The organism is Roseovarius litorisediminis, assembly GCF_900172295.1.
In the GTDB taxonomy this organism is placed as follows: Bacteria; Pseudomonadota; Alphaproteobacteria; order Rhodobacterales; family Rhodobacteraceae; genus Roseovarius; species Roseovarius litorisediminis.
On record NZ_FWFL01000002.1, the window covers coordinates 397,532 to 509,954 of the forward strand.

The window sequence follows — 112,423 nt, forward strand, 5'->3', positions numbered from 1 at the left end:
TCTCTGGCCGGATAGTTGGCCGCCTTCAACGCCGACGTGACGTCGTGCAGATCACCGCCGTCCAGCACCATCTGTGCCGTCCCTGCCGCGAAATTGACTGACACATCGCTGACCCCTGTTACGCCCTGCAGGGCCCGTTCGGCCCGCCCGGCACATCCCGCGCAGGACATGCCTTCGATTTCTATCCTGACCATGTTGGGTTTAGACATTGCGGCCTCTTCTGGCTGTCGTGTGGACTACAGATAGGGGTTCCAGTCACGGGAAGGTCAAGGGGCAACGGCGAAAATTCGTGCAGGTTTGCCGGCAAGGCGTTCCGCAACGCAACTTGGTCTTAGCTGTTGCGATACCGAAACACACCGGTCGCCGTTGCAATGATGGTGCCCTGTGCGTCGGTCACGCGCCCTTCGGCGAAATAGGTCTTTCTGCCGCCGCCGGTTCGCCAGCCTTCGGCAACCAGCACCGCGCCCTGCGCCTGTGCCAAATAGTTCACTGTCATTGACAGGGTCAGTGCCATCTGTTGCAGGTCGGGATCACCGGTATAACAGCCGGCAAATCCCATGGCCGTGTCCAGCAGCGTCGCATGCACGCCCCCATGTGGAAGGCCCTGACGGTTCAACAGGAAATCGCTCAGCGGGGCCTCGATCCGCGCATAGTCGGGCTTCCAGCTGGTTAAGGTAATGCCCAGATGCCTGGCCAGGGCCGAGGGTTCTTCAATCAGGCACGGATCAAGGTCTTCTCTCATGCGATTCCTTTCGCAGCGGCCAGCCCGCCACGCGCAAATTCAGGTACGTACGCGCCCAGTTGCAGCCCGCGTTTCGGATCACTTGCATTGCCGTCCAGCGCACGTTTCTTCACGCCCTGCAATATGGCGGCCATGCGGAAATAGCAAAACGCCAGGTAGAATTCGAACCGCTTTATCCCACTTAGCCCGCGGCGGTGGCAGTATTCTGTGACAAAGCGCTCATCGCTCCAAAGGCCCAGCTTTTCGCGATCAACCCCTGCCAGCCCGCGCCCCTCAGTCGTGGCGGGCATTGACCATTGCATGATCACCGCCGCCAGATCGGCATAGGGATGCCCTATGGTCGAAAGCTCCCAATCCAGCACCGCCAGGCAATCTGGTCCGTTCTGTGCAAACAGAAGATTGTCCAGACGGTAGTCGCCATGTACCAGTGTGCGCTGGCCATCGTCATCGGGCATGTTGGTGTCCAGCCAGTCGATCAGTGCCGTCATATCGGCAAGATCTTCGGTTTGCGATGCGTGATATTGCTTTGTCCAGCGATCCAATTGGCGTTGATAGTAGTTGCCTGTGGGTCCGAAATCGCTCAGCCCCACAGCGTCAATATCGACGTTGTGAATTGCAGCCAGAACGCGGTTCATCTCATTCATTAGCGCGTCGCGCTCGGTCGGATCAAGATCAGGCAATGAGGGTTGGTCAAAGTTGCGACCCGGCACCTCGTCCATCAGGTAAAAAGCAGCTCCGATCACGTTATCGTCTTCACAAAGCAGATGCACCCGCGCGACCGGTACATCCGTGTCTGCGAGGGCCTGCTGCACGCGAAACTCGCGGTCCACTGCATGGGCTGATTTAAGCAGCACACCGGGCGGTTTGCGCCGGAGCACGTAGTTGCCAGACCGCGTTTGCAACCGGTAAGTGGGGTTCGATTGACCACCGCTGAATTTGGTTGCTGTAACTGGCCTGTCAAACCCGGGCAGACGTCCTGCAACCCAGGCGGAAACCGCTGCCGTGTCCAACTGGGTGTCGCTCATGTTTGCGCCTCCCGCAGATCTGGCAACCTGTAATCGGCAAACTGCTCGCGTAGCGAGAGTTTTGAGATTTTGCCGGTGGCGGTCAGAGGCAGGGCGTCAACATAGACCACATCATCCGGCAGCTGCCACTTGGTAAAATGCGGGGCCATGTGGGCGTGAAGATCCCCAAGCGAAGGGCGTTTATCGCCTGCGGCAACCGCGACCAGAATCGGGCGTTCATCCCATTTTGGATGCGGTATTGAAATGACGGCACAGGATAAAATTCCGGGATGTGAGACCGCGGCGTTTTCGAGATCGATCGAGCTGATCCATTCGCCGCCCGATTTGATCAGGTCCTTGGCCCGGTCACGGATCACCAGTTGTCCTTCGGGACTGATCGAAGCCACATCACCGGTGCCAAACCAGCCTTCCGCGTCCATTGCAGCCTTGGTTGCCGCGTCGTTTCGGAAATAGCCGCGGATGATGGTACTGCCGCGCACATATAATTCACCTCTGGCGTCACCGTCATGCGGCTGACGCTGGCCTTCGTCATCCACAATCTTGAACTCTACCCCGAACAGCCGCCGCCCGGCACAGGCCTTGGCGGCGATACGGTCTGCCGCTGGTGCATCCTGCAGGGACGGGGGCAGCATGCCATGGCTGCCGATCGGGCTCATCTCGGTCATGCCCCAGGCCTGGCTGACCGTTACACCGCGCGCCTCATAGTCTTCGATCATTACCTTTGGCGCGGCCGAGCCGCCGACCACCAGATCATCGAACTCCTCGGGCACGCGCCCCTGTTTTTTTATTTCTTCCAGCAGTCCGGCCCAGACGGTGGGCACGCCCCAGGCCGAATAGACCTTTTCGGCATCCATCAGGCGGAACAGGCTTGCCCCATCCAGATTGCCCCCGGGCATGACCATCGTCATGCCGCGCAACGGTGCAGTATAGGGCAGGCCCCAGGCGTTGACATGAAACAGCGGCACTACCGGCATCACCCGGCGCCCGGCCTCAAAGCTGCGGGTTTGCCCGGTGGGGACCATCAGCGCATGCAGCACGGTGGAGCGGTGCGAATAAAGCGCCCCCTTCGGGTGGCCCGTGGTGCCTGAAGTATAGCAAAGACCCGAGGCGGTATCCTCGGGAAACTCTTTCCAGTCAAAGGTTTGATCGTGCGGCGCAAGCAGGTCCTCGTAACACAGCGCGTCCAGTACTGTGTCGGGCATATGCGCCCGGTCGGTGAGGATCACAAACGTCAGTTCACGGGGTAACTGGTCACGCAGGTCTTCGACGATGGGCACGAAAGTGGTGTCGATAAACAGCGCCCGGTCGCCGGCATGGTTGATGATATAGACCAGCTGCTCGGCACTCAGGCGCGGATTGATCGTGTGACAGACAGCCCCAATGGCCGAAGCGCCGTAATATAGTTCAAAGTGGCGGTAGCCGTTCCAGGCCAGTGTCGCAACACGGTCACCCAGATTTATACCCATACTTTCAAGAGCATGGGAAAGTTTCGCCACCCGACCCAGTGTTTCGGGATAGCAAGCGCGGTGAATGTCGCCCTCGGTGCGGACCGAGATAATGCCCTGATCCGGCCAGGCCTCGACGGCATAGGTCAGGATGTCGATGATCCTCAGGGGGCGGTGCATCATCATCGCTTGCATTTTGGGCCTTTCGCGGTTTCAGGGCTGACGGTTACATAATGACGCGGGCGGATCAATTCTGAATACGTGTCAGGGACTTACGTCAATGGCATGTTGTGGCAGGATCGGGGGGTCTTGACCTTGGTCGTTTCACGCCGCATGTGCAGGGGGCGTCCCGCTGCTGACAGGAGACTAAGGATGACTTTTGACCGTTCCATCAAGATTGCCCCGTCGATTCTTTCGGCTGACTTCGCCAATTTTGGTCAGGAAATTCAATGCATTGAGGCGCAAGGGTGTGATTGGGTGCATGTCGATGTGATGGACGGGCATTTCGTGCCGAACCTGACTTTCGGGCCGCCGTTGTTGAAGGCTATTCGCCCGCATATCAAGACGGTGATGGACGTGCACCTGATGATTTCCCCGGTAGATCAATACATTAGCGCATATGCGGATGCCGGTGCCGATGTGCTGACGGCGCATCTTGAAGCCGGGCCGCATATACACCGAACCTTGCAGGCCATTCGTGGCGCGGGGTGCAAGGCGGGTCTGGCGCTGAACCCCGGCACCGGGATCGAAGATGTTGATTACCTGCTGGATATGGTCGACCTGATTTGTGTCATGACCGTTAATCCCGGTTTTGGCGGGCAGAAATTCATTCACAGCCAGATAGATAAGGTGCGGAAATTGCGGGAAAAAATTGGCGATCGTCCGATCCATATAGAAATCGACGGTGGCATAACCCCCGAAACCGCGCCCCTGATGGCCGAGGCCGGGGCAGATGTTCTGGTTGCCGGATCGGCGGTCTTTGGCGGGGGCAGCGTTGATAACCCTGACGTCTACGGCCAAAATATACGCGCCATCCGCAAAGCCGCCGAGGCCGCGCGACAAGAAAACTGAGAATCGTACGAAACGTACGATTTGTACGTGGATTTCGTACGCGATTGGGGCGGCTTTCCCAGGAGGGGCATTAATGGCAATTCTGCTTTTCCTTATGCATCGCCTAAAGGCCACCACGCGGTTTTTCCGGGCGGTGCGAATGGGTGACCCAAAACCCCATTTCCTGCCAGACAGGACGTGCCTGAAGACATCTGGATATTGTGCAAACCGGAAAGCAAACAGATAACCAACTGTATGTTGTCTGCCGTTGACCTGAAAGAAGGGCTGCTCAGGCTGGCGCTGGCAGGTCTCCGGGAACTTTGGGGAGCCTCACAATACCGGTCCGATGCCTGCGCTTGGACTGGCAGTGCCCTGTATTTCAGTGTGTCTGCTTAGGGCCTGGGGCTGGCATTTATCCTTTTCTCTGACTTCTGGCAGCCTGTTACGCAATATATTGTGGATAACTATCGCTTTTCATCCATATCGTGGGGTTAGCCGTTGACAGGGGCCTTTCGCCTTCGTCACATTTAACCCAGATAGGAATCACCGACCCTGCCATGACCCTGAGGTGCCTTTGCAGTTCTCAAAACTCAGACTGACCGGCTTCAAAAGCTTCGTCGACCCCACCGATCTGATCATCGCCGATGGTCTGACCGGTGTTGTGGGGCCGAACGGCTGTGGCAAGTCGAACCTGCTTGAGGCGCTGCGATGGGTAATGGGCGAAAACCGCCCCACCGCGATGCGTGGCGGCGGGATGGAAGATGTGATCTTTGCCGGCGCCGCCACCCGGCCCGCGCGAAATTTTGCCGAGGTTATGATCCAGATCGACAACTCGGACCGGTTGGCACCTGCCGGATTCAATGACTCTGATCAGCTGGAAATCGTTCGCCGCATCACCCGCGATGTGGGGTCGGCCTATAAGGTCAATGGCAAAGACGTGCGCGCCCGCGATGTTCAGATGCTGTTTGCCGATGCCTCGACCGGCGCGCATTCGCCGGCCCTTGTTCGTCAGGGGCAGATCAGTGAACTGATCAATGCCAAGCCCAAATCCCGCCGCCGTATTCTGGAAGAGGCGGCTGGTATTTCCGGCCTTTATCAGCGCCGCCATGAGGCCGAGCTGAAACTTAACGGGGCGGAAACCAATCTGGCACGTGTTGATGATGTGATTGAACAACTGGCCAACCAGTTGGCGCAGCTGGCGCGTCAGGCCCGTCAGGCGGCGCGGTATCGGCAGATCGGGGACGAGTTGCGCCAGGCCGAAGGCCTGCTGCTTTACCGGCGCTGGAAAGAGGCCGATCTGGCCCGAGCCGGTACGGAAGATGAATTGCGCGAACGCACCACCCTGGCCGCACAGGCCGAAGCGGCGGCGCGCGAGGCGGCAAAACTGCGCCTCAAATCCGACGACGCCCTGCCTGCCCTGCGCGAGGAAGAGGCGATTGCGGCCGCTGTCCTGCAACGGCTTCAGGTTCAACGTGACACGCTGAACGAGCAAGAGGCCAATGCGCGCGACCGCATTGAAACGCTGGAGCGCCGGATTGAACAGCTGGCCCGTGACATAGAGCGCGAAACCGGGCTTAACCGCGATGCGGGCGAAACCATCGAGCGGCTAGAATGGGAAGCGCGTGAACTGGCCAAGGCGTCCGAAGGGCATGATGCCCGGCTGGAGGCGGCGAATGCGTCTTCTCGCGAAGCCGCGCAGATTCTGCAGCAACGCGAAACCGACCTCAGCCAACTGACCGAGGATGTGGCCCGCCTGGCCGCCCGTCACCATTCGGCGCAGCGTCTGCTGGAAGACAGCCGCAAGACCCTGACCAAGAGCGAATCCGAGGCTGAGCGCGCCCGAGCCGCCGTGGCCACCTCGCAAGAGGCGCTGTCAAAGGCCGGGGCCGATTATGACGCCGCCCATATCGCCGAGGCGCAGGCCACTGCCGCCGCCGCCGCTGCCGAGGCCGCTTTGATCGCCGCTGACGAGGCCCGTACCGAGACCCAATCGCGCGAGGCCGAAGCCCGCGGCCATCGCTCAGAGGCTGAAGGCGAGGTCAACGCTCTGCGCGCCGAGGTTTCAGCTCTGGCCAAACTGGTGCAGCGCGACACCGCTGAAGGTGGCCAGATCATGGATCGCCTGCAAGTGGCGCAGGGCTATGAAAAGGCGCTTGGCGCGGCACTGGCCGATGATCTGCGCGCGCCCGAGGTTGATGCCGACGGCCCTTCAGGCTGGGCCGTGTTACCGGGATATGCCACCGCGCAAACCCTGCCTGACGGGGTTACTGCGCTGACCAATCACGTCTCGGTTCCCGAGGTGCTGACTCGCCGTATGGGTCAGATCGGCCTGGTCGATCCCGAAGACGGCCCGCGCCTGCAACCCCAGCTGAAACCGGGCCAGCGGCTTGTCAGCCTCGAAGGCGATCTGTGGCGGTGGGACGGGTTTCGCGCCTGGGCCGAAGATGCGCCCTCGGCCGCCGCTCTGCGCCTGCAGCAGCTCAACCGCCTTGAAGAACTCAAGCAACAGCTTGAACATGCTACCGCCCGCGCCGACGGGGCGCGGCAGGCCCACGAAACCCTGACTGCCAAACTGGCCAAGCACACCCAGCAGGACCGCGAGGCGCGCGACGCCCGCCGTGCCGCCGACACCGCAGTGAACGAGGCCAACCGTGCCCTGAGCCGCGCCGAGGCCGACCGTAACCTTGCCCAATCGCGGCTTGAATCGCTTGGTCTTGCCGTCACCCGACACGAAGAAGAGGCGATGTCGGCGCGCAAACAGCTGATCGGGGCCGAAAAGGGCCTGGCCGATCTAGGCGATCTGGAGGCCGCCCGTGCCGATGTCGAAGACATCAAGATGACGGTCGAGGCCGCGCGCATGATGATGATGACCAAGCGCTCGGCCCATGACGAGTTGCGCCGCGAGGGCGAACAGCGCACCCGCCGCATGCAGGAAGTGACCAAGGAAATCAGCGGCTGGCGTCATCGCCTTGAGACCGCCGAGAAACGCAGCGCCGAACTGGCTGAGCGCAAGGAAACCTCTCAGGTGGAATTGAAAGAAGCCTCTGCCGCCCCTGAGGAAATCGCCGCCAAACGCTCGGAACTTGGCAATGAGATCACCAAGGCCGAGGCCCGCCGCGCGGCTGCTTCCGATACGCTTTCCACCGCCGAAGGCGCCGCGCGTCAGGCCGTCGAGGCCGAGCGGAATGCCGAACGTGCGGCCAGCGAGGCGCGCGAGGCCCGCGCCCGCTCTGAGGCCCGCGCCGACGCCGCCCGCGAAACCCTGGCCCATGCTGCCGAACGCATCAGGGATGAGCAGGAAACCACACCTGACCAGCTGCTGGAACATCTTGGTGCGGACCCTGACAAGATGCCCGCCTCTGACGCGATCGAGGCCGATGTGAACCGTCTCAAGCGCCAGCGCGACGCACTGGGCGCCGTCAACCTGCGCGCCGAAGAGGACGCCAAAGAGGTTGAGGAAGAACACAACAATCTGGTGGCCGAAAAGACCGATCTGGAAGAAGCCATCAAGACCCTGCGCAGTGGCATCGCCAGCCTGAACCGCGAAGGCCGCGAACGCCTGCTGACCGCTTTTGAACAGGTCAACAGCAACTTTTCACTGCTTTTCAAACACCTCTTTGGCGGTGGTGAGGCCAATCTGGTGATGGTCGAAAGCGACGACCCGCTGGATGCCGGGCTTGAGATCATGTGCCAGCCGCCGGGCAAAAAACTCGCCACACTCAGCCTGCTGTCGGGGGGCGAACAGACGCTGACTGCGTTGGCGCTGATCTTTGCAGTCTTCCTTGCCAACCCTGCGCCCATCTGTGTGCTCGATGAGGTCGACGCACCTTTGGACGACGCCAATGTCGGCCGCTTCTGTGACCTGCTGGACGAGATGTGCCGCCGGACCGAAACGCGCTTTCTGATCATCACCCACCACGCTGTGACCATGAGCCGTATGGACCGCCTGTTCGGCGTCACCATGGCCGAACAGGGCGTCAGTCAACTGGTGTCGGTCGACCTGAAAAAAGCCGAACAGATGGTGGCCTGATATGCGAACGTTTGCCTGACGGCATTGCGAATGGGGTGGATTGCCCCGGCAACATCCGGCTTCGCAATGCGCCATAGTGCGGTTGTAATCGAATGCTTTCGAGAAGAGCGCTCTGAGCGCAAGCTACAAGACTCGGCCTTGTTTTGGGGAATAGCGTTTTTCAAGCCCACGGAATACGCGGATCTTATAGCCGGTCCTGAGGTTGAGCCCTGAGTATGTTCAAAACCACAAATCCCCGCCTACACCGACGGGGATTTGTGGTTTTGGTTTGTATCTTCTTTATTGAAAAGCAATTCTGAAGGGCATGTCTTGAGATGCGTTTTTGTACCATTGGATGATTGCCTTGCGTTCGGCGTCTTCCATGTATGAGACATTGGCCGGAGGCATGGCGGTGGTGACGCCGGCCTGCAGATAGATCTGGCGGGCGGCGCGGGCGATATCGGCCGGGGTTTCCAGCAGGATGTTCTTGGGGGCCCGGCGAATACCGTCATAAAAAGGCTCGCGGGCGTGGCACATCGAACAGCGGCCGGGCACGATGCTGGCGACCTCGTCAAACCCGCCGGCCGAGGCAAATACCTGTTCAGTTTTCGTCAGCGCGCGCGCCTGGGAGGTCTCGGGGCTGTCGTGCATCAGCGGGGCGGTTGAAAGCCACATGACCCCGATGAAAAGCAGCGCCGTCACCGCCCACGTCCACCATTTCATGCCCCCGCCTGCATGCATCGTGTTGAAAAAATGCCGGATCGTGACCCCCATCAGAAAGACCAGCGCCGCGATCAGCCAATTATATTCGGTGGCAAAGGCCAGCGGATAGTGGGTGGAGAGCATCAGGAACACCACCGGCAACGTCAGGTAGTTGTTATGGGTCGAGCGCAGCTTGGCTATTTTGCCGTACTTGGGATCAGGGGTGCGGCCCTCCTGCAGGTCTTTGACCACGATGCGTTGGTTCGGCATGATGATGAAAAACACGTTAGCGGTCATGATCGTAGCGGTGAACGCCCCCAGATGCAGCAGTGCCGCGCGGCCGGTGAATATCTGGTTGTAGCCCCAGGCCATCACCACCAGCAGCACGAACAACAGCACCATCAGCAAGGTCGGTTGTTCACCTAGTCTGGATTTGCACAAGAAGTCATAGATCAGCCAGCCAACGCTTAGCGAGGCCGCCGAGATAAGAATGCCTTGCCAGATCGCAAGATCGGCCTTGGCGGCATCTATCAGATAGAGTTCGGCCCCGGCCCAATAGACAACCATCAAAAGCGCTGCCCCTGACATCCATGTGGCATAGCTTTCCCATTTGAACCAGATCAGATGGTCGGGCATGTTTTCCGGCGCCACCAGGTATTTCTGGATGTGATAGAATCCGCCGCCATGCACCTGCCACTCTTCACCATGAGCGCCAACAGGCAGATGCGGCACCTTGCGCAGCCCTAGATCAAGCGCCACAAAGTAAAAAGATGACCCGATCCAGGCGATCGCGGTGATGACGTGCACCCAACGGATGGCAAAAGCCGCCCAGTCCCAAATGATTGCCAGATCGTGCATGTCAAACTCCCGAATATTCTTGATTTTCTACTACCGCAGTTATTCATTGTTCTGAAATACTGAAAAAATCCTAGCTGCTTCAATAGAAAGCTAATAATCTCATTTCATGGCTTATTTGGACAATATCAGAACCTTTGTGCGGATCTATGAACTGGGCAACATGTCGGCCGCGGCCCGTGATCAACGGATTTCGGCGGCGGTTGCATCTGCAAGGATTGCCCATCTCGAGGAACACCTGAACATCAGGTTGTTCCAGCGCACCACCCGGAGTTTGCATCCGACCGAACAGGGCACGTTGTTCTATCGGGGCGCCTGCAAGATACTGGAAGCCGTAGACGACGCCGAAGCGGAAATCAGCAATGTGACCAGCACACCGAGGGGGTCGCTGTTCATAGCGGCACCACTTGGCATGGGCAAACGGTTTATCGCCCCGGCGGTTCCCGCCTTTAACGCGCAATTCCCGCTGGTGAATATCCGGTTGCGCCTGTCGGACCGCAAGCTTGACCTTGCCGCAGAGGGGCTGGACGCCGCGTTTTTCCTTGGCCTGCCCGAGGATTCAACGTTGCGCATACGCAAGATCGTTGATTGCCCAAGGCTTTTGTGTGCCGCGCCCGAATATATTGCGCGCAAAGGCCAGCCCGACACCAGCGCCAGTTTGAGATCTGACAAACATGCCTGTCTTAATCTGCGCTTTCCGGGCGCACCTGAATTTCAATGGCCGTTACAGACACCAGATGGGGTCAAGCGCATTTCCGTGTCCGGCCCGTTTGAAACCGACGATGGTGATGTCCTGACCCAATGGGCACTGGAGGGGCATGGGATCATACTGAAGCCGCTGTTTGAGGTGGCCGAGTACCTTGGCAAAGGTCAGCTTGTGCCGGTGCTGCAAAACGAGCCGCCGATCCCGATTCAAATGGGGTGTCTGTACACCCACCGGCGGCGTCAGGACCCCAAAATTCGGCTGTTTATAGATTTTGTGGTCAACCACATCCTTGAGAAGCTGCCGAAGGAAATATGACGCCAGGCACGACGCCAGAACCTTTGTCAGCTGCCGCGGTAGGTGGCGTAACCGAACGGCGACAGCAACAGGGGCACATGATAATGGCTATGTTCAGACATGCCAAAGCGCAGCGGCACCACATCCAAAAAGCGCGGATCTTCGGCGGGGGTTCCGGTTGCAGTCAGATAATCGCCTGCATGAAACACCAGCTCGTACGTGCCAATGGCAAATTCCTCGTTAGGTAAAATCTGCTCGTCTGTGCGCCCATCGTCATTGGTTTCAAGCGTTTTAAGGAGTTTTCGCCCTTCAGCATCAATCCGGAAAAGCTCAATCTTCACGCCCTCTGCGGGGACGCCACGGGCGGTGTCCAGAACATGCGTCGTCAGATAGCCAGCCATTTTCATGCCTCAACGGTTTGCACTGCACCAATCATTGCCGATTTTTGCTCTAACTTAACACCTTACTCTTGCAAGTAACTCTTTCAAGATTTTCTGGAAAGTTGTTTTTATTATTTTGACATAAAACGAAATCAAAAAATCGGAGACTTTTTTATGACACGCTATCCTCGCGACATGCGCGGCTATGGGGGCCTGACCCCTGACCCGAAATGGCCAAACAACGCGAAAATTGCCGTGCAATTCGTAATCAATTACGAAGAGGGCGGCGAAAACAACATCTTGCACGGCGATGCCGCATCCGAGGCCTTCCTGTCCGAGATCGTTGGCGCCGCGGCCTGGCCGGGTCAGCGGCATTGGAACATGGAATCGATCTATGAATACGGCGCGCGCGCCGGGTTCTGGCGTCTGCACCGCTTGTTCACAGAGCTGAATATACCCGCGACGGTCTATGGTGTGGCCTCTGCCCTTGCGCGCAATCCCGAACAGGTGCGCGCCATGCAGGACGCCGATTGGGAAATCGCAAGCCACGGGTTGAAGTGGATCGAGTACAAGGATCATACGCCCGAGGCCGAAAAGGCCGATATGCTTGAGGCGATCCGCCTTCATACCGAGGTGACCGGCACCCGCCCACGCGGCTGGTATACCGGGCGGTGTTCGGCAAATACCGTCGATCTTGTCGCGGAAGAAGGCGGATTTGATTATGTTTCGGACGCCTATGCCGATGACCTGCCGTACTGGATCACGTCGCATGGCAAGGATCAGCTGATCGTGCCTTATACGCTTGATTGCAACGACATGCGCTTTGCCACGCCGCAGGGGTTCAACTCGGGCGATCAGTTCTTTGCCTATCTCAAGGACAGCTTTGATGCGCTTTACGCCGAGGGCGAGGCCGGTCAGGCCAAGATGATGTCGATCGGCCTGCATTGTCGGCTGATCGGGCGCCCGGGGCGGGTCATGGCGCTGCGCCGTTTCATGGAGTACGCCCAAGGGCATGCCGATGTCTGGTTCGCACGCCGGATCGAGATTGCCCGTCATTGGCATGATCACCACCCGAACGTCGCGTTTGAGCGCCCGTCTGAAATGACCAAAGAGGCGTTTGTCGCCGCCTTTGGCGGTGTGTTCGAGCATTCGTCCTGGATCGCCGAGCGCGCCTTTGATCTTGAGCTTGGCCCGGCCCATGATTGCGCAACGGGTCTGCATCATGCGCTTTGCCGGATGTTCCGTTCTGCATCGCATGCCGAGCGGCTTGGCGTTTTGACGGCACACCCTGACCTTGCTGGCAAGCTGGCCGCTGCAGGGCAACTGACCGCAGAAAGCACATCCGAACAGGCGGGCGCTGGGCTTGATATGCTTACCGATGCCGAGCGCGCGATGTTCCAGTCGCTGAACGCCGAATACGTCGCCAAGCATGGTTTTCCCTTCATCATCGCGGTGCGTGACAACACCAAGGCGTCAATCCAGCAGGCGTTTGAACGCCGGATCAACAACGATAGCGAGACCGAGTTTGCCGAAGCCTGCAAGCAGTTCGAGCGGATCGGCGAATGGCGTCTCAAGGACATGTTGCCGCAATGACCCGCCCGCTGACCCTTACACCCCTGACGCCAGAGGCGTTTGCGCCCTACGGCGACATCATCGAGCCGCGCGACGCGCCCACCAAGATGATCAATCAGGGCATGTGCGGCCGCCATCACGATCTGGCCGCGCTTGATTTCTCGGACGGGCGCGCCGGGATAAGCCTGTTTGACGCCAAGGCGCGCCACCTGCCGCATCTTGTGGATATGGTCGAGCGTCACCCCGATGGAAGCCAGGCGTTCGTGCCCCTCAACGGGGTGCCTTTTCTTGTGATCGTTGCCGATGACGAGGGCGGCGTTCCGGTGAACCTCAAGGCGTTCATCACCGGGCCGGGGCAATCCATCAACCTGCATCGCGGCGTCTGGCACGGGGTGCTGGCCCCGATTGGTGCGCCGGGACAATACATTGTGGTCGATCGCATCGGCGACGGCCCCAATCTTGAAGAACACTGGTTCGATGATCCGTTTGTCGTCGAGTCCATTGACCAAGCACTCTGGCAAAAAGAACCAGAGGCATAACGCGGACAGCTACGACAGGAGGGCTGATCATGGCTGATACTTCAATAGGGACGCCCGAACAGCTTCGCGATCCAAACTACTTCCCCGGTCTTGCACGTGGCATTCCCCTGGGAATTCAGCACGTTCTGGCTATGTTCGTTTCTAACGTGACGCCAGCGATCATCGTTGCGGGGGCGGCCGGGTTCGGCTTTGGTTCCAACTCACCTGACTTTCCCGAACTTCTGTATCTCATCCAGATGTCCATGCTGTTCGCAGGTGTTGCTACGCTTTTGCAAACGCTGACCGTCGGACCTGTTGGCGCGGCTCTGCCAATCGTGCAGGGCACATCCTTTGCCTTTCTGCCGATTATGATCCCGCTGGTGGCGGGCAAGGGCGTGGATGCGCTTGCAGTGCTTTTCACCGGCGTCATCATCGGCGGTTTGTTCCACGCCATGCTGGGGTCATTCATCGGCAAGATACGCTTTGCGCTGCCGCCGCTGGTTACGGGACTTATTGTTACAATGATCGGCCTCGCGCTGGTCAAGGTCGGCATTCAATATGCCGCCGGAGGCGTTCCGGCGAAAATGTCAGGGGCCGCGGAATACGGCTCTTTGCTGAACTGGTCTGCCGCACTGATCGTAATCTTTGTCACCCTGGGGCTCAAGTTCTTTACCCGTGGGATGCTGTCGATCTCGGCCGTTCTGATCGGGTTGGTTGTGGGTTACATTTATTGCCTGTTAGTAGGCATGCTTAGTTTTGACGACATTGCCGCCTCGTGGTCTCGTTCGGCTGCATTTGCCCTGCCTCAGCCCTTCAAATACGGGTTTGAGTTTTCGGCAGCGGCTGTTGTTGGATTCTGCCTGATGGCCTTTATCTCGGCGATTGAAACCGTGGGCGATGTCTCGGGGATCACCAAAGGCGGTGCCGGGCGTGAGGCCACTGATAAAGAGATTCAGGGCGCGACCTATGCCGATGGTCTGGGCACGGCTATTGCCGGGTGTTTCGGGGCCTTCCCCAACACCTCATTCAGCCAGAACGTAGGCCTGATTGCGATGACAGGCGTGATGAGCCGGCACGTGGTCACATGCGGCGCTGTGTTCCTGATCATCTGCGGCCTGATCCCGAAGGTTGGCGGCGTCATCCGCACAGTTCCGATCGAGGTTCTGGGCGGTGGCGTTATAGTAATGTTCGGGATGGTTGTGGCGGCAGGCATCTCGATGCTGTCAGATGTTGCCTGGAACCGCCGTAACATGGTGATCTTCGCGATCGCCCTTTCGGTTGGTCTGGGTCTGCAGCTGGAACCGGATGCGGTGAAATACCTGCCTGACACCGTGCGTATCCTAATGACATCGGGCCTTTTGCCAGCAGCGTTCATTGCCATTGTGCTGAATCTCTTGTTGCCGGAAGAACTGGCGGATGAAGCTACCGAAGAAGTTGCGGGCGGCATGGCTGGCCACGGCAAAGGGTCGCTGGCCAAAGACAACCACCTTTGAAAAAACCAATGCCCCGGGAACTAAGCCCGGGGCATTCGGAAATTCGGCTCAGGTCTTTTGTCGAAAAAGGTGTCGCCAGAGATTGTGTTTCTCAGGTATTGTGACCGGAAGCGAACTGCGTGATGATGCGCCGAACCGAAAGCCCGGACCATGACACCAAAAAAAGATCTGGCCTATTTGACAGATGAAGACCTTGGGGCACTTGGCATAAAAACTTCGGAAATTGCCAACGCTATCGAAGCCGCGCTGGTCGCCAAGGCGGAAGGACGGCTTCATACTTCACCAAAGACAGCAATCTTGCCCGGGGACGGGCGGTACGCGATGTCCACGCTTGCTGTCGGTGACGACGGATACATTGTTGTTAAACAGGTCACCGTCTGCCCTGAAAATCCGGCCAGAAACCTTCCGACAATCAACGGCGCAATCATGGTGCTGGACGCGGAAACCGGTCTGCTGATTGCTGTTCTGGATGCAAACTGGATTACAGCGGTCAGAACTGCGGGGCTGTCGCTGGTGGCCGCACGTCGCCTTGCCGAACCAGACGCCGAGACGGTTGCTTTCGTGGGGACCGGCGTTCAGGCGCATTCGCATTTAAAAGCATTTTCGGAACAGTTTCCGCTGAAACGGATTCGCACATTCGGACGTGGCAAGGCGAATATCGATAGGCTTTGCCAATACGCCCGCAGCCTGGGCCTTGAAGCTGAGAAGTGTTCCAGCGCCGAGGAGGCCCTGCGCGAAGCTGATCTGGTGGTGACATCCATTACACTGGATTATTCCATTGAACCCTTCCTGGACGCCCGATGGCTCGGGCCGACGTCCTTTGCCGCTATCACAGACGCCTGCATTCCCTGGAAGCCGGATAGCATGTCAGCCTTCGGAACCGTGATTGTCGACGACCGGAAACAGGAGGCTGAAAGTAGCAAGCCGATGCTGCCATATGATCAGATATCGGGTGACCTGACGGAATTGATCTCGGGGGAAACTGACATGGACAGATATGCAAAGCCGGCAGCATTTGCATTCAGAGGAATTGCATTGGGCGACTACGCCGCTGCCGTTCTTGCAGTTCGTCGTGCTTTGGATATTGGGGATTAACGCCAACGGCCTGGCCATCTGGCCGGCCTTCCGCGTCAGGCAGGTTGCCGCCCCATATCAGGTGCGGGACGGCTGGAAATACCGACAGTGAAGATTCAGAAATCAACCTCGATCGCTATACCTTTCTCAATGGCCAGATCAACCACTGCCAAAGCCACGGCCAGATCCTGCAAACCGACGCCGGTGCCATCGAACAGTGTTATCTCATCATCCGAAGTGCGGCCTGGATGATCACCATTGATCACAGCACCGATTTCGTTGATGTCGCCCTGGGACAGTGAGTCATCTGCAATCGCATGCTGACATTCACCGATGGTGATGGATTGTGCCAATTCATCGGTAAAGACGGTTGCACGGGCCACCAGGGCCGCATCGACTTCTTGCTTGCCTTTGGTGTCGGTACCCATGCACGCGATATGCGTGCCGCCTTTTACCTGCGCATCCATCAGGATCGGGTCAAAGGATGAGGTGATAGTGATGATCACATCTGCCTCGGCCCCTAGTTGATCAAGTTCGACAGCCTCAAACGGCAGGTCAAATTCCCTTGCGACTTCGTCCAACCGGCTCAGGGCTTCAGGATGGAGGTTCCACCCGATGACCTTTTCAAAATTGCGTTGCTCAAGCGCTGCACGCAACTGAAACGTGGCCTGATGGCCTGCGCCGATCATACCCATCACCTTCGCACCTTTAGGCGCCAGATGTTTGATTGACACAGATGAGGCCGCAGCGGTGCGCAGGGCTGTCAGCAGGTTGCCGCCAACCATCGCCTTGACGCGGCCCGTATCTGGATCGAACAGAAAAATGGTGGACTGGTGGTTGATCAGGTTATTTTTTTCCAGGTTGTTTGGCCAATAACCGCCCGCCTTGAGCCCAAGCGCCATTCCTGTCTTGTCAAAACCACCCTTGAAGCCAAAAAGCGCATCTTCGTGGCCGATTGCTTCTCGGATTACCGGAAAATTATAGGCCGAGCGCGCCGACATTGACGCAAATACCTTTTCTACCGCATCAAAACTTTGCGCCCTCGTTACCAGCCCGGCGATTTCTTTTTCGGGAACAATATACATGTCAGCCTCTCAATAGAGAAAAAGGGGCGGGAGCAATCATATGGCCCCCGCCAGGTCAGGGAGAGTTCTTTAGTAGGCCTTACCGCGTGCCGATACCGGCCAGACCGTTTCAACTTTGCCGTTCCGCACGCCGACATACCAGTCATGTACATTGCATGTCGGGTCGCAGTGGCCAGGCACGAGGCGCAGCTTGTCGTTGACCTTCAGCGCGCCATTCGGGTCGGCGACGACACCGTGCTCGTCCGAGCATTTCAGGTATTCGACATCGTTGCGGCCATAGACAAACGGCAGGCCGCTGTCGACGGATTGCGCCTTCAGGCCCGCATCCACAATCGCCTTGTCGGCTTTGGAATGGCTCATCACAGTTGTCAGGATGAACAGCGCGTTCTCCCATTCACCCTCGTCGATACGTTTGCCGTTTTCGTCAAGGATGCGGCCATAATCAGCGTCCATAAAAGCGTAGGAGCCGCACTGCAATTCGTTGTAAACGTTCGACGCGCTTTCAAAGTAGTAAGATCCGGTACCGCCGCCGCCGACGATATCACATTCCAGGTTGTTACTTTTCAGACCGGTAACCGCATCCGCCACTTGTGCGATGGCCGCATCAAGTTTTTCTTTGCGATCCGCATAAAGGTCCATGTGCTGCATGGCACCCTGATAAGCCTGGATACCGGCAAATTTCAGGTTTGGTGCCGCGTCTATCAACTTGGCAATGTTCACCACGTCCTGCGTGGTGTTCACCCCGCAACGGCCCGCGCCACAGTCAATCTCGACCAGAGCTTCCAGTTCGGTGCCGGCCGCAACTGCCGCATCGGACAACGCTTTGACGTTTTCAGGATCGTCGACGCAAACCAGAACGCGGCAGCCCAGTTTTGGCATGGCGGCCAGACGTTTGATCTTGGCAGGTTCGGTCACCTGATTGGACACCATCACGTCCTTGATGCCACCGCGGGCAAAAACCTGGGCTTCGGAAACTTTCTGACAGCACACGCCAACGGCGGCGCCCATATCCTGCTGCAGCTTCAGTACATCAACGGATTTGTGCATTTTGCCGTGGGCGCGGTGACGCATGCCATGTTCCTTGGCATAGTCGCCCATCTTCCTGATGTTGCGCTCCAGCGCGTCCAGGTCCAGCACCAGACAGGGGGTCTGTATATCCGCCTCGTCCATACCGGGGACGGCAGGTACGTCATAGCCCACTTCAAGTTTTGAGAAATCTACAAGTGCGTTCATTTTACTTACCTTTCCGATATCAACTGTTCAGCCAGGGCAATTTGCCGAGATCGACATTGCCTCCGGTAACGATCACGCCAACGCGTTTACCCGCGAAGACTTGTTTGTTTTTAAGAATGGTTGCCAGCGGCACGGCCGATGACGGTTCCATCACCACACGAAGGTGCTTCCAGGTGATCTTCATCGCGTCGATGATCTCTTCCTCGGATGCGGTATAGATTTCGTGGACGTTGTTTGAAACGAAATGCCAGGTCAGATCCTTGAGCGGCACCAAGAGGCCATCGGCGATGGTCTTGGGTGCATCATCGGCGATGATGTGACCGGCCTTGAAGCTGCGATAGGCATCGTCAGCCTGCTCGGGCTCGGCCGCGATCACCTTGGTTTCAGGTGCCAGATTTGACAGGGTCAGGCAGGTGCCCGAGATCATGCCGCCGCCACCGATGGGGGCCACAACAAAATCCAGACCGTCAGTTTGCTCGATCAGCTCTTTTGAACAAGTTCCCTGGCCCGCGATTACGCGCGGATCATTATAGGGATGCACGAAATCACCGCCTGTCTCGGCCTGCACCTTGGCAAAGGTCGCCTCGCGTGAGGTGGTGGACGGTTCACATTCAGTGATCTTGCCACCATAACGGCGCACGGTGTCTTTCTTGGCCTGCGGTGCTGTGTGTGGCATGACCACGTTGCAGGGAATACCGCGCAGCATGGCCGCGTAAGACAGGCACGAGGCATGGTTGCCAGACGAATGCGTTGCAACGCCCTGTTTGGCTTGCTCGTCGTCAAGGCCAAACACCGCATTGCTGGCGCCGCGCACCTTGAAGGCCCCCGGCTCCTGAAAGTTTTCGCATTTGAAAAACAGTTGTGCGCCGCTCAGCTCATTCAGATAGTCCGAGGTCCGCACCGGCGTGCGCCGGATATGCGGTTTGATCCGCTCGTGCGCGACCAGCATGTCTTCAAGTGTCGGGATATACATCTTGCCAATCTCCGTGATCAGGCGGCGTTGGTCGTGTTGCGGTAGTATTCCTGAGCCGCAGCAACACCCGAACCCAGTTTTATATCGAGACCCAGATCAACCATGACCATTTCCGCCGTGGCCACGCCACTCAGCGCGAGGACATCTGTCAGCATTCCCAGATGGCCGATACGAAACACCTTGCCTGCAACTTCACCCAGACCCACGCCGAAAGCGACGCCATATTTGTCGGCGGCATGGGTGACGACATCAGTGGCGTTAAAGCCTTCTGGTGTCTGAATCGCGCTGACCGTATCGGATTCGACCTCCTTAGTGGCGGCCTTCAGCTTCAGACCCCAGGCATCGATCCCCCGGCGGATACCTTCGGCAAGGCGGAAATGACGCGCAAACACGTTCTCCAGACCTTCATCCAGCAGCATCTCGCAAGCCAGCTTCAACCCGTTCATCAGGCCAACTGCAGGCGTATAGGGATAACCGTTGGCGGCATAGCCTTTGCTCATGTCGCGAACATCAAAGAAGGTGCGAGGCAGCGTTGCCGTTTCGACGGCCGCCATTGCCTTGGGGGAAAACCCGACGATGCCCAGTCCGGCAGGCAACATAAAGCCCTTTTGACTACCGGTCACGGCGACATCCACGCCCCATTCGTCCATGCGAAAATCCATTGACCCGATCGAACTAACACCGTCAACAAACAGCATCGCGGGGTGGCCGGCTGCGTCCATCGCGCGGCGAACTGCAGCAATATCGCTGCGCACTCCTGTGGCTGTCTCATTATGCGTGGCCAGTACGGCCTTGATTTCGTGATTGGTGTCGGCGGTCAGCGCTTCTTCATAGCGATCCGCTGGCAGGCCTTCCCCCCAAGTGGTTTCGACAATCTGGACTTCCAGACCATGACGCTGACACATGTCGATCCAGCGATGGCTGAACATGCCGTTGCGGGCAGCCAGCACCTTGTCACCGGCGCTTAATGTGTTGGTCAGGGCGGTTTCCCAGCCACCGGTGCCAGTTGAGGGATAGATGAAAATCTCGGCGGTTTCGGATTTGAGAATCTTCTTCACTCCCGCTCGTGCGGGATGCAAAATTTCACCAAACAGGTCCGAACGATGGTCGATTGTCGGCATACAAATTGCCTTGCGAATCTCTTCGGGCATATTGGTTGGACCGGGAATGAAAACCGGATTCTGAAAGCTCATACATCTGCCCTCCTGTGGCGATTCTGGCCAACCTATCCGTATGATCGAGAATATGATATTTTTCTGATTTCAATTCCAGATTCCGGAAAATTTTATTATTTTCGTTTAATTTCAGTAATTTGAATTTTTCATTAGTCAAAATGTATTTTCACTATTATCCAGAAGGTTCTAATTTATTTAACCTGTGAGGTCGAAATGCCAGACAAACCGCGACGCAAGGGGCGCCCGAAAAATTTTTATGGCAAACCCGCAGCGACAACGATCCAATCACTTGATCGGGCATTTGATGTGCTGGATGCTCTTGCTGCAAACATGGGCATGACACTGACGGAAATTGCCAAGGACCTTCAGCAATCTCCGGCAACAATGCACCGGGTGCTTTCCACCCTAGAGGCCCGAAACATCGTTGAAATAGATCTGCAGACACAGACATGGCATATTGGGTCGATGGCCTTTCGTCTTGGGTCTGCTTTCCTGCGCCGCAGCGGCGTAATCGAGCGCAGCCATCCGGTTATGCGCGAGTTGATGGAACAGACCGGCGAAACCTCGAACCTTGGTATCGACATGAATGGCAGGGTCATGTTTATCAGCCAGATAGAAACCCACGAAACAATCCGCGCGTTTTTCCCACCTGGAACGATTTCGCCGATGCATGCCTCTGGCATTGGCAAGGCACTTCTCAGCCAATATTCCGATCAAAGGATTGCTGAATTTCTGCGCAGTCATGCGCTTGAATGCTTTACCGACAAAACCATTTCGGCCGCCGCGGATCTGCAAGAAGATCTGCTGAAGTCCAGACAACGCGGCTGGGCTTATGACGACGAGGAAAAGACAACGGGTATGCGTTGCGTCGCCGCCCCCATTCTGAATCTTTTCGGTGAAGCTGTGGCTGGTATATCCGTTTCGGGCCCCACCCTTCGCATGTCAGAAGACAAGATTGATCGGATAGGGACAATGGTTCGGGACGCCGCCGAACGGGTTTCCCGCAGCATGGGGGCACCGGACATCGGGGCCGGTTGACCTCTCTGCCACGGGGACCGCACGCGCGACAAAGCCGGGGGTTTATCCTGCCGGAACAGATAGCGGCATGTGCCGATTCACATCCTTGTATAGCAGATAGCGAAACGGCCCCGGGCCACCTGCATAACAGGCTTGCGGACAGAACGCGCGTAACCACATGTAATCGCCGGCCTCAACCTCAACCCAGTTCTGATTGAGGTGGTATACCGCCTTGCCTTCCAACACATAAAGCCCGTGTTCCATCACGTGGGTTTCGGCAAACGGAATAACCGCACCGGGCATCAGCGTCACGATTGTGACATGCATGTCGTGGCGCAGGTCGCTAGGCTCGACAAAGCGCGTTGTCGCCCACGCCCCGTCGGTGTCAGGCATCACTGTCGGCGCAATGTCGTTTTCGTTGGTGACAAATGCAACAGGTCGATCCAGACCGTCGACCGCTTGATACGCCTTGCGAATCCAGTGGAACCGCACCGCTTGGGTGCCATTGTTGCGCAACGTCCAATTCGCATCGGGTGGCAAATACGCATAGCCACCGGGCGCCATATCATGGGGTGTACCGTCAATCGTCACCGTCATGCCGCCTTCGACCACGAACAACACCGCCTCAACCCCGGTATCGGTTTCGGGGCGGTCGCTGCCGCCGCCTGGCTGAACCTCGGCAATGTATTGCGAAAACGTTTCGGCAAAGCCCGACAGCGGGCGCGCGATCACCCAGAAACGGGCACCTTCCCAAAAGGGCAGGAAACTGGTGACGATATCACTGTTCGTACCTTTGGGGATTATGGCGTAAGCTTCGGTAAATACAGCGCGATCGGTCAGAAGCTGCGTTTGAGGTGGCAAGCCACCCTTGGGTGCGTAGTAGGTCCGTTTCGACATTATGCTGCCTTTTGAAAATTTGTACTTACCCTATCAAATCACGATCAACAATCTCAGCAACCCGTTTCGTAGACGAATGAGATTGAAGCTATTTCTTGAGATAGTTGATAATACCCTCAGGCTCGGCGTCGGAGATCTAATTTTTGACAAGGCTGGTCACATTTACGGCCGGTCCGGGCGAAATTTTCCCACTCCGCACCGCCTTGGCGGAGGGTATACTGGCAATTTTTCGCGACTGCGCATGTTGCTGCGGCGTCACCGTGTCCCAAGGCGTGGATCAATGGCGTGCCATCACATACGCTTGTCTTCTCTACAGGAGGTCTGCATCGGGATTGCCGGTTAGAACGGGTTTCAATGATCTGCACGCTCACTCTACTTGCAACTATACGGGTCCCGGGCACATAGTTCGGGCAGCAGCAGGAGGTGGCGATGAAAACCAGACTGACAGACGCGTTCGACCTTGAGCACCCTATCATCTCGGCGCCTATGGCCTTTGCCGCAGGGGGCAAGTTAGCAGCGGCGGTGACGCAAGCGGGGGGATTGGGCCTGATTGGGGGGGGCTACGGCGACACGGATTGGATGGAGCGCCAGTTTGGCCGCGCCGGAAATGCAAGGGTCGGCTGCGGGTTCATCACCTGGAAGCTGGCCGAGCAACCCCAGTTGCTGGATCTGGCGCTGGGCCATGCCCCGGCGGCGATGTTCCTGTCGTTTGGCAATCCTGCGCCTTTTGCATCCCGAATTGCCAATGCGGGCGTACCGCTGATCTGTCAGGTGCAGACATTACGTGATGCGCAGAACGCGGCAAGCTGCGGGGCACAGGTGATTGTCGCACAGGGCAGCGAGGCGGGCGGGCACGGCGAGAAGCGCGGCACGATCACGCTGGTGCCCGAGGTAGCTGACTGGCTGGCGGTAAATGCGCCGGATGTTCTGCTGGTGGCTGCGGGCGGCATTGCCGACGGGCGCGGTCTGGCGGCGGCGCTGATGTTGGGGGCCGATGGCGTGCTGGTGGGTTCACGTCTCTGGGCCTCGGCCGAGGCGGATGTGTCACAGGCGATGACCGATGCGGCGATAGCCGCGACCGGCGACCAGACCATCCGCTCGACCGTGATGGACAAGGCGCGCAATCTGAACTGGCCTGATCGCTATACCGCGCGCGTGTTACGGAATGCCTTTACCGACCGCTGGCATGACGATTTGCCCGGCCTGCTGGCCAATGCACAGAAACAGGCAGACGCCTGGCGCAAGGCATGGATGGCGGGAGACCCGGAGGGGTCAAATACCTTTGTCGGCGAGGCAGCAGGCCTGATCCATGACCGTCCGCCTGCGGCCCGGATCATAGAGGATATGGTCGCACAAGCCGAGGTGCTGCTGACACAGGCGAAGGGGTGGACGGGATGAACCTGCAGGAAAGGTTGAAGGCCGAAGTCGAGGCGCGGCGCGACGATCTGGTGGCGCTGACACAGGACCTGATCCGCATGCCTACGTTGAACCCACCGGGGCTGAACTATCGCGAGATTTGTGATTATCTGGACCGGCGGCTGTTGCATGCCGGGTTTCAAACCGAACTGATCCGTGCCGAAGGGGCGATTGGCGACAGCGACAAATATCCACGCTGGAATCTTGTGGCGCGGCGCGAGGGTGTGCTTGCTGGTGAGTGCGTGCATTTCAACAGCCATATCGATGTGGTCGATGTCGGCCACGGCTGGACGATGCCGCCATTTGGCGGCGATGTGAAAGACGGCAAGGTCTATGGGCGCGGTGCTTGTGACATGAAGGGTGGGTTGGCGGCCAGTATCATCGCTGCCGAGGCGTTTATCGACATCTGCCCCGGCTATGCCGGGGCGATTGAAATCTCGGCTACGGCGGATGAGGAATCGGGTGGGTTTGGCGGTGTCGCCTATCTGGCCAAGAAGGGGTATTTCAGCCCGGACCGTGTGGATCACGTGATCATCCCCGAACCGCTGAACAAAGATCGTATCTGTCTGGGCCATCGCGGGGTCTGGTGGGCCGAGATCGAGACCAAGGGCGAGATCGCCCACGGGTCGATGCCGTTCCTGGGGGATTGTGCGGTGCGCCATATGGGGGCGGTCATGCGCGAGATGGAGGACAAGCTGTTTCCGGCGCTGGCGGCACGACGGACCGATATGCCGGTGGTGCCCGAGGGGGCGCGGCAGTCGACGCTGAACATCAATTCGATTCATGGTGGCGAGGCAGAGCAGGAACTGGATTACACCGGGTTGCCATCGCCATGTGTACCCGACCGGTGTCGCATGGTGATCGACCGGCGGTTCCTGATCGAGGAGGATATCGGCGAGGTCGAGGCCGAAATCCGGGATATGCTGGAACGGGTGCGCATGGACCGCGAAAGCTTTGATTATGACATGCGCGAATTGCACCGGGTGCTGCCCTCGATGACCGAGCGCGATGCGCCGGTCGTGGTCTCGGTGGGGCAAGCCATTCAGAAAGTGTTCGGGCGTGAGGCCGAGTACGTGGTCAGCCCCGGCACCTATGACCAGAAGCATATCGACCGGATCGGGCGGCTGAAGAACTGCATTGCCTATGGGCCGGGCATTCTGGATCTGGCGCATAAGCCAGATGAATATGTCGGTATTGATGACATGGTTCAGTCGGCCCAGGTGATGGCGTTGACGCTGTACGATTTGCTGGGGAAATGATCGCCGCCCTCACGCGTCCCGCCCACCCTCCCTGACGCGTTCGGGCGGCGATTTGGGCAGAAAGCCGGACAGGCAGGCGCCCTGGGCCAGGCTGAGTTCCCCCTGAGTGGAAATCACCCGGTGAAATCTGTCCCATTCGGGGATTTCCCTGAGCTTTGCAATGCGGTGGCGATGCCAGCGGCAGGCACGGGTGTGCCAGCGGGCCAGTCTGGGATCTGTCAGCAGGTCGTCATAGATTGCACGGGCGGCGGGCAGGTGGGCCAGGATGCTTTCATCATGTTCGATATTGAAATTCAGCCGGGCCCAGTATTCGGGGCCCTGATCATGCTTGATATGGTTGGTGCGTCCGCGGTCGCGTTTGACCAGAAAGCTGTCGGCGGACCGCAGCGCATAATGGTGCAGGCGAGCAAAGCTGTGATCAAAGTTGGCATGGGCGGCCCAACCGCGTTGATGATAGGCCTCGGGCATGGGCTGCCCCCCGGCGTCAACCCATCGCGGCATCGGCACGGATTTGTCCAGACGGGGGCGATGGATGGCGATGCGTGAAAAGGTGCCGTCGTTGCGAAACAGGGTTTTTAAGCCACGGGACTGAAGCGAGGGATAGCTATGTTCAGGGCAGGCCCACTGGAACTGCCGGGTGACAAAACTATCGTCGAAACCGGTAATGCCGCCATTGCCGAACAGTTTCCAGCAGATGGAAATGGCGGCGGCATCACCGGTTGCCTGCAGCAGATCGGGCAGGCGGCCCTGACCGGTGCGGATGTTCAGAAATTCATCAACATCGGCGCAGAACAGCCAGTTGGCCTGCCGCACCAGCGTATGTTTGCGGGCCTTGCGCAGGGCCTTGCGTTGCGGGCTTTCGCCGGGACCAACGGGGTTGGGGATATGGGTAACGTAGCCCAATCGTTGCAGACGCTGGGCCAGCATATCGGTGCCGTCGGCGCAATCGTTGGTAAAGATCAAAAAATCGGTAAAACCGATCGACAGATTATAGGCGACCCATTCCAGCACGAAGGGGCCTTCGTTTTTCATTGTCGTGATGATAACGAACCGCTCTGACATCGCCTTGCCCCAAACACATTCGCCCATCTGACTAGGTTTTGGTGTCGGGGAAAAGGGGACGGAAGGCAATTTTAACGCAGCCTGCTGCTTTTACAGCAGGTATAAAAGCGCCGGGCCTTATCCCCCAATGGCGATGTTGTCGATCAGGCGGACCCCCGCCAGCCAGGCTGCTGCGAACAGGCGGGCGGGCCGATTTGGGGTTTCCAGCAAGGACAGGTCGTCATTGGCACGCATTTCCAGATATTCCACCTTGGTGAAGCCCGCATTCTCTAGTCTTTTGAGCGCGGCAGCCTGTAGCTGATGAAAGGGCTGACCTTCGGCGACACCTTCGGCGATGGCCTCCATTTCCTCGTACAGGATTGGGGCGGCAACGCGGGCGCGGTCCGACAGCAGCAGATTCCGCGATGACATCGCCAGCCCGTCAATCTCGCGGATTGTCGGGCAACCGTGAACCGTGATCGGGATATCAAGATCACGGGCCATGCGACGCACGACCTGCAACTGCTGAAAATCCTTTTCGCCGAAAAACGCGTCTGAGGCCGAGCTTTGCAGGAAAAGCTTGGCGACAACCGTTGCCACGCCATCGAAATGGCCAGGACGATAGACACCGTCCATCACATCGGTCAGCCCGGAAACCGACACCGTGGTGGCAAAACGTTCGGGATAGATCTGTTCGGGATCGGGCACGTATACCACATCTACCTCGAACCGGGCCAGTTTGCGGGCATCCTCGGATTCGGTGCGCGGATAGTTTTCCAGATCCTTGGGATTGTTGAACTGCTTGGGGTTCACAAAGATCGTGACGATCACCCGGTCGCAGACCTTTTTCGCCGCCGCAACCAGCGACAGATGGCCGTCATGCAGCGCGCCCATGGTGGGCACTACGCCAATAGTTTCGCCGGCCGCCTGCCATTCGGCGGTGGCGGCGCGCAGATCTGCCAGCTTGCGCAGAATGGGCGGCGTCATTTACCGGGGGCCTTTTCGGCGAAAGTATGTTCGGGCGCGGGAAAGTGGCGCGCGCGCACCTCGTCGGCATAGGCCTTGATTGCGGCCTCGCCATCCCGACCCAGATTACCAAAGCGTTTGACGAATTTCGGCTTGAAGGTCGTGAATAGACCCAGCATGTCATCCACCACCAGAATTTGCCCGTCGCACCCTGCCGAAGCGCCAATGCCGATCGTCGGTATTGCAATCTCGGCGGTGATGCGGTCGGCCAGCCTGGCGGGTACTTTTTCAAGTACGACTGAAAAGGCGCCTGCATCGGTGACCGCCTGTGCATCGGCCATAAGCATGTCAGCCTGATCGTCGCGGCCCTGCACCTTGTAGCCGCCCAGCGTGTTGATCGACTGGGGTGTCAGGCCAATGTGCGCCATGACTGGTATGCCGCGTGCCACCAGAAAGGCGATGGTGTCTGCCATGTGCTGCCCGCCTTCCAGTTTGACGGCGCCCGCCCCGGTTTCGGCCATCAGGATGGCGGCATTGCGAAACGCCTGTGCGGGGGTTTCCTCGTAGCTGCCAAATGGCATGTCCACCACCATCATGGCCTTGCTCAGACCACGGGCCACCGCGCGGCCGTGCATCACCATCATCTCCATGGTCACGCCAAGTGTTGATGGTAGCCCGTGCAGCACCATACCGACACTGTCGCCGACCAGCACAAAATCGCAATGATCGTCCATCATTTGCGCCATTGGCGTGGTGTAGGCGGTCAGGCTGACAATGGGCGTGCCGCCTTTCATTGCCCGGATATCGTCGGGCATCGGGGCTGTTTTTCGGGCAGTGGCGCTCATTTTCTGGTCCGGTTTATGCTGCATTGCAGCGCAAACTAGCAACTGCGCGCAAATAAATCCACTGTTCAATTTGTCTTCATTTGCTTGATTACCCGGTGTTTTGCGGGGACACTTCAAACTGTCTGGGGGACGGACACGGTATAAAGACAGGAGGCATGCGATGACATGCGTGCGAAACTGGGGATTGGCAGGCGTTTTGGCGTTGGCCGGAATAAGCGCGCAAGCGCAGGGCGATATCGTGGTGGGCCTTCAGTTGGAGCCGCCGCATCTTGACCCGACAAGTGCCGCTGCAGGTGCCATTGACCAGGTGGTTTACGCAAATGTTTTCGAAGGGCTGACACGGTTTGACCCCGACGGATCTGTAGGGCCGGGGCTGGCGGAAAGCTGGGATATTTCGGAAGATGGGTTGGTCTACTCGTTCCATCTGCGCAGCGGTGTGCGATTTCATGATGGCACTGAACTGGACGCCAAGGATGTCAGGTTTACCCTTGATCGTGCCCGTGATGATACCAGTCAGAATGCGCAGAAAGCGCTGTTTGCAGGGATTGAAACAGTTAAGGTGATTGACCCGCTGACTGTACAGGTGACGCTGAAGGCGCCCGATGGCAGTTTTCTGTTCAACATGGCTTGGGGCGACGCGGTGATTGTGGCGCCCGAAAGCATCGGTGAGATCAAACACAAGCCCGTCGGCACCGGCGCGTTCATGTTTGACGACTGGGTGCAGGGCGACCGGATTGAGCTGGTGAAATATGCCGGTTACTGGGGTGAGCCGGCAAGGCTGGATCATGTTACCTTCAAATTCATCAGTGATCCGACGGCGGCGTTTGCCGCGGTCATGGCCGAAGATGTGGATGCCTTTCCAGGCTTTCCCGCGCCGGAAAACCTGCCCCAATTCGAGGCGGATCCAAGGTTTCAGGTGCTGGTGGGCAGTACCGAAGGCGAAACCATCCTGAGTATAAACAACAAATTGGCGCCACTGGATGATGTGAGGGTACGCCGTGCAATCACCCATGCGATTGACCGAAAGTCGGTAATTGACGGGGCGATGTTTGGCCTTGGCACACCGATCGGTACGCATTTTGCGCCTCATCATCCCGACTATGTCGATCTGACCAGCCAATCCGCCTATGCCCCCGAGCTGGCCCGGCAATTGCTGACCGAGGCCGGGTATGCTGACGGTTTCACAATCACGCTGAAGCTGCCGCCGCCGTCTTATGCGCGGCGTGGGGGCGAAATAATTGCCGCGCAACTGCGCAGTGTCGGGATCGAGACCGAGGTCACCAATCTGGAATGGGCGCAGTGGCTGGAACAGGTGTTTCGGGGCCATGATTTTGGCCTGACCATCATCAGCCATACCGAACCGTTCGATATCGATATTTACGCCCGGCCCGAGTATTATTTTCAATATGACAGTGCCGCGTTCCAAGCGCTGATGGCAGCGCTGAAGGCAGAGGCCGATCCGGAAAAACGCTCGGATCTGCTGGTTCAGGCACAAAAGATGATCGCGGACGATTATGTGAACGCCTATCTTTTTCAACTGGCCATACCCACAGTAGCCAATGCCAGATTGCGCGGTTTGTGGCGCGATGCACCGACACAGGCCACCGACCTGACGGCGGTCTATTGGGACAAGTGACCGCGTCCGCGCCCTTTTACCGAGAGGTTTCGCCGAGGGTACGGCCTGGAGCCGCTGGCAGGGATGTTTTCGGCAAGAAGAAAACGGAGGCGACTTGATGCTGCGCTATGTGCTGCAGCGGTTGGTTTCGCTTTGCCTGTCACTGCTGGTGGCAAGCGCGGTAATCTTTCTGGCGCTTGAGATCGTGCCGGGTGATCCGGCGGCCTATATGCTGGGGCTGAACGCGCAGGAGGATACGCTGGCCGCGCTGCGTGACGAACTGGGGCTGAACGGCACAGCCCTGCAACGCTATGGCAGTTGGCTGAGCGGGATGCTGCACGGGGATTTCGGCATATCCTATACCTATCGCACACCGGTGGCCGAGATGATTGGCGATCGGTTGTGGGTATCGTTGCCGCTGGCGCTATTTGCTTTGGGCCTGAGTTGTCTGATCGCCTTTCCGGCGGCGCTTTGGGCCGCGTCCCGGCGTGGCACGCTGGGTGAACTGGGTGTTATGGGAATGACGCAGCTGGGCATTGCAATCCCGAATTTCTGGTTTGCCATGCTGATGGTTCTGATCTTTGCTGTGAACCTGCGCTGGTTTCCGGCGGGTGGCTTTGCCGGATGGGAAGAGGGCCTTTTTGCCGGGTTGAAATCGCTGACCCTTCCCGCGGTGGCGCTGGCCCTGCCTCAGGCCAGCATTCTGACGCGGGTCATGCGCTCGGCGCTGCTGGACACACTGGGCGAGGATTTTATCCGCACAGCACGCGCCAAGGGGCTGACGCGCGGGCAGGCACTGCGCCGTCATGCCCTGCGCAATGCGATGATTCCGGTGCTGACGATCATTGGCCTGCAGTTTTCGTTTCTGCTGGCAGGTGCCATCATCATTGAGAATGTGTTTTTCCTGCCGGGTCTGGGGCGGCTGGTGTTTCAGGCGATATCAGCGCGTGATCTGATCGTGGTGGAATCGGTGGTCATGTTGCTGGTCTTTGCGGTCATTCTGGTGAATTTCACCGTCGATCTGGCTTATGCCTGGGTTGATCCGCGTCTGAGGGGGCGCAGATGAGGCGCAACCTGATCCTTGGCACTGGCCTGAGCGCGATGTTCGCGGGCGCGGCGCTCTTGTCGTTTTTCTGGGTGCCCTTTGATATCGGTGCCCTTGATATCGCGAACAAAATAAAACCGCCGTCGGGCGCACATTGGCTGGGCACTGATCATTTTGGTCGTGATATCCTGAGCATGATCATGGTTGGGGGGCGCACCTCTATTGCGGTGGCCCTGGTCGCGGTGGGGATTGGCATGGGGCTGGGTGTGCCTTTGGGGCTGGCCGCTGCCGTGCAGCGCGGCGGGTGGCTGGACGAAGGTATCATGCGCGCCAATGATCTGATCTTTGCCTTTCCCAGCCTGCTGATCGCCATCATGATCACCGCCGTTTTCGGTGCCAGCGCGGTGAATGCTATCATTGCGATTGGTATTTTCAATATCCCTGTTTTTGCACGTCTGACGCGGGGCGCGGCCCTGGGCCTTTGGACCAGAGATTTTGTGCTGGCGGCACGGGTTGCGGGCAAGGGGGCGGTGCGGATCAGCTGCGAACATATCCTTCCTAATCTTGTTAACCTGTTGATTGTGCAGGGGACAATCCAGTTCAGCCTTGGCATTCTGGCTGAAGCGGGGCTGAGTTACGTGGGCCTTGGCGCGCAGCCTCCGGTGCCCAGTTGGGGACGGATGCTGGCCGACAGCCAAACGATGATTTCATTTGCGCCCCATATGGCGCTGTCTCCTGGGCTGGCGATTTTGCTGACGGTTCTGGGGCTGAACCTGATGGGCGACGGGCTGCGTGATTTGCTGGACCCACGCCTGCAGAGGGGGCAGAGATGAGCCTTTTGCAGGTTGAAAATCTGCGCGTTGAGCTTGGCGGGGCACCCGTGTTGCAGGACGTTTCGCTACGGGTTGCGTCAGGCCAGATTGTTGGCGTGATCGGCGAAAGCGGCTCGGGCAAGTCGATGACAGCGCTGGCGGTGATGCAGTTGCTGCCGCCGGGTGCACGCTGCACCGGGCAGGTGGCGCTGAAGGGACAGGACATGCTGGCGCTCACTGAAAGGCAGTTGTGCCGGATGCGCGGGCGCGATGTGGGAATTGTGTTTCAGGAACCGATGACCGCACTCAATCCGCTGCAGACAATTGGCCAGCAGGTGGCCGAAACCATCCTGATCCACGAGATTGTCAGCCGGGCAGAAGCGATGGCCCGTGCCGCGCGGACGCTGGAACGGGTGGAATTGCAGGTGCCGCCAACGCGCTACCCGCATGAATTGAGCGGGGGGCAACGGCAGCGGGTCTGCATAGCGATGGCGATTGCACTGCGGCCTGAACTGCTGATCGCGGATGAGCCGACAACGGCGCTGGATGTGACCACACAGAAGGGGGTACTGGACCTGCTGAAACAGCTGGTCGCAGAAGATGGCATGGGCCTTTTGCTGATCAGTCATGATCTGGGTGTGGTGGCGGATATGGCCGATCAAATCGTGATCATGCAGCGGGGTCAGGTGGTTGAAACCGGCCGGTTCTGTGACTTGCGCCATTCCTATTCAAAAGCATTGCTTGCAGCATCAGACCATGTGCCGGATCGTACAGGCGCAGGCAGTGAGGCGCCGTTGTTGCAGTTGCGCGATGTGGTGCGCGACTATCCCACGCCGCGCAAAGGCTGGCTGGGAAAACCGGGCAGGTTCCGCGCGGTGGACAGGGTAAGTTTCGAGATCCGACGCGGCGAAAACCTGGGGTTGGTAGGTGAATCCGGCTGCGGAAAGTCTACGCTGACGCGGGCGATCCTGGGGCTGGAGGCCGTGCAGGAGGGAACAATCCTGCTAGGGGGGCAGCCGGTTTACGACGGGCAGCGGGCCAATCGAAGCATACGCAGGCGTATGCAAATGGTTTTTCAGGATCCTTACAGCAGTTTCAATCCGCGTCACAGGGTGGGGCGGCTGGTCAGTGAACCGTTTCATCTGCTTGAGACGGCTCCGCAAGGGGTCGAGAAAGAGAGGGTCATTGCCGAGGCGCTGGAAAGCGTTGGTCTGCAGGCGGCGGATCGACATAAATTTATCCATGAATTCAGTGGCGGGCAACGGCAGCGTATCGCGTTGGCACGGGCATTGATCATCCGGCCCGATCTGATTGTGCTGGACGAGGCGGTCAGCGCGCTGGATGTTCAGGTGCGTGCACAGATGCTGGACCTTCTGGCCGATCTGGGCGATCGTTTTGGACTGACCTATCTGTTCATCAGTCATGACCTGAGCGTTGTGCGGAATGTAACCGACCGGGTTGTTGTGATGCGGGCAGGCCGGATTGTAGAAGAGGGAAAGACCGGGGAAGTGTTTGAAAACCCGAAAAATATTTATACAAAGCAATTGCTTGCCACAATTCCCCGGTTGCCGGAGAACGCATGAAACCGCTTGAGATTTCCAATCGGGACGCCCGGCGCCTGTGGCTTTGGGCCAACGGTCTGGCGGTATCCCCGGTGGGCAAGCCCGATGTGATGGGCATGATCCGGGCGCTGGGCTTTGTGCAGATCGACACGATCCGCAACGTCACCCGTGCGCACCACCATATTCTGTGGAGCCGCAATCAGAATTACCGAGAGAAAATGCTGTGGCCGCTTTTGCGACAGCGCCACCTGTTCGAGCATTTCACCCATGATGCTTCGCTTATCCCGATGGAAACCCTGCCAATGTGGCAGCGGCAGTTTCGGCGGTTGGGCGCGAAGGTAGCGCAAAATGACTGGTATCAGTCAGGTTTGGGCAAGGTGGAAATCAAAAACATACGTCAGCGTATAGAAAGGGAAGGGGCGCTTTCGACCCATGCCTTTGACACCAAGGCCAGCAGTCGCGAAATGTGGGCGCGGCCGCCGCATAAAAAGGCCCTGGATCAGATGTGGTATGCGGGAGATCTGGCCACCTGCCACCGTGAGAATTTCGTCAAGTTCTATGATCTGGGTGAACGGGTGTTTCCGCCCCATCTGCGCGAGGGCCCGTGCGACCCGGATCAGATAAATTGGCTTTGCGATCAGGCAATTGACAGGCTCAGCATGGGTACATGTGGGGAGGTGCAGCGGTTCTGGGAGGCAATGAGCGCAAAAGAGGTGCAAACCTGGCTGGCTAGCTGTCAGCTAATACCTGTACGCATACAGAATGCCGACCGGAGCTGGCGTGAAGCCTGGGCTGTAGCGGACATTGAAACCCGGTTAAAAGCGGCACCTGCGCCAACCGTACGCCTACGTATACTTAATCCATTCGATCCCGCCATACGCGACCGTATGCGCACCGAGCGCCTGTTCGGTTTTGAATATCGAAACGAGATGTTCGTGCCCGCCGTCAAACGCCGCTGGGGGTATTATGTGTATCCTCTGCTGGAGGGAGATCGTTTTGTTGGTCGGATCGAGCTGAAGGCCGACCGCAGTGAAGGCTGGCTGCGGGTTACCGGATTCTGGCCGGAACCGGGTGTGACCTGGGGTACGATACGGCTGGAGAAGCTGGAGGCCGAACTGAAACGCTTTGCCAGGCTGGCGGGGATCACCGAGGTCAACTGGAGTGTGGCGCGACCGGCCTGAGGGGCAAAACAATTATTCTGCGAATAATCGGGCCAGCCTTCCGGCCGCTGCAAACTGGTCAGCGTCACAAAAACATCGTAGCAATGAGCGGACGAAATTCGAAACGGGGCCTTCATCCATGCGCTTGAAAGGTAAGACAGCCATAGTGACCGGCGGTGCTAGCGGCTTTGGCGAAGGGATTGTGCGTAAATTCATCGCCGAAGGCGCGCAGGTGATGATTGCAGATATCAACGGGGACGGGGCGGCGGCCCTGGCCCAAGAATTGGGGGCGCTGGCCTGTCGGGTTGACGTCGCGGACGGCGCAAGCGTACAGGCGATGGCCCAGACCGCGCAAGAGCTGTTGGGCTTTCCCGATATCATCGTCAACAACGCCGGCATCACCCACCTGCCGCAGGCGCTGGACCATGTCACTGAAGATGACTTTGACCGGGTATTTGCCGTCAATTGCAAATCGGTCTACCTGACGGCCCGCGCGCTGGTGCCCGGCATGAAGGCGCGCGGCAGCGGCACGATCCTGAATGTAGCCTCGACCGCCGGTGTCAGTCCCCGGCCGAAACTGAACTGGTACAATGCCAGCAAAGGCTGGATGATTACGGCCACCAAAACGATGGCGGTGGAACTGGCGCCTGACGGCATCCGTGTCAATGCGCTGAACCCGGTGGCGGGGGAAACCCCGCTTCTGGCCAGTTTCATGGGCGAAGATACGCCGGAAATGCGGGCCAAATTCCTGTCGACTATCCCGCTGGGACGTTTTTCGACACCACAGGATATGGGCAATGCGGCCTGTTTCCTGTGCAGCGACGAGGCCAGCATGATCACGGGCGTCTGCATGGAGGTCGACGGCGGACGTTGTATCTGAGGTCTGGACGGTGCAGGTTTTTGCCCATCGGGCCGGTTAATCGGGCCAAAACACCTGTTCTTTGCGCGCCCAAGGCAGTATCCGGGGCATTGTGAGACAGACCAAACAAGGGGCGCGTATCTTGAAAAAGGCACTTATCACCGGTGTGACCGGGCAGGACGGGGCGTATCTGGCGGAATTTCTGCTGAACAAGGGCTATCAGGTTCACGGGATAAAGCGGCGCACGTCGCTGTTTAACACTGCACGGATCGACCATCTGTTCGAAGGAGAGCCCGGCAAATCGGGTCAGTTTCAACTGCATCACGGCGATATGACCGACAGTTCGTCACTAACCCATATCCTGCAGAAAACCCGGCCCGATGAGGTGTACAATCTGGCGGCGCAAAGCCATGTCGCAGTTTCGTTTGAGGAGCCGGAGTATACGGCCAACTCGGATGCGATGGGTGCGTTGCGCCTGCTGGAGGCAATTCGGTTTTTGGGGATGGGCGAAAAGACGCGGTTTTATCAGGCCTCGACCTCGGAGCTTTACGGTCTGGTTCAGGAAACACCGCAGCGCGAAACCACGCCGTTTTACCCGCGTTCGCCTTATGCCGTGGCCAAGCTTTATGCCTACTGGATCACGGTGAATTACCGAGAAGCCTATGACATGTATGCCTGCAACGGCATCCTTTTTAACCACGAAAGCCCAATTCGCGGCGAAACTTTCGTGACCCGTAAAATCACCCGCGCGCTGGCCCGCATCAAGCTGGGTACGCAAAGCGAGCTGGCCCTTGGCAACATGGACGCCAAGCGCGACTGGGGCCACGCGCGCGACTATGTGCAGATGATGTGGCTGATGCTACAACAGGACAAGCCCGAGGATTATGTCATTGCCACCGGGCAGCAATACTCGGTGCGCGACTTCGTTGCTCGCGCCGCCGAGGCACTGGAGATGAAGTTGACCTTCGAGGGGACGGGCGCGGATGAGGTGGCCCGCGATGAAACCGGTCGTGTCGTGGTGCGCGTTGATCCGCAATATTTCCGTCCCGCAGAGGTGGAAACCCTGCTGGGGGATGCGAGCAAGGCACGTGAACAGCTGGGTTGGGAGCCGGAAACAAGTTTTGACCAACTGGTCGATGAGATGGTGAAATCTGATCTGGAAGAGGCCCGCCGCTATGGCTGAGGCCTATTCGCTGAACGGCAAGCGCGTTTATGTGGCAGGCCACCGTGGCATGGTCGGTTCGGCCATCATGCGGCGGTTGGCGCAGGAGGGTTGCGAGGTACTGACCGCGTCACGTGCAGAAGCTGATCTGACACGACAGGCCGAAGTCGAGGCGTGGTTTGAGACCCACAAGCCGGATGCGGTTTTTGTGGCGGCGGCCAAGGTGGGCGGCATTCTGGCCAATGACAGCTATCCGGCGGATTTTCTGTATGAAAACCTGATGATCGAGGCCAATGTCATTCATGCAGCATATCGCACTGGTGTTGAAAAGCTGATGTTTCTAGGGTCATCCTGTATCTACCCCAAGATGGCGCCGCAGCCGATTTCGGAAGACGCGCTTCTGACCGGACCGCTGGAGCCTACCAACGAATGGTACGCCATTGCCAAGATTGCAGGCATCAAGCTGTGTCAGGCTTATCGACGTCAGCATGGGGCTGATTTCATCTCGGCCATGCCGACTAATCTTTATGGTACCGGAGACAACTACGATCTGAAAACCAGCCATGTGCTGCCCGCGCTGGTGCGCAAGGTTGTTGAAGCGCGCGAGGCGGGTGCGGACGAGATCGAGATTTGGGGCACCGGCAGCCCGCTACGCGAGTTCATGCATGCCGATGATCTGGCAGATGCGCTGATTTTCCTGATGAAAACCTATTCCGATGCAGAGCATGTGAATGTGGGCAGTGGGCAGGAAGTGACGATCAGAGCGCTGGCGGAAATGATCGTGGCCGCCGCCGGGTATAAAGGCCGGATCGTGCATGACACTACCAAACCCGATGGCACGCCTCGCAAGCTGATGGACAGTGAGCGGCTTTTGTCGATGGGCTGGCGGCCGCAGATTTCGCTGGAAGAGGGGCTGGCGCGAACTATCCGTGAATTCGAGACCTCACGCTGAACCGACCCGCCGTTAAAAGGAGCGCGCTGTTCTGCGCGCAGGAAATCTCGTCCTTGGTAGGCCGAAGTATGCCTCCGGCTGGGACTTTTGGGGGGCGGGCCCTCTTTTTACTGACTAGGCGACACCGGCGCGCAGAGCGTCGTGGATGTGGACAAGACCCTGTAGGCGGCCCGCCGTGTCCACGGCAAAAAGCGCGCTGATCTTGTTGGTGTTCATGATGCCCAGGGCCTCGGATAATAGTGCGTCGGGCGAAATGGTGCGGGGGCCGCGGGTGGCCACCTCGCCCGCTGTGCGGCCCATAAGGTTTTCCAGGTTGCGACGCAGATCGCCGTCGGTGATGACGCCGGTCAGGATGCCGTTTTCGATCACAGCAGCCACGCCAAAACCCTTGGCGGTCATTTCCAGCAGCGCGTCGCCCATATTGGTTGTCTCATGCACGATAGGTAGCGCGTCGCCCTTGTGCATGACTGCCCGCACCTTGATCAGTTGCGCGCCCAAGTTGCCGCCGGGGTGAAAGGCCAGAAAATTGTCGCGCTCAAACCCGCGCAGGCGCATCATTGCCACCGCCAACGCATCTCCAAGGGCCAGAGTGCAGGTGGTCGAAGTGGTGGGCGCCATGCCAATCGCACAGGCCTCGGGCGCGTCGGGCAGTTGCAGCAGGTGATCGGCCTGTTGGCCAAGGGTGCTTTCGGATTTTTTGGTAATGGCGATCAGCGGGATGGCAAAGCGGCGTGTATGGGCGATGATATCGGCCAGTTCGCGCGTCTCGCCCGAGTTTGAGATCAGGATCACCGCATCCTGACTGGTGATCATGCCCAGATCACCATGGCTGGCCTCGCCGGGGTGTACGGTTTGCGCGGGCGTGCCGGTGCTGGCCATGGTGGCCGCAATCTTGGCCGCGATATGGCCCGATTTGCCCATGCCCGACACGATGACCCGACCGGGGACCTTGAGCAGCAGTTCGACGACCTCATCGAACGCGGGGGGGAGCCCGTCGCGCATCTTCAGTAGCGCCTCGCCTTCGATACCAAGCACGTCGCGGGCGATGTCGGTGGGGGAGGGGACAGAGGTCATGGATCAGGCTCCGGCTTGGATTGAGAGTGTGATACCCTGCGGCGCGATCAAGGCCAAGCCCCCGGAGCATTTCGTCACTGGTGGAATTCGCGACACCACCGTAACGTCGCGGACATGAACGATCATCTGATCCTTGACAGCCGTTATGCCTGGTCGCGTCTTGCCCTATCGCTTTTTGTGGCGATGATCGGCAGTGCGGGCATGTGGGCGAATATTCTGGTGATGCCAGCCATTCAGGCCGAGTTTGCAGTGGATCGTGCGGATGCGTCATTACCCTATACGTTGACCATGATCGGATTTGCCTTTGGCAATCTGGTGATCGGGCGCGTGGTGGACCGGTTCGGTATCGCTTTTGCGCTGATCCTGTCGGCGCTGATCATCGGGGCGGGCATGGGCCTGTCGGTATTCAGCCCCACCGTCGAGGTGCTGGCGGGGCTGCAGTTTGTCATCGGCTTTGGCTCGGCGGCCACCTTCGGACCGTTGATGGCGGATGTCTCGCAATGGTTCCTGAAACGCCGCGGGATTGCGGTGGGCATCACGGCCAGTGGCAACTATCTGGCAGGTGCGCTTTGGCCGCTGGTGCTGACCGGGGTCATGACCGGTTATGGCTGGCGGGCGGTCTATCTGGTGCTGGTCATCGCAACACTTGCGCTGATGGTCCCGTTGGCGCTTGGCCTGAAGCGCCGAGTGCCACTGGCGGCGAGTGCCCATTCCGACCGGATTTCGGGCGAAAGGGCCAGTGCTACGGGCATTCCGCCGCGGGTTATGATGTTGATGCTGGCGTTGGCCGGGGTGGGCTGTTGTGTGGCCATGTCGATGCCACAGGTGCATATCGTCGCTTATTGTGTCGACCTGGGCTATGGCCCGGCAGTGGGGTCAAAAATGCTGTCGCTGATGTTGGCCGCTGGCGTGGTTTCAAGGCTGGTTTCAGGGGTGATCGCCGATAAATTGGGCGGTGTGCGGACATTGTTGATTGGTTCTGGTCTTCAGTGCCTTGCGCTGTTTTTATATCTGCCAGCAGGCGGGATGGTGTCGCTTTATGTGGTCAGTCTGGTCTTTGGCCTGTCGCAGGGCGGAATCGTGCCCAGTTACACCCTGATTGTGCGGGAATACATGCCAAGCGCCGAGGCCGGGCGCCGGGTGGGGTTTGTGCTGATGGCGACGATTTCAGGCATGGCCATTGGCGGTTGGATGTCGGGTTGGATTTATGATGTGACCGGCAGCTACCAGATGGCGTTTCTGAACGGAATTGCATGGAATTTTCTGAACATAGGCATCATGTTGTTGATCCTGACGCGGACCAGGCCACGTCAGCCCAAGGTCGCGGCGGCGTAAGAAAATTCGCAGAATTTTCGTGAACAGGGCTTAGTCCTGATGCACCACCTTGATATGTCTTTCGCCGCGTGCTTCGGCCAGGGCGATCTGTTTCTGGCGTTCGCGGAACCGCTCTTTGTCCGCCGCGCCGGTTTCATGCGCGCAGTGGTGACACGACACGCCGTGCTCATACTCGGGGCGCTGCCTGTCTTCGGGCAGGATCGGGCGGCGGCAGGCATAACACAGGTGATGCGGACCTTCCTTCAGCCCATGCCCGACCGACACCCGTGCATCGAACACAAAACATTCGCCATTCCAGGTGCTTTGCGCTTCAGGCACTTCCTCAAGGTATTTCAGAATGCCGCCTTTCAGGTGATAGACATCGTCCACCCCCTGCCCCAACAGGTAGTTGGTGGATTTTTCACAACGAATACCACCGGTGCAGAACATAGCGATCTTCTTGTTGTGAAAGCGGTGCTTGTTTTCTTCCCACCACTTGGGAAAATCGCGAAAGCTGGCGGTTTCGGGGTCGATCGCGCCTTCAAACGTGCCAATCGCCACTTCGTAATCATTGCGGGTGTCAATCACAGCCACATCGGGGCTTTGTATCAGCGCGTTCCAGTCTGACGGATCCACATAGTGGCCTACCTTGGCCAGTGGATCGACGTCGGGCTGGCCCATTGTGACGATCTCTTTTTTCAGGCGCACTTTCATTCGGGCAAAGGGCTGTTCGGTGCTGGTGCTTTCCTTGTGCTCCAGATCGGCACAGCCGGGCAGGGTGCGGATGTGAGACAGTACCTTGTCGATGCCTCGGCGCGGCCCTGCGATGGTGCCGTTGATACCTTCGCGGGCCAGCAGCAGGGTGCCTGAAATCTTTTCATCCATGCACATCTGCTGGAGCGGCCCCTGCAAGCGCGCAGGGTCGTCAAAACGGGTAAAGTGATAGAGTGCGACGACGGTATACATGCGCGGCGATTTACGCCTGATCGCCCGCTCTCGCAAGAGCGCAGTGTAAGCTATCCGTTTCTGACGGGTCCATAATCTATCCTGCTCCTTCTGAAATCAGCAGTTCCGTCGGCAGGCCGTTGATTCCGAACACCCGAACCCAGATGTAATTCGGTTTGCCCGACAGTACCCGTTCGACCACATATTCTGATCCGGGCATGATCCGACACGAACCGGTGATGCGCGCACGCATCTCGGGTGTGGTAAAAAACGGATCCCCCTGGTCGGTATCGTGGCGCAGGCCGAATTTATGATAATTCGCTCTGTCCTGCTGCACGATGGCACAGAAATCATTCAGCGGTTGCCCACTTGAATTGCGCATGTCCTCGGTGCGCAGGGATGTGAAATATTCGCCCATTAACTCCTGAGCGGTTGCTGGCGTCGCCAGCAGGAGGGCGCCTAAATACGCCGCCATGATTCTCATCATACCTTCTCTCCTGTGCAATACGGGTTTGAAAAGCCGGGACACCAGATTGCCACTTTGGCCCGCGTCGGGCAATACTTTTGGCAGGCTTTTAGAACCCTTGCCGCCATTGACGAGAAACGTATGGCTGCCTAACCCTTCAGGAAAGGAGACCTGCCCATGACATCCGCGCTGATCGTCATCGACGTGCAAAATGATTTCTGCCCCGGCGGCGCTTTGGCTGTGGCTGGCGGAGATGAAATCGTGCCGGGAATCAACGCCCTGATGGCGGAATTCCCGGCGGTTATCCTGACGCAGGACTGGCACCCAGCGGGACATTCGTCGTTTGCGTCCTCGCACAAGGGGCAGGCCCCCTTTGGCGTGATCGACATGCCCTATGGCGCGCAGGTGCTGTGGCCCGATCACTGCATTCAGGGCAGCACCGGGGCGGCGTTTCATCCAGACCTTAATACCGACCACGCCGATATGATCGTGCGCAAGGGATACAACCCGGCGATCGACAGCTATTCGGCGTTTTTCGAGAATGACCATGAAACGCCCACTGGGTTGCATGGTTATCTTCAGACCCGGGGAATCGACACCCTGACTATGGTCGGGCTGGCCACTGATTTCTGTGTCAACTTTTCGGCGGTGGATGCGGCCAGGCTGGGATATTCGGTATCGGTATCCACCAATCTGTGCCGGGCAATTGATCTTGACGGCTCACTGGCCGCCGCTCAGGCGGGTATGAAAGCAGCCGGTGTAGGGCTGGCATAAGTGGGTTGGCGAATTTCGTAAAACCCTCTTACGAACCTCACCTGATCTGACATCTGAGGTCGCTGATCGGCTCAAACCTTTCCGGTGGTTTGCGCCGGCCCATACATGAGCATGTCGAAAACCGGATCAGGTGCGCCATATCAACCAGTATTACCAGCACAACAACTAAACAGCAGGCAGAGTTTGACAAGCCAGCGTACCGGAAGCCCATTGGCCAAGGTCGAGGTTTCATTGGTCTGCCAGGACAGGTCTGCAAAGCGGATGGTGAAATGGATCACAAAACTGACGATACAGAAATGCCGCTTTCTGCACCGGCAAAACGCGGCAAAAACTGAAACAACAACAAGCCTGAAACCCTCTTTTACGCAATCTGACTATGCTGGAGTGTGCGCAGACCGCGAAGCAAATTGAGCGTTTCATCCATGTGTTCAAACGGTCGTCAGATGAGTTTTCGCCAAGCCAGGCCTGTTTCTGTCTTTCCGGTGGGTCTGTATTCGCATCCGAACGGGCCTGAATACCCCCGGGTCTGAAATTCCGGTAGAAGCGCGCAATAGTCCAGCGCTCCGGGAAATGGTTCGGCCCGCTTCTCGGCGGCTGCGATTTGAACATGGCCAATCTTGTCTGCGTGGGATGTGAAGCGGCCTGATACATCGCCGCTTTCGCGGTGGATATGGTAGCAATCAAAGAGGATCTTCAGCCGTGGGCTGTCAACTTCGGACAGAATATCGGCAGCCTGTTCTATGGTGCGCAGGAAATAGCCCGGAACCTGCTCGGACGATACTGGCTCAATCAGGATAGTTTTCTCAGAATTGGCAAGTGCGTGGCGCAGGGTTTGAAGATAGGCCTGATGCGCGTCCGGGCCGGAGACAAGACCAGCCAGAATGTGTATTGCCCCTGCACCGATATCCTGAGCGACCTCAACGGCATGATCGACATCGCGTTTTGCCTGATTGCCCGCTTCAGGTAGTGCGGCACAACCGAAAGTTTCACCCATGTGAACATTGAGGCTGAATACCGGAAGGCTGGTCTCTGCCAGAACATCCTTAAGCGCCGCGCGATCGGTTATTTGCGCCTCGTCATGAAACTCTACGCCTTCAAAGCCATAGATGGCAGCCTGGCGGATGCGGTCAAGGAAAGGCCGTTCCTTCCAGAGAAAGCCCGTGTTGGCAGAAAATTTGAAACTGGTCACTGCGGCCGGCCCTTGTGTGATCTGTTGGGGAACCAGAACTTTGCGGACGGTAGCCGCAGCGTCAAGCCGGTCCATGGCATCGTTTAGATCATCAAAAGCTATGATGCGCGAGAGCCGTTTATCAACCGGCAAGGTGCCGTCGCGGATCATGGCAAGATCTCGTGACTGGGAACGAAATGCCCTTGTAAGAGCCTTTCAGCGTGTGCTCATTTGCGGCAGTGTATTCAAAACTGCTATCCAAGAAAAACGCACTGAAATATTTTGTTCTACCCTCTGAATGTAGGGCTGACAGGCAAAAGGCGTTTTGCCTGGCGCAGGGCAGATCGGGTATCGAGGAATAGTAGTCAGATCGGGAGGTGGAATGTCGGAAGACCTGAAAACTCTGTTGGCTGGAATGCGAAGTTGTTCGCTATGCGACGGTTTGGAACTGGGGGCGAAACCGATTTTCAAGCTAAGTCAGAATGCAAAAATTCTTGTTGTGGGCCAAGCCCCGGGTCGAATAGCGCACGAAAAAGGACGGCCATTCGATGACCCTTCAGGAGAGCGACTGCGTTCGTGGCTTGCGGTAGACAAAGCAGCTTTCTATGAAGACGATCGTATTGGAATTTTCCCGATGGGTCTTTGTTTTCCTGGAAAAGGTCGTAGTGGAGACAACCCGCCGAGATCTGAATGCGCGGACACCTGGCGGTCACGCGTCATGGCCGCACTCAAAAACGTGGAGCTGACACTTGTGCTTGGCCGCTACGCAATCGCATGGCATCTGCCGCAATTGAAGAACACGCCTGTGACAGAAGCGGTAAAGCACTGTGCGGAAGGTAAGAATGGGATATTTGTACTGCCGCATCCAAGCCCTCGAAACAATCGGTGGCTGCTGCAGAACGACTGGTTTGAACAACGGGTTATCCCCCGAATTCAAGACCGCGTAGCTCGACTTTTGGGGTGAGGATAAATTTGCGGATCCGTTAGGTTTTCCATCTTGCTGTCCTATCAATCAGAAAGGCAGCCTATAGACAGTTTTGTCGTGGGATTAAAATTTATACGATCATAAAATAAGGGGCGTATCCCCGTGTGAAAGCATCAGACGCCACGCAATCCTTATTTCCCTGCTTATGATACCTGGGGAACAGGCTTGCCGCGACCATGCACCGCGGATTATCACCTTGCCGCATCCGTCGCAGCGCAATACCGATTGGTCAAGGAAAGCCCCGCAGTTCGAGGCCACTTTGCTGTCAGAATTACATAAGCAGATGCTAAAGGTTTCATATGCCTGAACTGACAAGACTGGACGCTGCCCATGCAGCGATGGAGGCCACACCTGATGATGCCTCGGTGCGGATGCGGTTTTACGACAAGCTGGCCGAGGCCGAGCTTTTTTTGCTTCTGAGTGCTGAGGCGAAAGGTGATCAGATAACGCCGGAAATTTTTGATTTGTCGGATAATTCCTTTGTTCTGGTTTTTGATCGCGAGGCGCGATTGGCGCAATTTACCGGCTGTGCATCCCCCTATGCCGCGCTGACGGGGCGAACGATCGCCAGGATGTTGGCACCGAATGGGCTTGGTCTGGGGCTAAACCTTGAAGTCGCGCCATCATCAATTCTGATCCCGCCCGAGGCGGTGAAATGGCTGGCACAAACCCTGGAGTCGATCCCGGCAGCGGTTGAAGCTCGGGTGGAAAAATTCCACGCCCCTAAAGGCTTACCTGATGAATTCCTGCTGTCTCTGGATGCAAAGTTAGCCGGATCGGAAGGGTTGGCGCCTTTGGCCTATCTGGTGGGCGTGACTTATGAAAACGGGGCGCAGGGGCATCTTTTGGGGTTTGTCGATGCACAGCCTGGAGCGGAACCGGCGCTGGCGCAGGCAGTGTCAGAGGCGTTAATTTTCGCGGGGCTTGAAGCAGCAACGCTGGACGTTGGTTTTTTTGCAGCCAGTGATTCCGCGGCGCCGCGTCTGGCAGCTTGTGGCCTGCGGTTTGATCTGCCACAGCCGCTTGCGCAGCCGGTGCGGTCTGCGCCAGGCTCGAACCCGGATAAACCCCCTATTCTCAGATAGGCACAGCTGCTACATCTTAGCCAATATGGGCTGGTTCGAATGTGCGGACGCGCTTTTTTTGGGTTTTCAGTAGCCCAGATTGCGGTCAACCAGATACAGAAATGGTTCGCCTGCTTCACCGCGCCGGACGTTTTCAGCGATCACGCGGGCCGAAGTGATGGGCCGGGTTTCCGAGGCGATGTGCGGGGTGACCGTCACCTTTTCATGTGCCCAGAACGGATGTTCCGGCGGCAGAGGTTCCTGCCGGAAAACATCCAGCGTTGCGTGGCCGATCTGGCCCGTTTCCAAAGCTGCCAGCAGCGCGTGATCGTCAATCAGCGGTCCGCGGCCAGGGTTAATGATCATTGCTCCCGGTGGCATCAGCGCCAGCGTTTCGGCGTTGATGATGTTTTCGGTTTCACCGGTAAGCGGTAGCAGAAGAATAAGAATCTCGGCACTGCTGAGCGCTTTGCGCAGCCCTTCATCTCCAGACAGGCAGGTAATCCCTTCAACTGATTTGGTTGTGCGGCTCCATCCTGTGACCGGGAAATCCAGACCTGCCAGCGCCAGTGCACAGGCCTGTCCAAGTTCCCCCAGCCCCAGCAGTGTCACAGGTCGGTCTGAGGCGAGCGGCGGTATAACCTTGCGCCATACACCATCTTGCCCAAGAATGTGCCGGTCCATACCCAGGTGATGGCGCAGCGCGTGTCCGGTGACCCATTCCACCATGCCCTGCGTAAGACCGTCGTCCACCATCCGCGCCAGCGGGATGCGCAAGGTATCGTTGCCCACCACATCCTCGACCCCGGCCCAAAGGTTTAACACCGCCCTGGCACGGCTGAAGGGGGTAAAATCCTGCAGCTCGCTGTTGGGGGCGTAGATGATATAGTCAACCTGATCAGCGGGCAGGTCCATGGACAGATTGGCATCAACACCCTGCTCGGAAAAGGCTGTTTTCAGGGGGATTTTGTAGGTTTCCCACCGCTCAGGAAGGGCGGCAAACAGGACATTGACGGACATTATTCTACCTCGGTTTATGGATATGGGCGCTTTGAACCAGGCCAAAGCCAAGCATCAGCACCAGCATGGCCGAGCCACCATAGCTGACCAGCGGCAGCGGCACACCCACCACCGGGGCCATCCCCATGACCATTGACATATTGACCGCAAAGAACAGAAAAAACGTGGCGGCGACACCAAGGATCAGCAGCGATGAAAACCGGTCGCGGTTCGAGATTGCAGCCGAAATACAGAACACGATGATCAGCGCATAGAGGCACAACAAAGAAAAAGCGCCGATAAAACCGAATTCCTCGGCCAGGGTCACAAAGATGAAATCGGTGTGTTTTTCGGGCAGGAAATTCAACCTCGATTGGGTGCCCTGCATGAATCCCTTACCCGTCCAGCCACCCGAGCCGAGGGCGATTTTGGACTGGGTGATATGGTACCCATGGTTCAGCGGATCGCTGGATGGATCAAGGAAGGTGTCAATGCGTTTGAACTGATAGTCCTTCAGCATCTGCCACGGGGTGCCGCGACTTTGAAAAACGGTGGTGATCAGCCCGACCCCTGCAGCTACAACGGCGGCAAAATAGGCCCAGTGGACGCCTGCCAGAAACATGATCAGACCGCCGGCTATGATCAGCAAAATAGATGTTCCAAGATCCGGTTGCCGCAGAACAAGGGCAACCGGAATAAGAATGAATAAAACGGGTAGAAACACCCATAGGGGCCTTGAAGTTCGTTTTGTCGGCAGCCAGTCGTAATAGGCGGCCAGCAGCATGACGAGGGTGATTTTCATCAGTTCCGAGGGCTGAAGGCGCATGAACCCAAGGTCGATCCAGCGCTGGGCCCCCTTACCTTCGGAGCCGACCAGTTCGACGGCGACAAGAAGAAGGACCGAGATCAGATAGGCCAGGACCGACATGTTGCGCCAGAACCAGATCGGGACCATGGCCACGAACATCATTACGGTAAAGCCCAATATAAACCGTTTCATCTGCGGCTCGGCCCAGGGTTTAAACGACCCGCCAGCCACCGAATAAAGCATCAGGAAACCGACCGAGGCCACCGAGACCAACAGGATCGCCAGTGGCCAGTTGAGGTGAAGCACCTTGCGCAGACCTGTTGGTGTGGTTTTGACAGAGTATTCAAGATAGCTCATGCGCGGTCGCTTTCGTCACCGGCGGTGTGTGGGCGGGCGCGGCGTAGCTCTTCTTGCCGTTTCTTTACAATGCCGCGATCTTTTTCGGGGTAGACATCAAGCGGCGGGTCATCCCCATAAAGAGCCTGCAGAACAATATCGCGGGCAACAGGGGCGGCGGCTGTCGAGCCACCCCCGCCATGTTCGACAACAACGGCCACGGCGACCTTTGGGTTGTCAAACGGGGCAAAGCTGACGAACAGGGCATGATCGCGCTGTTCCCAAGGCAAGGCGCTGTTTTTGCGCACGCCAGTGGCGCGTTCACCGCTTGAGATGTTACGCACCTGGCTGGTGCCGGTCTTGCCCGCCATGCGGAACGCGTCTTCGATGATGCGGCTGCCATAGGCCGTTCCACGGCGGTTGTTCGAGACCGCATACATCGCCTTGCGTACCTCGCGCAGCAGGTTTTCATTGAGACCCAGATCTTCGCCATGGCCGGTGGGTTGTTCAACGCCGTTGACCGATTTGATCAGACGAGGGGTGACCGAGCGGCCGGTCGCAAGGCGTGACGCCATGACGGCCAGTTGTAGCGGCGAGGTCAGAACAAACCCCTGGCCGATCGCTGCGTTCACGCTGTCGCCGATCACCCAGTCGGTACCCTTGTTTGCAAGTTTCCACTCTTTGGTGGGCGCCAATCCTTTGGCGACGCTGGTCAGCGGAAGGTCATAGGCAACCCCAAGCCCGAGCCGCATCGCCATATTACTGATGTTTTCAATACCGGTGCGCAGAGCCATTTCGTAATAATAAACATCGCAGCTTTCGCGCAATGAGCGGTGCAGGTCGACATTTCCGTGCCCTGCGCGCTTCCAGCAGTGAAATCGGCGGCCGCTGACCTTTAGGTGGCCGGGGCAGTACACCGTATCGTTCAGACTTGCGTGCCCGTTCTCGAGTGCGGCAAGGGCCGTTACCATCTTGAAAGTCGACCCCGGGGGATAAATGCCCTGTACGGCCTTGTTCGGCAGCGGGCGGTATTTGTTGTCCAGCAGAGCTTTGTAGTTGGCTACGGAAATGCCGCGCACAAAAAGATTGGGATCATAGCTGGGCGATGAGGCACAGGCCAGCAAATCGCCGGTTTCGCAGTCGATGACCACGGCGGCGGCACTTTCGCCCTCAAGCCGTGCGCTGACATAGGATTGCAGGTTATTGTCGATGCTGACCTGCAGGTCAGCGCCGGCTTGCCCCTCTTTGCGGTCCAGTTCCCGCATGACCTGACCGGTGGCATTCACCTCGACGCGCTTTGATCCGGCTTTGCCACGCAGCAAATCCTCGCGTTTGGCTTCAAGTCCGATTTTGCCGATCTGGAACCGCGGAATCAGCAAAAGCTGGTCAGGGGCGTCGATCTTTTCAAGGTCACGGTCGCTGACCGGGCCAACGTATCCAACCAGATGGGCATAATCCTTGCCGTTTGGATAGCGGCGGGAAAGACCCACTTCGGGTGTTACACCGGGCAGGGCGGGGGTGTTGACCGCTATACGGCTGATTTCGTCCCAGCTAACGCGTTCGGCGATGGTTACGGGGGTGTCGCCGCGCAATTCACGCAGGTCGCGCATGGCGCGTCTCAGCTCATCAGGATCCAGTTCGACCAACCGGGAGAGGCGGGCAATAACCTCGTCAACGTCACCGGCCTCTTCGCGCACCATGGTGATACGATAGCTTGGGACGTTTTCGGCGATAACGGCGCCATTGCGGTCAAAGATTCGGCCGCGGGTGGGCGGAATGAGACGGATGTTGATCCTGTTTTCATCCGCCAGCAGGCGAAACTGATCCGCCTGATCCACCTGCAAGTACCGCATACGCAGGGCCAGAAGGCCCATAAAGCCGACTTGCGCCCCACCCAGGATCAACCCGCGCCGGGTGATCAGGCGATGGCTTTCGGCGCTATCTTTGGGTGCGCGTCTCATAAGCGTCTTCCATGGGCATCAAGGTCACCAGGGGCAAGTTTGCGTACCCCCAAGATGGCATGTGACAGCCAGACCACAAGCGGGTAGGCCAACAGGGTCATGACAAGCTGCATCGCGCTTAGCCAGAGAGGGGCCTGATCAACCAGAAGAATTGCCAGAATAAGGCGAAAAGCCAGCGTCATCGCAATCAGCGTAGTTGTAACTGTCAGCCATTCGACGGGAAATGCCAGTTCGCGCAGGCCCGGCGCGCGTGCGCGCAGGGTTTCACTGCCCAGCAGGACCAATGCCGCCCACAGACCGGGTGGACGCTGGAACAAAAGATCAGTCAGGACAAAAACCAGCGCAACAAGCAAAGGCGGTACAAATTCCGGCCGCCGCACTACCCAGGCAAAGGTGAGCGCCAGCACAAGATCCGGCCCGGCCCACCCTCTTGGCACGGTGTTGACTGGCAAAAGGTGCATGAACACGACGATCAGGCACAGCAGCAAATAAAAGCTGCGCATGATCCAGAAATGTTGTCCGCTACGTTCAGCCATCGCCAGCCTCGACAGGGTCGGTGGCGGTTTCCTGTTCCTGATCAGGGAGAGCGGCCGGGGCAATCAGATTACCGGGATCGGAAATGGATTCATGGCCGTAGTTGCGCAGGACGCGTAGAAATTCCAGCCGCTCATAGTCGGCGGCCAGACGGACGCGCATACGTCCGCCCGGATCTTCGGCAATCTGCCCGACCAACAGACCGGCGGGAAAGACCTCGCCATCGCCCGAGGTCATGACGCGGTCGCCCGGACGGACCTGATCGGGATTTTCAACGAAATCGACATGCGGTGACGTGGTGTTGTCGCCGATCAAAAGTGCGCGCTGACCAGAGGGCTGGACAAGCACGGGTATACGACTCGAAGTGTCTGTCAGCAGGATAACCCGGGCCGTTTTGTGCCCTACGCCCGAGATGCGCCCGACTAGTCCCAGCCCGTCCATGGAGGCCCAGCCATCGACAATGCCATCGCGGGCGCCGACGTTGATAAGAACCGATTGGCGAAAAGGCGAGCCGCTATCGGCCATGACAACGCCGGTGATATAGGTCAGGCGCGGGTCAAGCTGCACATTGTTCAGATCCAACAGACGGGCGTTTTCCTGACCCAGTTGCAACGCCGCTTCTTTCCAGGCTTTCATGCGCTGAAGTTCGCGTCGAAGTTCCTGATTTTGCTGATATATCCTTTGGTAGCTTTGAAAATCACGCACGATATTTATAGCTCCGGTCACAGGTGCCATGGCCCAATCAAAGCTAGGAACGACGCGGTCTATGATCTGAGCGCGGAACCGTTCGACCCGTGGGCTATCGATCCGCCAGAGCAGGAAAATACTGATAAGGCACAATAACAAAACCCCGATCAGCAGGCGCTTGAGCGGGCCGGTATAGTCTTCGTCTTGTGCTCGGTCCTTTGCCAAAAGGTCCCCCTTTGTTCAAAAGGTGGGCGTCTTAGCTGTCGTAGTCAATTGCATGGCGCAACTGCTTTTCGAATTCCAGCGCTTTGCCGGTGCCCAGTGCCACGCAATTCAGGCTGTCATCGGCAATGGAAACCGCCAATCCGGTCTGTTCGCGAAGGGCCAGATCCAGATCACCCAGCAGGGCGCCGCCACCGGTCAGCATTACGCCGCGATCCACAATATCAGCGGCCAGATCCGGTGGGGTGGCTTCAAGTGCTGTCATCACCGCTTCGCAGATGGCTTGTACGGGTTCGGCCAGCGCCTCGGCTACTTGTGCCTGGCTGATCTCGGTTTCTTTGGGCACACCGTTCAGCAGGTCACGGCCCCTGATCTGCATCGAGCTGCCACGTCCGTCGTCGGGCATACGGGCAGTGCCAATCGACGTCTTAATCCGCTCGGCTGTTGATTCGCCGACCAGCAGGTTTTGCTGGCGACGCAGGTAGCTGATGATTGCCTCGTCCATGCGATCACCGCCGACACGGACCGAGCGGGCATAGACGATATCGCCAAGCGACAGCACGGCAACTTCGGTGGTGCCACCGCCGATATCGACAACCATGTTGCCGGTGGGGTCGGTGATTGGCATGCCCGCACCAATGGCGGCGGCGATCGGCTCGGCAATCAGGCCGGCGCGGCGCGCACCTGCGGACAGAACTGACTGGCGGATCGCGCGTTTTTCAACCGGTGTCGCGCCATGGGGCACGCAGACGATGATCTTGGGCTTGGAAAAGCTGGAACGTTTGTGGACCTTGCGAATGAAATGTTTGATCATCGCTTCGGCGGTGTCGAAATCGGCAATCACCCCTTCGCGCATCGGGCGGATGGCCTCGATGCTGCCAGGGGTGCGGCCCAGCATAAGCTTGGCGTCTTCACCGACGGCGAGCACCTTTTTCACGCCATCCTTGATGTGGTAGGCAACAACCGAAGGTTCCGACAGGACGATGCCACGGCCCTTGACGTAAACCAGTGTGTTGGCTGTTCCCAGATCAATCGCCATGTCCGAGGAAAACAGACCGGGGATTTTATGCAATATCGACATGTGCGCCAGCGTCCCGCCGTGAGAATATGTAAATCGGCCCGCGACTCTGCATCACGAACCGTCGTCCTTATAGTTGGCAGGTCGCACGGACGAAAGGGCCTGTTTTAACCCTGTAAGCATCAAACTGCCGGGGCGGGGCTTTGCAGGCCGTTTTGATGGATTGCGCCGGGTATGCAGCCGGAAAATGATTGGCCATGATGCCGCGTTCGGATCGCGCTGTCGCATATATCTTGGTCTGCGGATTTAGACATAAAGGTGTGAGGGGCGAAAGATTGCGTTTATGTTGTCGCTTTCCACGTCCGTTACAAACGGGCGCTGTGCGGCGGGAATGATGCAGACATCGTAAATCTCGGACGCGATGCCATCAATTGTAAGGCTGTGCTTTATCTTGCCGCTACGCAGATCAATTATCGAAATCTGGCACTCAGGCTCGATTTTCTTGCGGCTGAGAATATCATTGAGTGGCGTATCATCGTTGCCTTCGAAAACGCCGGTTTCTCTTGGTTTTGAAGATCCGACAAAGGCGAAATTACGCCAGAACGAAATGCCCCGAGTAAAGCCGGGGATAAAGCAAATTGGCGTGTATTGCCCCGTTTTGCGGTCAATATGGCCAAATTCACCACAGCCGCTGTTTGCAACATAAAGCTCTCCCTGATGGAGTTGCGGCGAGTGTGGCATATGCAGGCCCCGGCAGATCACTTCATTTTCCGTGACGTCCATTACAATGCCGCTGGCCTCACTTTTAGGCAGCTCCCGCCAACCCCGCAGGCGGTCAGTTTCCGCAAAGGCCGTCACATATTTTGGCTTTCCATTCTCAAGCGCGAGACAATTCAGATGGCATTTGTCGCCATATTCGAACTTGCTGATGAAAGGTGGTTTCCAGACCGGTTCGAAACTCCATTTGGGGTGTAGTTTGCCAATGCAATTGAAGTTGCATGAAATGAAAAAGACGCCTTCGTCTGAAGCCCTGACATCATGCAGGTTAATCATGCCTGTTGTCGTGGCGGAATACTGGGCCGGCGCCGCAAGGCCTGATGCCAAACCGGATATCCGGGTGGCGATCCAACGCGCGGCACTCAGAATGAATATGAAAAGGCAGGCTGCTCGCCTGCCTTTCTCTATTTTAAATCAGCCGCTTACCGCTATCGCCGCAATCCACGCTGGCTGCGCGGTAGGGGTTCGATGTGAACAACAACAATGCCAGGAAAAAGGGCCCTGTCCATGCTTTGTGTGATCCCCTGTCCGCCAGGGTCGTTGCCATAACAGCTCGGCCCTGATCTCCTTGAAGAGGGGTTCGACCGCTGCGTTGTCATAGCATCTGCCCCTTCCGCGCATCGAAATCTTGAAGCCATGCAGGCGCAGAAGCTTCTTCCGCAGCTCCGCGATCTCGCGTTCGAGATTGGCCTGGAAAGTCGGCTTCTCAGGATTGCGCCGATCCTGTTGGATCCAGCGGCTCAGTGTTGAGAAGCCGATGCCAAAATCTGCGGCCACCTGCTTGCGTGGCAGCCCACTCGTCAATGCTACGCGCACCTCTTCCGCGACAGGTCAGTCTTGGGGGTACATAATCCCATAGTTGCTTGCAGGGTTGTCGAAGGGCCAGAATTCCAGCATGTCGGCGTCGCCTCCGGGTTGGTGTTTGCGCATCCGTTTCCTCTTATATGACCGGAAGTTCGGGGGCCGCACGCGTTGTCAAAAGGCGACCGCCCTCTGATGTCACGACGATGTTTTCTTCGTGCACCATCATCATACCGTCACCGTAGGACAGCGAGGGTTCCAGCGTCAGCACCATATTTTCCTTCAGCTCTGTGGTGTCGAAGGCCGCATGGCTGGGTTGTTCGGTCAGTTGCATGCCAAGCCCGTGACCAAGCCGTCCGATGTCTCCACCGCTGTCGTCCATCTCGGCAATCACGGCAGACATGGCCTGGAACAGATCCCGGCAGGTGGCACCGGGGCGGGCGGCGGCGATGCCGGCTTCGGTTGCACGCCAAAGCGTGTCGTAAACGCGACGGGCCCTGTCATCGGCCGTGCCAATTGCCCAGTTCCGGTCAAAGTCGCAGAAATAGCCGTCCCAGGTGCAGCCCGTGTCGATCATCAAGACATCACCGTTCTGTAATGGACGCCGCGTTGGGGGTGAGATCACATCGGCATAACCGCCTTGTTGCGCGCCGCCGACCACATAGGGCGCATCATCGGCGCCCTGGGCCAAAGCCTCGCGACGGAACTGACGGAAGGCTTCGTCAAGTGGCATGCCGGTCGACACGATTTGCGGTACGCGGGCAAAGGTAGCAGAACCGATGGCGCAGATATGCGCCAGTTTTTCGATCTCGCCAGCGGATTTGACCATTCGCAACCCCTGAACCAGCCCTGTGGCATCGCCGATCTGCAATCCCGGCAGGTTCACGATCAGGCGTTCCCAGTCGCCCAGCGGCATGCGCAGCGCAGTTTCGTGGCCTTTCATCACGCCAAGTTTCGCCCCACTGGAGGCCAGAGGCGACAAAAGCTCGGTCAACAGGCTGATACCGTCATCCTGCGGGGCAGGGGCGCTCCATGTGCGGATGTCGTCAAGCCAGGACCGGCGCATCAACTCGGCGCCAATCTCTGGAATAAGGGCGATGGGTTTGCCTGTGGACGGGACAAAAAGAAACCACGGTCGCGTCGGGCTTTGCCAGAACAGGGTGTGGAAACCACTGAAATAACGCACATCCGGTTCGCTCATCAACAGCAGGCCGTCCAGGCCCTGATCTGCCATCCTGGCCTGCGCATTTGCGGTGCGGGTTTTAAATTCGGATTCCGGAAATCCGCGTTGCATGATTTCAGACATGTTGCACCCTTTTTGCTTGATTGGCGTATCTTTGGTTTCAGGCATTTTGATTGACAAACGCACGGGCAGAGAATTCGGTCAGTTCGCCGCGCCACATTTGAAAGCCGGTGCAGAACGGTTTGCCCGCGTCATCGCGGATCACCTGTTCCAGTTCGATGCCGGTGGCCAGTGCGTCGGCGGAAAAGCTGATCATCCGGCTGATATCATAGGTCAGACGGGGTGGCGAAACGAAGCGCCCGCGCCGTTGTTCGCTATAGGCCAGCCCTTCCAGTTCAAGCACCTCAAGCGCGCGCCGGGAGGTCATCCGGCTGACATTGAATTGCTCAGCCACCACGCGTTTCGATGGCAGCGGCGCGTGTTCCGGCAGGGCACGGTCAACGATCTGTTGGCGCAGTGCATCGACGATTTGCCGAAACATGGGGGCTTCGGATGTCTGAGGTCGGGGCAATTGGGCGGTTACCTTGGCAGGATTCATCTTTGTGTATCACCCTGCCTGGTATATCCCAAGGATTAGTCTGGTATATTCTAGGGACGGTGATGGTAAAACGGATATGGCTCAGCTGACACAGGATCAGAAGGATCAGTTCTGGCGTGACGGCGTTCTTGTGGTCGGGGACGCAGTGAGCCCTGAGCAACTGGCCGATTTGCGCAAGACGTTTGCGGGCTGGGTCGAGGAAAGCCGCGCCCATCAGGACGACTACGGCGAGACGCTGGATGGTCGTCCACGCTTTGATCTGCAACCCGGGCATAACGCCGAAGTTCCCGGCCTTCGCCGGGTCCAGTCGCCCGAGGAGATATCAGAGGTTTTTGCAAACACGATGCGCAATGCCCGAACGGTCGATCTTTGTGCTGAACTGATAGGTCCCGGCATCCGGTTTCATCATGGCAAGGTTAATTCCAAACTTCCAGGCACGGCAACCAAGGTCAAATGGCATCAGGATTTCCCGTTTGAGCCTATGACCAATGACGACATGATCACCTGTCTGCTGTTCATTGATGACGTGACGCTGGAGAACGGCCCGCTGGAGGTCATCCCCGGCACGCACAAGGGGCCGATTTATTCGCACTGGCGCAATGGCGTGTTTACCGGGGCCGTTGCCGATGATGTGATAGAAGGGCGCGAAAGCGAGATCGTGAAATGTACCGGCAAGGCCGGATCCGTCTGCTTGATGCATGCCAACCTGCTGCATGGCTCGGCACCGAACCTGTCGAATGATCCGCGCACACTCTACATTGCGACCTACTACGCCGAAGATGCGATAGAGCTGAGCCCGAACCATCTGCCCAGCACTCTGACACATGAATTGGTTCGAGGCGAAGCGTCGGGACGGGTGCGGTGTACGGCATATCAGATGGAATTGCCCGTAGTCCCCGAGGGCACGTCGTTTTTCGCACAACAGGAATCGGCTGACGCTGGTTGATCAAAACCCTTCCCGATGCGCGGTACCTGTGTTCAATTTCGTCGCGCATTATGCAAATATTGCGAACTGGCCTCGCCTTTTGCCGCATACCAGTTCAACAGCCGCTTTCTGTGACAGGCGTTATATTCAAGCCTGAAGGTCGCCCAGACCGGTACGTCCACTTCAAAGAATCATTACCCATTGCTTTTTCGAAAGTTTCGCAGACAGACTTGATTTTGAATTATTTCATCAAATTTAGGCATCGAAGCACTATGATTATAATTGTTCTGATAATGGAAACGCTCTTTTTTATCGACCGTTGGGGAGATTGATTTGTTCAGAACAAAGGAATGTTACGGCCTTCGCAGTTAAACCAGCAAATTTCTTGCGCCAGAATTCTGTAGTTCCGTGGTGAAAATATTTTAAGTGCTTATGCTGGCTTAATAAAAGGTGAAACCTTGGGCCGTCGTAGCGAGAAGATCACTCTCGCCCCTCGAACTGGTTTCATATTGCATCTGTTGTTTATTTTGATCACAAACCCGTGAGATTGCAAAGCGCAGCCAAGCGCAGAATGCGTCCGGAACCCGGTGCAGAACGGCCGGAAAAGTTGACTTTTCATGCATTTACAAGTTACCGTCAGCCGACGGGCGTAATTTTAGCCCGGCAAGTAAACTTTAATTTTTTTGTTATTTCTGGGGGGAAATGACCATGAAAAGACTTCTAACCCTGTTTGCGGTGTTGGCGCTGTCGGCGACTGCCGCATCCGCCAGCCACTTCCGCGGCGGAACTCTGATTCCTTCCGTAGATGCTAACGGCTTGCTGACAGTTACCGGCGAAAGCTTTTGGCGCAAAAATTCTTTCGGAGCAATTAATAATATCACCGTCACCGGCCCGGGTGGAAGTGTTACTGACGTCCGCACAAACATAGTATCCGACGACGCAGTCACTGACTCGCGCCGGTTATCTGTTGTCGAGACCTTCGAGGCGCAGCTGACCAGGGCTGGCACATACACGATCAGCTTCTCAAGTTGTTGCTGGGTTGGCGGTGTACCCAATAACACGACCACAAGCAGTTTCGGGCTTCAGTCCGTCATCGTCTGGGATGGGCAAACCGCTACGACACCGATCAATTTTTCGCTGAACAATATTCAGCAAGAGGTCTCGCGCTTGTCGGCCTATTCCGACAACCTAGGCGTTACGGGTCCCGGCCCCTTCACGTACGACGATACGTTCCTTGCGACCGGTCTTGGGTCCAACCCTGCCGGGTATGACATCGACTCAAACGGTACGATCACCATGCCGTTGTCAACTACCAGTGCGATTTTGGACAATACGTCGAACACAGGTAGCGGGATCAACGAAGGTGCCGACCTTGCGCATTCGGGCCAGATCAATTCCGCTGATGGCTCGTCGGTTCAGTATGTATGGGTGTTTGATGCCACAAATGCCGCCGGCAATAATTCTCCGGATGTTGATGACGTTGTCATCAATGCAGTCGTTGGCGACAATATCAACACGCTGATCACCGCGATTGACCCTGACGGGGACCCTGTGACGCTGTCACTCACGTCCTTTAACGGGCCGGGTGGCGCTGTGGGCAATGGCGGGTTCGTCGACAACGGAAACGATACCGGCACGTTTACCTGGAATTCGAATGGTTTCGCTCCGGGCACGTATATCGCGGCGATCCTGGGCTCGGACGGGTCACTCACCGATACTGGTTCGATCAGGATCAACCTGACCGCACGTACTGGCGGCCAGGTCCCGCTTCCGGCAACCGCCTATCTGATGATTGCAAGTCTTGGGGCGCTGGGCGCGATGCGCCGCCGCAAGAAGTAACATCATTGCGCGTCGTCTGATGCAGTCTGGAAACCGAAAACGGGCCGATAGAATATCGGCCCGTTTTTTTCGTATATTGTTTTACGCATTAAAGAATTTGGAGGATTTCAGATGATTCGCGTCTCGCGTGCCCTGTTCGCGGCTGCCCTGATATTTACAGCACCGCTGGCCGAGGCGGCCACAATGAGTGATGACGCCGCGAGCGGCTTTACGGGATCAGAGTTCGGCTGGCTGCTGCACAAAGATCTTCTGGCTACACCAATAGTATCGCGGGGCGATCCTGATGCGCTGGCCCTTGTCGCGCGCGCTATGCGTGATGATGATCCGCGCGCTGGACTTGGCCTGCAGAACTACTTGAAACGCTTCCCACGGGATCCGGCGGCCTTTGATCTGGCCGGAACGCACCTGCTGATCAAGGACCAGCCGCGAGAAGCTGTGCTTTCACTGGGACAGGCGCTAAAGATTCAACCCGATCTGCCGTGGACGCGGGCAAAGTATGGCGCTGCATTGTATCTGCTCGAACAGGATTACGCCGCACGCAAGCAATTGGCCCGCGTGCTTGAAACGGACCCTGACAACCCTCTGGCGCTGCGCTGGCTGCAGAAGATCGCGCTGGACGACGGGGATCTGAACGCTGCGATCCGTTATGGCCAGCGGTCTTTGTCCGCGTTTGGCCTGCCGCAATCAAAGGTCAACGCGGCGCATGTCGATCTGGCCCTGCTTTATGTCCGTGCGGGGTGGTGGGAAGATGCGTTCGATCTTTTGTCACCGGTGCTGAGCGCGCCGCGCCTTGACGCACCGGATCAGTTTGCAGCTGGAGTTCTTGGCACGCTTGCACAGGTTTCCACCGAGATTCACCAGCCTGTGGCCGCGCGAAAGGCGCTGGACCGGATCGCAGCGCGCATATCGTCCGAGGTTTATGCCAATCCGCCCTGGGCCATCCTTGAGGCGAGAACATTGCGACTGGAGGGTCGTGCAAACGAGGCCATGGCCATTCTCGACCGGCTGTCTAGCACGCCACAGGCTGCACGTTCGCTGATCGCCGAGCGTTCGATGACCCGCATAGATACCGGCGAAACCGATGCCGCATTACAGGATATCGCCAGCACCATAAGCAACGATCCGGCAGGTGAGACGGCGCAGCTGGTCGCGCTATACCGGACCGTAGCTGCGGCGGCGGGCTGGCCCGAGGGTGCGTTGAAGCAGCTGGAAAACGCACTGCCGTCAAAACCGGCGCCAGCGATTGCGCTGGAACTGGCGCGCACCGAGGCCGAGGGCGGCGCCCCGGAAGGGGCCCGCGCACGCGTGAGCGCGCTGCTGCAAAGCACCCAGTCGGTGCCTGTGCCGCTGCGGGTCGAAGCGTTGCAACTGGCCGCCGGGCTGGATTATGCCGAAGGTAACAGACCAGCGGCGATCAAGCGGATCCGCGATGCGCTGGAACTGACGCCTTCGAACGAATTTCTTTGGCTGACACTGGCCGCATACACCCATGATAGCGGCGGGCATGCCCATGCAACGGCTGATCCCGGGCATGTGGGCCTGCGTGAAATATTGGTGGAGGCCAGCGAGGCGGTGCCGGATAGCGCGACGATCTGGGGTGAGTTGGGGATCCTGGATTTCACCTCGGGCAATACAGAGAGCGCAGCTGAGATGCTTCTCAAGGCGGTCGAACTGGCGCCCGCCCGTCCCGAGATCAACCTGCTGGCTGCGTTGGCCCTCGCAGATTCCGGCGGTGATCTGGATAAGGCCAAGGCTTTGGCCGAATTCTCGCGGCAGGTGGACCCTGACAATCCGGCAACCAAGGACGCCGCCGGCTGGGTAGCCTACCGGCGTGATGGTGCCAGCGAGGCAAGTCTGGCGCTTCTGAATGAGGCGCATGAGGCGGACCCATCGGACGTTACCACGCAACGGCACCGGGCTGAGTTGCTTATGGAACTCGGGCAGGTGGACGCTGCCGCCGACGCGGCACTTGCATCGCTGTCTGGAGAGCTGGCGGCGCATGACAGAGAGACGGCGAGGAAAATTCTGTTAAAGCTGCGTCCCGCGGACCGAGTTGTTAGCCCAATCAGGCTGTTGACGAATGATGGGGCGGGTACTGAAATCGGGCGCGCGGTTTTCGAGCGTGGTGCCGAACGAGGGGTGATCGTGACGCTATCTGGCAAGGGCCTGCCCTCCGGCGCAAACCCCGTTCACATACACGAGATACCTTCCTGCAGCCCTGGGCCTGATGGTACCGTGGGCGGCGCGGCGGGTCCGCATTATGGAATGGATCATAGCGCCCATATGATGAAGGATGGCACCGACATGCAGGCGGGCGAGATGGATCATTCCACCCACTCGCATAGTGGTGAGTCCGCACCCAGAGGCGACCTGCCGGCGGCCAGCGTGGGTAAAGAGGGTGTGTTTGATGTCCGCATCGACGCCAATTGGCTGACCCTGGACGAAGTGCGGGGCCGTTCACTGATGATCCACGATGGATCCAAGCCCGGAGAACCGAAAATCGCCTGTGCCATCATCGGTTGAACCAAGCATCGCAGCGCTCCGAGCCGTGTTGCGCACAGAGTGTTGCTTTGGTCACTGAAGAAGTACAGCCACCCTCGCGCTTGCGAAAAAACAATTGGCAAAGCCCACAAGGACCGCCGGTAGCACGACGAATTCCGCTTGCTGAGTACCGCGAAGGTGGTCAAACCGGTTGCCTGCTTGCGGCGCTGCCAAGTGGGTGAGCATTAGCGTCCGACATCGGCTCAGGATGAGCTGTTATCGAGTTGGACTGGGCGGGCTTGCCGGCGCCTGACCTTCCCGAATTGACATGGATCAGTGAAGAAAGCCCGCCGGCATGGCATCTCGTTCGGGACAAGGCCGAGCATGTGCTGTCCCTGCCATTGGCCCAAACAAAGGAACCGGAATGCTCAACGATCCTTACGAAGCCCTTGGTCTGACCAAATCGGCCACGACTGAGGACATCAAGAAAGCCTATCGTAAACTTGTGCGAACAAGCCATCCTGACCTGCACCCCGATGATGCAGGTGCCGAGGAACGGTTCAAGGCCATCGCTGCGGCATATGACATCCTGAAAGACCCGGAGACCCGAGCGCGCTTTGATGCGGGCGAGATCGACGGGCTTGGTGCAGAGCAGCCGCAGCGTCAGTATTATAGGGACTTCTCGGATTCACCCGAGAATGTGTATCACCGCAGAGGCGGATTTGGTGCAAATGCTGATCCCGCCGACATATTTGCCGATATTTTGCGTGCTCGGGCGCGTCAGGGGGGCGGCAATGATTTCAGTGAGCGTGGATTCCAGGCATCTGGAGCAAACGTGCGCTATACGCTCGAAGTGCCATTTCTGGATGCCGCGCGAGGAGCTGAAACCCGTATCACGCTGCCGGATGGCCAAAGCCTTGCCGTCAAGATCCCCCGCGGTACCGAAGATGGCCAGACCTTGCGTCTACGTGGCAAGGGCGGGCCTGGCTTCGGTGGTGGACCGGCCGGGGATGCGTTGATTACAGTTCTTGTACGACCCCATGCAGTGTTTCGCCGTGAAGGCGAGGACATCGTGTTGACGCTGCCGATCACCATTGCTGAGGCCGTTCTGGGCGGCAAGGTAACCGCGCCGACGATTGACGGCCCGGTGGGGCTGAATATTCCTCCGGGTGCCAGTTCGGGCAGGGTCCTGCGCCTGCGTGGCCGCGGTATTGCGCGGGCAGGACGCAAGACAAAAGGCGACCAAAGGGTTGAGTTGAAGATTGTTGTGCCGCCTGATCCGGATGACAGCTTGCGCGACTTCCTTTCGGAATGGCGCAAGACACACTCATTCGACCCGCGCGCCGATCTACTGAAAGAGGCAGGGACATGACTGACCGGTTCTCCGAAGACGACGTTATAACGACCGTTACCCGATTGACTCGTCACCAGCTTGTCCGCTTCATCGAAGGCGAGTTGGTCAAACCGCAGCGCGACGCTGGCGAATATGTCTTTCGTCGTATCGATATCGCGCGGCTGGAATTTTTGTGTGACCTTTCCCACGACCTCGAACTGGATGAGGCGGCGCTTGGTATTGTGATCTCGCTCGTCGATCAGTTGCACGCCGCACGGCAGGACCTTAATGCTTTGGCGCGCGCGATTGACATTTTGCCACCGGATTTGCGGGCAAGCATCTTGGCGGCACTGAAAGAGTCCTGAGCGGCCTTGGAAAGATACTTGCATCCTGATGCTGGCCGCGTGTTCGAATTAGCCCGGTCAGGTAGGGCAAGCGCTTTGGCCCGGGACTGTTTTAATGATCGTCCTATGACGCCAAAATGGTTTGACAAAAAGCGCAGGCGTCGGCCGGACCGACGGGCTAATTATTTTGCTACCCGCGGGCGCCTGATATGGAATAGGGATGCGACCACCACAAAATCACGAAATATGTCGATGCTTTGGTGATGGAATCGCTAAATCGTAAGAAAAAGTGAACTTTTTCTCCCTTTAAATTTTGCGCAAACGGTCGCAGGGGGGGTAAGTTGCTGAAAACACGTTGTATTCTATAGTATACAATGTTTTTCAACTGGCTTGCGGGGTGCGACAGGCACTGTTATACCCCAGCCGAATTTCGGTGTTTCTTATAAGTATCATCGCACGCAAACGTCCCCGGAAGCGGCCAAGACAGGCTTGCCCAACCGGGGCCAGATTATCGGAAGGGTGGACGTGTCCGAACCAGCTTCGATCTCCTCCGGCATTGCCGCGCGCTATGCCACTGCCATTTTCGAGATTTCGAAAGAGAGTAAGTCTCTGGCGAAGCTTGAAACCAACCTCACCGATCTTGCCCAATCCCTTGGCGACAGTGCCGATCTGAACGAGCTGATTTCCAGCCCGGTCATCTCGCGCGGCGATCAGGGGGCGGCCATTGCGGCCATCGGCAAGAAAATGAAACTGATGCCTGCACTGCAGAACGGTCTGAGCCTGATGGCTGAGAACCGCCGCCTGTTCGTGCTGCCGCAACTGATTGCGCAACTGCGCGGGATGATTGCGGATGACAAGGGTGAAGTGACTGCCGACGTGACCAGTGCCAAGGCGCTGACCAAGGCACAATCCGACAAACTGGCCAAGACGCTGAAGGCGCGTGTGGGCAAGGATGTCAAGATCAATGCGACCGTCGATGAGGGTATCATCGGCGGTCTTATCGTAAAGGTGGGTTCGAAAATGATCGATACGTCGATCCGCTCGCGCCTCAATTCCCTCCAGAATGCAATGAAAGAGGTCGGATAAATGGGTATCCAAGCTGCAGAAATATCTGCGATCCTGAAAGACCAGATCAAGAATTTTGGTCAAGATGCCGAAGTGGCCGAAGTGGGCCGGGTTCTGTCGGTCGGCGACGGTATCGCGCGTGTGCACGGGTTGGACAATGTTCAGGCCGGTGAGCTGGTGGAATTCCCCGGCAAGATCATGGGTATGGCGCTGAACCTGGAAAGTGACAACGTCGGTGTCGTTATCTTCGGTTCTGACCGGGACATCAAAGAAGGTGACACCGTCAAACGGACCAAGTCGATTGTGGACGTGCCGATTGGCGACGAATTGCTGGGCCGTGTTGTGGACGGTCTGGGTAACCCGCTGGATGGCAAGGGCCCGATCAAGACCAAGAAACGCGGTCTGGCCGACGTGAAAGCGCCCGGCATCATCCCGCGTAAATCGGTGCACGAGCCGATGGCAACCGGCCTGAAGTCGGTTGATGCGATGATCCCGATTGGACGTGGCCAGCGCGAGTTGATCATTGGTGACCGTCAGACCGGCAAGACCGCCGTGGCGCTTGACGCGATTCTGAACCAGAAGGTCTATAACGACGCCGCGGGCGACGATGAGTCCAAGAAGCTGTATTGCGTTTATGTGGCTGTTGGTCAAAAACGCTCGACCGTTGCGCAGTTGGTGAAGAAACTGGAGGAAAGCGGCGCGATTGAATATTCGATCGTTGTGGCTGCAACCGCATCCGACCCCGCGCCGATGCAGTTCCTGGCGCCTTATTCGGCGACCGCGATTGCCGAGCATTTCCGCGACAATGGCCGTCACGCGCTGATCATTTATGATGACCTGTCGAAACAGGCCGTATCGTACCGTCAGATGTCGCTGTTGCTGCGTCGCCCACCCGGTCGCGAAGCCTATCCGGGTGACGTTTTCTATCTTCACTCGCGCCTGCTGGAGCGGTCGTGCAAGCTGAACGAAGACAACGGCTCGGGCTCGTTGACGGCGCTGCCGATCATCGAAACCCAGGGTGGTGACGTTTCTGCGTTTATTCCGACCAACGTGATTTCGATCACCGATGGCCAGATCTTCCTTGAAACCGAACTGTTCTATCAGGGTATCCGTCCGGCTGTGAACACCGGTCTGTCGGTGTCTCGGGTTGGTTCGTCGGCGCAGACAAATTCGATGAAATCCGTGGCGGGTCCGGTTAAACTGGAACTGGCTCAGTATCGTGAAATGGCCGCTTTTGCGCAGTTCGGCTCGGATCTTGACGCCGCGACTCAGCAACTGCTGAACCGGGGTGCCCGTCTGACCGAACTGATGAAGCAGGCGCAGTATTCGCCGCTGACCAACGCCGAGATTGTTTGCGTGATCTATGCCGGTACCAAAGGGTATCTGGACAAGATTGGTGTCAACCAGGTGGGCCGTTTCGAGGCTGGTTTGCTGTCGCATCTGCGCGGCAAGCATAAAAAGCTGCTCGACATGATCGCCAAGGACGACCCCAAGATCAAGGGCGATGCCGAAGACAAGATCAAAGCAGCGCTGGACGAATTCGCCGCTGATTTCGCTTAAGGGAAAGGACTAGGGCCAATGCCAAGTCTCAAAGACCTTAAAATGAGGATCGAGTCGGTCAAATCGACCCGCAAGATCACCAAGGCCATGCAGATGGTTGCCGCGGCGAAGCTTCGCCGCGCGCAGGAAAAGGCCGAGCAGTCGCGCCCCTATACCGAGCGTTTCAACGCCGTTATGGGCAAGCTGGCGGCGTCGGCCGGATCGTCCGACAATGCGCCCAAGCTGCTGAGCGGCACCGGCGCGGATGAGACCCATCTGCTGGTTGTAATGACGGCCGAACGCGGACTTTGCGGCGGCTTCAATGGCAACATCGCAAAGCTGGCGCGCGTTGAGGCGCAAAACCTGCTGGCGGCGGGTAAAACCGTCAAGATCATCACAGTGGGCAAAAAAGGCCGGGACGCAATCAAGCGCGACCTGAGCCAGCATTTCATCCACCATGTTGATCTGACCGAGGTCAAGAATGTGGGTTACGGTGATGCGCAAAGCATTGCCGCCGGCATTCTGGATCGCTTTGACGCGGGCGAATTTGATGTCGCCAAGATCTTCTACTCGAAGTTCGAAAACGTGGTCAGCCAGATCCCGACCATGCAGCAGATTATCCCTGCTGACTTTGAAGTGGAGGAAGGCGGCGATGCGTCGGTGTTCTATGACTACGAGCCCGACGAACAGGCTATCCTGACCGAGCTGCTGCCACGCGGTGTGGCCACGGCCCTTTTCAGCGCACTGCTGGAAAACGGTGCCTCTGAGCAAGGCGCACGGATGAGTGCGATGGACAACGCCACGCGCAACGCAGGTGAGATGATCGAGAAACTGACGATTCAATACAACCGTTCGCGTCAGGCTGTGATCACCAACGAGCTGATTGAAATCATTTCGGGCGCTGAAGCGCTCTAATACGAGACCGGAGACGAAAACATGGCAAATGCAAAAGGCAAAGTGACCCAGGTCATCGGCGCCGTGGTGGATGTGCAGTTTGGCGACGACCTGCCGCAGATTCTGAACGCGCTGACCACCGACAACAACGGCAAGCAGCTGATCCTGGAAGTGGCGCAGCACCTTGGTGAGAATACCGTGCGCACCATCGCGATGGATGCCACCGAAGGTCTGGTGCGCGGTCAGGAAGTGACCGACACTGATGGCCCGATCACCATGCCGGTCGGCAACGCCACGCTGGGCCGCATCCTGAACGTTATCGGCGAGCCGGTGGACGAACAGGGGCCCATCAAGGCCAAGGAACGCCGCTCGATTCACCAGGACGCGCCCGCGTTCGCTGAGCAATCGACTGAATCTGTTGTGCTGGAGACCGGCATCAAGGTGGTTGATCTTCTGGCTCCTTACGCAAAAGGCGGAAAAATTGGCCTTTTCGGTGGTGCCGGTGTGGGCAAGACAGTTCTGATCATGGAACTGATCAACAACATCGCCAAAGTGCACTCGGGCTTTTCGGTTTTCGCCGGTGTGGGGGAGCGGACCCGTGAAGGGAACGACCTTTACCACGAGATGATTGAATCGGGCGTTATCGTTCCCGACAATCTGGAAGAATCCAAAGTGGCCCTTGTCTATGGTCAGATGAACGAACCTCCGGGGGCGCGGATGCGTGTTGCCCTGTCGGGTCTGACACTGGCCGAGCAGTTCCGCGATCAGTCGGGTACTGACGTTCTGTTCTTTGTCGACAACATCTTCCGCTTTACGCAGGCGGGCTCCGAGGTTTCGGCTCTGCTGGGTCGGATTCCTTCGGCTGTGGGTTACCAGCCGACGCTGGCCACCGACATGGGTGCGATGCAGGAACGTATTACATCGACCAAAGCCGGTTCGATCACTTCGGTGCAAGCCGTTTACGTGCCTGCGGATGACCTTACCGACCCGGCGCCCGCTACATCGTTTGCGCACCTTGATGCGACAACCGTTCTATCGCGTGCGATTTCCGAACTTGGGATTTACCCGGCGGTGGACCCGCTTGATTCAACGTCGCGTCTGATGGACCCGGCGGTTGTGGGTGAAGAGCATTACAACGTGGCCCGTGACGTGCAGGGTATTCTTCAGCGCTATAAATCGCTGCAGGATATCATCGCCATTCTGGGCATGGACGAACTGAGCGAAGAGGACAAGCTGACCGTGGCCCGTGCCCGGAAAATCCAGCGCTTCCTGTCGCAACCGTTCGACGTGGCTAAAGTGTTCACCGGTTCGGATGGTGTGCAGGTTCCGCTGGAAGAAACCATCGCGTCGTTCAAGGCGGTTGTTGCTGGCGAGTACGATCACCTGCCCGAAGGCGCCTTCTATATGGTGGGCGGTATCGATGAAGTGATCGCCAAAGCCGAACGTATGGCGGCAGACGCGGCCTAAAAGTAAGGTGGGCGAAAGCCCACCCTACGCCCCAAGAGGAGGCCAATATGGCTGATACAGTGCAATTCGATCTGGTTTCGCCCGAACGTCTTTTGGCGTCGGTTGCGGCGAAAGAGGTTCAGATCCCCGGTTCCGAGGGCGACATGACGGCCATGCCGAACCATGCACCGCTGATCACCACGCTGCGCCCGGGTATCGTCAAGGTAACGGGTGTGGACGGTGAAAAGGAATATGTTGTGACCGGCGGTTTTGCCGAGATCAACGGCGAGAGCATCTCGGTTCTGGCGGAACGTGCAATCGCGCGTGAGGACGTTACCCAGGCCCATTTCAAAGAAATGGTCGACGAGGCCACCGATAAACTGGCCCGTGCGCAAGAGGTGTATGTGAACGAGCCCGGCCCGGTGGACGAAGCCGCCAAGTTGCTGGCAGATATGGTGGCAATGGGCGATCATATCGGGCTGAGTGCCAACTGATACGCGGCAAATTTCCGCTGATCTATTGCTGGATTCAGAAAAGGGGCCTTCATCCGGGCCCCTTTTTCCTTTTTTATTTCCCATTTTCGCCTAAAGCAGGTGCTTTCGAGCACATATAGTCACAATGTAAAGCCATGAAACGTATTGCTAATCAGTCCATAGGTATCGCCCAAGGTGACGATGTTTTGTTCTCGGATTTCGAGGACGGTGGTGAGATGTGGACGGGGCAGGGCCCGCGTGAACGTCGCAAAAACCTGAAATTCAGTGAGCCATTCAAGGTGGCGCCTTCGGTACATGTGTCCCTTTCGATGTGGGATATGGACAGCGCCACCAATGCCCGCGCTGATGTGACCGCAGAAAAAATCACAGCAAACGGGTTCGAAGTGGTGTTCCGCACCTGGGGTGACACCCGCGTTGCCCGTGCCCGCATCCGCTGGATGGCGATTGGCGCGGTGGCCCACAAGGATGATTGGGAACTTTACTGAAAGTTTAGGCTAATTTACTTGTTATCGCTAAAATTGCTCAATGAAATTAACGCTTAGAGAAACTCGAATTTTAAGCCAATATCCCACACTATCGGAGAAAAGGTATTTGAAAATTAGCGATCGGTCTGTCCGTGAAAGTATTTTTCGGTCAGGCGGAATTTTTATTTTCCGGTAGCGGATAGTGCTGCTGGTACAAATACCAAGGAGATTTCTTTTGACATTCAAGTATTCCGGGGCCGCTGGATGTGCCCTGTTTGTTTTTGGCGCGATGGCCAATGCCGCGACGACTACTGAAACTTTCAGCAACAGCTACAGCACAAGCCAATCGCTTTTTGGCGGAGCAAGTTCGTCCGCTTTTGATTTTTCTGCGACGGTTGGCGGGGTGATCAATTTCAGTGCCGGGGCGAATTCGGGAACCGTGAATTCATTGTCGGGATCGTCGCATGCGCTGACCTATGATGATGTGCTGACGCTTTCCGAAGCGGCGCGCGCAGGGTTCAGCCATGAAGTAACCAATTTGAGGTCGGGTTTTTCAACCAGCTATGGCGCGACGGCCAATGCCAATGTGACTTTGCTTGGTGCGCAGTTTGACATCATAGACGAGGGCGCATCGGTATCGACAAGTCGTACCAATGTCAGCGTCGGATTCGGCCAAACGATCGAAGACACGGGTCGTGACGGGTTGGTCGGCAAAGCGGTTGAGGCATTCGGCATTTCGCCCTCGATTTCAGCCACGGTCAATCTTGAACAGCGCAGCCGCCAGACGATTGGAACGGTGACCGGTTTGATCGAAGCGCGTAATACCTCGACCGGAACGGTGGTCAGGCGCTCCTACAACATCAATTCATCCTCGGCCGACCTTTTCGAGCTGGATCTGTCAGAGCAGGGCACCTGGGAGTTGTTTGCGCTCAGCATGGACATGTTCGGGACATTTGATGCCGATTTTGGCACCTCGGCGACGGGTACCGTTGGCGCGTTCATAGGGTTCGGGTGCGGGGATGTGTCAACGGATTCTGACAATGGCACGTTTTGTGTCGCGGATTTCGGAACATCGGTGACCTCGCCCGCGGCTTATGTGAAAAACGGCACGCCCTTCGGGCTGAGGTATAATTCAACCTATGGATCACGGCGTATCGGATCGCTGACTGTAATCAGTGATCCGGTTGTCGGCGGGGCGGTTCCGTTGCCCGCAGGCGGTCTGTTGCTGATCTCAGGGCTGGGAATTTTCACCGTAGCAAGGCGCCGCCGCGCGCAGGTCTGAGTGAGGCAATACCGTACCGGGGCGGCATTCGCGCCGCCCCATTTTTGTTCTGGGGAATTTTGAATTCATTGTAGTAAGCGTTTCGCCGACGCTATTCCGTTGTCTGACTACCCCGAGCGGCGATGACGAAAGCATCGAAAATCGCCTGCTGATCAGGATCGGTTGCAGCGCTGGCTTCTGGGTGCCATTGGACGCCGAGCGCAAAGGGGTGACCGTTGACTTCGACAGCTTCGACAATACCATCCGAGGCAACAGCGGCGATCGACAGCTTCTGGCCCAAAGTCTTTATCCCCTGGTGGTGGCCAGACATGGTGGTAAGGGTGGATTTTTTCACGATCAGGTCGAGTTGCGAGCCCGAGGTAACATCGACCGGCTGGCGAACCCAATAGGTTTCCGGGCTTTTGTGGATGTCGCCGGTGCCGATGTCGCCCAGATCTTCGTAAAGGGCGCCGCCAAGTGTCACATTCAGCACCTGCATGCCGCGGCAGATGAAAAGCGCTGGCAGGGCGCCGTGCGCAAGCAGGTCGCGGGTCAGGGCCATTTCGGCGGTGTCCCGCATCTGATGCACAGCGCCCATGGCGGGGTGATCCGTATTGCCTGAATAGTGAGAGGGGCAGATATCTGCGCCGCCGGTCAGAACGATGCCGTCCAGCGCTGATAGCCAACGCTCGGGGAATTCTTCCCCTGTAGGCAATAAAACCGGCACGCCACCCGCACGCCGGATCGCGTCGGTATAAAGCGCGGGCGACGCAAAATGCTGATCAAAGGCCTGATTGATGACGGGCTTTTCATTGCGGTCGTAGGTGGTGATCCCGATGACCGGTTTCATAACTGCCTCAGGCGCCTGCAATTTGCCGGGCAAGAACTTCGGCATCGTAGAAGCCCCGGCAGATATGGACTTTCATATCGCTGTCCAGTTTCCATTCGTGCCAGCCGGGGAGCGACACAAAGTGACCGGTGTCGGCATGGTGGCCTTCAAGCGTCCAGAGAAACACCGCCCGGTCACCGGCGTGGCGTGTGGTGTTACAGATGACCTTGAGGTCGGGGAAGGTTGCCATGAGGGCCTTTGCGCTTTCAACAATCTCGGCGTGGCCTCTGTGCGTTGTTGTTGAATTTACGGTGATAGAGCCGTCTTCAGAAAAGAGTAGTGCGCTGGCTTCTGCGTCATGAGCGCTCCAGGCTGCAGCGTGTCGGGCAGCCAGGTCTGCAACGATGTCAGCCTTTTCTGTCACGTCATTCTTTCCTTGCAGTCAGTTGCCGAACTGGCCCTCATAGACCGGTTCCAGCGTGGGGGTTTCAAACAAAGACGACACCGAGGTGCCGTTCCAAATGTTGAGGATCGCCTGGGCAAAGACAGGTGCAGTCGGCAGAATGCGGATGTTGGCCGCCCCTTTGACCGCTTCGGACGGCTGGATCGTATCGGTCAGCACCAGCGATTTCATCACCGATTTGGTTACACGTTCCACTGCGGGGCCGGACATGACGCCGTGTGTGATATAGGCGTGAACCTCGGATGCGCCGTTTTCCAGCAGCACTTCGGCGGCTTTGCACAGGGTGCCAGCGGTATCAACCATGTCGTCCACAATGATACATTTCTTGCCGGATACATCGCCGATCACGGTCATCTCGGCGACTTCGCCCGCCTTTTCCCGGCGTTTGTCGACGATCGACAGCGGTGCCGTGATCCGTTTTGCCAGTTCGCGGGCGCGGGCCACACCACCCACGTCTGGGGAAACCACCATCACGTCATCCAGGCTGTCCTTGAACTGGGTCATGATATCCAGGGCAAAGATCGGCGAGGCATAGAGGTTGTCCACCGGAATGTCGAAAAAGCCCTGAATCTGCGCAGCGTGCAGATCCATCGTGAGCACCCGTTCAATGCCGGCCTCGACGATCATGTTGGCGACCAGCTTAGCCGAAATCGGGGTGCGCGCTTTTGAGCGGCGATCCTGCCGGGCATAGCCGAAATAGGGGATCACGGCGGTAATGCGCGAGGCCGAAGAGCGGCGCAGCGCATCGGACATAATCAGGAGTTCCATCAGGTTGTCATTCGCCGGGTTCGAGGTGGGCTGGATAATGAACATGTCCTCGCCGCGCACGTTTTCGTAAACCTCGACAAAGATTTCCTGATCGTTGAAGCGTTCGACACGGGCATCACAAAGGCCGACACTGACACCGCGATGCATCGACATGCGCCGCGCAATCGCCTTGGCCAGTGGCATGTTGGCATTGCCTGAAATAAGTTTCGGCTCGGATGTGGAAGGCATGTGATGGGTCCCCGGGTGGTCGATATGACAGATTCGTGACGTTGACACCGCTTAGCATGGGCGTACGTTCGGGCAAAGCTATGCCGAAGGGGAGAAGGTATAAAAATGGCCCATATCGACTATTATTTCTCTACACTGTCGCCTTCGGTCTATCTGGCGGGGACGCGACTGGAAGATATCGCCGAAAGGCACGGTGCGGAACTTAACTACAAGCCGCTGGATCTGATGGCTTTGTTTGCCCGTACGGGCGGACAGCCCCTGGGCCAACGCCACCCCAGCCGACAGGCGTATAGGGCGCAGGATCTGGTGCGGCAAGCAAGACAGTTGGGCATGCAGATTACCATGAAGCCCGCGCATTTCCCGACCAACCCGGCGCCGTCATCCTATGCAATAATTGCCGCCCAGAATGAGGGTGGTGGCAATCTGGGCGCGTTGGTGCATTCGGTGCTGCGGGCGCTTTGGGCCGAAGAGCGTGACATCGCCGAGGACAGTGTCGTGCGCGATTGCCTTGCCGCGGCGGGGTTTGATCCGGGGTTGGTGGACAGCGGGATGCTGGTGGGGGCCGAAACCTATGCCGCCAATCTGGAAGAGGCGGTCAATGCAGGCGTCTTTGGCGCGCCCTTTTATGTTGTGGACAGCGGGCAGATGTTCTGGGGGCAGGACCGGCTGGAGGATCTGCATGCACATCTGGCAGGTAAACTATAGGCGATGCCACGTTCGCTGAAAGCAGGGTTTGAAACCTACTGGACCACGTTCGGTCAGGGACCACGGGATGCGCTGATGATTCATTGCTCGTTGGCCTCGTCATCCAGTTGGTCGCGTCTGGCACCCTGTTTGTCAGGTATGCTGAAGATGACCGCCTTTGATATGCCGGGGCACGGGCGCAGTGCTGCCTGGGATGGGAGAGGCGAGATACAGGAGGAGACGGCGCAGATTGCGGCTGCATTCCTGAACGGGCCTGCAGACATCATCGGCCATTCCTTTGGCGCCACAGTGGCATTGCGGTTGGCAATTGAGCGACCTGATTTGGTGCGATCACTGGTTTTGATCGAGCCGGTGTTTTTTGCTGTGGCCTTTGCGGATCATCTGGCTATGCGGGTGGATTACCATGATCTTATGGCCGGATATGCGCAGGCGCTGGAAGAGGGTGATAACCTGGCAGCTGCAAGGGCGTTCAACCGGGTCTGGGGGGATGGCACGGCGTGGGCCGATATTCCCGCACGGCAACGCGAGGCGATGGCAGAGCGGGTCGGACTTGTAGCCGAGGCTGATGGGGCGCTTTTTGATGATGTTGGCGGCATGCTGTCGCCGGGTGGGCTCGACAGTATCAAGGTGCCGGTTCTGCTGCTGGAAGGCAGTGCATCGCCGCCGGTCATTGCCGCGATCAACGAAGGATTGGCCGCACGATTGAACCGGGTCGAACGCTCGGTTGTGGTGGGAGCAAGGCACATGCTGCCAATCAGCCATCCGGAACAGGTGGCAGACGAGGTACTGCGGTTTTTGCAGCGGACATGACGCCCGGGCCTTTTGTCAGCTGACTGTCGGTCTTGCGGGGCACGCAGGCGGGGGTAAAAGACCTATGTGGTGGCGATTTCGACAAAGCGGTCGATCTGGTCGCGGCTGATGGACCAGTCGCAGACCAGACGGCAGGCCAGAGGTTCATCTGCATCGCCGCTGTCCAGTGGCCCCCCGGAAAGCCCGTATACTGCGCCAGCGGCGTGCAGGCGTTGGTGGGTGGCGCGGGGAAGCGTGGCGAAGATCATGTTGGCCTGCGGATCATTCAGGAACTGCGCACCGGGCATGGCGCGCAGGCCATTGGCAAGATGCGCGGCATTGGCATTGGCGGATTGCGCCGAGCGCAGCCAGAGATCGTCGGTCAGATAGGCCAGCATCTGCGCCGAAAGATAGCGGTGTTTCGAGAATAAATGCGCCGATCGTTTGCGGCGCAATTCGAATTCCCACGCGTTTTCGGGGTTGAAGAAAATCACCGCCTCGACCCCAAGACAGCCGTTTTTGGTGCCTCCCATGCTGACCGCGTCAATGCCGGCCTTCCAGGTCATTTCGGCGGGTGTGCAGCCAAGGGTGGCCACGGCGTTTGCAAACCGCGCGCCGTCCAGATAGGCAGGCAGATCGTGATCGGCGGCGATGGCGGTAAGTGTCGCCAGTTCATCCAGCGTATAGACATGGCCCATTTCGGTAACCTGCGTCAGCGCCAAAGGCCCGCGTTGCGAGACATGCACGTCGCCCAGTGTCCAGCTGTGGATCGCGGCAGCCAAATCGGCGGGAGTCATCTTGTCACCGCCACCCACAAGGCTGAGCTTGGCGCCGCCGGTGAAAAATTCAGGTGCGTTGCATTCATCGGTATGGATATGGGCCAGCGGCGTGCAGAAAATGGTCTGCCAGGGCTGCGACAGCGTGGCCAGGGCCAGCGCGTTTGCCGCCGTGCCGGTGGCCACCAGATAGACACTGGCCATCGGTGCCTCGAACAGGTCGCGGACACGGTTGCGGACCTCGGTCATCATGGCGTCTTCGCCGTAAGAGGGCGAAAACCCGGCGTTGGCTGCGCTGAGGGCTGCCAGTATTTCAGCGTGGACCGGGCCGGTATTGTCAGAGGCGAAAAACATTTAAAGGGGTTCCTCGATAATGTGATCTTCCCAGTCGTCCTCGTCGATTTCGAATTCGGGCAGGGTGCGGTGTTGCATCGATACGCCGGCGTCATGCACCGATTGCGGATCGCCGGAAATCAGCGGATGCCAGTCAAAAAGCGGCTTGCCCTGATGCAGCAGCTTGTATGCGCAGGTTTCGGGCATCCAGTAGAGGTTCTTATCAAGGTTCTGCGGCGTCAGCGAGATGCATTCAGGCACGAACTGATGGCGGATGGGGTATTGCGCACAAAGGCAACTGGCGTTGTCCAGCAAGCGGCAGGCGATGCGGGTCAGGGCCACCTCGCCGGTTTCGTCATCTTCAAGCTTGTTCAGGCAGCATTTGCCACAGCCGTCGCACAACGCCTCCCATTCCTTTTGGGTCATGCGGTTAAGCCGCGTGGTTTCCCAATAGCGCGGGCTCAGGCCGGTGCGGTCAATTGGATCGGTCATAGCGATTTCAGGATGTCGCGGGCCTGGGCGCAGTCGGCATCCATCTGGGCGATAAACGCCTCAAGGCTGTCAAACTTGGCCTCGGGGCGCAAATAGTCGACAAGCGCAACCGACAGATTCGCGCCATAGAGGTCGCCGGAGAAGTCAAAAATGAAGGTTTCCAGATTAGGGATCTCTCCGTTGAACATCGGGCGCACTCCAAGGCTGGCGGCGCCGTGGTATTTGCCCTTATGAGGGCCGTCAAGCACATCGACCTGCACGGCGTAAACGCCGAATTTGGGGGGGTGCAGCCCTTCGATCGACATATTGGTGGTAGGATAACCCAGCTCGCGACCACGTTGTTCCCCACCAACAACGAGCCCTTCGATACGGTGCCAGTGGCCGAGCATAGCCGCAGCATCGCGTGGGCGGCCCTCAGACAGGGCCAGCCGAATGGCGGTGGAAGAAACCTGCCCCTTGTCGCCTTCCAGAAGTTTGGCGATGGTGACGCCAAAGCCCATTTCGCGACCAAAGCGCACAAGATCACCCGCCTGTCCGGCACGGCCTTTGCCAAAACAGAAATCGGCACCTACAACCACATGTTTCAGCCCCAGACCGTTCGAGATGACGTTGCGGGCGAATTCATACGGGGTGAGGGCCGAAAGGGCGGCGTTGAAATTCAACTCATAAAGCCGCCTGACCCCCAATTTTTCCAGACGGTGTGCGCGCGCCTCGCGGCCCATCAGGCGAAACGGCGGGGCATCAGGGGCGAAATATTCGCGCGGATGCGGCTCGAACGTCATGATGCCGAGGGGTGCGTTTATCTTGTCGCCCTCGCGCCGCGCAATATCAATCACCGACTGGTGGCCCAGATGAACGCCATCGAAATTGCCGATGGCGACGCTGGCGCCCCGATCGGCGTTTTCCACATAGTCATAGTCACGAATGATACGCATAGGGCAGGCGTAGCGCCCCTGAGGGCCGTGTGCAAGCGGGATGCTTATCTTAGCAGGCAGTCCCGCAACGGCGTGCATTCGAGGAGAGAAAAATGTTCAGCTCGCGTTCAAGTTTAAGGCGCATTGCAGTGGTAAAATCACGATCACGCCCGACGGTCAGCACAAAGGCATCCGGGCCGCCAATCACATAGGCGCGGTAATAATCCACCAACTGCCGGTCGCCATCGGGGATGGTCAGCCCGTTCACAGTGATATTTCTGGCAACGGCGATATCGCGCGCGGATTGCGGCGGCGAACCCGAGTTGCTTCGGGGATCGCCGGATATGTCGATCTTGCGGGATTTGCCTTCATAGGTATTACCCTCAATCAGTTTCACAGAATAATAGATTGCGTCGGCGATAGATGTACCACGCCCAGCCCCCTGTCGCGGTGCGGTTTCGACCAGATTGGCGAAGGCAGTGGTTGTCGCAAAGTCGTGAAGGTGGTGCCAGCCGACGGCTTGATGATTCAGGCTGCCGAGGCTCCAGTGCACAAGGGTTACCGCGACGCCACCGGGTTGCCTGGAGATGATATCGAGGATTTCGGGGCTACGGAACGCGTTGGCAATGCCGTGCATCTGCAGGCGGTATTCACCGGCATTCACACTGATTGATGTGTCCACCGCCAGAACCAGTTCGACCGCAACCGGTTCGGGCGCACCAGCCTTTGTTATGGCGGCTTGGATCAGCAGGCAAGACAGGGCAAAAAGACGTGACGCGATACGGGTGCTTTTCATTGATCTGCCCTGCATTGCCGTGATCCTTTGGATAGTCAAACACCAGCGGTCGCCTGCTGTAAACAACGGGCCGCGTGGAAGATCCCGGAGCACGCGGCGTAGGCGCAATATGCAGGCGGGCTGGGTTGAGTTGTTTCCGTTGACAGAACATTTTTTGCCATAAATTGTATTGCGTAGCGCAACAGAGGAGAATGTTTATGGGCGAAAAACCGATACTTTATGGATTTGATGGATCGACCTATGTGCGGACCGTTCGGATGTTTCTGATTGAGAATGGTATCGAGTATGATCAGGTGCCGGTAAATGTTCTGGAGGGCGAGACGCGCCTGCCCGAACATCTGGCGCGTCATCCGTTTGGCAAGGTGCCTGTACTGGATATAGACGGCATGCGCCTGCGCGAAACCAGCGCCATCTGCCGTTACCTTGACGAGATCGGCAATGGCCCGTGCAGAATACCAGCCGACGCCAAGGCGCGCGCCAAGATGGACGAGGCCGTGGGCCTGTTCGACTGTTACGGCTACAACGCCCTGGTGGGGGTTGCAGGGTTTTATTTGTTCCCCGACCTGATCGGCGGGCAGGACGATGAGGCGCACAAACAAGCGCTTGAGGACTCAGGCAAGTTGATTGATCTGCTCATGGAAGAGGCCAACCCCTGGATCGGAGGGGACACGGCGACGCTGGCAGATTATCTGCTGGCACCGATCATGTTCTATGTCTCGCTGACGCCGGATGCCGACAAGGTATTGGGCAGCGGCAAGATCGCCGACTGGTGGGCCGCGATGCAGACCGTAGAATCCTTCAAGGCTACTGAACCTGATCTGGGTTGAAGCGCGCGCCAAACCGGTGGTGGACGTCAGGCAAGCGTGCTTGCCTCTTAGCTCTGATTGGGGCCGCGGCGTTGCCGAATGGCGTTGCGAATTGCGGTCCAGTCGGCGGCTTCGGCCGTTCTGCCGGCTTCCTTGCATTCGCGCGCCTTTTGGGCAGCTTCGGCTTCGGCCTTACCGCCATGCGTTGAAAGCAGGGCGTTTGCATATTCTGCGGTTTTGATGGCGTCCATGTCTTTCATCCTCCCGTATGTCTGATGAGACTCGTAGTATCGCTCGCGCATGTAACGAGCATGATAACACGATTCGGGGTGGCGTGGCGCCGCACGGCCAAGGGCCCGGCAGGTTGCCGCCTGAGCAGGACTGATAGTGCGTTGATGAAAGGGTTAATCGAACTTGCCTGATGGGGCCAGAACGGTGGCTTCGCCGATCAGGACCTTTTTACCGTTCACCAGACAGCGGCAATCCAGTTGCACGCGGCGTTTGGCGTGGTCGATGCCGATCACCTCGACCTCGGCATGGACCATGTCGCCGGGTCGCACGGGGCCAAGGAATTTCAGGGTCTGGCCCATGTAGACGGTGCCATGGCCCGGAAGCTGTTCGCCGATCACCGCCGAAATCAGACCGGCGGTCAGCATCCCATGGGCGATGCGACCCTCAAATATCGTGTCCTGGGCATAGTCATCGTCAAGATGCACCGGGTTGCGGTCGGTGGAAACCTCAGCAAACATTTCGATATCGCGGTCGGTGACGACTTTGCGCAAATGGCGTGTCATCCCCATCTCGATTTCCTCGATGGTTATGGTTCCGCGCGGCATGTTGTCCAACATTCGACCCTCCTGAACTCGACGGGTGAGTAATTTTAAGACGCATTTGCGACCAATGTTGGAACTTTATTACTTTGCAGGCGCAGAAAAAACAAGAGGGAATTTGTCAGCGCAAATGGCCAATCGTATAGGTCGGTGATGACATTTCCTTTTGAAGATAGGCCTTTAGCGCCTCTGAATCGGGGTGGTGCGACGTTTTTGTTTCACTGGCTGCCAGCCCGCCGGAGATAAAAAGAGAATCAATATCCTCGCCCATGGCCCCCGCAATGTCGGTTAGCACGCCGTCGCCAATCGCCAGAATCGCCTGTTTGCCGATGTCCTTTCCCAAGGCGGCCAGTCGCCGGTAGGCCAGATCATAGATTGGCGGGTGCGGCTTGCCGAAATACAGGCTTTCGCCACCCATTTCGGTATAAAGACGGGCCAGAGCCCCCGCACACCATTCGCGGTGATCGCCACGATCGACCACGATATCGGGATTGGCGCAAAGCAGCTTCATCCCCTTTTGCTTGGCATAAAGAAAATCGGGGCGCATTGTGGCCGGGTCGGCGTTGGGGTCGAACGGCCCGGCGCAGACGATGCCCTCGGCCTGATCCAGCGGTACGGGTTCGACATGTACGGGGTTGTCGATGATTTTCAGGGGATCGAATATTTTGCGGTCGCCATCCTGACCGATAAAATAGACCTTTTTGCCCACCACGCCGCGGAACATCGCGGCGCGGGCGCTGTCGCCCGAGGTGGCGATGCTGTCCCAGCAATCAGACGGCACGCCGATCAGGCCCAGTTGCTTTTCTACCCGGCTGCGGGACCGCGGCGAGTTGGTGACCAACACCACCTTGCCGCCCTTGGTGCGGTATTCCTGCAGGGCGGAAACCGCGCCGGGGAATGGTTTTAGCCCGTTGTGCACACAGCCCCAGAGATCGACAAAAAGCGCCTCGTACCGGTCAGAGATTTCGGAAAGGGACTGGATGATCTGGGTCATGGAGGGCCTGAAATTGGGTCTGTCTGCGTCTGGTCTAGGTATGGCAGGGGTATTGGCGATTTGCCAGTGGCTATTCTGACTGCACAGGGTTCAGGCCAGCCAGGGAAATACAGTTTCGCTTGCTTTGCGCCATGTAAGGAAGGTGCGGCGGGTGAAACTGGCCGCACCCTTTACAAGGTGCAGGGTGCCGGTGCTCAGGCGGGTTTCGATCATGCGCTTGGGCAGGTAGGCCGAACCGCCCTGCGCCATAAGATGCGAAAGCGCCCAGTCGGGATTGCTGAAGGACAATGCGGCGGTGTCGTCACCCGGCCAGGCCTGGGCGTGCTGGGTGCGAAAGGCGGGACCATAATCGACAAAGATATAATCTGGATCCCACCGCATGGCTGCACGGGGGCGGGTGGCAACCTGCACCAGTTGATCAGCTGCAAATTCTCGGCTGTCGAAATCGGGACCTGTCAGCGGTTCGGGCAGCAGGGCGGCGTCACTGAGCCCGCTTTGCAACCAGCGCTGGGCGTCCGGGGTCAGGCCCGACCAGATTTCGGTTGCGGTTTCGGGATGGGTTGCGCGCAGCTCAGCGACCCAGGTTTCCCCCAGCCCGGACCAGAGCGACGGGTCGCAGACAAAACTGAACAGGCGGGTGACGCCTTGCGGCAGGCTGGTCCGGGCGCGGGCGTTTTGCCAGGTGTTGGCGATCACCTCAGCACTTTCCAGAAAGGCATAACCAGCCTTGGTTAGCATCGCCCCCTTGCGCGAGCGGATCAGCAGTTTGGCGCCAAGTGACTGTTCCAGCGTATCAAGCCGGGCGGTGACGGCGGATTGGGTCACGTTAAGTTCTTCGGCCGCACGATTAAGGTTGCGGGTACGGACAACGGCAAGGAATGTCTGAATCGCGGCAATGTTCATCGCCAGATAATGCAAGAATATTGAATTATAATATAGAATAAATCCGTTTTCGTGATTCAAATTTTTCTGCCAGTGTGCATTGAACAACAAAGGAGCGGCCTATGGAATTCAGCCTTCAGCTTTCGGCGGATTACCCGGATAAGTCTTATGGCGGTGATCGGGTCTACAAGGACATGCTGGATCAGGCGATCTTGGCGGACTGGCTGGGATTTGATGCGGTTTCCGTTACCGAGCATCATCTGATCAACGTGCTGATGATGCCCGCACCGCTAACCTTTGCCACCAAGATCGCCGCGCACACCCAGGCAATTAAGATCATGACTTCTATTGTGGTGCTGCCCTTGCATGACATGCGGATCTACGCGGGTGAACTGGTGGTGGCGGATATCTTTACCGAAGGGCGGTTGATGCTGGGCGTGGGGCGCGGCGCCTTTGCCTATGAAATGGAGCGGCTGGGCGTGCCGATGGGCGAAACACAGGAACGGTTCAACGAGTCGCTGGATGTGTTACAGGCACTGTTGACGCGCGAAGAGGTAAGCTGGAACGGGAAGTTTTACCAGTTTGAGCCGCTGACGATCATGCCGCGCCCGGTACGGCCGATCAACATGATGATGGCAGTGATGAACCCGGAAGGAATTTATCATTGCACCAAGCGCGGCTTTCACATTCAGACGACACCCCTGTCGGGTAATCATCAACTGCTGCTGGATCAGGTGGGTGGGTTCAACCGCGCCAAGGACGAGATGGGCGAGGCGGGTCGCGATCTGACCCTGACACTCAGTCGGGTGGGCCATGTGGCGGCATCCGAAGCCGAGAGACGGCGCAAAGTCGAGATGGCGCAGCGCTACTACAGCCGGTTCGACAATGTCTTTACCGGGCCCGGTATCGTGGACAACGGTATGATCCGGGAACTGCCGCGCCAACAAACGGCAGAAGAACTGGGGGAAAGTCTTTTGATCTGCACCACGCAGGAAATGATCGACAAGCTTGGACCGTATGCAGAACTGGGAATCGACCGGGTTATCCTGAGCATGAATTTCGGGCTTGAGGCACAGGAAACCCTGGATGCAGTTCAGTGCTTTGCCGAAGAGGTGATGCCGCATTTCACCGGGCGTCACGTGGCCGGGGTGGCCGCGCAATGAGTGCGGCGCGGGATGATTCACACCATGAATACGTGAGCACGCCTGATGCAATTGCTTGAAACTTCCTTTCTTGGCCTGCGTTTGGCGCCGTGTTTCGCACTTTCTAAACCGGTTGTGTGCCGGTATTCATATGCCAAAACGCCCATAGGCCCATTACCGTGCAGAGTGACGAAAGGATGACCGGATGAAGCAGGTTGAAATAACCGCCAAAGGCCCGCAATGAGTGCGGCACGCGATGCTTTTATCGGGGCGATGCGGCAAGTGGCGGCCACGGTGACGGTTGTCACCACCGATGGACCTGCGGGGCAGATGGGCGCCACAGTCAGCGCGTTCACATCCCTGTCGGCCGATCCGCCGTCGGTTCTGGTATGTCTGAAGGCCGACAGCCGGATTGCACGAGCAGTGGCGGATAACGGGGTGTTCTGCGTCAATATCCTGTCGGAAGATGCGGTGGAGCTGGCCAATTGTTTTGCCGGAGCGTTTGATCAGTCCAAACCGAACCGGTTTGAAGGGCTGGAAATCACCGCAACAACAGAGGGGCCGATATTGCCAAAGGCCACGGCCTTTACCTGTTCGCTGAACCACACGATGATTCATGGCAGCCACGCGATCTGCATCGGCAATGTTACCGGCATTTCCAACGCTGGCGAAAAGCCACTGACCTATATGAGCGGGGCGTTTCATATCGTGCGTCCCAAGAAAAATTTGTAAGGAGCAGGACGATGCCGATTATTCGGGTGGAGATGTTCAAGGGGCGCACTGTTGAGCAAAAGCGCGCGCTGGTCCGGCGCCTGACAGAGGCATTTGTGACTGCGGCAGGCGTTAACCCAGACAGCGTGCAGGTGGTGATCACCGATGTCGACAAAAGCGACTGGGGGTCGGGAGGGCAATTGGCCTCGGACAAGTTTCCGGACTGACGGCCCATGACTGTTCAGGCGCAATCCGGGTCAAAGCTGAAGGCAAATGATCGTGTGGCCGTTCCAGCTGACCGGATTGTTGATCTGGCAACCCGGATGTTTGTGGCTTCCGGATGCGACGGCGACGTGGCCCATACCGTGGCCTGCCATCTGGCTGAGGCGGATCATTGCGGGGTGGAGTCGCACGGGTTGGTTCGCGTTCTGCAATATACCCGCGAATTTCGCGATGGTGCGCTGGACCCGTCAGCGCGGCCTGTGATCCACAGCGAGGCCCCCAACCGGCTGAAGATCGACGCAGGCGGCGGCATTGGCATTCCGGCGATGGCATTGGCGCTGCGCGAAGCGGCAAAAGCGGCGCGGGCCGAAGGCTTGGCTGTTGCCAGTGTGATCGGGGCCGGACATACCGGAAGGCTGGGCGCCTTTGCCGAAGAGGCCGCGCGCGAGGGATGCATGACGATCACATTGGGCGGTGGCAACCGGCAGACCTGGCGCATGGTCGCCCCGCATGGCGGACGGCAGGCGCTATTGCCCACAAACCCTTATTGTATAGGTATTCCTGGCGGATATCGCGGGCCGGTCGTGCTGGATATCGCGACCTCGCAAATCGCGGGCGGATGGATTTATGCGGCGCGGGCGGCGGGCATCAATCTGCCCGACGGGGCGGTGGTTGACCGAGACGGAATGCCCACGCGGAAGCCGGCGGATTATTTCAACGGTGGTGCGATATTGCCCAAAGGCGGGCCGTTGGGATCGGGGCTTGCGCTGATTGCAGAGCTGGTTGGTGAGGCGATGCTGGGCCCGGTTGAGAAGGGCGAGATCAACTGGCTGGTTCTGGCGTTGGATTGTGGGCAATTCCGGGGGCCGGGGACGATGCAGCGTGCCGCCGAAGAGATTTTGACCGAGATCCGGGATTGCCCTCCGGCGCAGGGCGTTGACCGGGTGATGGTGCCAGGGGAGCGTGAACGCGACCAGATGGCCGGTGGCGACCGCACGCATCTGCGTCTGCCAGAGCCGATCTGGCAACAGATACTGGACATGGCCCGCGACATGGGACTTGAGGAGAAGATGACATGATGGATGTAATTGACTGCGAATTCACGGTTCAGGGTGACGGCCCGCCGCTGTTTCTGATTCATGGGATAGGCGCTGCGCGTAACACATGGGCAAAGGCTCTGCCGGTGCTGACACCGCATTTTACCGTAGTGACCTATGATTTGCGCGGGCATGGTGCCTCGCCCATGCCGCAAGGCGAATTTGGTCTGGACGAACTAGTGAATGATCTGGAGCGGGTACGTGACCGAACCGGGTTCGAGGCCGCCCATTTTGCCGGGCACTCGCTGGGCGGGATGATCGGGCCTGCCTATGCGCGGCGGTTTCCGGACAGGGTAAAATCGCTGGGATTACTGTCGACGGCCGCTTTTCGGACCGAAGATGACAGCGCCAAGGTCTGGGGTGTCGTGCGTGCGATGGAGGAAAAAGGCATACCGCAGGTTCTGGGCACGCTGACGGACCGCTGGTTCACTGACGGGTTCATTGCTGAGCACGGGGATGTGGTTGAACGGCGGCTGAAACAGGTGGTGGACACGGACGCAGAGGTTTTCCTGAATGTGTTCCGTATTTATGCCGGTGTTGAAATGGCGCCCTGGCTGCATGAAGTCACAGCGCCCTCTCTGGTGCTGACCGGTGAAAATGACGGTGGTTGCAATCCACGCCTGAACAGGCTGATTGATGCGGCGCTGCCAAATTCGGAACTGGTGATCCTGCCTGGTCTGAAACACTCGCTATTGTTAGAGGCGGGCGATGTGGTGGCGGAAAATCTGGTGCGTTTTATCCATTCCCTGCCTAAATGACGTTTTCGGAACAGACCCTGTAAAACATACTGTGGCCACATAACCAGGTGCCGGACATCACTGGAGGTCGCCATGGGCAAGAAATTAACAGAGGCGCAGATTGAGGCATTTCATCGGGATGGTTTTGTCTCGCCCATAGATATCTTTTCCGAGGAAGAGGCAGCGCGACTTCGTGCAGAGCTGGAAGCGGCCGAAGCAAAGTGGCCTGAAGCCTTTGTCGGCGCGGCACGCAATAATGCGCATCTGAACCTGACGTGTCTGGATGAGATTGTGCACAACACTGCTCTGGTGGATGCTGCCGAAGATCTGGTCGGACCTGATATTCTGAATTACGGCACCGTGTTGTTTATCAAAGAGCCCCATGATCCGGGGTTTGTCAGCTGGCATCAGGATGCGCGATACATGGGGTTGGAGCCACATGTGGGGGTGACGGCCTGGGTTGCCCTGTCAGAGGCCAACGATGAAAGCGGTTGTATGCGGATGATCCCGGGCAGTCATGACAGGATACGCGACCACAATGACAGCTATGGCAAAGACAATATTCTGACCCGCGGGCAGGAAGTACAGGATGTGAACGAAAGCAGCGCTGTTTCGACGCCATTGCGGCCTGGGCAGGCCTCGTTTCATAGCTCGCGGGTGATCCATAGTTCGCAACCCAATAACAGCGATGATCGCCGGATCGGATTTGTGATCCAGCCCTATATGCCCCCAAGTGTGGTGCAAACAATAACGCCGACCTATGCCCAGTTGGTGCGCGGCGAGGATCCGCACGACAATTTCATTCGGGCCGGGCGCCCCAGCCGGGACATGGACCCTGAAGATGTGGTGCTGCGGGACAAGGTGAACCAGACCTGGGCCGATATCCTGTATCACGGGGCCAGACAACGCCGGGATTTCTAAGCAGAATCGGCTGCTTCGGACGGCGCCCGTGCCGTGACGGGCGTCGGCGTCTTGCGTTTTGGACTCATTCCCGTCCGGGTATCTCCGAACTGTGATCAACATCACTGCAGGGTGTAAAGAATCACTTTATAGTTGTATTTGTTTTAGGTGATTGAATCCGAGTTTCGACAAATTTTTCCAAAATCATAAAGGGTAAAGCCATGACAGATATCAAAACAGCACTTGAGACCCATGTTTCCGACCGGGACTGGGAAATGATGGCAAAGCATGCGGGTATGCCCGCAGCAGAAGTGAAGAAAAAGGTTTTGAACGGAATTGCCAATTCCCTTGGGGCAGACGGGACCGCAGAACTGACCACGGTCAGCTCCGCCCCGGTTCTAAGTGATCTGGCACTGGCGCCACGGACAGTAGCGGATGACTGTGCCACGCAGGATTTCGAAGTGTCGCTGTTCAAAATCATCGGCATTAAGGGATCGCTGAAGGTTTGCGGCACAAACACGTCAAACTGGACGGCAGAGTTGAAGGTTTGCCTGATCGTCGCAGGCGCCTCGGTCTGGTGTACGACCTACCACTTTGATCCGCATAACCTGAGCGTCTGCTTCTCGCCCACGGTTGGGGTGGCCAAGGCCGACCTGTGCTTTACCGTTTCAATCCACAGCAACAAGATTTGCCTGAGCATCAAAGGCAAGGCCTGTGTCTGGGGGCTGGGTTGGCATTGCGGCAAGTTCAACGAACAGCTGTTCTGCATTCCGATCTGAGTACGCAGCCGCTGTGCAACGAACAAGGCCCGCGCAATGTGCAGCGCGGGCCTTTTTTCAATTGGCTGAAACTCAAACTTTGAGGTTCGGGATAATCTGTTTTTTACGGCTCATGATGCCGGGCAGGACAACAGAGTCACCGGAAACAGATGCCCCAAAGGATTTTTCGGCAACGGTTTTAACCAGGTCATTTGGGACCAGCAAGGTGGCCTCTTCATTCAGGATATCGACAACGAAAAGCAGAACCTGATCAACGCCATCCTCGGCGGCAACCGCTGTCATGCTTTCCATCAGGCTTGCTTTGCGGTCCAGCACCGTGGCCGGCGCGGTGGTTTCCAGAACCGAGACGCGGAATTTTGTGTCGCCGACGCCGTATTCCTTGGAGTCCATGCGCAGCAGTTCAGCATCAGAAAAAGCCGAGACATCGGATTTGGCGGCGAACATTTCAGCGGCATAGTCCGAAATGTTGATACCCAGATCGGCTGCCAGTTTTTCTGCTACGGCGCGGTCATGCGGGGTGGTGGTAGGCGAGCGGAATTCGAGGGTATCGGACAGGATGCAGGTCAGCGCGGTGCCTTTGGCCCAGTCGGGCATTCTGGCAGCATCATCGCCCATCAGGTCAACCATGATGGTGGCGGTGCAGGCCAACGGGCGCACGGTGATGTCGATCGGGCCTTTGGTTTCCAGACCGCCGACCAGCTTGTGATGGTCGATGATCGCTTGCACATCGGCGTTGTTGATATTGGCGGGCAGTTCGGCGGGGTTGTTGGTGTCAACGATCACGCAAGCCTGGCCGTCATCCACATCCGAGAGGATCCGCGGTTTGGGTAGGTCCCATTTTTGCAGCAGAAAGGCAGCTTCGGTATTGGGTTCGCCCAGAAGGACGGCCTCGGCGGCGGTGCCTTTGATTTCATTCATGTACCAGGCCCATAGGATGGGCGAGCCGGTGGAATCGGTATCGGGCGATTTATGGCCGAAAACAAGCGTGGTCATTGCGGAATAATCCTGTGGTTTGCATCAGTTTGCGCGCCTTATAGGCCGGTCATGGGCGCTTGTCACCTGCCCATGCTGCAATGCGGCATTACGCCGTGCGCAGACCTGCAAGGCCGGGATGAAGGTAATTGGCAGGGGAATGATTGGCTTGTAGACAGGAAAAATGAACAAACCTGCCGAAATCGAATTATATGCACCGGTCAAAACCTGGCTTGAAGCGCAGGGTTATGCCGTTAAGGGCGAGATAGGCGCGGCAGACGTGATGGCGGTGAAAGCACAAGAACTGCTGATCGTTGAACTGAAGACCGGGTTTTCACTGACGTTGCTGCAACAGTCGGTCAAACGGCAGGCGGTCACAGATTTGGTTTATGTGGCGGTGCCGCGCTGGCGCGGCAAGGCAGGGTGGCGGGCGTTCAAAGGGAATATCGGTTTGTGCCGGCGGCTGGGGGTCGGGGTGATTTCGGTTCGGGTAGAAGATGGATCGGTTCAGTTGCATGCCGATCCGGGGCCGTTTCAGCCGCGCAAATCCAGTGCGCGGCGCGCGGCGCTGCTGAAAGAATTCAACGCCCGCGCGGGCGACCCGACGCAGGGCGGTACGGCAGGCCAGGTGGAGACATCCTACAGACAGGATGCGCTGCGTTGCGCAGGTTATCTGGCCGAATCGGGGCCCAGCAAAGGCGCAGAGGTCGCCAGAGCCACCGGCGTGGCGCGGGCGACGCAGATCATGGCGGACAACCACCACGGCTGGTTTTTCCGGGCGGCACGGGGGATTTATGCCCTCAGTGATGCCGGGGTTGAACTGGCAGTGCCCGACGAACACAGCCCGAAAGATGCTCGCACGAAAACTTGAGCCTGCCCTGAATGACAACGCAGGGCTTTTCCTGTCATCGCGCGCGGTGACGGGTCAGACGTGTTCGACCACTTGCAGATGCTGCGCAAGCCGGTCGATTTCGCCCAGGAAGCGCGCGACAAGTTTGGGGTCGCGTGGGGCGGCACTTACGCCAGCGGGAATTTCGTGGTTGAGGACGGCTTCGATGGCCAGAGACACCGGGATCGACACAAGGCGGGCCATGGCGGTGCCGCGCGCATCGCCACAGGCATCCATAACGAATGTCTTGTGCCAGACCGGCACGCCGTTTTTTTCGGCCTTCAATGCCACGCAAAGCACAACACGATCCGGCTCGCCTTCCTCATAGGCGTTTTCTGCCCAGAACTGATCGGACATTTCTTTCAGGCGGGTCTCACCTGCAGGCCCTTCCAGGTTTTCTATCTCGGTGAAGACATCCGACCAGGCATCGGCCCAGCCATTCAGGCGCAGGGTACCGCGCACGAATTCCTTGATCTGCCAGGTGGGTTCAAAGCGGTAGTCGTCCATGAATGGCAGGGAATCGCGGTTTGGGTAGACCTCAAAACTTTCCGGGCTGGGCAGGGGGGCGATATAGCTGCTGATCGCATCCCAGGGGCGCGCAACATTCAGTTCGGTGAAGTTCTTGATGGACCGCGACGGCGAGCGCAACGCCTTTAACACGCCCAGAGGCGACCAACTGAATTTGTACCGAAACGGATTGGGGTGTTTGGGAATGCCGCCGCAATAGGAAATAAAACTAAGGTCATTGCCCGCATCATAAGCCTTGGACTTTCGATATTCGTCCACAAGGTAATGTGCCATCAGGTGGTCGATGCCGGGATCAAGGCCCACCTCGTTGACGACACAAACACCTTTCAGCAGGGCCTTGGCATGCAACTCGCGCATTTCGGGTGAAATGTAGGAGGAGCTGACAAAATGCGCCCCCTTGTTGATGCACATTTCGGCCAGCGGTACGTGCCAGTCGCCGGGCAGCATTGAAACGACAACATCGCCTTCCTGTACTTCGGCGGCCAGCAGATCTTCGTCAAAGACCTTGATCCGGTTAGTCAGATCGCCGACGGCATCCTGTGCCTTATCGAGGGTCCGGTTCCAGACAGTTACTTCGTGCCCCGCCTCGATCAGGCGACGCAGGCCGGGGATGGCCGAAAGGCCGGTGCCGCACCAGTGGATTGTCATGTTCAGATCCCCTTCATGTGTTCTTTGAATGTCGCTTCGGCGCGGGCCCAGACACCTGTATCCAGATTGTCCAGCGTCGCCAGCGAGGGCAAGAGTTGTTCAGCATAGTCGATAGATGATTCCACGGGCAAAAGCGATGGCAGGTTGTCGATAGCCATCACGTCCAGCGGTGGCGTATCATGTACGCGGGTGACGGGCGCCGCCCAGCTGGTCGCCTGTGAATAGACCGGCACCGGGTTGTAATCGCTGTCAGGGTCGCAGGCGACATCGCCGATGACACCAAGCTGGCGTTCTGCGGTCAGGGCTGATCGCGGCACAAACACAGGTGTGCCTGGGCGGGCGAAGATACAGTTGAGAAAAATGTCGTGTTGCAGGATTTCCGGAAACGGGCCACCCGACGCTGTCTCGTCCATGTCCCACCTGGTGGTTGTGATGCCCATCGCCTCGCACAGGTCTGCCGCCCCGCTGCCCACGCGGCCCAAGGCACCGATGACAATGGCGGTGGGGTTGGGTTTGCCGGTGTCTGTGACCTCGCGGGCCAGATCGGCGAGCAGGGCGTCGCGGCCCGGATAGGTGCCCACCGGCGGACAGATGCCGCCCCGTTGCTGAGCGGCCCAGGCCTTGAGCGATACAGCCGCTCCGGCATAACCCGCCCAATAGCCAAAGGCGGCCACGCGGCGACCGTCGGGATCAACCAGATATTCCAGATCGTATAAACTGCCGCCCCCGGCCTTGAAACGTTTCAGCAAGGCGCGGCCGGAATGCTGGCCCTTGAAGGCATGGCCAAACATGATGTGTCTGTGGGGAAGGGGGCTGCCATCCTCGGGCAGCTCTTTGAGGCCGAAAATGATCGCATCCAACGGTGCGTCGGGCCAGGCGTTTTCAGCCGCAATTGTGCAGCCTGCATCGCAGTAACCCTCCAGTGGAATGGCGCGAACCGAGCTTTTCTCGACCGTGACCTGGATGCCCGAGGCGATAAGTTTGGCAGCGCCTTCAGGGGTTAGCCCGACGCGTTCTTCGTTTGGGCGCTGTTCGGCGCGGACCCATAGGTGTGTCATGATCAGGACCCTTTCAGAGCATGCCCATTTCGCGGGCTTTTTTAACCGACGGACGGGCCTCCATCGCGTCGCGGAACGCCACAATCTTTGGAAAATCGTCGACCTTCACACCATCGCCTTCAAGCCAGGAACAGACGACGAAAAGGTAGGGATCTGCGATGCTGATCACATCCCCCATCACAAAGGGCGTGCGAATCGCATGATCGTTGATGAAACGGGCGCTTTCCGTCATCGTCTGCGGCACCTTGGCCTTCATGTCTTCAATTGAACTTTCCTTGTCGACCCAGCGGATACCGCGCAAGCGGTGTGCGTGGTTCACGTGCATGGTGCTGGCCAGATAATACATCACCGCGCGCATTTGTGCGGCCTGCCAGGGATCAGAGGGCACAAGGTGCGCCGCTGGTTTGATTGCCGCAATGTAATCCAGGATTGCGCCGGTTTCCGTCAGAATTCCCTGCTCGGTGATCAGGGCAGGCACGCGCCCCTTGGGGTTGATAGCGTGGAAGGAGGGCTTGGTTTGCTCGCCCGATGCGAAATCAACGCGGACCGGTTCGTAGTCAATACCGGCCTCATCCAGGGCGATGGCCGACGCGATAGATATCGTTGTGGGCGCGTAAAAAAGTTTCATCGAAGCTGTCCTTTCGTGGATCAGACGAATGTGCGGGCATGAGCCCGGTCAGGGGTATCAAGATGCGGGGTCGCGTTGAACGTACCCAGCATCAACTGGCCATGGACATAATGCAGACGGTGAATCGAACTGTTCATGATCTGCAGCATGACACGCGAGGTGGCAGCATTGTCCAGTGCCAGAATATGGCGCACGACCATGCCAATCACACCGCCAGAGGTGACCAGAAGCACCCGGCCATGCGCGCCGCAAAGCTCGTCTACCAGCCCGGTGATGCGGGCGGTGAAATTGTCAAAACGCTCGGGGATGCCGTCGAGCAGATTGCGTTGCCAATGATCCATCAGCAAAGGCAGGTGATTTACATAGTCGCTGACGTTTTGTGGGTAAGGGGTGCCGTGCTGTTGCTCAAGCGCCAGTGCCATGGCGAAATACTGTAGCTCGTTCAGGCGCTTATCCTGTTCGGTGATCGCAAAGCCCATGGCGCGGGCGGTATCGGCCTGCCGGGTCAGTGTACCGGTGACGACATGGTCGAAATGCGGATTTGTGGATTTCAGATGTTCCCCCAGCCAGGTGGCCTGCTGGCGGCCCAGATCCGAAAGCCTGTCATAACTGGCCTCGTCTTTGGCATCGGAATTGGCCTGCCCATGCCGGACAAGAATGATTTCGGTCACGCGTGATTTCCCGTTGGTGCAATTTGGCGGCACGTTAGCGGTGCGGGCGCCGGGGGAAAAGGGGGGCGGTGGGATAATCTGCTGTCAGAGGGGTTTGGTGGTCGGGCCGCCTTTACGCCGTGTTTGCCCGTTGCGCGCTCAATCAGCCGCCGGCCTTTTCCAGGGACAAGGAACAGGGGCGCCGTTCACACGCACCTCGTCCGCCTCGTTGTCCAGCACCACGGGATTGTCGAACAAAGCGAGCGTGGGACGAACGCCAAAGCGGCCCTCCATCCAATCTGCCCAGCCTTCGTTGAACCAGGTCATTGCATCCTCGCGTGTTGCGAATTCGTAAATGCCGCCACCGCCCGCGTCGCTGTTAAGGTAGTACTTTCGCCGCAAGCCTTTGACGCAATGGAAGATCTTTGACGACTCAAGGGATTGCGCGATCACCTCGTCGGTGGGACGTTTTTGCCCAGAAAAAGGAATCTGCACGACAGCGATAATCATTTGTGGAACCTCCGGTCGGGGAACTTGGAACCTCAGGTCACCCGGCAAGATGACATAGCGCAAAATGTGGAGGTGCGTGGTTTTATGTTGCAGATAAGAAACTTCTTTTCCCGCGGTGGCGTAAAAATGCGGAGAGGTGTCGGGATTGGTGGACTCCCATTTTCTGGCACGTGGTCTATGGTGCGGCAAGCAGGAGGTGCGCGCATGTCTGACAAGATCAAATTCATCCTCGATGGCAAGGAAGTCGAAGCCGATTCAGGCCAGACGATCTGGGAAGTGGCCAATGGCCGGGGTTTGGTGATACCGCACCTTTGCCACAAACCTTCACCCGGCTATCGCCCCGATGGCAATTGCCGTGCCTGTATGGTCGAAGTTGAAGGTGAACGCACGCTGGTGGCGTCGTGCATCCGAGAAGCGACTGACGGCATGAAGGTCACGACCAATTCAGCCCGCGCCGAAACTGCCCGCAAGTTAGTTGTCGAAATGTTGCTGGCCGATCAGCCCGAGCAGGCCCAGGCGCATGACAAATCCTCGCATCTTTGGGACATGGCCGCGATGCAGGGCGTTTCAGAAAGCCGCTTTCCCAAGTTGGAAGAGGGGCGCATTCCGCTGCTGGATGACAGCCATGTGGCGATGAAGGTCAATCTGGATGCCTGCATTCAGTGTGGTCTGTGTGTCCGCGCCTGCCGCGAAATACAGGTCAACGACGTGATTGGCATGGCCGGTCGCGGGCATGACGCTTACCCGACATTCGACATGGCCGATCCGATGGGCGCCTCGACCTGTGTGGCCTGTGGCGAATGCGTGCAGGCCTGCCCGACGGGCGCTTTGATGCCCTCTACGGTGGTGGATGACAATCAGGTGGGCGACAGCGCAGATTACGATAGTGAAGTCGAAAGCATCTGCCCGTTCTGTGGTGTCGGATGTCAGATCAGCCTGAAGGTCAAGGACAACAAGGTCAAATATGTAGACGGCATCAACGGACCTGCGAACGAAGGGCGTTTGTGTGTCAAGGGCCGGTTCGGTTTCGACTACATCCACCATGCCCACCGCCTTACCAAGCCGTTGATCCGGCGCGACGATGCCCCGGCAAAGGGGCTGAATGTGGACCCCGGCAACTGGCAGGAATATTTCCGCGAAGCCAGTTGGGACGAGGCAATGGAATTTGCGGCTGGCGGTCTGAAGCGGCTGAAGGACGAACATGGCGGAAAATCGGTTGCGGGCTTTGGCAGTGCGAAATGCACCAACGAAGAGGCTTATCTGTTCCAGAAATTCATCCGCCAGGGCTTTGGTCATAATAACGTCGATCACTGCACCCGGCTGTGCCATGCGTCGTCGGTTGCGGCGCTGATCGAAAACGTCGGCTCGGGCGCTGTGACGGCGACGTTCAACGAGATCGAGAATGCTGATGTGGCAATTGCGATCGGCTGTAACCCGATCGAAAACCACCCCGTCGCGGCGACCTATTTCAAGCAGTTCACCAAACGCGGTGGCAAGCTGATCGTGATGGATCCGCGCGGCGTGGGTCTGCGCCGGTTTGCAACTCACATGCTGCAGTTCCGTCCCGGGGCAGATGTAAGCATGCTGAACGCTATCATGCACACGATCGTCGAGGAAAAGCTGTACGATCAGCAGTATATCGACGCCTACACCGAGAACTGGGAGGCGGAAAAGGCCCATCTGGCAGATTTCAGCCCCGAAAAAATGGAAGGCATCTGTGGCATCCCGGCGGAAACGCTGCGCGAGGTTGCCCGCACCTTTGCGGGCGCCAAGGCCGCGATGATTTTCTGGGGTATGGGTGTCAGCCAGCATATCCACGGCACGGATAATTCGCGTTGCCTTATCAGTCTTGCGCTGATGACCGGGCAGGTGGGCCGCCCCGGTGCGGGCTTGCACCCGCTACGCGGCCAGAACAATGTGCAGGGCGCGTCAGATGCGGGGCTGATCCCGATGTTCCTGCCGGATTATCAGACTGTGACCGATGACGGCGTTCGCAGCGCCTTTACCAGCGTCTGGGGGGCGGAAGATTTCAGCGCTGAAAAGGGCCTGACCGTGACCGAGATCATGGATGATGTGCATGCTGGCAATACCCGCGGCATGTATATTCTGGGTGAAAACCCCGCTATGTCGGATCCGGATGTTGAACATGCGCGTGACGCGCTGGCCAAGCTCGAACATCTGGTTGTGCAGGATATCTTTATCACTGAAACGGCAAACTATGCCGATGTGATCCTGCCTGCCAGTGCGTTCTTTGAAAAATCCGGCACCGTTACAAATACCAACCGGCAGGTTCAGATGGGCCGCCGCGCCGTTCCGCCCCCGGGTGAAGCGCGCGAGGATTGGGCGATCACGGTGGATCTGGCGCAGCGCATGGGGCTGGCATGGCACTATGACAGCCCGGCGGATGTTTTTGCCGAGATGAAGCTGAACATGAAATCGCTGAACAACATTACCTGGGATCGTTTGCAGGGTGAAAATGCGGTGACCTACCCATCACTGTCGCCAACGGATCCCGGTCAGGCGATTGTGTTTGGTGATGGTTTTCCGCGTCCCGAGGGGCGGGCCAGGTTCACCCCGGCCTCAGTGATAGCGCCTGATGACACACCCGATGCCGACTATCCGATGATTCTGACGACAGGGCGGCAGCTGGAGCATTGGCACACCGGTTCGATGACCCGGCGGGCAACGGTTCTGGATGCGGTCGAGCCCGAGGCCAACTGCTCGATGCATCCCAGTACGCTGCGCAAGCTAGGGGTGGAGCCGGGCGATCATGTGCGCCTGACCACCAAGCGGGGCAGTATCGAGATCATGGCCCGCGCCGACCGGGCGATCGCGCCTGACATGGTGTTCCTGCCCTTTGCTTATGTTGAGGCGGCAGCGAATATCCTGACCAACCCGGCTGTGGACCCTTATGGCAAAATCCCCGAGTTCAAATTCTCTGCGGTCAAGGTCGAAGCAGCACAAGGGCAAATGGCCGCGCAATAATGTGTCGTGGTTCTGGCTGCTCTGATCTAAGGGTTCTGGTCTGAAATACACAGCCGGGGTGGTTCGCACAGACGCCACCACCCCGGCCGGTTTTTCCAGCTCAGAAATCCGTGGGCGCCCCGCCTTCGGCCTTCCGGCGCTCAACAAAAGCCGCCAGTTCTTCCCAGATATCCGAATCCATCGGAGGCGGTTCAAAACTTGCAATGATGTCTTTGAAAACCTGATGCGCGCGTTGTGGCGTCCAAACGCTTCCGGCGGCTTCCCAGGCTTCGTAGTTGCGCCAGTCAGACAGGAAAGGTTGGTAAAAGGCCGTGGTATACCGGTCCTGAGTGTGTTGGATTCCAAAGAAATGGCCCTGATCGCCGACCTCTTTCACCGCGTCAATGGCAATGTCATCCGGTGTGGTCGCAAACAGTTTCGGGTCCATATAACGCTGGATTTGCTGCAGAATTTCGCAATCCATGACAAATTTTTCGGGGCTGGCTATCAATCCACCCTCAAGCCAGCCGGCTGCGTGATAGACCATGTGCGCCCCTGACTGGACTGCGGACCACAGGCTGTTCGAGGTTTCCCACACCGCTTGCCCATCGGGCACATTGGCTGCACACACCCCGCTGGCGCGCATCGGCAGGCCGTAGAAACGAGCCATCTGCCCGGTCATCTGTGTGGCACGCATGTATTCCGGGGTGCCAAAGGCCGGGGCGCCCGATTTCATATCCACATTCGATGTAAACGTGCCGATCGCACAGCACGCACCAGGCCGGATGATCTGTGCCAGCACCACCGCTATCAGCGCTTCGGCCAAAGACTGCGCCACGGCGCCTGACATCGTGACCGGTGCCATAGCTCCGGCCAATGTAAAGGGGGTTACAACAAGGCCCTGATTGCGCCGTGCCAGACGCATCCAGCCGTCCAGCATCGGGAAGTCGTGCTTGAGCGGCGAGGTCGAGTTGATATTGGTGTACATATGAGGTGAGGCTTCGAATTCCTCATGGTTCAGGCCGCCAGCGATGCGCACCATCTCCATCACGTCTTCGACGCGTTCTTTGCCCAGACAATAGGCATGCGCCACTTTGTCGGTCAGGGTCAGTTTGTCATACAACACATCCAGATGGCGGATGCTGGCATGAACGTCCTGCGGCTCAACAGGGTAACCGCCGACAAAATGAACACAATTGAAATACTGGCTGAGCTTCAGAAGATTCTGGCACATCTCGCGTGTGCCGGTAACCTTTTTGCCCAGGTGCATATCCCAGTAGGAGGGCGGTGATGACACATTTCCAAAGTTCAGGTGTTTGCCGCCGATGGTGATCTGACGGTCAGGATTACGTGGCGTGATCGTCCACTGGCTTGGGGCCTTGGCCACCATGTCCATTACGAAATCGCGCCCCATCCGCACGTTTTCACCGTCGATCGTGCAGCCCCCCGAGCTGCGCAGGATTTCAAGCGCTTCGGGATTCAGAATTTCAATTCCGATCTCCTCGAGGATACGCATGGCACCATCATGAACGGCCTGAATGCCCTCTTCAGTCAGCGGCTCTGTAGGGCGGTCAATATTGATTGGCGGGTTCCAGGGCATCTGTTCGATCGCGGCACTGCCCCGTCTTGCGGCACTGCCTGCGCGCCCGCCTCCGCGTTTTCTGCGATTTCCTGCGTCAGCCATTTTGTAATCTCCCGGCGTTGCTGGTTTCTATCGAAACACCGGCAAGCTCGATCTGTATGCCGCTTTGCGACGCACTCGGTCGTTTTTGTCTCAGTACCTGGAATTGATCACGATTGGTGCCTGGCCTGCCAGATATAGATTGCAAGGCTTACCACCACGATCATCCCGCCTAGGATCATTCCGGGCGTTGGTGCCTCGCCAATGCCAAGCCAGACCCAGACAGGACCCAGTACCGTTTCAATCAGCATGATCAAGCTGACATTTGATGCATGGGTATACCTTGAGGCCACCGAAAGCGAAAAGAACGACACTGGCAAAATCACCGCCCCGGTCAGCACAATTGCCCAAACCGTTCCGTTCCCCATCTGTGCGGGGCCAGTCACGATTACGCCTGTCGATCCAGACAGTATTGCCCCCGATCCAATGAGCAGCAAAATAGGCAGGCTTGGCCGGGCCCGCAGAATAACAAAATTCAACGCCAGCGCCATGGCTACACCCAGCCCCGCCAGCGCCCCTAAAGCTGAGGCGCGGTTCATCTCTGGAATACCGGTCTTGTCGCTGAATACCGCAATGGCGATTCCCGTCATTACAGCGGCAATGGTTAGCCAGGTCGCGCAGCGCGTCGGCTCTTTGATTATCAGATACGCGAAAATCGCGGCAAAGACCGGCACGGTCGCAACCCCGAATAACACGATTGAAGCCGGCGCTGTCGCGATCCCAATTCCAAAGAGCGTCGCGTTGACATACTGACAGCAGATGACCGCCAGTCCGGTACCCGAAAAGAGGGCCCCCAGATCGGCCTGCTTTGCCTTGCTGAAGACCAGCCAGCCCAACAGCATCACCGACCCCATCAAAATGCCGCGCCAGCCTACCATCTGGTAACCTGACATGTCCGACATCCGCATAAACATTGCATCCGGCGTCAGCAGCAACGCAGCGGCCGTGGCTAGTAAAATTCCGAAAAATGGCCTTTGAGTCACGTAGACAGCCAGCCGGGCAGGTGGCCAATATCTGGTAAAACCATATCTGCAAATGGTGCCAGATCATCTCCGCTGGCAGGGCCGGTTAATACGCCAACAGTCTGCATGCCTGCGGCCCGGCCTGCCATCAGGTCGTGAATGCTGTCGCCCACCATGGCCACCCGGCTGGGTGTCAGCCCCTGAGACCGTGCGAAGGCCAAAAGCGGATCGGGCGCCGGTTTCGCCCCGAATCCGGAATCAAAGCCGGCGACGAAACTGAAATGGGCTTCAACCCCGGCCGACCTTAAATGCGCGCGCGCCCCGTATTCGCTGTCATTGGTCATCACGCCCAAGGCAAGGCCCTGGCCGACGAGACCGGCAAGAAAGGGTGCCAGTGGCACGGCGGGCGACAATGGGGCGCTGGCGGCGCTATCCACAAGGAACTGCTCGATATCGTCAACACCGCGGTCTGGCAGAACTGTCGCAATGGCCTCGGCAATGTGCCGGTTGGTTTCGGCGATCGCGATGCTGGATGGTAAAATGCTGCCGGCATCAAGGTCGAAATCAATTACACCGGCAACCTGAACAATCAGCTCGGGGTCACCGCTGGCGAGCTCGCGAATAACGTCACCGGCCCAGGCATTCCAGGTCATGTGAAAGTCAAAGAGCGTTCCGTCCTTGTCAAACAAGATACCATCTGCCCTGCCCGAAACAGGCCTGAGAATTTTATTCATGTCCACTCCACCTGCATGCCACCCGGCAATGCGGCCCGCGCCCGCATGGGGGTTTCGTTCGATAATCCGTTCGCATCGCAGAAGGCGACAACCCAGGCATCATCCATCATCAGAAAGTCCAGAACCGAGGCCAGAAAGTCGGGGTCCTGGGCGCGTTCCTTGATGTCGGCTTTTGAAACGCCGGTTGCGCCCATGAAGACTGGCAAAAGGTCCTCATTGCTGACCAGCCAGGCCAGACATTGCAAGCCGACAGTCTCGGCGAATTCCTGCTTATTGGTCACGAGTCTTAAATTCCCAGAAAGGTTTTCTTAACCTCTTAAATGGATAGTCAGCTTAGCGAAAAGGGCAAGTCGGAAAGGCGGGCTGCCGATGTCCGGTAAAATTCTAATCGTCGATGAACTGGCCACCAACAGGATTGTGTTGAAGGTAAAGTTATCGTCGGCGTATTACGATGTTCTTCAGGCAAAAACCGGCGCAGATGCGCTTCGGATTATTGCAGCAGAGTGCCCCGACCTGATTTTGGCCAGTGCCAAACTTACAGATTTTGAGGGGCCGACTTTTATAAAAGCTGTTCGCAAGCTTGAAACTACAGCAAAAACGCCTGTTGTCCTGATCCTGCCAAGCGTGAAAGCCGAAGATCGGATTGCCGCGCTGTCGGCCGGGGCTGATGACGTATTATGCAATCCTTTGGATGAAACGTTTCTGCTGGCGCGTCTGCGCAGCTTGTTGCGGCAGGGAAATATCGACAAAGATCTTAGAATTCATGCTGGTACGGCACATGCGCTTGGTTTTGCAGAGGTACAAGGCCACTTTCAAAGGAATGGGCGTGTTGCGCTTGTCTCCCGCAAACAGAACAAAGCGATGGCGCTGTTTTCTGCACTTTCAGCCAGTGGTCAACATGCCTTTGTGGCGCTGAATGCAGAGTCTGCGGTAGGACTTGCAGAGGGCACTGATGTGCCAGATGTGTTTATCCTGGGAATAGACAGTGAAGATGTTGACGACGGCCTGCGCCTGTTGGCCGAACTCAAGGCGGCCCGGCGCACCCGGAATTGCCCGATCATTGCTATATTAGAGCCCTCTTCCAGGTCATTGGCGGCAACCGTTCTTGATATGGGGGCGAATGACGTCATGTGTGGGGTCGAAGATCTGAAGGAACTGTTGCTGCGCCTGTCCAATCAAATGCACCACAAGCACATGGCGGACCAGATGCGCGACCAGTTGCAGCTTGGGTTGAACGCCGCCGTGATCGACCCGCTGACCGGTGTCCACAACCGCCGCTATGCCTTGCCCTTTCTGAAACGGCTGATTGATACATTGGATCATGAAACCGAAACATTTGCAGTGATGGTTGCTGATCTGGATCACTTCAAGAATATTAATGACACCTATGGGCACGCCGCGGGTGATCAGGTGCTTAAAGGGGTTGCCAGCCAGCTACGGGCCAGTTTGCGCGAAGACGACATGCTGGCCCGCATCGGTGGCGAGGAATTTCTGATCGTCACCCCAAATAGTACGCGTGCACAGGCCCGTCAGACGGCCAGCCGGCTTTGCCGGATCATTCAACGAACCCCGATCAGTGTTCCGGGGCGGATGGATCCGATCGGTATAACGATCAGCATCGGTGTCACGATGGCTGTGCCGGGTGCCGGATGTCTTGCACCGACTGTCGAATCGTTGCTGGATCAGGCAGACCGCGCGCTCTATGGTTCAAAGGCACATGGGCGAAACACCGTAACAGTGTGCGCGCTCTCTGCCGCATAAGTTCATGCTCGGTTTCTGAGACGCTTTGTACGGCAGGCGGCCATGGTTGTTCAAATGCCTTTATTCTTTCCAGTCCTTATGTCGTGACCAGTGGCCTCGAACGCTTTCCTGCAAGCGGTCAGCATAGGCCTTGCGTTCAGCCGGACTCATTTGCGCCAGACGTTCCAGCAATATCGTTTGCCCCAGTTCCAGTCTGTCCTTGAAGGCGACGCGTTGATTTGACATGCGCGCCCGGACGGCATCGGGGACAAAAGGCTCGGCTTTCAGGTCTGCAATTAACAATTGGAACTCCTCGCGCTGCTGTTGCCGGGTCGGATGCCCGTCGCGATAGGCCTGCCGCATTTGCTGTCCAATGGCCCGGCGGTCCTTATCGTTTAGGGCGCGGGTCAGCGGGCCACCGACCATATCCAGGCGGGATGGATGGCGTGCATGCCATTTGTCCCGCATAAGCATCGCACTGCCAACGGCGCCCAGCACGACAAGATTGAGCGCCAGAGAGGCGACAAATAAAACGCGCAGCCAGGGCTTTGCCCCGGTCGATTTCTTGTTTTCAGGCTGTGTCGTCATTGAAGGAATCCTTCTGCAATCTCGAAGGTGGCCTCGGGGGCAACGTCAATCAGATAGGCGTCATCGTCAGTTCCAAAAAAGCTATCGGCCGTCGCGACAAGCCCGTCTGGCGGGCTGATCCCCAACCAGACCCCAACCAAAGCGGCTGTGGTAAGGCCCGCCATCGAGGGCCAGCCTCCAAGTTCACGGAAAACCTGCAGCAGCCAGGGCGCGCCAGGTAATTGAGGGGCGGTCACCGGCGTAACCGCTGCTTGCGCGTCATATGCGTCTGTCAAAACGCGCTTCATCAAATCGGCCGAGGGTTGCGCCGGATGCTCGCGAACTCTGGCAAAAAGGTGGTCCAGATCCACCGGATCAAACTTTCGTTCAGTCATCGCTATACCCCAATTCATTGCGTTGCCCCGCCAGTTTGGCGGCCAGCGTTCGTTTGCCCCGTGCTGTCAGGCTTTCGACGGCCTCGGTGCTGATCTCCATGATTGCTGCGATCTCGGGGTTGGTCAGCCCCTCGATATGACGCAGCACAACCGCCTGACGCTGCCTTTCAGGCAGTTGGTTCAGTGCCTTTTGCAAGGCCACTTCGCGGGTGTGGTCCTGTATCCGTTCGGTCACGCCCGGCGCGTTATCCTCGGGCTCGGGCACGGCATCCAGCGCCAGACCCGGTTTGCGCCGCAGTCGGTCGGTGCACAGATTGGCCACCACACGGTATAGCCAGGTGCTGATCTTGGCCTCGCCTTGTCGCCAGTCCGGGGCGATCTTCCACAGCCTTAGCATTGATTCCTGCGTGACGTCCTCGGCCTCGGCGTGATTGCCGAGCAGGCGATAGGCATGTGCCATAACCTTTGGCGTGAATCGCAAGGTCAACGCCCGCGCGGCCATTTGATCGCCGTTGGCGAACAGCACCAGCAATGCCTCGTCGGATACATCAGTCATGGCATCAAGCGGCATGTCCATTTTCCACAAGCTGTATCCTGCACACAGCGAAAGTTAATCGCAAGGCCGGCAGAGACTTAACCCCTGCCGACGGGAAGCGCTGATTAACGGTTAGTGATGGCGGTGGTGATCGTGGTGATCGTGGTGGTCGTGGTGATGGTGATCATCATGATGCCCGTGACCATCATGATGCCCGTGATAGCCATGTTCCCTACCATAATGATCGTGCTGATCATATCCGCGACCTTCGCGTTTGTGGCCATTCATCCTAGACATGCCTTTCCCTGAGCCGTCTTTCATCTTGCCGCGGTGGTGCATCTTTTTGATTGCTGCAAACTCTTCTTGAGAAATCGCACCGTCGCCATCGCTGTCATGCATTTCGAACATGCGCCCCATCATCTGTGGCTGCATCTCGTCCATAGTGACCTTGCCATCGTTGTTGGCATCACGCGCCTCCATCATCATCTTGGCACGGGCCGCCATGCGCTCGGCCATACGGGATTGCATGCGCGCGATCATTTCTTCGGTTGAGATGGCACCGTCACCATCAGTATCGGCGGCTGTGAAACGCTCCTGTGCGCGTGCTTGCATCTCTTCCGGCGTCACCTTGCCATCGCCATCTGCGTCCAGTTCGTCAAAATCAAAGGCAGGGCCCTGGCGCATGCCACCCTGTCCTGCCTGCTGAGCAATCGCAAAGGTCGAAGTGGCCGCAATGGCTGCTGCAACAACTCCTGAAACCAACAACTGTCTTTTCATCTATTCTCTCCTTAAGAGTGATCATTTTCCTGTTCTGGAACGGGGCCGGTAAGGGCCGCGCCTGAAACTGGTACGCGCAACGCCACAAATTCCGTCGCCGTCTGCCGATATAGCGCCCCAATTTGCGACATCGGGACGCAACAGTGCGATGATACCTTTATATTTGAGGCTTTCTGCCCCAATTACCGGGGATGTCGACACGGGGATTCAAATGACCGACCAAACGGTAAATAGTGAAGAGCGCGCGCTTTGGCCCGCGCTAACCAAGGGATTTCGCCGCAAATGCCCGAATTGCGGCAGCGGCCCGTTGATGAAAAGCTATCTGAAGGTGCGCGATACCTGCACCGTCTGTCGCGAGGATCTGTCGCATCAGCGCGCAGATGACGGCCCCGCCTATCTGACGATTCTGATTGTCGGCCATATTGTGGCGCCGCTGCTGTTGGTAGTGTTTGAAACGTGGCGGCCAGAACCTTTGGTGCTGTTCACCATATTCGCGGTTGGCAGTGTCACCCTGTCGCTATACCTTCTGCCCCGACTGAAAGGGGCGGTTGTGGCGTTTCAATGGGCCAGGCTGATGCATGGGTTCGGGGGCGGCACCTGATCCTTTCACGATTGAAAGGGGTGTAATGAGCATCGACAAATCCGCTATTCGAAACGCCGCCACGGTGATTGCCCTGCGCGACCGTCTGGGTGATCCGCATGTGCTGATGGGACAGCGCGGGGCAAGTGCGGCCTTCATGCCCAACAAATTTGTCTTTCCCGGCGGCGCGGTCGATACCGCCGACGCGTCCGTGCCTTTGGCCAGCCCCCTTCCCGGTGTCTGCGCCGAGCGCCTGCGCGAAGACAGCGAGGTCGACCTGTCGCACGCCCTTGCCGCCGCCGCCATCCGCGAGTTGTGGGAGGAAACCGGCCTGATCCTTGGCCAGCCCGGCATCTGGCCCGGTGCCGTGCCCGAAGACTGGACAGGGTTTGCCGACCGCGGCCATCTGCCTGCGGCCCATCCCCTGCAGTTTGTCTTTCGCGCCATCACCCCGCCCGGTCGCCCGCGCCGGTTTGACGCGCGGTTCTTTCTGGTGGATGCCGATGAGATTGCCAGCGACCTGGATGATTTCAGTGCCGCCTGTGACGAGCTTTCGCACCTGCAATGGGTACCCTTGACCCGCGCGCGCGAGTTTGACCTGCCGTTCATCACCGAGGTTGTTCTGGCCGAGGTCGAGGCCCGCGCCCACGACCCCGCCCCGCCGCAGACGGTGCCGTTCTTTCGCAACGATGACGAGGCAAGCCTGTTCTTGCGGCTCAGAGGAAAAGAGCTACCGCAAGGACTGACAGAGTAATCAGCGCGATGCCCGCACCTTCGCGGCGTGTGAGTTTTTCGCTGAAAAACAGTACCGAGGCAAATAGCGAAAAGATCACCTCGACCTGCCCTACGGCAAAAACATAGGCCGCGTTTTGCAGGGTAAAGGCGGTGAACCAGCACAGGCTGCCACCCAGTCCGGTGATCCCCATCCAGACCGCCGTGCGCCGCGCCGCCCAGACACGGGCCATTTGCCCGGCCTCGCGCCACATCAGCCAGATGGTCATCGCCACCGCCTGCGAGGTGGTCACCACGGCCAGCGTGCAAAGGGCGCGCAGCAAAGGATCGTCGCTGGCGATTTCAAGGGTGGCCCCGCGGTACCCCACCGCAGAGATGGCAAAAAGCGCCCCACCCGCCAGGCCCAGCCCCGCCGCGCGATTGAAAATCCGCCGGTGCCAGCGCCCCGACAGCCCCGGCGTGTCCGACAGGATCAGTACGCCCGCCAAGCCCAGCACAATGGCCCCCAGCCCCATCAGCGACACCCGATCGCCCAGCACCACAAGGCCGACAAGGGCGGTCTGCACAACTTCGGTTTTCTTGAAGGTGATGCCGACGGCGAAATTGCGCTGCGAGAACAGCGCCACAACGCACCATGTCGCCAGAATCTGGCTTAGCCCGCCGGTCATCGCATAGACCCAGAACCAGCCCGACAGGGGCGGCAGGCCCACGCCCGACCACCAAAGATAGGCCACCGTCATGCTGACCACGAAAGGCATCGAATAGAAAAACCGCGCCAGCGTGGCCCCGCCGGTGCTGAGCGTGCCCATGCTGAGGTGTTTTTGCAGCATGAAACGCAGCGTCTGAAACGCCGCCGCCGCAATTGAAAGAAGTATCCAGGCCTGCATGAGGCCCGTCATGCACCCAATTTACGGCTTAGGCCAGAGCGGATGCGGCACCGGATCCTTGGCGCGCCAGAAATGGCGCCGGAAAATCTGCCCGTAAGACCGGTAGTGGTAACTGTCATTGCGGGTCAGAAAGGTCTCGCGGTTCTCGGCGAACAGACGGGGCAACGTGTACCATGCCGCCTTGGGGTGCAGGTGATGTACCACGTGATAATTGTTGTTGAGAAAAATCAACGCCAAGAACCCGCGGTCCTCGATAACAACGGTCCGTCCCGTAGTGTGTTCGTGGGCCCGATGCTCCAGAAACGTACGAATCTTGAGGATGGACAACCCGGCATAGGCCGACAGAAGATAGGCCCAGAGCGGCATTGGTGTCCAGACCACCCAGACCAAAACCGGAAGCACTGCAGGGATCTGCCAAAGCCATCCTTTCAACGTCGTTCGGTCGCCGCTGCGGATGGCGCGCCAGTCGGCGGTCATAAAGGAAATCTGTCCCACCAGCGGCCCCACCAACAACCGCCCGAACAGCGTGTTGTTGAACATCAAAATGCGCTGCAGGGGACGTGACAATCTGGCCCAGACCTTTGGATCCATATAGTTGGATTCGGGGTCGTCATAAGGATCTGTCAGCCGCGAGTCCTGATGGTGTGCAAGGTGGGTGTCGCGAAAGCGCTGATAGGGCACGAACAGTCCCAAACACGGGAACACAAGCGTTTCGTTCAATGCTTTGACCCGAAATGGATGCCCGTGCAGAGCTTCGTGGGTCAGCGACGAATGCAGGGCAATGAAGACCGTGGTCAGAACCATGCCCAAGGGCAGCCACAGGACCGTTGCCCAAGTGGTGGAAGTCATCCAGCCCGCGTAACAGATCACGACCAGTGCAAGCGTCGGCAATTCAACTTTCACCCGGGGCATTTTACCCATGAGAGCGACCCCAACGGATATTGGCCCAGATGCGCTCGTAAACCACGTAGGTGCTTAGCCCGATGGCTGTATTGATCAGCGCCATGGCCGCGCCGACAGAGGTTGAACCGGTCATGATCAAGCCGACAAGGCTCATCATCATCAGGCCAATAGCATTCCATACAAGCGCCTTGACCATTGTGCGTTGCCGCGATTCCATTCCGCTTCCCAGAGTTTGTTTCACAAAAGCGTTACGACAGAAAAGGAAGACAGGGCATTTCGTTTATAGTTAACATTTACCTGCAACGATGATAAAAATCATCACATGCCATATAAAACCGACAAACGACTGCGCGCTGACCTGTTCCGCACCCGCTTGGGAGATGCCATGCGTGACCGCGGCACCAACCAAAGTGCTTTGGCGCGTGCGGTTGGCGTTGATCGTTCCACTATCTCTCAGTTGTTGAAGGGGGCCGGGGCGCGCCTGCCCAATGCGCAGGTCGTCGGGGAATGCGCGGCGGCACTTGGCGTTTCGGCAGATTGGTTGCTGGGCCTTACGGACCGGCCTGAAACGGCTGCTGACATTCTGGCCAATACGCTGTCGCTGACAGAGGCGCCCCGTGCTTTGGTGGACGAGCAGATTTTTCAGTGGCACAAAGAGGCCGCAGGTTACAAAATTCGCCACGTTCCCGCGGGTCTGCCCGATATGCTCAAGACGCGCGCGATGCTGGAATGGGAATACGCCCCGCATCTGGCGCGCAGTGCCGATCAGGCCATAGGTGCTTCAGAGGACAGGTTAAGCTGGATACGCGGTGCCCATTCGGATTATGAAATTGCACTGCCGCTTTTCGAATTGCACAGTTTTGTCCATGGCGAGGGCTATTACGCCAGCCTGCCCAAAGCGGTCCGGCAGGAACAGGTGACCTATCTGCTTGAGGTAAGCCAGCAACTTTATCCGCGTCTGCGCATATACCTGTATGATGCACGGCGGATTTATTCGTCACCGCTCACCATTTTCGGCCCGCTTCTGGCAGTGCTTTATATCGGGCAAAACTACATGGCTTTTCGCGATACCGAACGGGTTCAGGCGATCACCGGGCATTTTGATTATCTGGTGCGAGAGGCAGCCGTCACAGCCCGCGAACTGCCCGGACACCTGCGCAGCCTTTGGGCCGAGGTGGAAGGCGCCTGATCCGGCTTCGGTTCACATGATGCCAGGGCCAAAGCCTTGCCGAACGTCACTAAGATAGCGGGCCGGGTCGCGCAGTTTTTTCAGTCAAACCCAGCTAACATCGCCCAGAAAAATATAGCCCGCGCCGTAGATGGTTTTGATCAGCCTTGGGTTTTTGGGGTCTTCACGCAATTTGGTGCGCAGGCGAGAAATACGCACGTCCATCGCCCGGTCAAAGCTTTCACCGGCGGCGCCGCCAAGTACTTCCTGCATTGACTGACGCGAGATCAGGCGTTTGGGGCGTTCCAGAAAGAGGCGCAGCACTTCACCTTCTGCGTGGGAAAAGGGGGTTTCCTGTCCGGTCTGGTCTTCCAGAATGTAGCGGTCGAAATGGGCAACCCACCCGTTGAAATGCGCGGTTTCTCCGGTCTGAGGCGTGGTCGTGCCACGGCGCAGGCGGGCCCTGATGCGGGCAACGACCTCGGCGGGGTCAAAAGGCTTGATGATATAGTCATCAGCCCCCAGTTCCAGTCCGGTCACCCGGTCCTGCACCTGTGCACGGCCCGAGATTATGATCACGGTTGCCCCCTGTTCCAGCGCCAGCCGGTGCACCAGTGTCAGCCCGTCGCGGTCGGGCAGCGACAGGTCCACCAGACACACGTCTGGCGTGGTCGTGCGCAAGGCGGCCTCAAATTCGGTTGCGCGGCCAAAGGTCATGGTGCGAAAACCCGCGTCTTCCAGCGCATCCGACAACATGGTGCGAATGGCGGGCTCGTCGTCAAGGATGGTCACAAGGGGGGCGGTCATGATGGCAATCCGGTGCTGAGAAGGGCGTTAAGCTGGGCGTCAGTGAAGGGTTTGCGCAGCACGGGTACAAGGGCAGTGGCAGCACGATGTAGCGGGTCATCTGGCGGTAGAGATGTCATCAGATAGGCCGGACAATGACCGGCGGGCAGGCTTGCAATCAACTCGAGTCCGGTCTTGTCGCCTTCAAGCGAGATATCTGACAAGAGGGCCGAGATTTCTGAAAGCTCGGACAGTAGGGACAAAGCCTCGTCCACGCTGGCGGCCTCGATTACCGAATGACCGGCTTCGCGCAACATTTCACGCACGGTTGAACGCAAATCAGGGCTGTCTTCAACCAGCAGGATAAGACCGGGGGCACTGTGTAGATTGACCGGGCGAAGGGGCAGGCGCAGGGTGACGCGGCCGCCGGTATCGGTGTTGGACAGGTGCACCTGTCCTCCGGCCAGTTTGGTCATGTCATAGACCATGGACAGGCCCAGCCCCGAACCTTCGCCGCCCTTGGTGGTAAAGAACGGGTCCAGCGCATGTTTAAGCGCTTGTTCAGAAAAACCTGCGCCGGTGTCAATGATGGTAAATTCGATCCAGGTGCGCTGAACCGTCCGGGCGATCAGTTCAATTTCTCCGACTTCGCCACAGGCATCGCGAGCGTTAAGAACGAGGTTCAGAAGCGAATCCTGCAACATCCCGGTATCCAGCAGATAGCTGTCCCCGTCGGTCAAGTTGGTCACGTTGAAAGACACCCCAGGCCGCAACGTCGAGCGGGCCAGCGGGCCGAGGTCGGACAGAAAGGCTGCCAGATCTGTTGCCACGGGTTCATGTTCGCGATGGCCTGTCATATCGGCAATCCGGTTTAGCAGGCTGCCGCCCCGGCGCGCTGCTGCCAGCGTTGCATTGATCAGTTCGTCGGCCGCACCGGGAAGGGGCATGCGTTGCAGTTTGGCCTGCATGCCAAGGATAATTGTCAAAAGGTTTGCAAAGTCATGCGCCAGACCACTGGTCAGTTGTGCGGCCATTTCGCGGCGTCGGGTTTGTTGCAGGGCGGCGCGCGTCTGGCTTTCTTCAGTGATGTCCATCGACAGGATGTAGACACCGCCGGTAGAATGATCTGGCGTAAGCGCCACGCGGATGCGGCGCGAACTTGGGTCGTGGGTGAACTCAAAAACCGACGGTTGCCCGGCATAGGCCTTATCCAGGTGCGGCCCGATGACCGACCAGGGCTGCGGCCCCAGAACCTGCGCCGCATGAACGCCGATCAACTCGGATTTCGAGCCCGGCATGACCGAGGTCAGCCGCCGGTTGGAATAGGTATACCGCCGCTCGGCATCCACATGGGCGATATGGGCAGGCATCATTTCGGTGGTAAGCCGGGTGCGGGCCTCGGACGCGGTCAGCTGGCGCTTGGCCTCTTCCAGAGCGGTAATTGTCGCCTCAAGCTGACGGTTGGTTGCGGTTAATTCCTCAGAGTAGCCGGAAAGCTGGTCTGACAGCTCCGCGGACCGGGCGCGCAGCAGTTCCTCCTGGCGTTTCGTGCGGGTGATGTCGGTATAGACGGTTACCCAGCCGCCTTGCGGCAGGGGGGTGCCTTCGACGCTGATCATTCGGCCATTCGCGCGGGTGCGCTCCATATAATGCGGTTCGAATGCGCGGGCTTGATCGACACGGGTACGCACAAACTCGTCCAGATCTTCGACATCGCCGTAATCGCCGCGCTGCGCCAGATAGCTGATCGTGTCGGCAAAATCGGCCCCAAGTGTAACCAGGTTATCCGGCAGATCGAACATTTCCTGAAAGCGGCGATTGCAGACAGCCAGTTTCAGGTCGCGGTCATAGACCGTCAGCGCCTGCTGAATCAGGTTCAGCCCCGCAGTTGTCATTTTCTGCGTGTGGCTGGCGTCAGACATGTTTCAATGCCCATTCCAAGGCATCGTCAAGCCGGTCGTCACCCCAGAAAAGTTCGTCACCGACCATAAAACTGGGCGCCCCGAAAATACTGCGTCTGGCCGCTTCTTCGTTCGTGCGGCGCAGGGCCAGCTTGTTGTCGTCCTGCAGGGCGCGGTCGATCAGGTCGGCGGGCAGGCCGGATTGCGCCAGGCAATCGGCGATCACGGGCGTTTGCGAGATGTCATGGCCCTGTCCGAATTCGGCAGTATAAACGGCCTGGCAAAAGGCGACGCCCTGATCGGTCTGCAAGGCCAGTTGCGCCACGCGCGACGCCAGCACGCTGTTTTGCGGGAAGGTATCGGACCATGCGAGCGGCAGGCCAAGCGCCTGCGAGCGCCGCTCCATGTCGCGCCACATGTACTTGCCCTTGGCAGGATAGATACGGAACGGCGAGGTATTCCAGCCTTGCGCGGCAAAGATCGGACCCAGAAGAAATGGTCGCCAGCGTACCGAGACGCCCGCCTTGGCGGCTTCTTTTGGCAGGCGCATGGCGCTGAGATAAGAATAGGTCGAGGCGAACTCGAACCAGAATTCAATCTGCATCGGCAGCTTTACCCCTTTTGCTGGCGAAATCTGTGTGGGGTTCCACGTTTCTGGATGCGAAAGCTGCATGTCAAGTCTTCGCTTACGGACAGGGCGCGCTGTTACAATTCGTAAGATTTGGGAAATGTTCAGGAAAAAGTTGACGCCGACTGTGAAAGCCGCACCCTGTAGCGCAGGGAGAATCGCCCCTTGGGCGGTCAGATGTTCGCAACGCGGACAATTGGGAGGACATGAACTTGGCACAGTCGGCTCAGGCCGCCGGAGGACTTGCGTCCTTTCCGGCGCTTCTGCAACGAAACGCCACGCAGTTTGGCGATAAACCTGCGTACCGGGAAAAAGAATATGGCATCTGGCAATCCTGGACCTGGGCACAGACCGAGAAAGAAATCGAAGCGCTGGCGCTTGGGCTGATCAATCTTGGCGTCAACGAAGGGGATTTTGTTGCCATCATCGGCCGCAACCGGCCATATTTTTACTGGTCCATCGTGGCGGCGCAATCGGTGGGGGCGATTCCGGTGCCGCTCTATCAGGATGCCGCCGCCGACGAGATGGCCTATGTGATGGAGCATTGCGGGGCCCGGTTTGCGATTGTTCAGGATCAGGAACAGGTCGACAAGGTGATCGAAATTCAGGATCAGCTGCATCAGTTCGAGCATATGATCTATATTGATCCACGTGGCCTGCGGAAATATGACCATCATCAACTGCACCAGTTCAGCCATATTCAGGAACAGGGCCGTGCAGCGCGCGAAGAATTCATCACCGATCTTAAAGAGCGGCGCGAGAAGCTGGATTATGACAGCATTTGCGTAATGCTGTACACGTCGGGCACGACGGGCAAGCCCAAAGGTGTGGTGCTGTCGAACCGAAATATCATCGAGGCGTCCAAATCGTCCTCCGAGTTTGACCACCTCACGCGTGACGAAGAAGTGCTGGCCTATCTGCCGATGGCCTGGGTTGGCGATTTCATATTCTCGATCGGGCAGGCCTATTGGTGCGGGTTCTGCGTGAACTGCCCCGAAAGTGCGGACACGATGCAGACCGACCTGCGCGAAATCGGCCCGACATATTATTTTGCCCCGCCGAGGGTATTTGAGACCCAGTTGACCAATGTCATGATCCGGATGGAAGATGCCAGCCGGTTCAAGAAATGGCTGTTCGACACCTTCATGGCACATGCCCGCAAGGTGGGCCCGGCCATTCTGGATGGCAAACAGGTAAGCGGATGGGACCGGCTGAAATACAAGCTTGGCAATCTGTTTGTTTATGGCCCGCTGAAAGATACGCTTGGTTTTGGCCGGGTGCGGGTGGGCTATACCGCGGGTGAGGCGATCGGGCCGGAGATCTTTGATTTCTATCGCTCACTGGGGATCAACCTGAAGCAGCTTTATGGTCAGACCGAGGCGTCGGTGTTCATTACCCTGCAGCCCGATGGCGAGGTGCGCAGCGACACCGTGGGCGTGCCCGCGCCGGGTGTGGAAATCCGCATCGCCGACAATGGCGAGGTGTTCTATCGCAGCCCCGGTACGTTTGAATATTACTACAAGAACCCCGAAAGCACTGCCGATACCAAAGATGCCGAAGGCTGGGTCGCCACCGGCGATGCCGGGTTCTTTGACGAGGATAACGGCCATCTGCGCATTATCGACCGGGCCAAGGATGTGGGCAAGATGGCGGATGGGTCGCTGTTTGCGCCGAAATATGTTGAGAACAAGCTGAAATTCTACCCCAACATCCTTGAGGCGGTGGTTTTCGGCAACGGGCGCGATGCCTGCACGGCGTTTATCAACATCGACCTTGCGGCGGTGGGCAACTGGGCCGAGCGCAACAATATCGGTTATGCCTCGTATCAGGAGTTGGCGGGCCACCCCAAGGTTCTGGACACGATTCAGGCCCATGTGGAAGAGGTGAATCGCAGCCTGGCAGAAGACCCGATGCTGGCGCATACGCAGGTGCACCGGTTCCTTGTGCTGCACAAGGAACTGGATGCCGATGATGGTGAGATGACCCGCACCCGCAAAGTGCGCCGCCGGATTGTCGAAGACAAGTTCAGCGACTTGATCACGGCGCTTTATGACGGGTCGGATGAAATTTTCACCAAAACCGAAGTGACCTATGAGGATGGCCGCAAAGGATCAATCAGCGCGACGTTGCAGATCCGCGATGCCGCCGTGGTGCCGGTTCAAACGCAGAAGGTGGCGGCGGAATGAAAGACGTGAACACAGAAGGATATACCACCGAGGATGGCCGCAAAATCGGCGGCGTCGTGATGGAGATGAAGAACATCACGCTGCGGTTTGGCGGGGTGGCTGCGATTACCGATATCAGTTTTGATATCCGCGAGGGCGAGATCCGCGCGATCATCGGGCCCAATGGCGCGGGCAAGTCGAGCATGCTGAACGTGATCTCGGGCTTTTATGTGCCACAAGAGGGCGAGGTCTGGTACAAGGGCAGCCGCCGACCGCCGATGAAGCCGTTTGAGGTGGCGCGTCAGGGCATTGCGCGGACGTTTCAGAATATCGCCCTGTTCGAAGGCATGACCGTGCTGGACAACGTCATGACCGGCCGTATCCGGCAGATGAACGCCGGGTTGCTGTCGCAGGCAATCTGGAAAGGTAAGGCCGAGAAGGAAGAGACCGAGAACCGTGCCGCGGTAGAGCGGGTGATTGATTTTCTCGAAATCCAGCACATCCGCAAAACCCCGGTGGGACGCCTGCCTTATGGTTTGAAAAAGCGGGTCGAGCTGGCCCGCGCGCTGGCCGCCGAGCCGTCAATCCTGCTGTTGGACGAGCCGATGGCGGGCATGAACGTCGAGGAAAAAGAGGACATGAGCCGCTTTATTCTGGACGTGAACGACGAATTTGGCACCACGATTGCCCTGATCGAGCATGACATGGGCGTGGTCATGGACCTGAGTGACCGGGTGGTGGTGATGGATTACGGCAAGAAGATCGGCGATGGCAGCCCGGATGAGGTGCGCAACAATCAGGCTGTGATTGATGCCTACCTGGGGGTTGCACATGACTGATGCGCTGACAGATGCCGGGATTTTCCCCCGGCCCGCCGCCCACCCACCCGCCCCGGCGCGCCGGGGGAAAATTGTATTGAACGGAGACCCTAGCCATGCCTGAGCAGCTGATATTCGGAATGGAAGTCTTCCTGAACGGGCTGATGGCCGGGGTGCTTTATGCGCTGGTGGCCCTTGGATTCGTGCTGATCTTCAAGGCCTCGGGCATCTTCAACTATGCTCAGGGCGTCATGGCCTTGTTTGCGGCGCTCACACTGGTGGGGATCATGGAGGGGCAGGTACCCTTCAGCCACCTGATCAACGCTGTATTTGGCACCGAGGTACACCATTTCGGCTGGCATGTGCCTGCGTTGGCGGCGATTTTCCTGACGATGGTGGTCATGATATTGATGGCCTGGATCGTCAACAAGCTGATCTTCAGGCATCTGGTCAACCAGGAACCGATCATTCTGTTCATGGCGACCATCGGCCTTGCCTATTTCCTGGAAGGCTTTGGTGACATGATGTGGGGCAGCGATATCAAGAAACTGGACGTGGGCCTGCCGCAGGGGATCAACGGGTGGATCGACGAGAAAACGTTCAACATCTTCGACTACGGATTCTTTATCGACAACCTGGATATCGTGGCAACCGTTGTCGCGGCATTGCTGGTGGTGGCCCTGGTG

The 112,423-nt window shown here is 58.0% G+C and carries 111 protein-coding genes (2 of these 111 cut by a window edge); 53 read left to right on the forward strand and 58 right to left on the reverse strand.

The features are described 5' to 3' along the window. The 4 genes from PEL8287_RS05280 to PEL8287_RS05295 all read right to left on the reverse strand — a co-directional run. Nucleotides 1–209 carry the 5' end (the start) of a heavy metal translocating P-type ATPase gene (locus PEL8287_RS05280; RefSeq protein ID WP_085891299.1) on the reverse strand. The gene continues 2,263 nt to the left of window position 1, outside the view, so the window shows 209 of its 2,472 coding nt (coding positions 1–209); it begins with the start codon at nt 207–209; its stop codon lies off the left edge, out of view. 122 nt (nt 210–331) lie between these two features. Beyond that, a complete protein-coding gene (locus PEL8287_RS05285; protein WP_085891300.1) occupies nt 332–742 on the reverse strand; it encodes a PaaI family thioesterase in 411 nt (136 codons plus the stop codon). Then, nucleotides 739–1,767, reverse strand: a complete 1,029-nt coding sequence (locus tag PEL8287_RS05290) for a phosphotransferase family protein (RefSeq protein ID WP_085891301.1) — start codon at nt 1,765–1,767, stop codon at nt 739–741. Before PEL8287_RS05290 ends, PEL8287_RS05285 begins: the two co-directional genes overlap by 4 nt. Beyond that, nucleotides 1,764–3,407 carry a long-chain fatty acid--CoA ligase gene (locus PEL8287_RS05295; RefSeq protein WP_085891302.1) on the reverse strand — a complete coding sequence of 548 codons (1,644 nt, stop codon included), beginning with the start codon at nt 3,405–3,407 and terminating at the stop codon, nt 1,764–1,766. Before PEL8287_RS05295 ends, PEL8287_RS05290 begins: the two co-directional genes overlap by 4 nt. 177 nt (nt 3,408–3,584) lie before the next feature. Between PEL8287_RS05295 and rpe the strand changes: the two genes are divergently transcribed. Together rpe and smc are read left to right on the forward strand one after the other, a co-directional pair. Then, nucleotides 3,585–4,283, forward strand: a complete 699-nt coding sequence (gene rpe, locus PEL8287_RS05300; RefSeq protein WP_085891303.1) for a ribulose-phosphate 3-epimerase — start codon at nt 3,585–3,587, stop codon at nt 4,281–4,283. Between the two features lie 553 nt (nt 4,284–4,836). Next, entirely contained in the window at nt 4,837–8,292 is a 3,456-nt protein-coding gene (smc, locus tag PEL8287_RS05305; protein ID WP_085891304.1) for a chromosome segregation protein SMC, read from the forward strand. 279 nt (nt 8,293–8,571) lie between these two features. Here the strand turns inward: smc and PEL8287_RS05315 are convergent, their stop codons facing one another. Beyond that, the gene (locus PEL8287_RS05315; RefSeq protein WP_085891306.1) at nt 8,572–9,831 is read right to left on the reverse strand and encodes a urate hydroxylase PuuD; all 1,260 of its coding nucleotides are present in this window, start codon (nt 9,829–9,831) and stop codon (nt 8,572–8,574) included. Nucleotides 9,832–9,937: 106 nt separating this feature from the next. Here PEL8287_RS05315 and PEL8287_RS05320 point away from each other — a divergent pair, with 106 nt between their 5' ends. After that, nucleotides 9,938–10,849 (forward strand): LysR family transcriptional regulator, encoded by a 912-nt coding sequence (locus PEL8287_RS05320; RefSeq protein ID WP_085891307.1) that lies wholly within the window; start codon nt 9,938–9,940, stop codon nt 10,847–10,849. Between the two features lie 26 nt (nt 10,850–10,875). Here the strand turns inward: PEL8287_RS05320 and uraH are convergent, their stop codons facing one another. Further along, the gene (gene uraH / locus PEL8287_RS05325; protein ID WP_085891502.1) at nt 10,876–11,229 is read right to left on the reverse strand and encodes a hydroxyisourate hydrolase; all 354 of its coding nucleotides are present in this window, start codon (nt 11,227–11,229) and stop codon (nt 10,876–10,878) included. Between the two features lie 153 nt (nt 11,230–11,382). Here uraH and puuE point away from each other — a divergent pair, with 153 nt between their 5' ends. The 4 genes from puuE to PEL8287_RS05345 all read left to right on the forward strand — a co-directional run bounded on the left by puuE (nt 11,383) and on the right by PEL8287_RS05345 (nt 15,886). Next, nucleotides 11,383–12,801 carry an allantoinase PuuE gene (gene puuE / locus PEL8287_RS05330; protein WP_085891308.1) on the forward strand — a complete coding sequence of 473 codons (1,419 nt, stop codon included), beginning with the start codon at nt 11,383–11,385 and terminating at the stop codon, nt 12,799–12,801. Beyond that, the gene (locus tag PEL8287_RS05335) at nt 12,798–13,319 is read left to right on the forward strand and encodes an ureidoglycolate lyase (protein WP_085891309.1); all 522 of its coding nucleotides are present in this window, start codon (nt 12,798–12,800) and stop codon (nt 13,317–13,319) included. The genes puuE and PEL8287_RS05335 overlap by 4 nt, the downstream gene beginning before the upstream one ends. Before the next feature lie 29 nt (nt 13,320–13,348). Beyond that, nucleotides 13,349–14,791: a uracil-xanthine permease family protein gene (locus PEL8287_RS05340; protein ID WP_085891310.1), complete on the forward strand. Its 1,443-nt coding sequence runs from the start codon at nt 13,349–13,351 to the stop codon at nt 14,789–14,791. Between the two features lie 150 nt (nt 14,792–14,941). After that, the gene (locus tag PEL8287_RS05345; protein ID WP_085891311.1) at nt 14,942–15,886 is read left to right on the forward strand and encodes an ornithine cyclodeaminase family protein; all 945 of its coding nucleotides are present in this window, start codon (nt 14,942–14,944) and stop codon (nt 15,884–15,886) included. 95 nt (nt 15,887–15,981) lie between these two features. Here PEL8287_RS05345 and bhcD read toward each other — a convergent pair whose 3' ends face one another. The 4 genes from bhcD to bhcA form a co-directional block, all read right to left on the reverse strand. After that, complete coding sequence (bhcD, locus tag PEL8287_RS05350) at nt 15,982–16,950, reverse strand: iminosuccinate reductase BhcD (protein ID WP_085891312.1); 969 nt, start codon at nt 16,948–16,950, stop codon at nt 15,982–15,984. 69 nt (nt 16,951–17,019) lie between these two features. After that, a complete protein-coding gene (gene bhcC, locus PEL8287_RS05355; RefSeq protein ID WP_085891313.1) occupies nt 17,020–18,183 on the reverse strand; it encodes a 3-hydroxy-D-aspartate aldolase BhcC in 1,164 nt (387 codons plus the stop codon). 19 nt (nt 18,184–18,202) lie between these two features. Further along, entirely contained in the window at nt 18,203–19,156 is a 954-nt protein-coding gene (gene bhcB / locus PEL8287_RS05360; RefSeq protein WP_085891314.1) for a beta-hydroxyaspartate dehydratase BhcB, read from the reverse strand. Nucleotides 19,157–19,173: 17 nt separating this feature from the next. Then, nucleotides 19,174–20,349 carry an L-aspartate--glyoxylate aminotransferase BhcA gene (gene bhcA, locus PEL8287_RS05365; RefSeq protein WP_085891315.1) on the reverse strand — a complete coding sequence of 392 codons (1,176 nt, stop codon included), beginning with the start codon at nt 20,347–20,349 and terminating at the stop codon, nt 19,174–19,176. Between the two features lie 195 nt (nt 20,350–20,544). Here bhcA and bhcR point away from each other — a divergent pair, with 195 nt between their 5' ends. Continuing rightward, nucleotides 20,545–21,369, forward strand: coding sequence for an HTH-type transcriptional regulator BhcR (gene bhcR / locus PEL8287_RS05370; protein WP_085891316.1), 825 nt, complete (start codon nt 20,545–20,547; stop codon nt 21,367–21,369). 42 nt (nt 21,370–21,411) lie between these two features. Here the strand turns inward: bhcR and PEL8287_RS05375 are convergent, their stop codons facing one another. After that, entirely contained in the window at nt 21,412–22,245 is an 834-nt protein-coding gene (locus PEL8287_RS05375; RefSeq protein ID WP_085891317.1) for a bifunctional allantoicase/(S)-ureidoglycine aminohydrolase, read from the reverse strand. A 423-nt stretch (nt 22,246–22,668) separates the two neighbouring features. On the opposite strand from PEL8287_RS05375, the gene PEL8287_RS05380 reads away from it, so the two are divergent. Together PEL8287_RS05380 and PEL8287_RS05385 are read left to right on the forward strand one after the other, a co-directional pair. Next, a complete protein-coding gene (locus PEL8287_RS05380) occupies nt 22,669–23,643 on the forward strand; it encodes an NAD(P)H-dependent flavin oxidoreductase (RefSeq protein ID WP_306372175.1) in 975 nt (324 codons plus the stop codon). Beyond that, nucleotides 23,640–24,920: an acetylornithine deacetylase/succinyl-diaminopimelate desuccinylase family protein gene (locus PEL8287_RS05385; protein ID WP_085891319.1), complete on the forward strand. Its 1,281-nt coding sequence runs from the start codon at nt 23,640–23,642 to the stop codon at nt 24,918–24,920. The genes PEL8287_RS05380 and PEL8287_RS05385 overlap by 4 nt, the downstream gene beginning before the upstream one ends. Before the next feature lie 9 nt (nt 24,921–24,929). Here PEL8287_RS05385 and PEL8287_RS05390 read toward each other — a convergent pair whose 3' ends face one another. The 3 genes from PEL8287_RS05390 to panB form a co-directional block, all read right to left on the reverse strand. Continuing rightward, nucleotides 24,930–25,982, reverse strand: a complete 1,053-nt coding sequence (locus tag PEL8287_RS05390; protein WP_085891503.1) for a glycosyltransferase family 2 protein — start codon at nt 25,980–25,982, stop codon at nt 24,930–24,932. Between the two features lie 117 nt (nt 25,983–26,099). After that, on the reverse strand, nt 26,100–26,948 hold the full coding sequence (gene panC, locus PEL8287_RS05395; RefSeq protein ID WP_085891320.1) for a pantoate--beta-alanine ligase: 849 nt from the start codon (nt 26,946–26,948) through the stop codon (nt 26,100–26,102). Further along, nucleotides 26,945–27,772 carry a 3-methyl-2-oxobutanoate hydroxymethyltransferase gene (gene panB, locus PEL8287_RS05400; protein ID WP_085891321.1) on the reverse strand — a complete coding sequence of 276 codons (828 nt, stop codon included), beginning with the start codon at nt 27,770–27,772 and terminating at the stop codon, nt 26,945–26,947. The genes panC and panB overlap by 4 nt, the downstream gene beginning before the upstream one ends. A gap of 160 nt (nt 27,773–27,932) precedes the next feature. On the opposite strand from panB, the gene PEL8287_RS05405 reads away from it, so the two are divergent. The 8 genes from PEL8287_RS05405 to fcl all read left to right on the forward strand — a co-directional run bounded on the left by PEL8287_RS05405 (nt 27,933) and on the right by fcl (nt 36,939). After that, nucleotides 27,933–29,408, forward strand: a complete 1,476-nt coding sequence (locus PEL8287_RS05405; protein WP_085891322.1) for an ABC transporter substrate-binding protein — start codon at nt 27,933–27,935, stop codon at nt 29,406–29,408. Between the two features lie 97 nt (nt 29,409–29,505). After that, on the forward strand, nt 29,506–30,453 hold the full coding sequence (locus PEL8287_RS05410) for an ABC transporter permease (RefSeq protein ID WP_085891323.1): 948 nt from the start codon (nt 29,506–29,508) through the stop codon (nt 30,451–30,453). Continuing rightward, nucleotides 30,450–31,265 carry an ABC transporter permease gene (locus PEL8287_RS05415; protein ID WP_085891324.1) on the forward strand — a complete coding sequence of 272 codons (816 nt, stop codon included), beginning with the start codon at nt 30,450–30,452 and terminating at the stop codon, nt 31,263–31,265. The genes PEL8287_RS05410 and PEL8287_RS05415 overlap by 4 nt, the downstream gene beginning before the upstream one ends. Next, the gene (locus PEL8287_RS05420; RefSeq protein ID WP_085891325.1) at nt 31,262–32,827 is read left to right on the forward strand and encodes an ABC transporter ATP-binding protein; all 1,566 of its coding nucleotides are present in this window, start codon (nt 31,262–31,264) and stop codon (nt 32,825–32,827) included. Before PEL8287_RS05415 ends, PEL8287_RS05420 begins: the two co-directional genes overlap by 4 nt. Beyond that, nucleotides 32,824–33,987 carry a winged helix-turn-helix domain-containing protein gene (locus PEL8287_RS05425; protein WP_085891326.1) on the forward strand — a complete coding sequence of 388 codons (1,164 nt, stop codon included), beginning with the start codon at nt 32,824–32,826 and terminating at the stop codon, nt 33,985–33,987. Before PEL8287_RS05420 ends, PEL8287_RS05425 begins: the two co-directional genes overlap by 4 nt. 118 nt (nt 33,988–34,105) lie before the next feature. After that, nucleotides 34,106–34,846 carry an SDR family oxidoreductase gene (locus PEL8287_RS05430; protein ID WP_085891327.1) on the forward strand — a complete coding sequence of 247 codons (741 nt, stop codon included), beginning with the start codon at nt 34,106–34,108 and terminating at the stop codon, nt 34,844–34,846. A gap of 121 nt (nt 34,847–34,967) precedes the next feature. Then, on the forward strand, nt 34,968–36,008 hold the full coding sequence (gene gmd / locus PEL8287_RS05435) for a GDP-mannose 4,6-dehydratase (RefSeq protein WP_217807666.1): 1,041 nt from the start codon (nt 34,968–34,970) through the stop codon (nt 36,006–36,008). Further along, the gene (gene fcl / locus PEL8287_RS05440; protein ID WP_085891328.1) at nt 36,001–36,939 is read left to right on the forward strand and encodes a GDP-L-fucose synthase; all 939 of its coding nucleotides are present in this window, start codon (nt 36,001–36,003) and stop codon (nt 36,937–36,939) included. The genes gmd and fcl overlap by 8 nt, the downstream gene beginning before the upstream one ends. Nucleotides 36,940–37,053: 114 nt before the next feature. On the opposite strand, the gene PEL8287_RS05445 is transcribed toward fcl, so the two are convergent. Beyond that, nucleotides 37,054–38,013 (reverse strand): KpsF/GutQ family sugar-phosphate isomerase, encoded by a 960-nt coding sequence (locus PEL8287_RS05445; RefSeq protein WP_085891329.1) that lies wholly within the window; start codon nt 38,011–38,013, stop codon nt 37,054–37,056. A 114-nt stretch (nt 38,014–38,127) separates the two neighbouring features. Between PEL8287_RS05445 and PEL8287_RS05450 the strand changes: the two genes are divergently transcribed. Then, a complete protein-coding gene (locus tag PEL8287_RS05450) occupies nt 38,128–39,348 on the forward strand; it encodes an MFS transporter (protein ID WP_085891330.1) in 1,221 nt (406 codons plus the stop codon). A 30-nt stretch (nt 39,349–39,378) separates the two neighbouring features. Here PEL8287_RS05450 and trhO read toward each other — a convergent pair whose 3' ends face one another. Beyond that, entirely contained in the window at nt 39,379–40,293 is a 915-nt protein-coding gene (gene trhO / locus PEL8287_RS05455; protein ID WP_085891331.1) for an oxygen-dependent tRNA uridine(34) hydroxylase TrhO, read from the reverse strand. 76 nt (nt 40,294–40,369) lie between these two features. Then, a complete protein-coding gene (locus tag PEL8287_RS05460; RefSeq protein WP_235862203.1) occupies nt 40,370–40,759 on the reverse strand; it encodes a hypothetical protein in 390 nt (129 codons plus the stop codon). 156 nt (nt 40,760–40,915) lie between these two features. On the opposite strand from PEL8287_RS05460, the gene pncA reads away from it, so the two are divergent. Next, on the forward strand, nt 40,916–41,512 hold the full coding sequence (gene pncA, locus PEL8287_RS05465; protein ID WP_085891332.1) for a bifunctional nicotinamidase/pyrazinamidase: 597 nt from the start codon (nt 40,916–40,918) through the stop codon (nt 41,510–41,512). Between the two features lie 439 nt (nt 41,513–41,951). Here pncA and PEL8287_RS05470 read toward each other — a convergent pair whose 3' ends face one another. Further along, nucleotides 41,952–42,851, reverse strand: coding sequence for a hydroxypyruvate isomerase family protein (locus PEL8287_RS05470; RefSeq protein ID WP_085891333.1), 900 nt, complete (start codon nt 42,849–42,851; stop codon nt 41,952–41,954). A gap of 211 nt (nt 42,852–43,062) precedes the next feature. On the opposite strand from PEL8287_RS05470, the gene PEL8287_RS05475 reads away from it, so the two are divergent. After that, entirely contained in the window at nt 43,063–43,644 is a 582-nt protein-coding gene (locus tag PEL8287_RS05475; protein ID WP_085891334.1) for a uracil-DNA glycosylase family protein, read from the forward strand. 320 nt (nt 43,645–43,964) lie between these two features. After that, nucleotides 43,965–44,750, forward strand: a complete 786-nt coding sequence (locus tag PEL8287_RS05480) for an SseB family protein (protein WP_085891335.1) — start codon at nt 43,965–43,967, stop codon at nt 44,748–44,750. 66 nt (nt 44,751–44,816) lie between these two features. Here PEL8287_RS05480 and PEL8287_RS05485 read toward each other — a convergent pair whose 3' ends face one another. The 9 genes from PEL8287_RS05485 to PEL8287_RS05530 all read right to left on the reverse strand — a co-directional run bounded on the left by PEL8287_RS05485 (nt 44,817) and on the right by PEL8287_RS05530 (nt 54,596). Further along, on the reverse strand, nt 44,817–45,749 hold the full coding sequence (locus tag PEL8287_RS05485; RefSeq protein ID WP_085891336.1) for a 2-hydroxyacid dehydrogenase: 933 nt from the start codon (nt 45,747–45,749) through the stop codon (nt 44,817–44,819). A 4-nt stretch (nt 45,750–45,753) separates the two neighbouring features. Continuing rightward, nucleotides 45,754–46,893: a rod shape-determining protein RodA gene (gene rodA / locus PEL8287_RS05490; protein WP_085891337.1), complete on the reverse strand. Its 1,140-nt coding sequence runs from the start codon at nt 46,891–46,893 to the stop codon at nt 45,754–45,756. Beyond that, complete coding sequence (gene mrdA / locus PEL8287_RS05495; protein ID WP_085891338.1) at nt 46,890–48,833, reverse strand: penicillin-binding protein 2; 1,944 nt, start codon at nt 48,831–48,833, stop codon at nt 46,890–46,892. The genes rodA and mrdA overlap by 4 nt, the downstream gene beginning before the upstream one ends. After that, the gene (locus tag PEL8287_RS05500) at nt 48,830–49,369 is read right to left on the reverse strand and encodes a rod shape-determining protein MreD (RefSeq protein ID WP_085891339.1); all 540 of its coding nucleotides are present in this window, start codon (nt 49,367–49,369) and stop codon (nt 48,830–48,832) included. Before PEL8287_RS05500 ends, mrdA begins: the two co-directional genes overlap by 4 nt. Next, on the reverse strand, nt 49,362–50,279 hold the full coding sequence (gene mreC, locus PEL8287_RS05505) for a rod shape-determining protein MreC (RefSeq protein ID WP_085891340.1): 918 nt from the start codon (nt 50,277–50,279) through the stop codon (nt 49,362–49,364). Before mreC ends, PEL8287_RS05500 begins: the two co-directional genes overlap by 8 nt. A gap of 31 nt (nt 50,280–50,310) precedes the next feature. After that, nucleotides 50,311–51,357 carry a rod shape-determining protein gene (locus PEL8287_RS05510; RefSeq protein ID WP_085891341.1) on the reverse strand — a complete coding sequence of 349 codons (1,047 nt, stop codon included), beginning with the start codon at nt 51,355–51,357 and terminating at the stop codon, nt 50,311–50,313. 243 nt (nt 51,358–51,600) lie between these two features. After that, entirely contained in the window at nt 51,601–52,398 is a 798-nt protein-coding gene (locus PEL8287_RS05515) for a TIGR03032 family protein (protein WP_085891342.1), read from the reverse strand. A gap of 613 nt (nt 52,399–53,011) precedes the next feature. Continuing rightward, nucleotides 53,012–54,178 (reverse strand): M24 family metallopeptidase, encoded by a 1,167-nt coding sequence (locus PEL8287_RS05525; protein ID WP_085891344.1) that lies wholly within the window; start codon nt 54,176–54,178, stop codon nt 53,012–53,014. A 37-nt stretch (nt 54,179–54,215) separates the two neighbouring features. Then, nucleotides 54,216–54,596 (reverse strand): GntR family transcriptional regulator, encoded by a 381-nt coding sequence (locus PEL8287_RS05530; RefSeq protein WP_235862205.1) that lies wholly within the window; start codon nt 54,594–54,596, stop codon nt 54,216–54,218. A gap of 133 nt (nt 54,597–54,729) precedes the next feature. Here PEL8287_RS05530 and PEL8287_RS05535 point away from each other — a divergent pair, with 133 nt between their 5' ends. The 12 genes from PEL8287_RS05535 to PEL8287_RS05590 all read left to right on the forward strand — a co-directional run bounded on the left by PEL8287_RS05535 (nt 54,730) and on the right by PEL8287_RS05590 (nt 68,759). After that, nucleotides 54,730–55,599, forward strand: coding sequence for a phytanoyl-CoA dioxygenase family protein (locus tag PEL8287_RS05535; protein WP_085891346.1), 870 nt, complete (start codon nt 54,730–54,732; stop codon nt 55,597–55,599). A gap of 687 nt (nt 55,600–56,286) precedes the next feature. Next, nucleotides 56,287–57,417, forward strand: a complete 1,131-nt coding sequence (locus PEL8287_RS05540; protein WP_085891347.1) for a VPLPA-CTERM sorting domain-containing protein — start codon at nt 56,287–56,289, stop codon at nt 57,415–57,417. Between the two features lie 111 nt (nt 57,418–57,528). Further along, nucleotides 57,529–59,940, forward strand: coding sequence for a superoxide dismutase family protein (locus PEL8287_RS05545; RefSeq protein ID WP_085891348.1), 2,412 nt, complete (start codon nt 57,529–57,531; stop codon nt 59,938–59,940). Between the two features lie 382 nt (nt 59,941–60,322). Continuing rightward, the gene (locus tag PEL8287_RS05550) at nt 60,323–61,270 is read left to right on the forward strand and encodes a DnaJ C-terminal domain-containing protein (RefSeq protein ID WP_085891349.1); all 948 of its coding nucleotides are present in this window, start codon (nt 60,323–60,325) and stop codon (nt 61,268–61,270) included. After that, entirely contained in the window at nt 61,267–61,596 is a 330-nt protein-coding gene (locus PEL8287_RS05555; protein WP_085891350.1) for a chaperone modulator CbpM, read from the forward strand. The genes PEL8287_RS05550 and PEL8287_RS05555 overlap by 4 nt, the downstream gene beginning before the upstream one ends. A 504-nt stretch (nt 61,597–62,100) precedes the next feature. Beyond that, nucleotides 62,101–62,661, forward strand: a complete 561-nt coding sequence (locus PEL8287_RS05560) for a F0F1 ATP synthase subunit delta (protein ID WP_085891506.1) — start codon at nt 62,101–62,103, stop codon at nt 62,659–62,661. Next, nucleotides 62,662–64,200 carry a F0F1 ATP synthase subunit alpha gene (gene atpA / locus PEL8287_RS05565; RefSeq protein WP_085891351.1) on the forward strand — a complete coding sequence of 513 codons (1,539 nt, stop codon included), beginning with the start codon at nt 62,662–62,664 and terminating at the stop codon, nt 64,198–64,200. Between the two features lie 18 nt (nt 64,201–64,218). Next, the gene (locus PEL8287_RS05570) at nt 64,219–65,094 is read left to right on the forward strand and encodes a F0F1 ATP synthase subunit gamma (RefSeq protein ID WP_085891352.1); all 876 of its coding nucleotides are present in this window, start codon (nt 64,219–64,221) and stop codon (nt 65,092–65,094) included. 21 nt (nt 65,095–65,115) lie between these two features. Continuing rightward, nucleotides 65,116–66,540, forward strand: a complete 1,425-nt coding sequence (gene atpD, locus PEL8287_RS05575; protein WP_085891353.1) for a F0F1 ATP synthase subunit beta — start codon at nt 65,116–65,118, stop codon at nt 66,538–66,540. Between the two features lie 47 nt (nt 66,541–66,587). Beyond that, nucleotides 66,588–67,013, forward strand: a complete 426-nt coding sequence (locus PEL8287_RS05580; RefSeq protein ID WP_085891354.1) for a F0F1 ATP synthase subunit epsilon — start codon at nt 66,588–66,590, stop codon at nt 67,011–67,013. A 134-nt stretch (nt 67,014–67,147) separates the two neighbouring features. Continuing rightward, complete coding sequence (locus tag PEL8287_RS05585) at nt 67,148–67,498, forward strand: H-type lectin domain-containing protein (RefSeq protein ID WP_085891355.1); 351 nt, start codon at nt 67,148–67,150, stop codon at nt 67,496–67,498. Nucleotides 67,499–67,712: 214 nt separating this feature from the next. Continuing rightward, nucleotides 67,713–68,759, forward strand: coding sequence for a VPLPA-CTERM sorting domain-containing protein (locus PEL8287_RS05590; RefSeq protein WP_085891356.1), 1,047 nt, complete (start codon nt 67,713–67,715; stop codon nt 68,757–68,759). 91 nt (nt 68,760–68,850) lie between these two features. On the opposite strand, the gene PEL8287_RS05595 is transcribed toward PEL8287_RS05590, so the two are convergent. The 3 genes from PEL8287_RS05595 to PEL8287_RS05605 are packed head-to-tail and all read right to left on the reverse strand — an operon-like array spanning nt 68,851 to nt 71,026. Further along, the gene (locus tag PEL8287_RS05595) at nt 68,851–69,588 is read right to left on the reverse strand and encodes a gamma-glutamyl-gamma-aminobutyrate hydrolase family protein (protein WP_176228562.1); all 738 of its coding nucleotides are present in this window, start codon (nt 69,586–69,588) and stop codon (nt 68,851–68,853) included. 7 nt (nt 69,589–69,595) lie between these two features. Beyond that, complete coding sequence (locus PEL8287_RS05600) at nt 69,596–69,991, reverse strand: nuclear transport factor 2 family protein (RefSeq protein WP_176228563.1); 396 nt, start codon at nt 69,989–69,991, stop codon at nt 69,596–69,598. An 18-nt stretch (nt 69,992–70,009) separates the two neighbouring features. Then, the gene (locus tag PEL8287_RS05605) at nt 70,010–71,026 is read right to left on the reverse strand and encodes a ribose-phosphate pyrophosphokinase (RefSeq protein ID WP_085891359.1); all 1,017 of its coding nucleotides are present in this window, start codon (nt 71,024–71,026) and stop codon (nt 70,010–70,012) included. 105 nt (nt 71,027–71,131) lie between these two features. Between PEL8287_RS05605 and PEL8287_RS05610 the strand changes: the two genes are divergently transcribed. Next, nucleotides 71,132–71,731, forward strand: a complete 600-nt coding sequence (locus PEL8287_RS05610; RefSeq protein ID WP_085891360.1) for a 2-hydroxychromene-2-carboxylate isomerase — start codon at nt 71,132–71,134, stop codon at nt 71,729–71,731. Nucleotides 71,732–71,734: 3 nt separating this feature from the next. Further along, entirely contained in the window at nt 71,735–72,541 is an 807-nt protein-coding gene (locus PEL8287_RS05615; protein ID WP_085891361.1) for an alpha/beta fold hydrolase, read from the forward strand. Between the two features lie 62 nt (nt 72,542–72,603). Here PEL8287_RS05615 and PEL8287_RS05620 read toward each other — a convergent pair whose 3' ends face one another. Genes PEL8287_RS05620 through PEL8287_RS05635 form a run of 4 tightly spaced genes read right to left on the reverse strand, consistent with a single transcriptional unit; the run spans nt 72,604 to nt 75,831 of the window. Next, on the reverse strand, nt 72,604–73,650 hold the full coding sequence (locus PEL8287_RS05620; RefSeq protein ID WP_085891362.1) for a threonine aldolase family protein: 1,047 nt from the start codon (nt 73,648–73,650) through the stop codon (nt 72,604–72,606). After that, the gene (locus tag PEL8287_RS05625) at nt 73,651–74,121 is read right to left on the reverse strand and encodes a YcgN family cysteine cluster protein (RefSeq protein WP_085891363.1); all 471 of its coding nucleotides are present in this window, start codon (nt 74,119–74,121) and stop codon (nt 73,651–73,653) included. Further along, the gene (locus tag PEL8287_RS05630; protein WP_085891364.1) at nt 74,118–75,056 is read right to left on the reverse strand and encodes a bifunctional riboflavin kinase/FAD synthetase; all 939 of its coding nucleotides are present in this window, start codon (nt 75,054–75,056) and stop codon (nt 74,118–74,120) included. Before PEL8287_RS05630 ends, PEL8287_RS05625 begins: the two co-directional genes overlap by 4 nt. Nucleotides 75,057–75,105: 49 nt before the next feature. Next, on the reverse strand, nt 75,106–75,831 hold the full coding sequence (locus PEL8287_RS05635) for a DUF1194 domain-containing protein (RefSeq protein WP_176228564.1): 726 nt from the start codon (nt 75,829–75,831) through the stop codon (nt 75,106–75,108). A gap of 197 nt (nt 75,832–76,028) precedes the next feature. Between PEL8287_RS05635 and PEL8287_RS05640 the strand changes: the two genes are divergently transcribed. Further along, nucleotides 76,029–76,658, forward strand: coding sequence for a glutathione S-transferase family protein (locus PEL8287_RS05640; RefSeq protein ID WP_085891366.1), 630 nt, complete (start codon nt 76,029–76,031; stop codon nt 76,656–76,658). A 47-nt stretch (nt 76,659–76,705) separates the two neighbouring features. On the opposite strand, the gene PEL8287_RS05645 is transcribed toward PEL8287_RS05640, so the two are convergent. The 4 genes from PEL8287_RS05645 to PEL8287_RS05660 all read right to left on the reverse strand — a co-directional run bounded on the left by PEL8287_RS05645 (nt 76,706) and on the right by PEL8287_RS05660 (nt 79,364). Then, nucleotides 76,706–76,888, reverse strand: a complete 183-nt coding sequence (locus tag PEL8287_RS05645; protein ID WP_085891367.1) for a hypothetical protein — start codon at nt 76,886–76,888, stop codon at nt 76,706–76,708. Nucleotides 76,889–77,041: 153 nt separating this feature from the next. Further along, complete coding sequence (locus PEL8287_RS05650) at nt 77,042–77,485, reverse strand: MaoC family dehydratase (protein ID WP_085891368.1); 444 nt, start codon at nt 77,483–77,485, stop codon at nt 77,042–77,044. 103 nt (nt 77,486–77,588) lie between these two features. Continuing rightward, nucleotides 77,589–78,461: a TIGR01459 family HAD-type hydrolase gene (locus tag PEL8287_RS05655; RefSeq protein ID WP_085891369.1), complete on the reverse strand. Its 873-nt coding sequence runs from the start codon at nt 78,459–78,461 to the stop codon at nt 77,589–77,591. 90 nt (nt 78,462–78,551) lie between these two features. Next, nucleotides 78,552–79,364: a LysR family transcriptional regulator gene (locus PEL8287_RS05660; RefSeq protein WP_139837705.1), complete on the reverse strand. Its 813-nt coding sequence runs from the start codon at nt 79,362–79,364 to the stop codon at nt 78,552–78,554. Between the two features lie 101 nt (nt 79,365–79,465). Here PEL8287_RS05660 and PEL8287_RS05665 point away from each other — a divergent pair, with 101 nt between their 5' ends. The 7 genes from PEL8287_RS05665 (at nt 79,466) to PEL8287_RS05695 (ending at nt 84,931) form a co-directional block, all read left to right on the forward strand. Further along, on the forward strand, nt 79,466–80,506 hold the full coding sequence (locus tag PEL8287_RS05665; RefSeq protein WP_085891371.1) for an LLM class flavin-dependent oxidoreductase: 1,041 nt from the start codon (nt 79,466–79,468) through the stop codon (nt 80,504–80,506). Between the two features lie 219 nt (nt 80,507–80,725). After that, complete coding sequence (locus PEL8287_RS05670; protein WP_085891372.1) at nt 80,726–81,217, forward strand: flavin reductase family protein; 492 nt, start codon at nt 80,726–80,728, stop codon at nt 81,215–81,217. An 11-nt stretch (nt 81,218–81,228) separates the two neighbouring features. Further along, on the forward strand, nt 81,229–81,423 hold the full coding sequence (locus PEL8287_RS05675) for a 4-oxalocrotonate tautomerase (RefSeq protein ID WP_085891373.1): 195 nt from the start codon (nt 81,229–81,231) through the stop codon (nt 81,421–81,423). A 6-nt stretch (nt 81,424–81,429) separates the two neighbouring features. Then, nucleotides 81,430–82,497 carry an Ldh family oxidoreductase gene (locus tag PEL8287_RS05680; RefSeq protein ID WP_085891374.1) on the forward strand — a complete coding sequence of 356 codons (1,068 nt, stop codon included), beginning with the start codon at nt 81,430–81,432 and terminating at the stop codon, nt 82,495–82,497. Next, nucleotides 82,494–83,273 (forward strand): alpha/beta fold hydrolase, encoded by a 780-nt coding sequence (locus PEL8287_RS05685; protein WP_085891375.1) that lies wholly within the window; start codon nt 82,494–82,496, stop codon nt 83,271–83,273. The genes PEL8287_RS05680 and PEL8287_RS05685 overlap by 4 nt, the downstream gene beginning before the upstream one ends. A gap of 72 nt (nt 83,274–83,345) precedes the next feature. Beyond that, on the forward strand, nt 83,346–84,173 hold the full coding sequence (locus PEL8287_RS05690; RefSeq protein ID WP_085891376.1) for a phytanoyl-CoA dioxygenase family protein: 828 nt from the start codon (nt 83,346–83,348) through the stop codon (nt 84,171–84,173). A gap of 200 nt (nt 84,174–84,373) precedes the next feature. Further along, a complete protein-coding gene (locus tag PEL8287_RS05695; RefSeq protein ID WP_085891377.1) occupies nt 84,374–84,931 on the forward strand; it encodes a hypothetical protein in 558 nt (185 codons plus the stop codon). 72 nt (nt 84,932–85,003) lie between these two features. Here PEL8287_RS05695 and PEL8287_RS05700 read toward each other — a convergent pair whose 3' ends face one another. Then, nucleotides 85,004–85,924, reverse strand: coding sequence for a manganese-dependent inorganic pyrophosphatase (locus PEL8287_RS05700; RefSeq protein WP_085891378.1), 921 nt, complete (start codon nt 85,922–85,924; stop codon nt 85,004–85,006). Nucleotides 85,925–86,087: 163 nt separating this feature from the next. Here PEL8287_RS05700 and PEL8287_RS05705 point away from each other — a divergent pair, with 163 nt between their 5' ends. Next, nucleotides 86,088–86,774 carry a DUF2161 domain-containing phosphodiesterase gene (locus PEL8287_RS05705; protein ID WP_085891379.1) on the forward strand — a complete coding sequence of 229 codons (687 nt, stop codon included), beginning with the start codon at nt 86,088–86,090 and terminating at the stop codon, nt 86,772–86,774. A 54-nt stretch (nt 86,775–86,828) separates the two neighbouring features. Here the strand turns inward: PEL8287_RS05705 and PEL8287_RS05710 are convergent, their stop codons facing one another. The 5 genes from PEL8287_RS05710 to PEL8287_RS05730 all read right to left on the reverse strand — a co-directional run bounded on the left by PEL8287_RS05710 (nt 86,829) and on the right by PEL8287_RS05730 (nt 90,814). Beyond that, entirely contained in the window at nt 86,829–87,968 is a 1,140-nt protein-coding gene (locus tag PEL8287_RS05710; RefSeq protein WP_085891380.1) for a saccharopine dehydrogenase family protein, read from the reverse strand. A 2-nt stretch (nt 87,969–87,970) separates the two neighbouring features. Further along, nucleotides 87,971–89,026 carry a saccharopine dehydrogenase gene (locus PEL8287_RS05715; RefSeq protein WP_085891381.1) on the reverse strand — a complete coding sequence of 352 codons (1,056 nt, stop codon included), beginning with the start codon at nt 89,024–89,026 and terminating at the stop codon, nt 87,971–87,973. 13 nt (nt 89,027–89,039) lie between these two features. Then, nucleotides 89,040–89,654 (reverse strand): glutathione S-transferase family protein, encoded by a 615-nt coding sequence (locus PEL8287_RS05720; protein ID WP_085891382.1) that lies wholly within the window; start codon nt 89,652–89,654, stop codon nt 89,040–89,042. Nucleotides 89,655–89,674: 20 nt separating this feature from the next. After that, nucleotides 89,675–90,325 (reverse strand): histidine phosphatase family protein, encoded by a 651-nt coding sequence (locus PEL8287_RS05725; protein WP_085891383.1) that lies wholly within the window; start codon nt 90,323–90,325, stop codon nt 89,675–89,677. Nucleotides 90,326–90,463: 138 nt separating this feature from the next. Continuing rightward, nucleotides 90,464–90,814 carry a hypothetical protein gene (locus tag PEL8287_RS05730; RefSeq protein ID WP_085891384.1) on the reverse strand — a complete coding sequence of 117 codons (351 nt, stop codon included), beginning with the start codon at nt 90,812–90,814 and terminating at the stop codon, nt 90,464–90,466. A 204-nt stretch (nt 90,815–91,018) separates the two neighbouring features. Between PEL8287_RS05730 and fdhF the strand changes: the two genes are divergently transcribed. Next, nucleotides 91,019–93,799: a formate dehydrogenase subunit alpha gene (fdhF, locus tag PEL8287_RS05735; protein WP_085891385.1), complete on the forward strand. Its 2,781-nt coding sequence runs from the start codon at nt 91,019–91,021 to the stop codon at nt 93,797–93,799. A gap of 100 nt (nt 93,800–93,899) precedes the next feature. On the opposite strand, the gene PEL8287_RS05740 is transcribed toward fdhF, so the two are convergent. The 4 genes from PEL8287_RS05740 to PEL8287_RS05755 form a co-directional block, all read right to left on the reverse strand. Further along, nucleotides 93,900–95,462 carry a trimethylamine methyltransferase family protein gene (locus PEL8287_RS05740; RefSeq protein WP_085891386.1) on the reverse strand — a complete coding sequence of 521 codons (1,563 nt, stop codon included), beginning with the start codon at nt 95,460–95,462 and terminating at the stop codon, nt 93,900–93,902. 107 nt (nt 95,463–95,569) lie between these two features. After that, nucleotides 95,570–96,442: a DMT family transporter gene (locus tag PEL8287_RS05745; protein WP_085891387.1), complete on the reverse strand. Its 873-nt coding sequence runs from the start codon at nt 96,440–96,442 to the stop codon at nt 95,570–95,572. Beyond that, nucleotides 96,439–97,155 carry an HAD family hydrolase gene (locus tag PEL8287_RS05750; protein ID WP_085891388.1) on the reverse strand — a complete coding sequence of 239 codons (717 nt, stop codon included), beginning with the start codon at nt 97,153–97,155 and terminating at the stop codon, nt 96,439–96,441. Before PEL8287_RS05750 ends, PEL8287_RS05745 begins: the two co-directional genes overlap by 4 nt. Continuing rightward, a complete protein-coding gene (locus PEL8287_RS05755; RefSeq protein WP_085891389.1) occupies nt 97,152–97,436 on the reverse strand; it encodes a DUF3572 domain-containing protein in 285 nt (94 codons plus the stop codon). The genes PEL8287_RS05750 and PEL8287_RS05755 overlap by 4 nt, the downstream gene beginning before the upstream one ends. An 88-nt stretch (nt 97,437–97,524) precedes the next feature. Between PEL8287_RS05755 and PEL8287_RS05760 the strand changes: the two genes are divergently transcribed. Further along, a complete protein-coding gene (locus tag PEL8287_RS05760; RefSeq protein ID WP_235862207.1) occupies nt 97,525–98,916 on the forward strand; it encodes a diguanylate cyclase in 1,392 nt (463 codons plus the stop codon). 60 nt (nt 98,917–98,976) lie between these two features. On the opposite strand, the gene PEL8287_RS05765 is transcribed toward PEL8287_RS05760, so the two are convergent. From PEL8287_RS05765 to PEL8287_RS05780, 4 genes are all read right to left on the reverse strand, one after another. Further along, nucleotides 98,977–99,483 (reverse strand): periplasmic heavy metal sensor, encoded by a 507-nt coding sequence (locus tag PEL8287_RS05765; RefSeq protein WP_085891390.1) that lies wholly within the window; start codon nt 99,481–99,483, stop codon nt 98,977–98,979. After that, a complete protein-coding gene (locus tag PEL8287_RS05770) occupies nt 99,480–99,857 on the reverse strand; it encodes a hypothetical protein (RefSeq protein ID WP_085891391.1) in 378 nt (125 codons plus the stop codon). The genes PEL8287_RS05765 and PEL8287_RS05770 overlap by 4 nt, the downstream gene beginning before the upstream one ends. Beyond that, complete coding sequence (locus PEL8287_RS05775; protein WP_085891392.1) at nt 99,850–100,434, reverse strand: RNA polymerase sigma factor; 585 nt, start codon at nt 100,432–100,434, stop codon at nt 99,850–99,852. Before PEL8287_RS05775 ends, PEL8287_RS05770 begins: the two co-directional genes overlap by 8 nt. Before the next feature lie 90 nt (nt 100,435–100,524). After that, nucleotides 100,525–101,169 (reverse strand): EF-hand domain-containing protein, encoded by a 645-nt coding sequence (locus PEL8287_RS05780; protein WP_176228565.1) that lies wholly within the window; start codon nt 101,167–101,169, stop codon nt 100,525–100,527. A gap of 211 nt (nt 101,170–101,380) precedes the next feature. On the opposite strand from PEL8287_RS05780, the gene PEL8287_RS05785 reads away from it, so the two are divergent. Together PEL8287_RS05785 and PEL8287_RS05790 are read left to right on the forward strand one after the other, a co-directional pair. After that, nucleotides 101,381–101,770, forward strand: coding sequence for a DUF983 domain-containing protein (locus PEL8287_RS05785; RefSeq protein ID WP_085891507.1), 390 nt, complete (start codon nt 101,381–101,383; stop codon nt 101,768–101,770). Between the two features lie 25 nt (nt 101,771–101,795). Further along, nucleotides 101,796–102,503, forward strand: coding sequence for an NUDIX hydrolase (locus PEL8287_RS05790; protein WP_085891393.1), 708 nt, complete (start codon nt 101,796–101,798; stop codon nt 102,501–102,503). Here PEL8287_RS05790 and PEL8287_RS05795 read toward each other — a convergent pair. The 3 genes from PEL8287_RS05795 to PEL8287_RS05805 are packed head-to-tail and all read right to left on the reverse strand — an operon-like array spanning nt 102,466 to nt 104,488. Beyond that, on the reverse strand, nt 102,466–103,368 hold the full coding sequence (locus PEL8287_RS05795; RefSeq protein WP_085891394.1) for a DMT family transporter: 903 nt from the start codon (nt 103,366–103,368) through the stop codon (nt 102,466–102,468). The genes PEL8287_RS05790 and PEL8287_RS05795 overlap by 38 nt on opposite strands. 21 nt (nt 103,369–103,389) lie before the next feature. Next, nucleotides 103,390–104,289: a fatty acid desaturase gene (locus PEL8287_RS05800; RefSeq protein ID WP_085891395.1), complete on the reverse strand. Its 900-nt coding sequence runs from the start codon at nt 104,287–104,289 to the stop codon at nt 103,390–103,392. Continuing rightward, the gene (locus PEL8287_RS05805; protein ID WP_085891396.1) at nt 104,282–104,488 is read right to left on the reverse strand and encodes a DUF2061 domain-containing protein; all 207 of its coding nucleotides are present in this window, start codon (nt 104,486–104,488) and stop codon (nt 104,282–104,284) included. Before PEL8287_RS05805 ends, PEL8287_RS05800 begins: the two co-directional genes overlap by 8 nt. A gap of 105 nt (nt 104,489–104,593) precedes the next feature. On the opposite strand from PEL8287_RS05805, the gene PEL8287_RS05810 reads away from it, so the two are divergent. Then, on the forward strand, nt 104,594–105,460 hold the full coding sequence (locus PEL8287_RS05810; protein WP_085891397.1) for a helix-turn-helix domain-containing protein: 867 nt from the start codon (nt 104,594–104,596) through the stop codon (nt 105,458–105,460). Between the two features lie 84 nt (nt 105,461–105,544). Here PEL8287_RS05810 and PEL8287_RS05815 read toward each other — a convergent pair whose 3' ends face one another. From PEL8287_RS05815 to PEL8287_RS05825, 3 genes are read right to left on the reverse strand one after another with little or no spacing between them, the layout of a single operon-like run. Further along, nucleotides 105,545–106,246: a response regulator transcription factor gene (locus PEL8287_RS05815; protein WP_085891398.1), complete on the reverse strand. Its 702-nt coding sequence runs from the start codon at nt 106,244–106,246 to the stop codon at nt 105,545–105,547. Beyond that, on the reverse strand, nt 106,243–108,147 hold the full coding sequence (locus PEL8287_RS05820; RefSeq protein WP_085891399.1) for a PAS-domain containing protein: 1,905 nt from the start codon (nt 108,145–108,147) through the stop codon (nt 106,243–106,245). Before PEL8287_RS05820 ends, PEL8287_RS05815 begins: the two co-directional genes overlap by 4 nt. Then, complete coding sequence (locus PEL8287_RS05825; protein ID WP_139837706.1) at nt 108,140–108,730, reverse strand: 2-hydroxychromene-2-carboxylate isomerase; 591 nt, start codon at nt 108,728–108,730, stop codon at nt 108,140–108,142. The genes PEL8287_RS05820 and PEL8287_RS05825 overlap by 8 nt, the downstream gene beginning before the upstream one ends. 230 nt (nt 108,731–108,960) lie before the next feature. On the opposite strand from PEL8287_RS05825, the gene PEL8287_RS05830 reads away from it, so the two are divergent. The 3 genes from PEL8287_RS05830 to PEL8287_RS05840 form a co-directional block, all read left to right on the forward strand. After that, on the forward strand, nt 108,961–110,940 hold the full coding sequence (locus PEL8287_RS05830; RefSeq protein ID WP_085891400.1) for an AMP-binding protein: 1,980 nt from the start codon (nt 108,961–108,963) through the stop codon (nt 110,938–110,940). Further along, nucleotides 110,937–111,758, forward strand: coding sequence for an ABC transporter ATP-binding protein (locus tag PEL8287_RS05835; RefSeq protein WP_085891401.1), 822 nt, complete (start codon nt 110,937–110,939; stop codon nt 111,756–111,758). The genes PEL8287_RS05830 and PEL8287_RS05835 overlap by 4 nt, the downstream gene beginning before the upstream one ends. A gap of 95 nt (nt 111,759–111,853) precedes the next feature. Continuing rightward, nucleotides 111,854–112,423, forward strand: the 5' portion of a protein-coding gene (locus PEL8287_RS05840) for a branched-chain amino acid ABC transporter permease (protein ID WP_085891402.1). The gene runs 420 nt beyond the window's last position; the window shows 570 of its 990 coding nt (coding positions 1–570); it begins with the start codon at nt 111,854–111,856; its stop codon lies beyond the right edge, outside the window.

What these genes read in the sequence shown, in the direction of transcription:
- PEL8287_RS05620 (WP_085891362.1), bottom strand. Translation starts at nt 73,650, where the DNA reads ATGTTTTTCGCCTCTGACAATACCGGCCCGGTCCACGCTGAAATACTG.
- PEL8287_RS05630 (WP_085891364.1), bottom strand. Translation starts at nt 75,056, where the DNA reads ATGCGTATCATTCGTGACTATGACTATGTGGAAAACGCCGATCGGGGC.
- PEL8287_RS05340 (WP_085891310.1), top strand. Translation starts at nt 13,349, where the DNA reads ATGGCTGATACTTCAATAGGGACGCCCGAACAGCTTCGCGATCCAAAC.
- rpe (WP_085891303.1), top strand. Translation starts at nt 3,585, where the DNA reads ATGACTTTTGACCGTTCCATCAAGATTGCCCCGTCGATTCTTTCGGCT.
- PEL8287_RS05635 (WP_176228564.1), bottom strand. Translation starts at nt 75,831, where the DNA reads ATGAAAAGCACCCGTATCGCGTCACGTCTTTTTGCCCTGTCTTGCCTG.
- PEL8287_RS05785 (WP_085891507.1), top strand. Translation starts at nt 101,381, where the DNA reads ATGACCGACCAAACGGTAAATAGTGAAGAGCGCGCGCTTTGGCCCGCG.
- PEL8287_RS05430 (WP_085891327.1), top strand. Translation starts at nt 34,106, where the DNA reads ATGCGCTTGAAAGGTAAGACAGCCATAGTGACCGGCGGTGCTAGCGGC.
- PEL8287_RS05790 (WP_085891393.1), top strand. Translation starts at nt 101,796, where the DNA reads ATGAGCATCGACAAATCCGCTATTCGAAACGCCGCCACGGTGATTGCC.
- PEL8287_RS05420 (WP_085891325.1), top strand. Translation starts at nt 31,262, where the DNA reads ATGAGCCTTTTGCAGGTTGAAAATCTGCGCGTTGAGCTTGGCGGGGCA.
- PEL8287_RS05760 (WP_235862207.1), top strand. Translation starts at nt 97,525, where the DNA reads ATGTCCGGTAAAATTCTAATCGTCGATGAACTGGCCACCAACAGGATT.
- PEL8287_RS05540 (WP_085891347.1), top strand. Translation starts at nt 56,287, where the DNA reads ATGAAAAGACTTCTAACCCTGTTTGCGGTGTTGGCGCTGTCGGCGACT.
- mrdA (WP_085891338.1), bottom strand. Translation starts at nt 48,833, where the DNA reads ATGAGACGCGCACCCAAAGATAGCGCCGAAAGCCATCGCCTGATCACC.
- PEL8287_RS05570 (WP_085891352.1), top strand. Translation starts at nt 64,219, where the DNA reads ATGCCAAGTCTCAAAGACCTTAAAATGAGGATCGAGTCGGTCAAATCG.
- PEL8287_RS05450 (WP_085891330.1), top strand. Translation starts at nt 38,128, where the DNA reads ATGAACGATCATCTGATCCTTGACAGCCGTTATGCCTGGTCGCGTCTT.
- PEL8287_RS05605 (WP_085891359.1), bottom strand. Translation starts at nt 71,026, where the DNA reads ATGCCTTCCACATCCGAGCCGAAACTTATTTCAGGCAATGCCAACATG.
- PEL8287_RS05795 (WP_085891394.1), bottom strand. Translation starts at nt 103,368, where the DNA reads ATGCAGGCCTGGATACTTCTTTCAATTGCGGCGGCGGCGTTTCAGACG.
- trhO (WP_085891331.1), bottom strand. Translation starts at nt 40,293, where the DNA reads ATGTATACCGTCGTCGCACTCTATCACTTTACCCGTTTTGACGACCCT.
- PEL8287_RS05820 (WP_085891399.1), bottom strand. Translation starts at nt 108,147, where the DNA reads ATGTCTGACGCCAGCCACACGCAGAAAATGACAACTGCGGGGCTGAAC.
- PEL8287_RS05645 (WP_085891367.1), bottom strand. Translation starts at nt 76,888, where the DNA reads ATGGACGCCATCAAAACCGCAGAATATGCAAACGCCCTGCTTTCAACG.
- PEL8287_RS05475 (WP_085891334.1), top strand. Translation starts at nt 43,063, where the DNA reads ATGTCGGAAGACCTGAAAACTCTGTTGGCTGGAATGCGAAGTTGTTCG.
- PEL8287_RS05800 (WP_085891395.1), bottom strand. Translation starts at nt 104,289, where the DNA reads ATGGGTAAAATGCCCCGGGTGAAAGTTGAATTGCCGACGCTTGCACTG.
- PEL8287_RS05555 (WP_085891350.1), top strand. Translation starts at nt 61,267, where the DNA reads ATGACTGACCGGTTCTCCGAAGACGACGTTATAACGACCGTTACCCGA.
- PEL8287_RS05460 (WP_235862203.1), bottom strand. Translation starts at nt 40,759, where the DNA reads ATGATGAGAATCATGGCGGCGTATTTAGGCGCCCTCCTGCTGGCGACG.
- PEL8287_RS05550 (WP_085891349.1), top strand. Translation starts at nt 60,323, where the DNA reads ATGCTCAACGATCCTTACGAAGCCCTTGGTCTGACCAAATCGGCCACG.
- PEL8287_RS05775 (WP_085891392.1), bottom strand. Translation starts at nt 100,434, where the DNA reads ATGGACATGCCGCTTGATGCCATGACTGATGTATCCGACGAGGCATTG.
- uraH (WP_085891502.1), bottom strand. Translation starts at nt 11,229, where the DNA reads ATGGCTGGCTATCTGACGACGCATGTTCTGGACACCGCCCGTGGCGTC.
- PEL8287_RS05500 (WP_085891339.1), bottom strand. Translation starts at nt 49,369, where the DNA reads ATGGCTGAACGTAGCGGACAACATTTCTGGATCATGCGCAGCTTTTAT.
- PEL8287_RS05810 (WP_085891397.1), top strand. Translation starts at nt 104,594, where the DNA reads ATGCCATATAAAACCGACAAACGACTGCGCGCTGACCTGTTCCGCACC.
- panC (WP_085891320.1), bottom strand. Translation starts at nt 26,948, where the DNA reads ATGACGCCGCCCATTCTGCGCAAGCTGGCAGATCTGCGCGCCGCCACC.
- PEL8287_RS05485 (WP_085891336.1), bottom strand. Translation starts at nt 45,749, where the DNA reads ATGTCCGTCAATGTCCTGTTTGCCGCCCTTCCTGAGCGGTGGGAAACC.
- PEL8287_RS05535 (WP_085891346.1), top strand. Translation starts at nt 54,730, where the DNA reads ATGGCTCAGCTGACACAGGATCAGAAGGATCAGTTCTGGCGTGACGGC.
- PEL8287_RS05585 (WP_085891355.1), top strand. Translation starts at nt 67,148, where the DNA reads ATGAAACGTATTGCTAATCAGTCCATAGGTATCGCCCAAGGTGACGAT.
- PEL8287_RS05685 (WP_085891375.1), top strand. Translation starts at nt 82,494, where the DNA reads ATGATGGATGTAATTGACTGCGAATTCACGGTTCAGGGTGACGGCCCG.
- panB (WP_085891321.1), bottom strand. Translation starts at nt 27,772, where the DNA reads ATGAGCGCCACTGCCCGAAAAACAGCCCCGATGCCCGACGATATCCGG.
- PEL8287_RS05545 (WP_085891348.1), top strand. Translation starts at nt 57,529, where the DNA reads ATGATTCGCGTCTCGCGTGCCCTGTTCGCGGCTGCCCTGATATTTACA.
- PEL8287_RS05715 (WP_085891381.1), bottom strand. Translation starts at nt 89,026, where the DNA reads ATGACACACCTATGGGTCCGCGCCGAACAGCGCCCAAACGAAGAACGC.
- PEL8287_RS05390 (WP_085891503.1), bottom strand. Translation starts at nt 25,982, where the DNA reads ATGTCAGAGCGGTTCGTTATCATCACGACAATGAAAAACGAAGGCCCC.
- PEL8287_RS05680 (WP_085891374.1), top strand. Translation starts at nt 81,430, where the DNA reads ATGACTGTTCAGGCGCAATCCGGGTCAAAGCTGAAGGCAAATGATCGT.
- atpA (WP_085891351.1), top strand. Translation starts at nt 62,662, where the DNA reads ATGGGTATCCAAGCTGCAGAAATATCTGCGATCCTGAAAGACCAGATC.
- bhcB (WP_085891314.1), bottom strand. Translation starts at nt 19,156, where the DNA reads ATGTATATCCCGACACTTGAAGACATGCTGGTCGCGCACGAGCGGATC.
- pncA (WP_085891332.1), top strand. Translation starts at nt 40,916, where the DNA reads ATGACATCCGCGCTGATCGTCATCGACGTGCAAAATGATTTCTGCCCC.
- puuE (WP_085891308.1), top strand. Translation starts at nt 11,383, where the DNA reads ATGACACGCTATCCTCGCGACATGCGCGGCTATGGGGGCCTGACCCCT.
- PEL8287_RS05730 (WP_085891384.1), bottom strand. Translation starts at nt 90,814, where the DNA reads ATGATTATCGCTGTCGTGCAGATTCCTTTTTCTGGGCAAAAACGTCCC.
- PEL8287_RS05290 (WP_085891301.1), bottom strand. Translation starts at nt 1,767, where the DNA reads ATGAGCGACACCCAGTTGGACACGGCAGCGGTTTCCGCCTGGGTTGCA.
- PEL8287_RS05415 (WP_085891324.1), top strand. Translation starts at nt 30,450, where the DNA reads ATGAGGCGCAACCTGATCCTTGGCACTGGCCTGAGCGCGATGTTCGCG.
- PEL8287_RS05530 (WP_235862205.1), bottom strand. Translation starts at nt 54,596, where the DNA reads ATGTTTCGGCAAATCGTCGATGCACTGCGCCAACAGATCGTTGACCGT.
- PEL8287_RS05690 (WP_085891376.1), top strand. Translation starts at nt 83,346, where the DNA reads ATGGGCAAGAAATTAACAGAGGCGCAGATTGAGGCATTTCATCGGGAT.
- fdhF (WP_085891385.1), top strand. Translation starts at nt 91,019, where the DNA reads ATGTCTGACAAGATCAAATTCATCCTCGATGGCAAGGAAGTCGAAGCC.
- PEL8287_RS05295 (WP_085891302.1), bottom strand. Translation starts at nt 3,407, where the DNA reads ATGCAAGCGATGATGATGCACCGCCCCCTGAGGATCATCGACATCCTG.
- PEL8287_RS05625 (WP_085891363.1), bottom strand. Translation starts at nt 74,121, where the DNA reads ATGACCGATCCAATTGACCGCACCGGCCTGAGCCCGCGCTATTGGGAA.
- PEL8287_RS05650 (WP_085891368.1), bottom strand. Translation starts at nt 77,485, where the DNA reads ATGTTGGACAACATGCCGCGCGGAACCATAACCATCGAGGAAATCGAG.
- PEL8287_RS05375 (WP_085891317.1), bottom strand. Translation starts at nt 22,245, where the DNA reads ATGTCGAAACGGACCTACTACGCACCCAAGGGTGGCTTGCCACCTCAA.
- PEL8287_RS05780 (WP_176228565.1), bottom strand. Translation starts at nt 101,169, where the DNA reads ATGAAAAGACAGTTGTTGGTTTCAGGAGTTGTTGCAGCAGCCATTGCG.
- PEL8287_RS05615 (WP_085891361.1), top strand. Translation starts at nt 71,735, where the DNA reads ATGCCACGTTCGCTGAAAGCAGGGTTTGAAACCTACTGGACCACGTTC.
- PEL8287_RS05665 (WP_085891371.1), top strand. Translation starts at nt 79,466, where the DNA reads ATGGAATTCAGCCTTCAGCTTTCGGCGGATTACCCGGATAAGTCTTAT.
- fcl (WP_085891328.1), top strand. Translation starts at nt 36,001, where the DNA reads ATGGCTGAGGCCTATTCGCTGAACGGCAAGCGCGTTTATGTGGCAGGC.
- PEL8287_RS05770 (WP_085891391.1), bottom strand. Translation starts at nt 99,857, where the DNA reads ATGACTGAACGAAAGTTTGATCCGGTGGATCTGGACCACCTTTTTGCC.
- PEL8287_RS05285 (WP_085891300.1), bottom strand. Translation starts at nt 742, where the DNA reads ATGAGAGAAGACCTTGATCCGTGCCTGATTGAAGAACCCTCGGCCCTG.
- PEL8287_RS05410 (WP_085891323.1), top strand. Translation starts at nt 29,506, where the DNA reads ATGCTGCGCTATGTGCTGCAGCGGTTGGTTTCGCTTTGCCTGTCACTG.
- PEL8287_RS05610 (WP_085891360.1), top strand. Translation starts at nt 71,132, where the DNA reads ATGGCCCATATCGACTATTATTTCTCTACACTGTCGCCTTCGGTCTAT.
- PEL8287_RS05695 (WP_085891377.1), top strand. Translation starts at nt 84,374, where the DNA reads ATGACAGATATCAAAACAGCACTTGAGACCCATGTTTCCGACCGGGAC.
- bhcD (WP_085891312.1), bottom strand. Translation starts at nt 16,950, where the DNA reads ATGTATATTGTTCCCGAAAAAGAAATCGCCGGGCTGGTAACGAGGGCG.
- atpD (WP_085891353.1), top strand. Translation starts at nt 65,116, where the DNA reads ATGGCAAATGCAAAAGGCAAAGTGACCCAGGTCATCGGCGCCGTGGTG.
- bhcR (WP_085891316.1), top strand. Translation starts at nt 20,545, where the DNA reads ATGCCAGACAAACCGCGACGCAAGGGGCGCCCGAAAAATTTTTATGGC.
- PEL8287_RS05675 (WP_085891373.1), top strand. Translation starts at nt 81,229, where the DNA reads ATGCCGATTATTCGGGTGGAGATGTTCAAGGGGCGCACTGTTGAGCAA.
- PEL8287_RS05445 (WP_085891329.1), bottom strand. Translation starts at nt 38,013, where the DNA reads ATGACCTCTGTCCCCTCCCCCACCGACATCGCCCGCGACGTGCTTGGT.
- PEL8287_RS05710 (WP_085891380.1), bottom strand. Translation starts at nt 87,968, where the DNA reads ATGACAATCCACTGGTGCGGCACCGGCCTTTCGGCCATCCCCGGCCTG.
- PEL8287_RS05660 (WP_139837705.1), bottom strand. Translation starts at nt 79,364, where the DNA reads ATGAACATTGCCGCGATTCAGACATTCCTTGCCGTTGTCCGTACCCGC.
- PEL8287_RS05655 (WP_085891369.1), bottom strand. Translation starts at nt 78,461, where the DNA reads ATGACCCAGATCATCCAGTCCCTTTCCGAAATCTCTGACCGGTACGAG.
- PEL8287_RS05510 (WP_085891341.1), bottom strand. Translation starts at nt 51,357, where the DNA reads ATGTCGATATTGCATAAAATCCCCGGTCTGTTTTCCTCGGACATGGCG.
- PEL8287_RS05835 (WP_085891401.1), top strand. Translation starts at nt 110,937, where the DNA reads ATGAAAGACGTGAACACAGAAGGATATACCACCGAGGATGGCCGCAAA.
- PEL8287_RS05700 (WP_085891378.1), bottom strand. Translation starts at nt 85,924, where the DNA reads ATGACCACGCTTGTTTTCGGCCATAAATCGCCCGATACCGATTCCACC.
- PEL8287_RS05825 (WP_139837706.1), bottom strand. Translation starts at nt 108,730, where the DNA reads ATGCAGATTGAATTCTGGTTCGAGTTCGCCTCGACCTATTCTTATCTC.
- PEL8287_RS05580 (WP_085891354.1), top strand. Translation starts at nt 66,588, where the DNA reads ATGGCTGATACAGTGCAATTCGATCTGGTTTCGCCCGAACGTCTTTTG.
- PEL8287_RS05425 (WP_085891326.1), top strand. Translation starts at nt 32,824, where the DNA reads ATGAAACCGCTTGAGATTTCCAATCGGGACGCCCGGCGCCTGTGGCTT.
- PEL8287_RS05385 (WP_085891319.1), top strand. Translation starts at nt 23,640, where the DNA reads ATGAACCTGCAGGAAAGGTTGAAGGCCGAAGTCGAGGCGCGGCGCGAC.
- PEL8287_RS05470 (WP_085891333.1), bottom strand. Translation starts at nt 42,851, where the DNA reads ATGATCCGCGACGGCACCTTGCCGGTTGATAAACGGCTCTCGCGCATC.
- PEL8287_RS05345 (WP_085891311.1), top strand. Translation starts at nt 14,942, where the DNA reads ATGACACCAAAAAAAGATCTGGCCTATTTGACAGATGAAGACCTTGGG.
- PEL8287_RS05320 (WP_085891307.1), top strand. Translation starts at nt 9,938, where the DNA reads ATGGCTTATTTGGACAATATCAGAACCTTTGTGCGGATCTATGAACTG.
- PEL8287_RS05805 (WP_085891396.1), bottom strand. Translation starts at nt 104,488, where the DNA reads ATGGAATCGCGGCAACGCACAATGGTCAAGGCGCTTGTATGGAATGCT.
- PEL8287_RS05720 (WP_085891382.1), bottom strand. Translation starts at nt 89,654, where the DNA reads ATGAAACTTTTTTACGCGCCCACAACGATATCTATCGCGTCGGCCATC.
- PEL8287_RS05670 (WP_085891372.1), top strand. Translation starts at nt 80,726, where the DNA reads ATGAGTGCGGCACGCGATGCTTTTATCGGGGCGATGCGGCAAGTGGCG.
- PEL8287_RS05405 (WP_085891322.1), top strand. Translation starts at nt 27,933, where the DNA reads ATGACATGCGTGCGAAACTGGGGATTGGCAGGCGTTTTGGCGTTGGCC.
- PEL8287_RS05750 (WP_085891388.1), bottom strand. Translation starts at nt 97,155, where the DNA reads ATGAATAAAATTCTCAGGCCTGTTTCGGGCAGGGCAGATGGTATCTTG.
- rodA (WP_085891337.1), bottom strand. Translation starts at nt 46,893, where the DNA reads ATGAGCTATCTTGAATACTCTGTCAAAACCACACCAACAGGTCTGCGC.
- PEL8287_RS05765 (WP_085891390.1), bottom strand. Translation starts at nt 99,483, where the DNA reads ATGACGACACAGCCTGAAAACAAGAAATCGACCGGGGCAAAGCCCTGG.
- PEL8287_RS05740 (WP_085891386.1), bottom strand. Translation starts at nt 95,462, where the DNA reads ATGGCTGACGCAGGAAATCGCAGAAAACGCGGAGGCGGGCGCGCAGGC.
- PEL8287_RS05595 (WP_176228562.1), bottom strand. Translation starts at nt 69,588, where the DNA reads ATGAAACCGGTCATCGGGATCACCACCTACGACCGCAATGAAAAGCCC.
- PEL8287_RS05315 (WP_085891306.1), bottom strand. Translation starts at nt 9,831, where the DNA reads ATGCACGATCTGGCAATCATTTGGGACTGGGCGGCTTTTGCCATCCGT.
- PEL8287_RS05525 (WP_085891344.1), bottom strand. Translation starts at nt 54,178, where the DNA reads ATGTCTGAAATCATGCAACGCGGATTTCCGGAATCCGAATTTAAAACC.
- PEL8287_RS05705 (WP_085891379.1), top strand. Translation starts at nt 86,088, where the DNA reads ATGAACAAACCTGCCGAAATCGAATTATATGCACCGGTCAAAACCTGG.
- bhcC (WP_085891313.1), bottom strand. Translation starts at nt 18,183, where the DNA reads ATGAACGCACTTGTAGATTTCTCAAAACTTGAAGTGGGCTATGACGTA.
- PEL8287_RS05480 (WP_085891335.1), top strand. Translation starts at nt 43,965, where the DNA reads ATGCCTGAACTGACAAGACTGGACGCTGCCCATGCAGCGATGGAGGCC.
- PEL8287_RS05640 (WP_085891366.1), top strand. Translation starts at nt 76,029, where the DNA reads ATGGGCGAAAAACCGATACTTTATGGATTTGATGGATCGACCTATGTG.
- bhcA (WP_085891315.1), bottom strand. Translation starts at nt 20,349, where the DNA reads ATGAGCTTTCAGAATCCGGTTTTCATTCCCGGTCCAACCAATATGCCC.
- PEL8287_RS05335 (WP_085891309.1), top strand. Translation starts at nt 12,798, where the DNA reads ATGACCCGCCCGCTGACCCTTACACCCCTGACGCCAGAGGCGTTTGCG.
- PEL8287_RS05830 (WP_085891400.1), top strand. Translation starts at nt 108,961, where the DNA reads ATGAACTTGGCACAGTCGGCTCAGGCCGCCGGAGGACTTGCGTCCTTT.
- PEL8287_RS05815 (WP_085891398.1), bottom strand. Translation starts at nt 106,246, where the DNA reads ATGACCGCCCCCCTTGTGACCATCCTTGACGACGAGCCCGCCATTCGC.